Origin of the sequence: Olsenella sp. KH3B4, assembly GCA_900111695.1 — a bacterium.
GTDB lineage: Bacteria > Actinomycetota > Coriobacteriia > Coriobacteriales > Atopobiaceae > Tractidigestivibacter.
Genome location: FOHD01000002.1, coordinates 172,568 through 287,910, shown reverse-complemented (window position 1 = coordinate 287,910; position 115,343 = coordinate 172,568). Strand labels below are relative to the sequence as shown.

The 115,343-nt window shown below is 61.7% G+C and carries 92 protein-coding genes, 2 pseudogenes and 1 riboswitch (1 of these 95 cut by a window edge); of the genes and pseudogenes, 71 read left to right on the top strand and 23 right to left on the bottom strand.

Annotation, left to right across the window (positions count from 1 at the left end; all coding sequences use genetic code 11):
* Window positions 1-171: 171 nt before the first annotated feature.
* Both BMX94_RS03180 and BMX94_RS03175 read right to left on the bottom strand, forming a co-directional pair.
* Complete coding sequence (locus BMX94_RS03180; RefSeq protein WP_091003394.1) at window positions 172-1,398, bottom strand: M20 family metallopeptidase; 1,227 nt, start codon at window positions 1,396-1,398, stop codon at window positions 172-174.
* Window positions 1,399-1,402: 4 nt separating this feature from the next.
* Window positions 1,403-2,056 (bottom strand): helix-turn-helix transcriptional regulator, encoded by a 654-nt coding sequence (locus BMX94_RS03175; RefSeq protein WP_091003391.1) that lies wholly within the window; start codon window positions 2,054-2,056, stop codon window positions 1,403-1,405.
* 650 nt (window positions 2,057-2,706) lie between these two features.
* Here BMX94_RS03175 and ssnA point away from each other — a divergent pair.
* From ssnA to xdhC, 15 genes are all read left to right on the top strand, one after another.
* Entirely contained in the window at window positions 2,707-4,062 is a 1,356-nt protein-coding gene (ssnA, locus tag BMX94_RS03170; protein ID WP_091003388.1) for a putative aminohydrolase SsnA, read from the top strand.
* 111 nt (window positions 4,063-4,173) lie between these two features.
* Window positions 4,174-7,167 (top strand): putative selenate reductase subunit YgfK, encoded by a 2,994-nt coding sequence (ygfK, locus tag BMX94_RS03165; RefSeq protein ID WP_091003385.1) that lies wholly within the window; start codon window positions 4,174-4,176, stop codon window positions 7,165-7,167.
* Between the two features lie 76 nt (window positions 7,168-7,243).
* A complete protein-coding gene (locus BMX94_RS03160; RefSeq protein ID WP_091003382.1) occupies window positions 7,244-7,714 on the top strand; it encodes a 4Fe-4S dicluster domain-containing protein in 471 nt (156 codons plus the stop codon).
* 12 nt (window positions 7,715-7,726) lie between these two features.
* Window positions 7,727-10,525 carry a selenium-dependent xanthine dehydrogenase gene (gene xdh / locus BMX94_RS03155; RefSeq protein WP_091003379.1) on the top strand — a complete coding sequence of 933 codons (2,799 nt, stop codon included), beginning with the start codon at window positions 7,727-7,729 and terminating at the stop codon, window positions 10,523-10,525.
* 70 nt (window positions 10,526-10,595) lie between these two features.
* Window positions 10,596-12,107 (top strand): ABC transporter ATP-binding protein, encoded by a 1,512-nt coding sequence (locus tag BMX94_RS03150; RefSeq protein ID WP_091003376.1) that lies wholly within the window; start codon window positions 10,596-10,598, stop codon window positions 12,105-12,107.
* 12 nt (window positions 12,108-12,119) lie between these two features.
* Entirely contained in the window at window positions 12,120-13,211 is a 1,092-nt protein-coding gene (locus tag BMX94_RS03145; RefSeq protein ID WP_286159995.1) for an ABC transporter permease, read from the top strand.
* Entirely contained in the window at window positions 13,211-14,143 is a 933-nt protein-coding gene (locus BMX94_RS03140) for an ABC transporter permease (RefSeq protein WP_091003373.1), read from the top strand. The genes BMX94_RS03145 and BMX94_RS03140 overlap by 1 nt, the downstream gene beginning before the upstream one ends.
* Window positions 14,144-14,300: 157 nt before the next feature.
* Entirely contained in the window at window positions 14,301-15,425 is a 1,125-nt protein-coding gene (locus tag BMX94_RS03135) for a BMP family lipoprotein (RefSeq protein ID WP_091003371.1), read from the top strand.
* Between the two features lie 83 nt (window positions 15,426-15,508).
* Window positions 15,509-16,006 (top strand): nucleoside deaminase, encoded by a 498-nt coding sequence (locus BMX94_RS03130; RefSeq protein ID WP_091003368.1) that lies wholly within the window; start codon window positions 15,509-15,511, stop codon window positions 16,004-16,006.
* A gap of 37 nt (window positions 16,007-16,043) precedes the next feature.
* Window positions 16,044-17,132: a BMP family lipoprotein gene (locus BMX94_RS03125; protein WP_091003365.1), complete on the top strand. Its 1,089-nt coding sequence runs from the start codon at window positions 16,044-16,046 to the stop codon at window positions 17,130-17,132.
* 589 nt (window positions 17,133-17,721) lie between these two features.
* Complete coding sequence (locus tag BMX94_RS03120; protein WP_091003362.1) at window positions 17,722-19,104, top strand: NCS2 family permease; 1,383 nt, start codon at window positions 17,722-17,724, stop codon at window positions 19,102-19,104.
* Between the two features lie 44 nt (window positions 19,105-19,148).
* Window positions 19,149-20,432, top strand: a complete 1,284-nt coding sequence (locus BMX94_RS03115; protein WP_091003359.1) for an amidohydrolase family protein — start codon at window positions 19,149-19,151, stop codon at window positions 20,430-20,432.
* Between the two features lie 228 nt (window positions 20,433-20,660).
* Window positions 20,661-23,003: a xanthine dehydrogenase subunit XdhA gene (xdhA, locus tag BMX94_RS03110; RefSeq protein ID WP_091003355.1), complete on the top strand. Its 2,343-nt coding sequence runs from the start codon at window positions 20,661-20,663 to the stop codon at window positions 23,001-23,003.
* The gene (xdhB, locus tag BMX94_RS03105) at window positions 23,003-23,884 is read left to right on the top strand and encodes a xanthine dehydrogenase subunit XdhB (protein ID WP_091003350.1); all 882 of its coding nucleotides are present in this window, start codon (window positions 23,003-23,005) and stop codon (window positions 23,882-23,884) included. Before xdhA ends, xdhB begins: the two co-directional genes overlap by 1 nt.
* The gene (gene xdhC / locus BMX94_RS03100; protein WP_091003347.1) at window positions 23,884-24,378 is read left to right on the top strand and encodes a xanthine dehydrogenase subunit XdhC; all 495 of its coding nucleotides are present in this window, start codon (window positions 23,884-23,886) and stop codon (window positions 24,376-24,378) included. The genes xdhB and xdhC overlap by 1 nt, the downstream gene beginning before the upstream one ends.
* Window positions 24,379-24,494: 116 nt before the next feature.
* Here the strand turns inward: xdhC and BMX94_RS03095 are convergent, their stop codons facing one another.
* Entirely contained in the window at window positions 24,495-25,001 is a 507-nt protein-coding gene (locus BMX94_RS03095; RefSeq protein ID WP_091003344.1) for a hypothetical protein, read from the bottom strand.
* Window positions 25,002-25,367: 366 nt separating this feature from the next.
* On the opposite strand from BMX94_RS03095, the gene BMX94_RS03090 reads away from it, so the two are divergent.
* Entirely contained in the window at window positions 25,368-26,651 is a 1,284-nt protein-coding gene (locus BMX94_RS03090) for a double-cubane-cluster-containing anaerobic reductase (protein WP_091003341.1), read from the top strand.
* 441 nt (window positions 26,652-27,092) lie between these two features.
* Window positions 27,093-28,487, top strand: coding sequence for a uracil-xanthine permease family protein (locus tag BMX94_RS03085; RefSeq protein WP_091003339.1), 1,395 nt, complete (start codon window positions 27,093-27,095; stop codon window positions 28,485-28,487).
* Window positions 28,488-28,579: 92 nt separating this feature from the next.
* Here BMX94_RS03085 and BMX94_RS03080 read toward each other — a convergent pair whose 3' ends face one another.
* Window positions 28,580-29,947: an amidohydrolase family protein gene (locus BMX94_RS03080; protein WP_091003335.1), complete on the bottom strand. Its 1,368-nt coding sequence runs from the start codon at window positions 29,945-29,947 to the stop codon at window positions 28,580-28,582.
* Between the two features lie 259 nt (window positions 29,948-30,206).
* Between BMX94_RS03080 and dpaL the strand changes: the two genes are divergently transcribed.
* The 5 genes from dpaL (at window position 30,207) to BMX94_RS03055 (ending at window position 36,348) form a co-directional block, all read left to right on the top strand.
* Window positions 30,207-31,430 (top strand): diaminopropionate ammonia-lyase, encoded by a 1,224-nt coding sequence (dpaL, locus tag BMX94_RS03075; protein WP_091003333.1) that lies wholly within the window; start codon window positions 30,207-30,209, stop codon window positions 31,428-31,430.
* A 166-nt stretch (window positions 31,431-31,596) separates the two neighbouring features.
* Window positions 31,597-32,274, top strand: a complete 678-nt coding sequence (locus BMX94_RS03070) for a response regulator transcription factor (protein ID WP_091003331.1) — start codon at window positions 31,597-31,599, stop codon at window positions 32,272-32,274.
* Entirely contained in the window at window positions 32,271-33,323 is a 1,053-nt protein-coding gene (locus tag BMX94_RS03065; protein WP_091003329.1) for a sensor histidine kinase, read from the top strand. The genes BMX94_RS03070 and BMX94_RS03065 overlap by 4 nt, the downstream gene beginning before the upstream one ends.
* 156 nt (window positions 33,324-33,479) lie before the next feature.
* Window positions 33,480-34,292 carry an ABC transporter ATP-binding protein gene (locus tag BMX94_RS03060; protein WP_091003326.1) on the top strand — a complete coding sequence of 271 codons (813 nt, stop codon included), beginning with the start codon at window positions 33,480-33,482 and terminating at the stop codon, window positions 34,290-34,292.
* Window positions 34,282-36,348, top strand: a complete 2,067-nt coding sequence (locus BMX94_RS03055; protein WP_177171305.1) for an FtsX-like permease family protein — start codon at window positions 34,282-34,284, stop codon at window positions 36,346-36,348. The genes BMX94_RS03060 and BMX94_RS03055 overlap by 11 nt, the downstream gene beginning before the upstream one ends.
* A gap of 442 nt (window positions 36,349-36,790) precedes the next feature.
* Here the strand turns inward: BMX94_RS03055 and BMX94_RS10725 are convergent, their stop codons facing one another.
* Window positions 36,791-37,150 (bottom strand): GHKL domain-containing protein, encoded by a 360-nt coding sequence (locus tag BMX94_RS10725; protein WP_286159994.1) that lies wholly within the window; start codon window positions 37,148-37,150, stop codon window positions 36,791-36,793.
* A gap of 473 nt (window positions 37,151-37,623) precedes the next feature.
* Here BMX94_RS10725 and BMX94_RS03040 point away from each other — a divergent pair, with 473 nt between their 5' ends.
* The 8 genes from BMX94_RS03040 to BMX94_RS03005 all read left to right on the top strand — a co-directional run bounded on the left by BMX94_RS03040 (window position 37,624) and on the right by BMX94_RS03005 (window position 46,523).
* Window positions 37,624-39,006: a YgeY family selenium metabolism-linked hydrolase gene (locus BMX94_RS03040; protein ID WP_091003314.1), complete on the top strand. Its 1,383-nt coding sequence runs from the start codon at window positions 37,624-37,626 to the stop codon at window positions 39,004-39,006.
* A gap of 109 nt (window positions 39,007-39,115) precedes the next feature.
* Window positions 39,116-40,318 (top strand): knotted carbamoyltransferase YgeW, encoded by a 1,203-nt coding sequence (gene ygeW / locus BMX94_RS03035; RefSeq protein WP_091003311.1) that lies wholly within the window; start codon window positions 39,116-39,118, stop codon window positions 40,316-40,318.
* A 128-nt stretch (window positions 40,319-40,446) separates the two neighbouring features.
* Complete coding sequence (arcC, locus tag BMX94_RS03030; protein ID WP_091003308.1) at window positions 40,447-41,388, top strand: carbamate kinase; 942 nt, start codon at window positions 40,447-40,449, stop codon at window positions 41,386-41,388.
* Between the two features lie 41 nt (window positions 41,389-41,429).
* Window positions 41,430-42,446: an NTP transferase domain-containing protein gene (locus BMX94_RS03025; protein WP_091003304.1), complete on the top strand. Its 1,017-nt coding sequence runs from the start codon at window positions 41,430-41,432 to the stop codon at window positions 42,444-42,446.
* 12 nt (window positions 42,447-42,458) lie between these two features.
* Window positions 42,459-43,844, top strand: coding sequence for a dihydropyrimidinase (hydA, locus tag BMX94_RS03020; protein ID WP_091003301.1), 1,386 nt, complete (start codon window positions 42,459-42,461; stop codon window positions 43,842-43,844).
* A 119-nt stretch (window positions 43,845-43,963) separates the two neighbouring features.
* Window positions 43,964-44,344, top strand: coding sequence for a RidA family protein (locus tag BMX94_RS03015; RefSeq protein WP_091003298.1), 381 nt, complete (start codon window positions 43,964-43,966; stop codon window positions 44,342-44,344).
* 305 nt (window positions 44,345-44,649) lie between these two features.
* Window positions 44,650-45,936 carry an ATP-binding protein gene (locus BMX94_RS03010; protein WP_091003295.1) on the top strand — a complete coding sequence of 429 codons (1,287 nt, stop codon included), beginning with the start codon at window positions 44,650-44,652 and terminating at the stop codon, window positions 45,934-45,936.
* Between the two features lie 14 nt (window positions 45,937-45,950).
* Complete coding sequence (locus tag BMX94_RS03005) at window positions 45,951-46,523, top strand: hypothetical protein (RefSeq protein ID WP_143052258.1); 573 nt, start codon at window positions 45,951-45,953, stop codon at window positions 46,521-46,523.
* 215 nt (window positions 46,524-46,738) lie between these two features.
* Here the strand turns inward: BMX94_RS03005 and yqeC are convergent, their stop codons facing one another.
* Entirely contained in the window at window positions 46,739-47,446 is a 708-nt protein-coding gene (yqeC, locus tag BMX94_RS03000; RefSeq protein WP_091003291.1) for a selenium cofactor biosynthesis protein YqeC, read from the bottom strand.
* Window positions 47,447-47,643: 197 nt separating this feature from the next.
* Here yqeC and yedF point away from each other — a divergent pair, with 197 nt between their 5' ends.
* The 6 genes from yedF to BMX94_RS02970 are packed head-to-tail and all read left to right on the top strand — an operon-like array spanning window position 47,644 to window position 52,696.
* Window positions 47,644-48,255, top strand: coding sequence for a sulfurtransferase-like selenium metabolism protein YedF (gene yedF / locus BMX94_RS02995; protein ID WP_091003287.1), 612 nt, complete (start codon window positions 47,644-47,646; stop codon window positions 48,253-48,255).
* Window positions 48,256-48,270: 15 nt separating this feature from the next.
* A complete protein-coding gene (locus tag BMX94_RS02990) occupies window positions 48,271-49,467 on the top strand; it encodes an aminotransferase class V-fold PLP-dependent enzyme (protein ID WP_091003285.1) in 1,197 nt (398 codons plus the stop codon).
* Window positions 49,454-49,693, top strand: coding sequence for a putative Se/S carrier protein (locus tag BMX94_RS02985; protein WP_072354332.1), 240 nt, complete (start codon window positions 49,454-49,456; stop codon window positions 49,691-49,693). Before BMX94_RS02990 ends, BMX94_RS02985 begins: the two co-directional genes overlap by 14 nt.
* 34 nt (window positions 49,694-49,727) lie before the next feature.
* Window positions 49,728-50,534 carry a selenium-dependent molybdenum cofactor biosynthesis protein YqeB gene (gene yqeB, locus BMX94_RS02980; RefSeq protein ID WP_091003282.1) on the top strand — a complete coding sequence of 269 codons (807 nt, stop codon included), beginning with the start codon at window positions 49,728-49,730 and terminating at the stop codon, window positions 50,532-50,534.
* 2 nt (window positions 50,535-50,536) lie between these two features.
* Window positions 50,537-51,616, top strand: a complete 1,080-nt coding sequence (selD, locus tag BMX94_RS02975; protein ID WP_091003280.1) for a selenide, water dikinase SelD — start codon at window positions 50,537-50,539, stop codon at window positions 51,614-51,616.
* Window positions 51,617-51,667: 51 nt separating this feature from the next.
* A complete protein-coding gene (locus BMX94_RS02970; protein WP_091003277.1) occupies window positions 51,668-52,696 on the top strand; it encodes an XdhC family protein in 1,029 nt (342 codons plus the stop codon).
* A 138-nt stretch (window positions 52,697-52,834) separates the two neighbouring features.
* On the opposite strand, the gene BMX94_RS02965 is transcribed toward BMX94_RS02970, so the two are convergent.
* The 3 genes from BMX94_RS02965 to BMX94_RS02955 all read right to left on the bottom strand — a co-directional run bounded on the left by BMX94_RS02965 (window position 52,835) and on the right by BMX94_RS02955 (window position 56,511).
* Window positions 52,835-53,389: a hypothetical protein gene (locus BMX94_RS02965; protein WP_091003274.1), complete on the bottom strand. Its 555-nt coding sequence runs from the start codon at window positions 53,387-53,389 to the stop codon at window positions 52,835-52,837.
* A 184-nt stretch (window positions 53,390-53,573) separates the two neighbouring features.
* Window positions 53,574-55,931: a LuxR C-terminal-related transcriptional regulator gene (locus BMX94_RS02960; RefSeq protein WP_286160000.1), complete on the bottom strand. Its 2,358-nt coding sequence runs from the start codon at window positions 55,929-55,931 to the stop codon at window positions 53,574-53,576.
* Between the two features lie 205 nt (window positions 55,932-56,136).
* Window positions 56,137-56,511, bottom strand: a complete 375-nt coding sequence (locus BMX94_RS02955; RefSeq protein WP_091003271.1) for a hypothetical protein — start codon at window positions 56,509-56,511, stop codon at window positions 56,137-56,139.
* A 234-nt stretch (window positions 56,512-56,745) separates the two neighbouring features.
* On the opposite strand from BMX94_RS02955, the gene BMX94_RS02950 reads away from it, so the two are divergent.
* The 10 genes from BMX94_RS02950 to BMX94_RS02905 all read left to right on the top strand — a co-directional run bounded on the left by BMX94_RS02950 (window position 56,746) and on the right by BMX94_RS02905 (window position 68,965).
* A complete protein-coding gene (locus BMX94_RS02950; protein WP_091003267.1) occupies window positions 56,746-57,321 on the top strand; it encodes a hypothetical protein in 576 nt (191 codons plus the stop codon).
* A 31-nt stretch (window positions 57,322-57,352) separates the two neighbouring features.
* Window positions 57,353-58,795 carry an SPFH domain-containing protein gene (locus BMX94_RS02945; RefSeq protein ID WP_091003263.1) on the top strand — a complete coding sequence of 481 codons (1,443 nt, stop codon included), beginning with the start codon at window positions 57,353-57,355 and terminating at the stop codon, window positions 58,793-58,795.
* A 120-nt stretch (window positions 58,796-58,915) separates the two neighbouring features.
* A complete protein-coding gene (locus BMX94_RS02940) occupies window positions 58,916-59,344 on the top strand; it encodes a hypothetical protein (RefSeq protein WP_091003260.1) in 429 nt (142 codons plus the stop codon).
* Window positions 59,345-59,418: 74 nt separating this feature from the next.
* On the top strand, window positions 59,419-61,503 hold the full coding sequence (locus BMX94_RS02935) for a clostripain-related cysteine peptidase (protein WP_177171304.1): 2,085 nt from the start codon (window positions 59,419-59,421) through the stop codon (window positions 61,501-61,503).
* A gap of 126 nt (window positions 61,504-61,629) precedes the next feature.
* Window positions 61,630-62,130: a GNAT family N-acetyltransferase gene (locus BMX94_RS02930; RefSeq protein ID WP_091003254.1), complete on the top strand. Its 501-nt coding sequence runs from the start codon at window positions 61,630-61,632 to the stop codon at window positions 62,128-62,130.
* A 12-nt stretch (window positions 62,131-62,142) separates the two neighbouring features.
* On the top strand, window positions 62,143-63,741 hold the full coding sequence (locus BMX94_RS02925; protein ID WP_091003252.1) for an ATP-binding protein: 1,599 nt from the start codon (window positions 62,143-62,145) through the stop codon (window positions 63,739-63,741).
* Complete coding sequence (locus BMX94_RS02920) at window positions 63,732-64,460, top strand: response regulator (RefSeq protein ID WP_091003249.1); 729 nt, start codon at window positions 63,732-63,734, stop codon at window positions 64,458-64,460. Before BMX94_RS02925 ends, BMX94_RS02920 begins: the two co-directional genes overlap by 10 nt.
* 309 nt (window positions 64,461-64,769) lie before the next feature.
* Window positions 64,770-67,634, top strand: a complete 2,865-nt coding sequence (locus tag BMX94_RS02915; RefSeq protein ID WP_218138450.1) for a cation-translocating P-type ATPase — start codon at window positions 64,770-64,772, stop codon at window positions 67,632-67,634.
* A gap of 6 nt (window positions 67,635-67,640) precedes the next feature.
* Window positions 67,641-68,294 carry a potassium channel family protein gene (locus tag BMX94_RS02910; protein WP_091003246.1) on the top strand — a complete coding sequence of 218 codons (654 nt, stop codon included), beginning with the start codon at window positions 67,641-67,643 and terminating at the stop codon, window positions 68,292-68,294.
* 11 nt (window positions 68,295-68,305) lie between these two features.
* Window positions 68,306-68,965, top strand: coding sequence for a potassium channel family protein (locus BMX94_RS02905; protein ID WP_091003244.1), 660 nt, complete (start codon window positions 68,306-68,308; stop codon window positions 68,963-68,965).
* A 277-nt stretch (window positions 68,966-69,242) separates the two neighbouring features.
* Here the strand turns inward: BMX94_RS02905 and BMX94_RS02900 are convergent, their stop codons facing one another.
* The 4 genes from BMX94_RS02900 to BMX94_RS02885 form a co-directional block, all read right to left on the bottom strand.
* Window positions 69,243-69,674, bottom strand: coding sequence for a type II toxin-antitoxin system VapC family toxin (locus BMX94_RS02900; protein ID WP_177171303.1), 432 nt, complete (start codon window positions 69,672-69,674; stop codon window positions 69,243-69,245).
* Complete coding sequence (locus BMX94_RS02895; protein WP_091003236.1) at window positions 69,667-69,954, bottom strand: type II toxin-antitoxin system Phd/YefM family antitoxin; 288 nt, start codon at window positions 69,952-69,954, stop codon at window positions 69,667-69,669. Before BMX94_RS02895 ends, BMX94_RS02900 begins: the two co-directional genes overlap by 8 nt.
* A 151-nt stretch (window positions 69,955-70,105) precedes the next feature.
* Entirely contained in the window at window positions 70,106-71,284 is a 1,179-nt protein-coding gene (locus BMX94_RS02890; RefSeq protein WP_091003233.1) for a phosphoribosylaminoimidazolecarboxamide formyltransferase, read from the bottom strand.
* Between the two features lie 299 nt (window positions 71,285-71,583).
* Window positions 71,584-72,219, bottom strand: a complete 636-nt coding sequence (locus BMX94_RS02885) for an IMP cyclohydrolase (protein ID WP_091003231.1) — start codon at window positions 72,217-72,219, stop codon at window positions 71,584-71,586.
* A gap of 75 nt (window positions 72,220-72,294) precedes the next feature.
* Window positions 72,295-72,379: riboswitch (ZMP/ZTP riboswitch) on the bottom strand.
* A gap of 226 nt (window positions 72,380-72,605) precedes the next feature.
* Between BMX94_RS02885 and BMX94_RS02880 the strand changes: the two genes are divergently transcribed.
* From BMX94_RS02880 to BMX94_RS02860, 5 genes are all read left to right on the top strand, one after another.
* Window positions 72,606-74,405, top strand: a complete 1,800-nt coding sequence (locus tag BMX94_RS02880; RefSeq protein WP_091003228.1) for an ABC transporter ATP-binding protein — start codon at window positions 72,606-72,608, stop codon at window positions 74,403-74,405.
* Between the two features lie 202 nt (window positions 74,406-74,607).
* Entirely contained in the window at window positions 74,608-75,918 is a 1,311-nt protein-coding gene (locus tag BMX94_RS02875) for an ATP-binding protein (protein ID WP_091003226.1), read from the top strand.
* A gap of 228 nt (window positions 75,919-76,146) precedes the next feature.
* Window positions 76,147-77,583: a radical SAM/SPASM domain-containing protein gene (locus tag BMX94_RS02870; RefSeq protein WP_218138449.1), complete on the top strand. Its 1,437-nt coding sequence runs from the start codon at window positions 76,147-76,149 to the stop codon at window positions 77,581-77,583.
* A gap of 407 nt (window positions 77,584-77,990) precedes the next feature.
* Entirely contained in the window at window positions 77,991-78,410 is a 420-nt protein-coding gene (locus BMX94_RS02865; RefSeq protein WP_091003221.1) for a peptide deformylase, read from the top strand.
* A 9-nt stretch (window positions 78,411-78,419) separates the two neighbouring features.
* Window positions 78,420-78,800 carry a hypothetical protein gene (locus BMX94_RS02860; RefSeq protein ID WP_091003218.1) on the top strand — a complete coding sequence of 127 codons (381 nt, stop codon included), beginning with the start codon at window positions 78,420-78,422 and terminating at the stop codon, window positions 78,798-78,800.
* 208 nt (window positions 78,801-79,008) lie between these two features.
* On the opposite strand, the gene BMX94_RS02855 is transcribed toward BMX94_RS02860, so the two are convergent.
* Entirely contained in the window at window positions 79,009-81,858 is a 2,850-nt protein-coding gene (locus BMX94_RS02855; protein WP_091003216.1) for a YhgE/Pip domain-containing protein, read from the bottom strand.
* Between the two features lie 67 nt (window positions 81,859-81,925).
* Complete coding sequence (locus BMX94_RS02850) at window positions 81,926-84,049, bottom strand: efflux RND transporter permease subunit (RefSeq protein ID WP_091003213.1); 2,124 nt, start codon at window positions 84,047-84,049, stop codon at window positions 81,926-81,928.
* 180 nt (window positions 84,050-84,229) lie between these two features.
* Between BMX94_RS02850 and BMX94_RS02845 the strand changes: the two genes are divergently transcribed.
* Window positions 84,230-84,820 (top strand): TetR/AcrR family transcriptional regulator, encoded by a 591-nt coding sequence (locus tag BMX94_RS02845; RefSeq protein ID WP_091003211.1) that lies wholly within the window; start codon window positions 84,230-84,232, stop codon window positions 84,818-84,820.
* Window positions 84,821-84,835: 15 nt separating this feature from the next.
* Here BMX94_RS02845 and BMX94_RS10720 read toward each other — a convergent pair whose 3' ends face one another.
* The 3 genes and pseudogenes from BMX94_RS10720 to BMX94_RS10715 all read right to left on the bottom strand — a co-directional run bounded on the left by BMX94_RS10720 (window position 84,836) and on the right by BMX94_RS10715 (window position 87,058).
* Window positions 84,836-85,159, bottom strand: coding sequence for an ATP-binding cassette domain-containing protein (locus BMX94_RS10720; RefSeq protein ID WP_286159993.1), 324 nt, complete (start codon window positions 85,157-85,159; stop codon window positions 84,836-84,838).
* Window positions 85,160-85,190: 31 nt separating this feature from the next.
* Window positions 85,191-86,006: pseudogene (locus BMX94_RS10820) on the bottom strand (ABC transporter ATP-binding protein); the annotation flags it as partial.
* Between the two features lie 44 nt (window positions 86,007-86,050).
* Window positions 86,051-87,058 (bottom strand): annotated as a pseudogene (locus BMX94_RS10715) (FecCD family ABC transporter permease).
* A gap of 184 nt (window positions 87,059-87,242) precedes the next feature.
* Between BMX94_RS10715 and BMX94_RS02825 the strand changes: the two are divergent.
* A complete protein-coding gene (locus BMX94_RS02825) occupies window positions 87,243-88,625 on the top strand; it encodes an alpha/beta hydrolase-fold protein (RefSeq protein ID WP_091003203.1) in 1,383 nt (460 codons plus the stop codon).
* Between the two features lie 272 nt (window positions 88,626-88,897).
* On the opposite strand, the gene BMX94_RS10590 is transcribed toward BMX94_RS02825, so the two are convergent.
* Complete coding sequence (locus BMX94_RS10590; RefSeq protein ID WP_177171300.1) at window positions 88,898-89,071, bottom strand: hypothetical protein; 174 nt, start codon at window positions 89,069-89,071, stop codon at window positions 88,898-88,900.
* A gap of 298 nt (window positions 89,072-89,369) precedes the next feature.
* Between BMX94_RS10590 and BMX94_RS02820 the strand changes: the two genes are divergently transcribed.
* From BMX94_RS02820 to BMX94_RS02795, 6 genes are all read left to right on the top strand, one after another.
* Window positions 89,370-92,399 carry a glycoside hydrolase family 3 C-terminal domain-containing protein gene (locus tag BMX94_RS02820; RefSeq protein ID WP_286159999.1) on the top strand — a complete coding sequence of 1,010 codons (3,030 nt, stop codon included), beginning with the start codon at window positions 89,370-89,372 and terminating at the stop codon, window positions 92,397-92,399.
* A gap of 118 nt (window positions 92,400-92,517) precedes the next feature.
* Window positions 92,518-92,982 carry a hypothetical protein gene (locus tag BMX94_RS02815; protein ID WP_091003196.1) on the top strand — a complete coding sequence of 155 codons (465 nt, stop codon included), beginning with the start codon at window positions 92,518-92,520 and terminating at the stop codon, window positions 92,980-92,982.
* Between the two features lie 111 nt (window positions 92,983-93,093).
* Window positions 93,094-93,810, top strand: a complete 717-nt coding sequence (locus tag BMX94_RS02810) for a LytR/AlgR family response regulator transcription factor (RefSeq protein WP_091003193.1) — start codon at window positions 93,094-93,096, stop codon at window positions 93,808-93,810.
* Between the two features lie 9 nt (window positions 93,811-93,819).
* Window positions 93,820-95,163, top strand: coding sequence for an ATP-binding protein (locus BMX94_RS02805; RefSeq protein ID WP_091003190.1), 1,344 nt, complete (start codon window positions 93,820-93,822; stop codon window positions 95,161-95,163).
* Between the two features lie 100 nt (window positions 95,164-95,263).
* The gene (locus tag BMX94_RS02800) at window positions 95,264-96,385 is read left to right on the top strand and encodes an alpha/beta hydrolase (RefSeq protein ID WP_143052255.1); all 1,122 of its coding nucleotides are present in this window, start codon (window positions 95,264-95,266) and stop codon (window positions 96,383-96,385) included.
* Between the two features lie 12 nt (window positions 96,386-96,397).
* Window positions 96,398-97,474 carry an alpha/beta hydrolase-fold protein gene (locus BMX94_RS02795; protein WP_143052254.1) on the top strand — a complete coding sequence of 359 codons (1,077 nt, stop codon included), beginning with the start codon at window positions 96,398-96,400 and terminating at the stop codon, window positions 97,472-97,474.
* Between the two features lie 160 nt (window positions 97,475-97,634).
* On the opposite strand, the gene BMX94_RS02790 is transcribed toward BMX94_RS02795, so the two are convergent.
* Window positions 97,635-98,249, bottom strand: a complete 615-nt coding sequence (locus tag BMX94_RS02790; protein ID WP_091003182.1) for a MurR/RpiR family transcriptional regulator — start codon at window positions 98,247-98,249, stop codon at window positions 97,635-97,637.
* A gap of 353 nt (window positions 98,250-98,602) precedes the next feature.
* Window positions 98,603-99,820, bottom strand: coding sequence for a hypothetical protein (locus tag BMX94_RS02785; RefSeq protein ID WP_091003180.1), 1,218 nt, complete (start codon window positions 99,818-99,820; stop codon window positions 98,603-98,605).
* 267 nt (window positions 99,821-100,087) lie between these two features.
* Here BMX94_RS02785 and BMX94_RS02780 point away from each other — a divergent pair, with 267 nt between their 5' ends.
* Together BMX94_RS02780 and BMX94_RS02775 are read left to right on the top strand one after the other, a co-directional pair.
* The gene (locus tag BMX94_RS02780) at window positions 100,088-101,248 is read left to right on the top strand and encodes an iron-containing alcohol dehydrogenase (RefSeq protein ID WP_091003177.1); all 1,161 of its coding nucleotides are present in this window, start codon (window positions 100,088-100,090) and stop codon (window positions 101,246-101,248) included.
* Window positions 101,249-101,547: 299 nt separating this feature from the next.
* Window positions 101,548-102,708 carry an ATP-binding protein gene (locus BMX94_RS02775; RefSeq protein ID WP_286159992.1) on the top strand — a complete coding sequence of 387 codons (1,161 nt, stop codon included), beginning with the start codon at window positions 101,548-101,550 and terminating at the stop codon, window positions 102,706-102,708.
* Window positions 102,709-102,723: 15 nt separating this feature from the next.
* On the opposite strand, the gene BMX94_RS02770 is transcribed toward BMX94_RS02775, so the two are convergent.
* Complete coding sequence (locus BMX94_RS02770) at window positions 102,724-103,956, bottom strand: diphosphate--fructose-6-phosphate 1-phosphotransferase (protein ID WP_218138448.1); 1,233 nt, start codon at window positions 103,954-103,956, stop codon at window positions 102,724-102,726.
* Between the two features lie 180 nt (window positions 103,957-104,136).
* Between BMX94_RS02770 and BMX94_RS02765 the strand changes: the two genes are divergently transcribed.
* The 4 genes from BMX94_RS02765 to BMX94_RS02750 all read left to right on the top strand — a co-directional run bounded on the left by BMX94_RS02765 (window position 104,137) and on the right by BMX94_RS02750 (window position 111,256).
* The gene (locus tag BMX94_RS02765; protein ID WP_091003175.1) at window positions 104,137-106,083 is read left to right on the top strand and encodes a YidC/Oxa1 family membrane protein insertase; all 1,947 of its coding nucleotides are present in this window, start codon (window positions 104,137-104,139) and stop codon (window positions 106,081-106,083) included.
* Complete coding sequence (locus BMX94_RS02760) at window positions 106,073-108,205, top strand: alkaline phosphatase family protein (protein WP_091003172.1); 2,133 nt, start codon at window positions 106,073-106,075, stop codon at window positions 108,203-108,205. Before BMX94_RS02765 ends, BMX94_RS02760 begins: the two co-directional genes overlap by 11 nt.
* Before the next feature lie 30 nt (window positions 108,206-108,235).
* Entirely contained in the window at window positions 108,236-110,362 is a 2,127-nt protein-coding gene (locus tag BMX94_RS02755) for an alkaline phosphatase family protein (protein ID WP_143052253.1), read from the top strand.
* 69 nt (window positions 110,363-110,431) lie between these two features.
* Entirely contained in the window at window positions 110,432-111,256 is an 825-nt protein-coding gene (locus BMX94_RS02750; RefSeq protein WP_177171299.1) for an HAD hydrolase family protein, read from the top strand.
* 173 nt (window positions 111,257-111,429) lie between these two features.
* Here BMX94_RS02750 and BMX94_RS02745 read toward each other — a convergent pair whose 3' ends face one another.
* Window positions 111,430-112,176: a GntR family transcriptional regulator gene (locus BMX94_RS02745; RefSeq protein ID WP_091003165.1), complete on the bottom strand. Its 747-nt coding sequence runs from the start codon at window positions 112,174-112,176 to the stop codon at window positions 111,430-111,432.
* Window positions 112,177-112,386: 210 nt separating this feature from the next.
* Between BMX94_RS02745 and BMX94_RS02740 the strand changes: the two genes are divergently transcribed.
* The 6 genes in view from BMX94_RS02740 to BMX94_RS02715 are tightly spaced (at most 17 nt apart) and all read left to right on the top strand, a layout consistent with a single transcriptional unit that may run on beyond the window.
* Complete coding sequence (locus BMX94_RS02740) at window positions 112,387-113,508, top strand: amidohydrolase/deacetylase family metallohydrolase (protein WP_143052252.1); 1,122 nt, start codon at window positions 112,387-112,389, stop codon at window positions 113,506-113,508.
* The gene (locus BMX94_RS02735; RefSeq protein WP_143052251.1) at window positions 113,489-113,842 is read left to right on the top strand and encodes a hypothetical protein; all 354 of its coding nucleotides are present in this window, start codon (window positions 113,489-113,491) and stop codon (window positions 113,840-113,842) included. The genes BMX94_RS02740 and BMX94_RS02735 overlap by 20 nt, the downstream gene beginning before the upstream one ends.
* Window positions 113,839-114,210, top strand: coding sequence for an SFCGS family glycine-rich protein (locus BMX94_RS02730; RefSeq protein WP_032110359.1), 372 nt, complete (start codon window positions 113,839-113,841; stop codon window positions 114,208-114,210). The genes BMX94_RS02735 and BMX94_RS02730 overlap by 4 nt, the downstream gene beginning before the upstream one ends.
* Complete coding sequence (locus BMX94_RS02725) at window positions 114,200-114,589, top strand: DUF4312 family protein (protein ID WP_091003156.1); 390 nt, start codon at window positions 114,200-114,202, stop codon at window positions 114,587-114,589. Before BMX94_RS02730 ends, BMX94_RS02725 begins: the two co-directional genes overlap by 11 nt.
* Window positions 114,589-115,299 carry a DUF4311 domain-containing protein gene (locus BMX94_RS02720; protein ID WP_091003154.1) on the top strand — a complete coding sequence of 237 codons (711 nt, stop codon included), beginning with the start codon at window positions 114,589-114,591 and terminating at the stop codon, window positions 115,297-115,299. The genes BMX94_RS02725 and BMX94_RS02720 overlap by 1 nt, the downstream gene beginning before the upstream one ends.
* 17 nt (window positions 115,300-115,316) lie before the next feature.
* On the top strand, window positions 115,317-115,343 hold the beginning of the coding sequence (locus BMX94_RS02715) for a DUF4310 family protein (RefSeq protein WP_218138447.1). It continues 648 nt past the right edge of the window; only the first 27 of its 675 coding nucleotides appear in the window; the start codon lies at window positions 115,317-115,319; the stop codon falls past the right edge of the window.

Below are 115,343 nucleotides of genomic sequence, written 5' to 3'. Positions count from 1 at the left end.
GGTTTGGTCACTGGAGGTCTTATACCCTACTTGATTGGTAGCATTTATGAGAGCTGCTCTCCCGCTCGGAGAGCACTGCCCACGTCCGGGGGCGCATTCCCATCGCAAAAGCGCACACGAAAACGACCGGTTACTACCAGTTTCCTGGGAAAACGTTGCCGAGAAGGGTCGCTAGCTCCACAGCGTATTGGCTGCAAGGCGCGAGAGAACTGCGCGCACGCGCGCGAGGTCTGCCACGGGAACGTGCTCGTTGGGCTTGTGGGCAAGCTCGAGGCTGCCCGGACCGTATGAGAGGCACGTGGGGTTTCCACAGGTGCCTGCCACCACGGCTGAGTCGGTGTAGCCGGTGAAGACGTCCGTTGCCGGCGTCTCGCCCCATTCCTCCGCGCTTGCGTGCGCAAGGGCTGCGAGCAGCGGCGATGCGGGGTCAAGCTCGATGGGTGGCCGGTCTCCGGTGCAGCGTACGTCGGCGTGTGTGCCGGGTACGGCCGCCTCGGCTGCGGAGCAGGCGTCACGCACGATCTTCTCGGCATCAGCCGAGCCCGTGGGCGGAACAAGCCGCATGTCGATGGTCACGTGGCACTCGTCCGGTACCACGTAGGGGCTGTATCCGCCCGCGATCTGCCCAAACGTGACGGTCGAGTGGCCAAGTTCGGGGTGGGCGGGCAGCTCGGCTATGGCGCCTCGAATGCGGCAGACGGCTTCCGCCATGGCAGCAATGGCGTCCGCGCCGCGCCACGGCGTGCTGGCGTGTGCGGTGACGCCGTGCATGTCGATGACGTACCAGGTACGACCCTTGTGCGAGCCCCGTGCGCGGCCATCAGTGGGCTCCGTGTCGAGAACCCACCCGGTGGCTCCCAGCCAACCCGCACGGATGGCTGCCTCGGAGCCGCGCATCTCGTCCTCCTCGTCCACGGTGCAGACAAGCGCCAACGAGCGTTCCGGCAGGCAACCGCGCCTGCCCACCTCGTCAAGGGCGTCGGAGAAGGCGAGAAGCGCGCAGGCCAGGCCACCCTTCATGTCGCACGAGCCGCGGCCGTAGAGCTCGCCGTTTCGCAGGACGGGCGAGAAGGCCGGCGTGTCTTTGCTCCAGCCGGCGCCAACGCGCACGGTGTCCATGTGGCAGAGGAGCGTGAGGTCGGCGGGGGCGGTAGCGTGGCCACGTGAGCTCGCAGCGGGAATCAGCGCCCTCAGGCAACTGCGTCCTGGCAGCGCCTCGAGCTCCTCGATGCGCACGGCTTCTGCAAGCTTGCCCGCGCGCATGCGCCGCTCCTCAAGCCACGCGCGGACAAACTCCTCGATATGACCCTCAAACGTTCCGGGATCCGTGCTCTCGATGCCCACGAGCTGTGACGTGAGCCGCGTTGCCTCGTCGTCGGTGTGGCGCTTCTCGCACATGCGCCTACCCCTCCTTCTTCTGCTCCTTGGCCTCGTCCATATAGCTATAGAGCGTGTACTTCGAGATGCCAAAGTAGTTGCAGACCTTCTGCCCCGCTTTGGTGATGAGGAAGGCGCCGGAGCTGTTGAGGAACCCTATCGCCTTGACCTTGTCCTCCCTGGTCATGAGGGCAACAGGCTTGCCCACCAGGCGTACGCTCTGGTCTATGAGCTCGTCGAGAAGGTCGTTCACGTTGTGAGGGATGACGTCCGGCTCGTCGGTCGAGGGGCTGGCAAGCGAGGTGAAGTCTTTGAGCATGTTCTGGAGTGCCATGATGGGCGTGGAGTCGTAGTTGATGGCGAAGATGGCAACCGGCTTGCCCGTCTCGTCGCGGAAGAAGACCGTGCTCGAGCGCAGCTCGCGTCCGTCCTCGGTGCGCGTGTGGTAGGCAAAATGATCTTGGAGCTTGTCCGGGTCAGAGCTCAAGGCCTTGAGCACCACGTTGGATGGGCCGTCGCCGAGCTTTCTGCCGGAGACCTGGCCATTCTCTATTGCGACGATGGTGCTGTCGGGGTCATCGGACTCGAGGTCGTGTACAACGACCTCGCAGTTGCTTCCAAACTGAGCAGCGATGCCCTTCGCAAGGCGAGAGAGAAACTCGACCTCAGACTTCTTCATGATTGCTCGACCCCTTTCTGGCGGGTCCGCCTCTTGGCCGTGCACCTGGTGGCGCGACGGGTACTACTACGGGGTACGGTTGCGATGGACAGGAAAACCTACAACGAGCAAATACTAGCACCTGAAATCTAACAAATTGTTAGGTTGGATGATTATTCTGTCGGGCAGCGGGAGAGTGGCGGGTGCAACGGGGCGGACGGTATGACTCCGCCGCCCAGCGGCGTTTCTCGGAGGACTCGGGTGGATGAGAATAAACGCCAGTTGAGAGCCATCTTCAGCCATTGGATTCCCACGGCGCCAAGCGCATGGCGACACGTTATATTCTTAAAAATATAACGTTACCGTCCACACCGGCAATCGACCGTACGCCGATGTTCTCCAGACCGCGACGAGCCAGACGCCATTTTGAAGCAAAATATTTGTTAGGTTGTATTACAAGAAGTGCGAAGATTCGCCAAAGGGGTGATTCGCAGGGAGAGGCTAACGGGGAAGTACCTCGTACCTGCGCTTCGTTTGCAGCTGGGTAGTCGGGTGCCCATGCGGCGCAGTCGCGTTCGCGCAACGCCCGGCCGTCACGGCATGAGAGGGCCGTGACGAACACAGGTTGGGCCGTAGCTGATCTGCGGCATGTAGCAAGGAGGAGAGGTCCTATGCTACTTGTTGGAAACGGTCGGGTCGTAACCAGGGACCCCCAGATGCCCTTCATTGAGGATGGTGCCGTTGTTATCGACCACGACAAGATCGTGGCCGTTGGGACGCGTGCCGAAATGGACGCCGCCTACCCCAAGGCCGAGTTCATTGATGCCCATGGCGGTCTCATCATGCCGGGTCTCATCAACTGCCACACCCACATCTACTCTGGCCTGGCGCGCGGCCTTGCCATCAAGGGCTGCAACCCCACCAACTTCCTCGAGAACCTCGAGCAGCAGTGGTGGAACATTGATCGTCACCTCACGCTCGACGGTACGCGCGCCTGCGCGTACGTGACCATGATGGAGTCGTTCCGCAACGGCGTGACCACCCTCTTCGACCACCACGCGAGCTTCCGCGAGATCCCCGGGTCCCTCTTCGCCATCAAAGACGTGGCGCAGGAGATGGGCATGCGCGCCTGCCTGTGCTACGAGGTCTCCGACCGCGACGGCAAGGAGAAGCTCGACCAGTCCATCCAGGAGAACGCCGACTTCGCCCGCTGGGCGGCCAGCCAGGATTCCGACATGATTGCCGCCATGTTTGGCGGTCACGCCCTCTTCACGCTGCCGGACGAGGCGCTCGACCGCATGGTCGAGGCGAACAACGGCCTCACCGGCTTCCACATCCACGTGTGCGAGGGCATGAACGACGTCTACGACTCCGCACAGAAGCACGGCTGCACCTCAATCCATCGCCTCCTGGACCATGGCATCCTGGGCGAGAAGACCATGCTCGGCCACTGCATCCACATCACCCCCGCTGACATGGAAGTTGTTGCCGAGACCCACACCAAGATCGTCAACAACCCGCAGTCCAACGCCAACAACGCCGTGGGCACCGCACCGGTGCTCGAGTTCTTCAAGCGTGGCATCACCGTGACCATGGGCACCGACGCCTACACCCACGACATGCTGCAGTCCCTCAAGGCTTTCGTGCCCCTGCAGCGCCTCAACTCCACGCTGCCCAACGTGGCCTGGGGCGAGGCCATGACCATGCTCTTCAAGAACAACGCCGAGGTCGCCAACATGTACTTTGCTTCAAAACCGCAGGGCAAGCCCCTGGGCGTGCTTGCGCCCGGCGCCGCCGCAGACGTCGCCGTGTTCGACTACCCGGCGCCCACGCCCATCGGTGCGGAGAACATCGACGGCCACATCCTCTTTGGCGTCGAGGGGCACGACTGCCGTACCACCATCGTGAACGGCCGCGTGGTCTACCGTGACCGTGAGTTCACGGACATCGACAAGGATAGGATTGACGCCTTCGTGCTCGACCAGTCCAAGAAGCTCTGGGGAGAGCTCAACGACCGCGAGTACTAGGCGTCTTCCCGGCAGGACGCCTGAGGCGCCACTGCCATGACGTGCGCGGATCCCGTGGCGCCGCGCACGCCTCACGTCCCCACGGAAATGCGTTTCTGGAGAGGAATCGCAATGAGCGACATCATGCGTCCCATCCCGTTCGACCAGCTCATGGACTGGATTCTTACCGAGAAGAAGACCCAGGGAACCATCTTCGGCGAGTCTCGTCTCGCCAAGCTCGGCGGCCACGCCCGCCCCATCTTTGGCGAGAAGGTCGAATCGCCCGTTGGCCCAGCCGCCGGTCCCAACACCCAGCTCGCACAGAACATCATCGCCGCCTACGTCACGGGCGCGCGGTTCTTCGAGCTCAAGACCGTCCAGAAGATGGACGGTGCCGAGCTCTCGGCCTGCGTGAACAAGCCCTGCATCCTGGCTGCCGACGAGGGCTACAACTGCGAGTGGTCCACCGAGCTCACCGTGCCCGACGCCTTCAACGAGTACGTCAAGGCCTGGGTTGCCTGCAAGCTCCTCGCCCGCGAGTTTGGCTTCGGCGACCCGGACGGCTTCGTCTTCAACATGTCGGTTGGCTACGACCTCGAGGGCATCAAGGGCGAGAAGGTCGACACCTACATCAACAACATGAAGGACGCCTCCAACACCCCCGTCTTCCAGGAGGCCATTGCCTGGGCAAAGGCCAATCTCGACCGCTTCCAGAACGTGGACGCCGCCTTTGTCGACTCCATCTCTCCGCGCGTCTCCTGCTCGGTCACCGAGTCCACGCTCCATGGCTGCCCGCCTGCCGAGATTGAGCGCATTGCCACCCACCTCATTACCGAGAAGGGCTTGAACACCTACATCAAGTGCAACCCCACGCTCTTGGGCTATGAGTACGCGCGCAAGACCCTGGACTCGCTGGGCTTTGATTACATCGTCTTCGACGAGCACCATTTCAACGAGGACCTGCAGTGGGCCGACGCCGTGCCCATGCTCAAGCGTCTCATCGCCCTGGCGGCGGATCGCGGGCTAGAGTTTGGCGTCAAGCTCACCAACACCTTCCCGGTAGACGTCACCCGCTCCGAGCTGCCCAGCAACGAGATGTACATGTCTGGCCGCTCGCTCTATCCGCTCACCGTCTCGCTTGCCAAGCGCATCGCCGACGAGTTCGACGGCAGCCTGCGCATCTCCTTCTCCGGTGGTGCGGATGCCCTTAACGTGCGCTCGCTCGTCGACGCAGGCATCTGGCCCGTCACGGTGGCAACCACGCTTCTCAAGCCCGGTGGCTACCAGCATCTTGGACAGATTGACGAGGCCCTTGCAGGCATCGACGAGAAGCCCTTCTCGGGCGTCGACCCCGCTAAGGTTTCCGCCATCGTGGACGATGCCCTCACCAACCCCCGCTACCGCAAGCCCGTCAAGCCCATGCCCGAGCGTCACGTTGGCCATGAGCTGCCGCTCGTTGACTGCTTCACGGCTCCCTGCCGCGAGGACTGCCCCATCGAGCAGGACATCCCCGGCTATCTTCGCGCTTGCGAGGAGGGTCGCTACGCCGACGCCCTCAACATCATCCTCGAGCGCAACGCCCTGCCCTTCACCACGGGCACCATCTGCCCGCACACCTGCGGCAACTCCTGCATGCGCAACTACTACGAGGAGCACGTGCACATCCGCGAGTTCAAGCTCCTGGCTGCCGAGAAGGGCCTGGCAGAGGTTCTGCCCACGCTCTCCTCGCGTGGCTCCGTGACTGGTCGCAAGGTGGCCGTCGTGGGCGCCGGACCCGCTGGCCTTGCCGCGGCATCGTTCCTCTCGCGCGCCGGCGTTGACGTCACCGTATTCGAGCGCACCGGCCAGCTTGGCGGCATCGTGCGCCACGTGATTCCCGGCTTCCGCATCTCTGACGAGGCCATCGACCACGACGTGGAGCTCTGCTCAGTATATGGCGCCACGTTCAAGACGGGCGTCGAGGTCACCAACGCGCGCGACCTTCTCGACCAGGGCTTCACCGACGTCGTGGTTGCCATTGGCGCCTGGGCTCCGGGCCGTCCGGCTCTTCGCAGCGGCGAGGCGCTCGACGCCATCGACTTCCTGCGTGACTTCAAGGAAGACCCCGCGCAGTGCAAGCTCGGCTCTGACGTGGTGGTCATTGGCGGTGGCAACACGGCCATGGACGTGGCCCGTGCCGCAAAGCGCGTGCCCGGCGTCGAGCACGTGCGACTGGTCTACCGCCGCACCCGCCGTTACATGCCTGCCGACGAGGAAGAGCTTGTCATGGCGCTTGAGGACGGCGTTGAGTTCATGGAGCTCCTCTCGCCGGGCGATCTTGCCGACGGTGCGCTGACCTGCGAGGTCATGCGCCTTGGTGCCCCCGATGCCTCCGGTCGCCGCGCCCCCGAGCCCACGGGCGAGACCGTAGTCGTGCCCGCCACCGCCGTCATCACGGCCGTGGGCGAGCGCATCGAGCAGGGCCTCTACCAGGCCACCGGCTGCGAGCTGGACGAGAAGGGCCGCCCTGTGGTGTCGGATTCCCTCGAGACTAGCGTGCCGCATGTCTTCGCCGCGGGCGACGCTCGCCGTGGCCCTGCCACTGTGGTCAAGGCCATTGCCGACGCCATGACCGTCACCACCGCCATCACCGGCGCAACGTTCGACGCAAAGGGTGCGTCGAACGTCGACCCCAGCTACGAGAAGCCCCTCGCGTCCCGCGGCACCCTTGAGGCCGACGTCGCGTCGCTTGTCCACACGCGCTGCCTTGGCTGCGCCACCGTGTGCGAGACCTGCTGCGAGGTCTGCCCCAACCGCGCGAACGTTGCCATCAGCGTGCCCGGCATGCGCGAGCGCCAGATTGTCCACGTGGACGGCATGTGCAACGAGTGCGGCAACTGCGCGGTGTTCTGCCCATACTCCGAAGGCAGGCCGTACCGCGACAAGCTCACGCTGTTCTGGAGCAAGGAGGACTTCGATAACTCCCAGAACGAGGGCTTCCTTCCCGCTGAGGGCGGCATGCTCGTGAGGCTCGACGGCACTACTGCGATCTACGATGTGGATGACGTTGCCTGCGGTCTTCCCGAGGCGGTGCGTGCCACCATCGTGGCGGTTCGTGACAGCTACGGCTACCTGCTCGCTAAGTAAGCGCGGAGCCACGAGAAACACACGGGCGGGGCGGCTGCGTGGCCGTCCCGCCGTAACGCATACGGGGGACTGAGGTATGGCACGTAAGAAGGATATGGTTGCGGTTGTGCGGTGCGCAGGGGGACCCGCGCCCGACCGCTGTTCATATGGGTGCATTGGGTGTGGCGCGTGTGTTGCCGCCTGCCGCATGCACGCGATCGAGCTCAACGAGAACGGCGTGGCGCACGTGAACCGCGATGCCTGCATTGGCTGCGGCCTGTGCGCCCGCATGTGCGAGCAGCACATCATCGACATTGTTCCGCGTCACCAGCGCATCCAGGTGCTCTGCTCCAACCACGAGATTGGTTCTGCGGTGCGCGCGGTGTGCCAGGTAAGCTGCATCGCCTGCGGTGCCTGCGAGCGGGCCTGCACGTCGGATGCGGTCCACGTGACCGACAACCTTGCGGTTATCGACCAGCAGGACTGCATCTCCTGCGGCATGTGTGCGTCCAAGTGCCCGCGCGGGGTCATCCACGACGTCTTCGGCGTCATTGCCAAGGGCCTCTAGGGAGGAGGAGAGATGGCAACCTACAGCTTCTATGTGAATGGTCGCGAGGTCACGACCGAGGAGAACAAGTCGCTCCTGCGCTTCCTGCGCGATGACCTGCATCTCACCTCCGTGAAGGATGGCTGCTCGGAGGGTGCCTGCGGTACCTGCACCGTGGTCATCGACGGCATCGCCACCAAGGGCTGCGTCATGACCACCAAGCTTGCCCAGGGCAAGCAGATCCTCACCGTCGAGGGCCTTACCCACGAGGAGCAGGAGGCGTTCGTCTATGCGTTTGGCGCCGTGGGCGCCGTGCAGTGCGGCTTCTGCATCCCCGGCATGGTGATGAGCGGTGCCGCCCTGGTGCGCCAGAATCCCAACCCCACCGAGGAGGAGGTCCGTTGGGCCATTCGCGGCAACGTGTGCCGCTGCACCGGCTACAAGAAGATCATCGAGGGCATCCAGCTCGCCGCCGCCGTCCTGCGCGGTGACGCGCAGATTGACGAGGACCTCGAGCACGGTGACGACTATGGCGTGGGCAAGCGCGCCTTTCGCGTGGACGTGCGCCGCAAGGTCCTGGGCTACGGCAAGTACCCCGATGACCTCGACGAGCGCGACTTCCCTGATATGGCGTACGCGTCTGCCGTGCGCTCCAAGTACCCGCGTGCCCGCGTCCTCAAGATCGACGCCACCAAGGCAGAGGCCCTGCCGGGGGTCCTTGGTGTGCTTACCGCCAAGGACGTGCCGGTGAACCAGGTTGGCCACCTCATCCAGGACTGGGACGTCTTCATCGCCGAGGGCGACATCACCCGCTTTGTGGGTGACGCCATCTGCCTGGTTGTTGCCGAGGACACCAAGACCCTCGAGCGCGCCAAGCGCCTTGTGCACGTTGACTACGAGCCCCTGGAGCCGGTGCGCAACATTGCCGAGGCAAAGGCGCCGGGTGCCCCCATCATCCACAAGAGCTTTAACGCCTTTGGCAACCTCGTGGAGCTGCACGACAACGTCTGCCAGAGCCGCCACGTGACCCGTGGCAACGCCAAGGAGGCCCTTGCGAACTCGGCCCACGTGGTCACGCACACCTTCGAGACACCCTTCACCGAGCACGCCTTCCTCGAGCCTGAGTGCGCCGTCGCCATTCCCTACAAGGACGGCGTGAAGATCTTCTCGACCGACCAGGGCGCCTACGACACGCGCAAGGAAGTTGCCCACATGTTTGGCTGGGACAAGACCCCCGAGCGCGTGGTGGTCCAGACCATGCTCGTGGGCGGTGGCTTTGGTGGTAAGGAGGACGTCTCTGCCCAGCACCTCGCCGCCCTTGCCGCCTACCGCTTCAAGCGCGCGGTGAAGTGCCGCTTCACGCGCCAGGAGTCCATCGACTTCCACCCCAAGCGCCACGCCATGGTGGGCACCTTCACCCTGGGCTGTGACAAGGACGGCAAGTTCACGGGCCTGGACTGCGAGATCAACTTCGATACCGGCGCCTATGCGAGCCTCTGCGGCCCGGTGCTCGAGCGCGCCTGCACCCACGCAGTTGGCCCCTACACCTACCAGAACACCGACATCCGCGGCTACGGGTACTACACCAACAACCCGCCCGCCGGTGCCTTCCGCGGCTTTGGCGTCTGCCAGAGCGAGTTTGCCCTCGAGTGCCTTATCGACCTTCTCGCCGACGAGGTCGGTATCTCTCCCTGGGAGATTCGCTACCGCAACGCCATCGAGCCCGGCGAGGCGCTGCCCAACGGCCAGATTGCCGACTGCTCCACCGCCCTCAAGGAGACCTTGCTTGCGGTGAAGGACGTGTACGAGAAGAACGCCGACCACGCTGGTCTCGCCTGCGCTATGAAGAACTCCGGTGTGGGCGTGGGCCTGCCCGACGCCGGTCGCGCCAACATCCGCGTCGAGGGCGGTCGCGCCGTGATCTACTCGGCCACCTCCGACATCGGCCAGGGCTGCAACACCGTCTTCCAGCAGGACGTCGCTGAGGCAACGGGGCTGCCCAAGTCCGCCATCGAGAATGGCGAGTGCTCCACCGAGGCCGCTCCGGACTCCGGTACCACCTCGGGATCTCGTCAGACCGTCATCACCGGCGAGGCTGTACGCGGTGCTGCCTTCCTGCTGCGCGATGCCATGCTCGCCGTCGAGGGAGGCCGGGAGGTTCCCGCAACTCCCGTGTGCGCCCACGGTGACGGCGCCACCATCGAGTACGACGACGACACCCCCTACGTGGACAACCACCCGGGTGACCTCACGGCCGGACACGCCGTGGTGCCGCACGACCCCGTTGCGGCACTTGCCGCGCTCGAGGGCCACGAGTTCCGCTACGTCTACTTCGAGCCCACAGACAAGCTGGGTGCCGACAAGCCCAACCCCAAGAGCCACGTGTGCTATGGCTATGCCACTACCTGCGTGATTCTCGACAAGGACCGCTGCGTGAGCGAGGTCTACGCGGCTCATGACTCGGGCAAGGTCGTGAACCCCATTGCCATCCAGGGCCAGATTGAGGGCGGCGTCCTCATGAGCATGGGCTACGCGCTTACTGAGGACTTCCCGCTCAAGGACTGCGTCCCTCAGGCGCACTACGGCACCCTGGGGCTTCTTCGCGCCAACCAGATTCCGCACATCGATGCCATCTACGTCGAGAAGGAACACCTCCTTCCGGTTGCGTATGGCGGCAAGGGCATTGGCGAGATTGCCACCATCCCCACGGCTCCCGCCATCCAGAACGCCTATCACCGGGTTGACGGTGTGCTTCGTACCAAGCTCCCCCTTGAGGGGACGCCATATTCCCGCAAGAAGACGGCCGGCAAGGAGGCGGAAAAGTCCCGTTAACACTTTGATGCAAAACTATTGTTTGTTCAGATGACGGTTTGATAGCGTCTGTCGGCGAAAGGCGGTAGGCATGGCCGAGTTGCTGAGAATGGAGAACATCAGCAAGCGCTTCGGTTCGTTCTACGCGAACAAGAACGTGACTTTAGATGTTCAGGAGGGGGAGGTGCACACCCTTCTGGGCGAGAACGGCGCGGGCAAGTCCACGCTCATGAACGTCCTTATTGGGCTCTACCAACCCACCGAAGGCAAGATCTTCATGCATGGCAAGGAGGTGGGCATCTCCTCGCCGCGCATTGCCGTTGAACAGGGCATCGGCATGGTCCACCAGCACTTCATGCTCATCGAGGACATGACGGGCCTCGAGAACATCATCCTGGGCGACAAGCGCCACAATTCGCCTCTGCTGCAGGAGGGCGAGGACCGCAAGGCCGTCGAGGAGATCATGGACCGCTATGGCCTTGAGATCGACCTCGACGAGAAGGTCGGCGACATGTCCATTGGCATGCAGCAGCGCGTGGAGATCATGAAGGTGCTGTTCCGCGGCGCCGATCTGCTCGTCCTTGACGAACCCACGGCCGTCCTCACCGACCTCGAGGTCGAGGGCCTCTTTGACATCATGCGTTCGCTTACCGCCGAGGGCAAGGGCATCATCTTCATCTCCCACAAGATGCGCGAGGTCATGCGCATCTCCGACCGCGTCACAGTGCTTCGCCGCGGCGAGACGGTCGAGACGGTGCGCGTTGCCGACACCACCGAGCAGGAGCTGGCCGACCTCATGATTGGCCAGAAGTTCGTCGAGAACACCTACGAGAAGGTCACCAACGCTACCAAGGACGAGTTTATCCTCCAGAACGTCTCGTACCACCCCGAGATAAAGCACGGTGGACTGAAGGACGTCTCTCTTACCATCCACAAGGGCGAGATTCTGGGCGTCGCAGGTATCGACGGCAACGGCCAGACCCCCCTGGCCGAGGTCGTGACCGGCCTCGTCAAGCCGGACTCCGGCAAGGTCATCGGCCCTGATGGGAACGAGATCGCCGTCTTCTCGCCCGAGACCTTCATCGACGCCGGCCTGGGCAACATTCCCGAGGACCGCAACAAGATGGGCCTCGTGGGCGATATGACCATCGCCGAGAACCTCGTGCTCAAGCAGACCGAGTCCGATCAGTTCTCCCTCGGTCACGGCAAGTGGCTCAAGATGGGCGAGATTCACTCCTACGCCGAGCGCCTGCGCGAGGAGAACGACATCCGCTGCACCTCCGTCGACCAGACTGCTCGCAGCCTCTCTGGCGGCAACCAGCAGAAGGTCATTCTCGCCCGTGAGCTCGAGGGACATCCCAAGCTCCTGGTGGCGGTCTATCCCACCCGTGGCCTTGACATTGGCGCCACCGAGTTCATCCACAACCAGATTGTGGCCCAGCGTGACGCCGGATGCGCAGTGCTTCTCATCTCGGCCGACTTCGACGAGGTGCTCAAGCTCTCCGACCGCATCGTGGTTCTCTTCGAGGGCCAGATCATGGGTACGTATCCGGGCGCGAACCCTCCCATCAAGGAGATCTCGCTCGCCATGGCAGGAAAGTAGGAGGGGGTAAACGTGGCAAAGAAGGCTCTGAGCCCGGAGGAGCGCAGCGAGAGGCGCATGATGATCCTCACGCCGGTCATCGCCGTGCTCCTGGCTCTGATCATTGGCGCGATCATCATCGCGTGCCTTGGGAAGAACCCGTTTGAGGGCTATGCGGCCATGATCCAGGGTTCCCTGGGCGATGGCGCCAAGCTGAGCAAGACCCTCGAGCGTGCCTGCCCGCTGATCTTCACTGGTCTGTGCGCGGCGTTCGCCTACAAGTGCGGCGTCTTTAACCTCGGCGGCGAGGGTCAGTTCATCATGGGCGGCTGCGCCACCGCAACGTGCGTCCTCGGCCTGGGGCTCGAGGGCCCCGCCGGTCTTGCGTTGGGGCTTCTCGCCGGCATTGTGGCTGGCGCCATCTGGGGGCTTCTCCCGGGCATCATGAAGATCACCCGCGGCCTCAACGAGATGATCACCACGATCATGCTCAACTACGTGGCCATGTACTTCATGGAGTACATCTACAAGAACGTCTACTCCGATAACGGCCTGCCCAAGACCATCGCCATCCCGCAGTCTGCACGTCTCCCCGAGGTCCTTGGCACGCACGTGGGCGTGATTCTCGCCATCGTGCTGGGCATCTTCATCTGGTACGTCATCTTCCGCACCTCCTTTGGCTTCAAGATCCGCGCGGTTGGCATGAACCCCATCGCCTCGAGGGTGAACGGCTTCCCTGTCCGTCGCCTGGTTCTGCTCGCCTTCATCCTCTCGGGTGCCATTGCCGGCCTGGGCGGAGCCGTCGAGCTCCTTGGCAAGACCCCGTACCGCCTTGCCGACGGCTTTGGCTCGGGCTTTGGCTTTGACGGCGTGGCAATTGCCCTCATCGCGCAGCTCAACCCCATCGCTGCCATCTTCGTGGCGTTCTTCTTTGGTGTCCTCTCCACGGGCGGAACCATGATGCAGAGCGTCATTGGCGTTCCCACCGCCATCGTCGAGATCATCCGCGGCCTCATCATCATCTTTGCCGTCGCCGGCATGGCCGCCGTCAAGCTCCCCAAGATCAAGGCCTACGTCGCCGCAAGGCTGGACGCAAAGGCCAAGAAGGCCGAGGTGAACGCGTAATGGACTTCATGACTGCACTTCCCACGATTCTCAAGGCCATGACCATGGGCGCCGTGCCTATTCTGCTGGCGGCGCTTGGCGAGGTCTTCTCAGAGCGGGCTGGCCTCGTGAACATTGGCCTCGAGGGCGTCATGGCCATCGGCGCCTTTGTGGGCTTCGCCGTTGGCAAGATGACCGGCAACCTTTGGGTTGGCCTTCTCGCCGGCATGGTCGCTGGCGTTCTGGTCAACATGCTCTACGCCTTCTGCACGGTCACGCTCTGCGCCGACCAGGTGGTCACCGGCATGGCCATCAACATCCTGGCTCCCGCCATCGCGCTCTTTGGCTACAACCTCTTCGTGGGCTCGAACTCCGCCAACGCGACGGGTGCCCAGATGGAAAGCATCGCCATCCCCGGGCTCTCGGACATCCCCTTCATAGGCAATGCGTTCTTCAACCAGACGCTTCTTGCCTACCTGGCGTTTATCCTGGTCCCGCTTGTGCGCTACTTCTTCAAGCACTTCCGCGCGGGCCTCTCCTTCCGCTCCGTGGGCGAGAACCCCCACGCCGCCGAGACCCTGGGCATCGACGTTGTGCGCGTTAAGTACCTTGCTTGCATCGTGTGCGGTGCGCTCACCGCCGCGGGAGGCGCGTTCCTCACCCTGTGCTACACCCCCATCTATACCGACGGCATCGTGATGGGACGCGGCTTCATTGCTCTGGCAACGGTGATCTTTGGCCGCTGGAGCGCGCTTGGCGTCCTGGGCGCAAGCCTCCTGTTTGGCTTCTTCGACGGCCTCAACGTGGCACTCCAGGCCCAGTTCCAGGCGGCGCCGGTCATGTTCTTCAAGATGATTCCGTACATCTTCACCATCGTCGCTCTTATCTTCTTTGGCTCCAAGCACGCTGGCCCCAAGGCAAACGGGCAGCCGTACTTCCGCGAGCAGCGATAGTTCCCGGCGGCGCTCGGCCCGTCACCGAACACCGAGTGCCGCTTACGCTACTCTTTGGTTCATCCCCAAGCTATCCGTGTAGCGTGCTTGGGGGAGGGTTTCAGGGATGAGGGGCGCAACCTGCGCTTCTCGTAACGGAGGAAGGAAAGGGCACATCATGAGTGAAATCAAGAAGTCTCTGTCCGCCGCCATGCTCGACAGGCGTCAGGCCATCGCTTTGGGTCTTGGCAGCATGGGCGCGCTCGCCCTTGCGGGCTGCGGCGGCTCTGGCTCCAGCTCCAGCTCGTCCGACAGCTCCGCTTCTGGGTCCGATTCTGAGCAGAGCAGCTACAAGGTCGCCATGATCATGAGCGGCATCATCACCGACGGCGGCTGGGATCAGGGCCACTACGAGTCCCTCAAGAGGGCGCTTGAGTCCCACCCCAAGTGGACCATGCTCGAACCCAAGGAGAACACGGCCGACGCCGACGCTGCCACCGCAGCTCAGACCTACGTTGACCAGGACGTTGACCTCATCATCGGCAATGGGAACCAGTTTGCCTCCGACTGGGCTGAGGTCGTCGCGGACGCCGCCGACAGCCACCCCAAGGTTCACTTCCTGATCACCAACACCGACCCCACCGCCGAGATGGCGGACTACGAGACCCTCGATCCCGTCGAGACGGTACTGCCCGACTTCAAGCAGACGGGCGCCCTCGCCGGTGTGGTCGCTGGCCTCATGACGCAGACCAAGAGCATCGGCTTCATCGGCGGCATGAAGCTCCCCTCCACGCTCACCAAGTACTCCGCGTACCTAGCCGCCGCGCAGAAGATTGACCCGTCCATCCAGGGCCAGTACAACTTCGAGGCCGGCTTCACCGACGCCTCTCTCGGCACCAACCTCACGCAGCAGTGGATTGCCTCCAACAACGTCGACGTCATGTGGGGCGACGCCTCCGCCGTCGACAACGGCGCGCGCCAGGCCCTCGAGGCCGCCGGTGCCGACACCCACTTCGACATCGCACAGCCCATCGACATCGTGGGCGACGACCAGCCCACCGTTGTGACCTCCACCGTCACCGACTGGATGATTGGCCAGGCCATGGACGAGGTCGAGTCCGGCTCCTTCGGCGGCGGCAAGGCCATCACCGGCAACATGGACAACGGCGGCATCTCGCTGGGCAAGTTCTCCGACAAGGTCTCGAAGGACGTCCAGGACAAGATCAACGAGTACGCCGAGCAGATCAAGGCCGGCTCGTTCATCACCGACGACGAAGTCTCTGCCATCCAGAACACGCTGTAAAACAGCCAACGTTCCGAGGCCGTCTCCGTGTTTTGGGGGCGGCCTCTTTTGGTATTCGAGAGGCAGGAAAAGGGGGAGGGTGCATGGCGCGCAAGGAGTTCTCGCACGATGAGGACGTGGCGCTGCTGAGAAGGGCCATAGAGGTTTCCAGAAGCTCGCGCGAGCATGGCAATACGCCCTTTGGGGCGATTCTCGTCTCGCCCGATGGCGAAGTCCTTCTCGAGCAGGAGAACGTCGAGATAGAGACGCACAAGTGCACTGGGCATGCGGAGACGCAGCTCATGGAGCGCGCGAGCCAGCTGTACGAGAAGGGCTACCTCTGGGACTGCTCGCTGTACACGTCGGCCGAGCCCTGCTCGATGTGCTCTGGTGCCATCTACTGGGGAAACGTCGGTCGCGTGGTCTACGCCATGACCGAGCGCAGGCTCTTGGAGCTCACCGGCTCCAACGAGCAGAACCCCACGTTTGACCTGCCGTGTAGGAAGATCTTCGCTGCCGGGCAGAAGCCCATCGAGGTCGTGGGACCATTCCCCGAGCTAGAGGCCGAGGCGGCGGCAGTTCACGAGGGGTATTGGGACTAGGGCAAGCATGGGGGCTTGCTTGGAGAGGGAGGAAGCTATGTCAGCGAACGTTACGCGCAGAGATGCCATTACGCTTGGCCTGGGAGGCGCTGCAGCTGCATGCGGGCTCACGCTTGCGGGATGCGGTTCCTCGTCGAGCGGCTCTAGCAATAGCACCGCCGAGAAGACCAGCTACAAGGTGGCAATGGTCATCAGCGGTCCCAAGAACGATGGCGGTTGGGGCCAGGGTCACTACGAGTCTCTCACCAAGGCCATCGAGTCTCACCCCAACTGGGAGATGCTCGAGCCCAAGGAGAACACCGCCTCGGCGGACGCGGCTTCTGCAGCGCAGTCCTATGTTGACCAGGACGTCGACCTCATCATCGCCGCTGGCAACGAGTTTGTCTCGGCGTGGGGCGACGTGGTGGCCGAGGCGGCGGAGTCTAACCCCAACGTTCACTTCCTCATGACCAATACCGACCCCACCACCGACCTCGCCGACTACGAGACTCTCGAGAAGGTCGAGACGGTCCAGGTGAACCTTAAGCAGACCGGCGCCCTCGCCGGCGTGGTGGCTGGCCTCATGACCAGCACTGGTCAGATTGGTTTCATCGGTGGCATGCGCCTGCCTACCACGCTCACCAAGTACGCCGCCTACCTCGCGGCAGCACAGAAGGTGAACCCGCAGGTCGAGGGTCATTACAACTTTGATGCCGGCTTCACCGATGCGTCCTTTGGCACCAATATCACTAACCAGTGGATCGCCTCCAACAACGTCGACGTCATGTGGGGCGACGCGTCTGCCGTAGATAATGGCGCGCGCCAGGCGCTTGAGGAAGCAGGTGTCGACACGCACTTCGACATTGCACAGCCTATCGACTCGGTTGGGGCCGACAACCCCAGCGTGATCACGTCCACCGTCACCGACTGGATGTTTGGCCAGGCCATGGACGAGGTCGAGGCGGGCTCGTTCGGAAACGGCGCCGTGATCGAGGCAAACATGGATAACGGTGGCGTCTACCTGGGGAGCTACTCCGACAAGGTCTCGCAGGAGGTTCAGGACAAGGTCGCGGAGTACACCGAGCAGATCAAGGGCGACACCTTCCTTACCGACGACGAGGTCGATGCCGTAAAGGCTACGCTTTAGTAGCATGAGGTGAGGGACGCGGGCCATCTGGCGGGGCCTTCCGGCGAGATTCTGGCGCCGGAAGGCCCGTTTCCGCAGCAAGCGCGTGCGAAACCCTCGCTGTGGCACCGCCACGGCGCCCTCACTTCTCGCCTAATAGCGATATGTAACCCTCCGATAGGTATTGATATGCATAACGCCTTATCAATCTCTGGATAATATGCAGCCGCTTGCGGAACAGTGCCTACCGCCTGCGGGAGTGACGACACCAATCTGAAATGCGCCCTTAATATCGACATTACAAAAAACAAATAGTGTGACAACAAAACTTGTTGGCAGGAATGCAGTGTCCCTGGCGCTCCCATCGGCACCCTGTGCCGCATTAAATGGGACGAGCCGAGAAGACCTTCCAGCAAGCGACCTACCCCGAATGTCAGTTCAACCGCGCACCTGCCGGCAGTCACGTTGGCTGCATCAGCGATCCCCGATGGCTCGCTAAGAGCGCGGCACCTTCAGACACACATCAAGCGTGGAACCAACCCTCCGGCGAGAAAAGCTCGCCTGCGGGCAGTACGTGTTGGCATCCAACTACGAGAAAGTGGTGTGTGACATGGAGAGTGCACTCGATAAGTTCTTCCACCTCAAGGAGCGTGGAACCTCGGTAAGGACCGAGCTTCTCGCCGGCCTTACGACCTTCATCACCGCGGCGTACATCCTCGCGGTGAACCCCTCGGTCCTCTCGGCAACAGGCATGCCACAGGACTCCCTCTTTACCGCGACGGTCCTCATCTCGACCATCGGCACTCTGATGATGGCGTTCCTCACCAACTACCCGTTCATCCTGGCACCGGGCATGGGCATCAATGCCTACTTTGCCTACACGGTATGCCTGGGCATGGGTTACTCCTGGCAGACGGCGCTCACCGCAATCTTTGTTGAGGGCATCATCTTTGTGATCCTCTCGCTCACCAACGTGCGCGAGGCCATCTTCAACGCCATCCCCATGAACCTCAAGTATGCAATCACCGCAGGCGTCGGCCTCTTCATCACGATCATCGGCCTCAAGAACTCCGGCCTGGTGATTTCTAACGAGGCCACGCTCATCTCGATGTTCTCGTTCCATGGCTCCATCGAGGCCGGGACCTTCTCGACCGCCGGCATCTCGGCGCTTCTCGCGCTTATCGGCATCATCATCACCGCTATCCTCGTGTGCAACAACGTGCGCGGCAACATCCTCCTGGGCATCCTCATCACCTGGGGCATCGGCATTGTGTGCCAGCTCACGGGTGTCTACGTGCCCAACCCCGACGCCGGCTTTGCGAGCCTCCTGCCCGACTTCTCGCATGGCCTCTCGGTTCCTTCGATTGCCCCCATTGCCTTTAAGCTGGACTTCTCCAACTTCTTCTCGGTTGGCTTTGCCTCTGTGGTCTTCGCGTTCCTGTTTACCAACCTCTTCGACACCATTGGCACGCTGATTGGCTCTGCATCCAAGGCAGGCCTCCTCGACGAGAACGGCAAGCTCCCCAACGTGAAGGGCGCCCTGCTCGCGGAGTCCCTGGCTACCACGTTCGCTGGTCTCATCGGCACCTCTTCCACCGCAACCGCCGTTGAGTGCACTGCCGGCATCGCCCAGGGTGGTCGCACCGGCCTCACCGGCATCACCACGGCCGTCCTGTTCCTGCTGTCGCTGTTCCTCTCGCCGATCTTCCTGGCCATTCCCTCGTTTGCCACGGCACCTGCCCTCGTCATTGTTGGCTTCATGATGTTCGGCGCCGTCACGCAGATCGACTGGGGCACCGCGACCGAGGCCCTGCCCGCGTTTGTCGCCATTGTCGCCATGCCCTTCATGTACTCTATCGCCGAGGGCATCTCTCTTGGCATCATCTCCTACGTGGCAATCAACGCCTGCTCTGGCGCAGAGAACCGCAAGAAGATCTCTGGCGTGATGTGGGTTCTGTTCGTGCTGTTCTGCATCAAGTATTTCTTCATCTAGTCGACGGCACACGTGCTGTGCGCCTTACGTGAGGGGAGTACGTCATGAACGAGAACGTATTTGCAATCAAGGGCGACATTGTCTGGTCGCGCCACAACCACACGCTCTCCTGGGCTAAGGACGGCTACCTGGTAGTTGTCGACGGCATCGTCCAGGGCGTCTACCAGGAGCTCCCTGCCGAGTACGAGGGCATTCGCATTGTTGACCACACAGGCAAGCTCGTCATCCCCGGCATGAACGACATCCACGTCCACGCGCCGCAGTACAGCTTCCGTGGCATGGGCATGGACCTCGAGCTCCTCGAGTGGCTCAACACCCACACCTTCCCGGAGGAGAGCAAGTACGCCGACCTCTCCTATGCCGAGCGCGCCTACGACATCTTTAGCGACGACCTGCTCCACTCGCCCACCACGCGCGCGGTTGTCTTTGGCACCATGCACGTGGAGCCCACCGAGCTCCTCATGGACAAGCTCGAGGCAACCGGCCTCAAGACCTATGTGGGCAAGGTCAACATGGACCGCAACAGCCCCGATTACCTGTGCGAGAAGGACGCGGCCACGTCGCTTGCCGACACGGTGCGCTGGCTCAACGACGTCGAGGCCAAGGGCTACGCCAACACCAGGCCCATCCTGACGCCGCGCTTCACCCCCACCTGCTCCGACGAGCTCATGGAGGGGTTGGGCAAGCTCAAGCAGGAGAGGGGGCTGCCGCTGCAGTCGCACCTCTCGGAGAACCTTTCCGAGATTGACTGGGTGCATGGGCTGGCTCCGTGGTCTACCTGCTACGGCGAGACCTACGAGCACTTTGGCCAGCTCGACGGTGAGGGCAAGACCGTCATGGCCCACTGCAACTACTCCACGGACGAGGAGATTGCCATCCTCAAGAAGCACAACGTCTTTGTCGCAACGTGCCCGCAGTCCAACATGCAGCTGTCCTCGGGCATTGCCCCCATCCGCCGCTACCTGGTCGAGGGCATGAACGTTGGCCTTGGCACCGACGTCGCTGGCGGCGCGTCCCTCTCGATGTTCCGCGCGGTGGCAGACCTGGTGGGCTGCTCAAAGCTCCGCTGGCGTCTGGTGGACCAGAACCTCAAGCCCCTCTCTACCGCTGAGGCGTTCTATATCGCCACGGTTGGCGGTGGCGCGTTCTTTGGCAAGGTGGGCACCTTCGAGCAGGGATACGAGGCGGACGTCCTGGTTCTGGACGACTCCGGCCTGCGTACGACGCTCGAGTGCAACCCGGCGGAGCGCGTGGAGCGCTATATGTACCTCGCCGAGGAGGGCGGTCGCCTCGTCGAGAAGTACGTGGCTGGTGCACGCGTGCTGTAAGCGCGTTGGCGCCGGGCATCCTGGGTGCCCGGCGCCTCTCGGCCTTGCTGGAGCCGTTGCTTTTCTTCGTGAATAACGACCAGCTCAGAGGGCATGTGAGACCATTACGTACGGATGAACGGTCGGCAGCGGTTTGTGACCATTCGCCGCTGCCGCGACTCTGACCCTCGCGGGGTCACTAACATTTTGTTATGCAGCAATACAGGTTTCTAGGAGAGGGAGCTTGTCATGGAAAAGCTGAGGGAGGTCGGACGTCCCATCACGCGCGTCGACGCGTACGACAAGGTCACGGGACGTGCCATGTTCACCGACGACCTCTGCCCCAAGCCCTGCCTTGAGGCGAGGATCCTCCACTCGACAATCGGTAACGGGCGGGTGCTCTCGATCGACACCTCCGAGGCCAAGAAGGTCCCGGGCGTGGTTGCGGTCTTCACCTGCTTTGACGTACCAGACAGGCCCTATCCCGTGGCCGGTCACCCCTGGTACGCCGACAGCCACGCCGAGAAGCGTGACCTTGCGGACAGAAAGCTCCTCGACGACCGCATCCGCATCTACGGCGACAACATCGCCGTAGTCGTGGCCGAGGACACTGTGGCGTGCGACCGCGCCCTGCGCAAGATCAAGGTCGAGTACGAGGAGTGGCCCGTCGTCTACGACCCCAAGGAGTCTCTCAAGGGTACCGAGCACCCGGTCCAAGACATCAAGCCCGACAACCTGGTTGCCCACACCTGCGCCCTCACGAGTCCGGAGAACCTCGCAAAGTACGGTTACAAGACGGTGGACGACGCCATCAACGACCCTGCGTACCACCACATTGCCATCCACACCGAGACGGGCGAGCAGTCCCAGGTCCACATTGAGACCTGCACCTCGTTCTGCTACATGGAGGGCGGCAAGATCGTCTGCGTGGCCTCCACCCAGATCCCGCACATCATGCGCCGCGTCATTGGCCAGGCGCTGGGCATTCCCTGGGGCGACGTGCGCGTGATCAAGCCCTACATCGGCGGCGGCTTTGGCACCAAGCAGGACATCCACTACGAGCCGCTCAACGCCTGGATTTGCCAGCAGCTCGGCGGGCGCTGCGTGCGCCTCGAGCTCTCGCGCGAGGAGCTTTTCTGGGACACCTCGGGCCGTCAGCCCAAGTCCTTCGATGTCGAGGCATCCTACGGCGACGACATGCTGCTGCACGCCCGCTCCATCCGCGGTTGGTCCAACACCGGTGGCTACATCCACCACGGGCACGCGCTGGTGCTCAACTCGGTGAACTCCTTCCGTTGGCTCTACCACACCAACGAGGTTGCCTCCCGCAGCGAGGCGTGGACCGTCTATACCAACGGCCCGCACACGGGCGCCATGCGTGCCTACGGCGTGCCCGAGGGTGTCTGGACGGCCGAGTGCCTCATGGGCGACATCGCCCACGACAACGGCTGGGACGGCGTCGAGTTCCGTCTCAAGAACTGCATCCGCGAGGGCTTCGTGGACGAGTTCACGCCCGGCGGTGCCGTTGCTGCCCACACCTGCACGCTCCCGCAGTGCGTGGAGAAGGGCAAGGAGTGGATCCACTGGGACGAGAAGAAGCGCGAGTACGCAAACGAGACCGGCCCCATCCGCCATGGCGTGGGCGTCGCGTTCTTCGTGTACAAGACGGCCGTCGCACCGTTCGCGCTCGAGACGGCGACGTCGCGCGTCACGCTCAACCAGGATGGTACGGTGCAGCTCCAGATGGGCGCCACCGAGATTGGCCAGGGAGCCGACACGGTCTTCTCGCAGATGGCCGCCGAGGCCATTGGCATCGACACCGAGGACGTCCACATCGTCTCGTTCCAGGACACCGACGTCACGCCGTATGACGCCGGCGCCTACGCATCGCGCCAGACCTATGTCTCGGGCACGGCCGTCAAGAAGGCAGGGCTTGAGCTGCGCGAGAAGATTCTCGCCTTTGCGCACCGCCTGTACCCGGCCGCCGGCGAGAACCTCGACCTGCACGACCACGCCATCTGGGACGCCACCGGCCGCCAGGTATGCACGCTTGCCTCGCTCGCTCTCGAGGCTTACTACAACGTGGACGCAAACGACCAGCTGAGCGCCTACGCCACCGCCAACGTCCACACCAACGCCATCGCTACGGGCTGCACCTTCGCAGACGTCACAGTGGACATGCCGCTCGGCCAGGTGACGGTCAACAGGATCATCTCCGTGCAGGACAACGGCCGCCTCATCAACCCCAAGCTGGTGGAGCAGCAGGTGCACGGTGGCATGGGTCAGTCCATTGGCTTTGGCCTCTCCGAGGAGGTCCAGGTGGACCCCAAGACCGGCCGCGTGCTCAATGACACCCTGCTCGACTACAAGATTCCCACGATGATGGATCTGCCCGACCTCAAGGCGGACTTCGTCGAGTCCGACGACCCGACGGGCCCCTATGGCAACAAGGCAGTTGGCGAGACCCCCATCATCTCCCCGGCGCCCGCCATCCGTGACGCCATTCTCGACGCCACCGGCGTGAAGTTCTACCACATGCCCATGACCCCGCAGCGTCTTGTTGAGGGCTTCAAGAGGGAGGGGCTGATCTGATGTACGACATTGAATCCCTGTACGAGGCCACAAGCGTCGAGGACGCCTGCCGTGCCCTGGCCGAGGACCCCCAGGCCATCGTTATTGCCGGCGGCACCGACGTGCTCGTGAAGGTGCGCGGAGGCAAGCTTGCGGGTGCGCACCTGGTCTCGATTCACAACCTGCATGACGAGCTGGACGGCGTGACGCTTGCCGACGACGGTACCGTGGAGATTGGCCCCATCACGTGGTTCCACCACGTCACCACGAGCCCCGTCATCCAGGCCACGGTCCCCACGCTGGGCGAGGCCTGCGACACCCCGGGTGGCCCGCAGCTACGCGTCTCGGGCACCATCGGCGGCAACGTGTGCAACGCCGCCACCTCGGCGGACAGCGCCTCGACGCTCTTTGCCTACGGTGCTCTGCTCGACGTGGTGAGCACGCGTGGTAAGCGCACCATTCCCATCGAGGAGTGGTACGCGGGCCCCGGCCGCTCCTACCGGGAGCGCGACGAGGTTCTGGTCAAGATTCGCATCCCGCGCGACCACTATGAGGGCTTCACCGGCCACTACTTCAAGTACGGCAAGCGCCGCGCGCTCGAGATCGCAACCATGGGCTGCTGCTGCCTGGTCAAGCTCGCCGCAGACAAGTCCACGATCGATGACATTCGCCTTGCCTTTGGCGTCGCCGCCCCCACGCCCATGCGCGCTACGGGTGCCGAGGACGCTGTGCGCGGCCTTTCCGTGGCCGAGGCGGTCGACAAGATTGGCGAGCTCGCCCAGGCCGAGACGCACCCGCGCGACTCCTGGCGCGCGTCGAAGGACTTCCGCCTGCAGCTTATTGGCGAGATGTCGCGCCGCTCGCTCATTGAGGCCGCGCGCAAGGGAGGGGCTGATATCTAATGGCAATGCGCATTCTCAACTGCACCATCAACGGCAAGCCGGTTGAGGTTGGCTACGATCCGCGCGAGTCCCTGCTCGACACGCTGCGCGACAGGCTTCACCTCACGGGCACCAAGCGCGGCTGCGAGGTCGGCGAGTGCGGTGCGTGCACCGTCCTCATCGACGGTGTGGCAACCGACTCCTGCCTCTACCTTACCGACTGGGCTCAGGGCAAGGACATTCTCACCATCGAGGGCGTCCAGAAGGCAGATGGCTCGCTTGACCCCGTTCAGCAGGCCTTCATTGACGAGTTCGCCGTACAGTGCGGCTTCTGCATCCCCGGCATCATCATGAGCGCCCTCGAGATGGAGCGTACGGGCAAGACCTACACGCGCGACGAGATCCGCAAGCAGCTCTCGGGCCACCTGTGCCGCTGCACGGGTTACCAGAACATCGTGAACGCCGTCGAGAAGGCCGTCGACGTGATGGACGGCGTCGTGGGCGAGAGCGCATGAGACAAAGGGACAGTCCCTTTGTCTCATCTAGCGGCGCGCCCTCTCTCACAGAACTACGAAAAAACGCGTTGCGAGAAGCCCGTCTCGGATTCCCTCGAGGCGGGCTTCTCGGCTCCCTATGCCCAGCTCACCACGACGGTGCTGTTGTCGTGCACGCCCTCGGCGGCAAGCTCCTCGCCCGCCTTCACGTCGTAGCCGGCACGGCGCAGGCGCCGCAGGAAGGCAACGAGCTTGGCGTTGTACTCGTTGAGCAGACGCATCTCCTGCAGGGGAGAGATAAGTCCCTGCGGCCGGCCGTGGATGATGCTCGAGATGGCGTCGGCAACCAGCACGTTGCTGTTGGCGAGAAGGTCGTTGTAGAACGCGTTTCCGGCTCCGGCGCAGTCCGTCTCGCCAGGCGCAAACTTGAGCATCACCGAGGTCCTGCCGTACATGGCGTACGTGCGGATGCGCGTACTGGTCTGGCCTTCCGCGTTGTGCATGGCCCAGCGCAGGGCGTTTGCGGCAAGGGTATCGGCCTCGGCCTGCGAGCGGCCGGGCTTGGCCGACGCGGTGAGGGCACGGGCCTCCTCGGCGGGGATGAGCTCCGTGGGCTGCGGAATCTTGGTATTAATCTCGTCCATGATTTCTCCGTTCCGGGGTGCCGCGTCAAAGGCGGCGCGCCTGACAGGACGCGGGGTTTCACTGAGCCGATAATACCGCGATGTGCTTCTGCGCAGGGGACAGTTCGCTTGGGGGCGCAGGGTTGCCGCTCATCGGCCCACGCCAAATAATTTGTAATGACATCCTAACAAACAGTTATGATTTGATTGCTGCACCGTTATGCAAGGAAAGGGATAACGGTGCATATATGAGAGTTGTCTGCCAGGGACAGGGTTGGCGTGAGGACGCCCCCAGACGGACGCAAGCTGCAGTCAAGAAGGTCTTTCGCAAGGTTCTGCCTGGACGTGAGGACGTCGGCCGTGCGTGGACGCAGGAGAGGAGTCACCATGGCAGACGAGTACGACTACCACAAGATGTGGGGCGATCTGGGCATGGACGTCGAGGCACACGATGGCCTTTTGGGCGTTGTCGGCCAGATGTACCAGAGCATGTACCTCACGCAGGAGAACAGGCCTGCCTCAACGTCCTACCTGGACGGCGTTGCCGCAAACCTGCACTCGGGGCGCATCCGCGAGATGGTGGACGGCCGTAGCGAGGGAGATCCCAAGAAGATCATCGGCAGCTTCTGCCTGTACGTGCCCGAGGAGGTCGTGACCGCGGCCGGTGCCGTGGAGGTTGGCCTGTGCGCCGGCGCCGAGTGGGCGCCCGAGGTCGCCGAGAAGTACGTGCCGCGCAACACCTGCCCGCTCATCAAGGGCTTTATGGGCTTCAAGCTGGGGCGCGTGTGCCCGTACATCGAGAGCGCCGACCTCGTGGTGGGCGAGAACACCTGCGACGGCAAGAAGAAGGCCTACGAGCAGTTCTCGAAGCTCAAGCCCATGTACATCATGGACGTGCCGCACGTGCGTAACGAGGACACTAAGCTCCAGTGGCGCCACGAGGTCCACGCGCTTGCCGCTCGCATCGAGGAGGAGACCGGTCAGAAGATTACCGAGGAGAGCCTGCGCGCAGCCATCAAGCTTGCCAACGACAAGCGTCGCGCACTGCAGCGCCTTTCGGCCACGCGCGCGGCCGATCCCGTGCCCATCTCTGGCCTTGACTCGCTTCTTACCGTGCAGGCCGCCTTTATGGATGATTCCGCGCGCCTGACCGACGCCATCAACAAGATGGCCGATGAGTGCGAGCAGCGCGTGGCCGAGGGGGTTGGCGCTGCTCCCAAGGGCGCCAAGCGCATCCTCTACACGGGCACGCCGATGGCAGTGCCCAACTGGAAGCTCTTCAACATCATCGAGAAGGCCGGCGGCGTGGTGGTTGGCGAGGAGTGCTGCACCGGCAGCCGCTACTACAAGGATCTGGTGCCCGAGGACGGTGCGACCGTCGACGAGATGCTCGACAACATAGCCGACCGCTACCTCAACATCCAGTGCGCCATCTTCACGCCCAACCAGGGCCGTCGCGACGACGTCATCCGCATGGCGCGCGATCTCCACGCTGACGGCATCATCGACGCGTCCCTTTCGTTCTGCACCATCTACGAGATGGAGGCGTTCGACATGGAGAAGGCCGCGCAGGATGCGGGCATTCCCTACATGCACCTCTCGACCGACTATTCCGCCGAGGGAGACGGCCAGCTCACAACGCGCATCCAGGCGTTCCTCGAGATGATCTAGGCGTTTGCAGCATTTGTCCTATTGGGGGCCGTGCAGCCGCTGGTTGCCCGGCCCCTCTGCCCAAAATTTGCGGTTGACGGCCTTTTTCGGGGGTTCCGCTTAGTATCACCTCGGAGGTGCCATTTTCCTACCTGCGGGTCTGTAAAAAGTAAAGGTCCTCGTACTCGACGATTCGCCCAAAATGGGCCGTCAACCGCAAATTTTGGGCACGGACCGGCGCGGTTCGGGGAGGCAAGGGCGGAGCGAGACGAGAAGAAAAATGGGAGAGGGGTGAACCGCCCCGTTCGCGGGCGAAATGCTACCGCCTGCGGTGCCTGCTCGATTGCCAAACAAATTGTATGGCAATCAGACTAATAATTTGTCGCGGCAAAGCGGCCTATGGCACGCTTGAGCACGTCAAGGACATCCGGTGGAGCGCGGAGGCGCTCGGGGGAGGCTCGCATGGCAGCGCAGGCACAGGCGGAGCGGGAGCTCGACGAATCGCTCTTCAGGCGAGACGGACTGCCGCCAATTGGGTCGCTCGTTCCCATGTTTCTGCAGCACGTGCTTGCGTCGTTCGCAGGCGTCATCACGCCGGCCATGATGATAGCTACTACCTGCGGATTTACGCAGGAGCAGGAGACCGCCATCATCCAAGTGGCGCTGATTCTCTCCGCCATCGACACACTGCTCCAACAGTTCCCGCTGTTTGGCCGCATCGGCGCGGGGCTTCCCATCCTCACCGGTGTGTCGTTTGCCTTCCTGCCTGCGTTCCAGGCGGTTGGCGCGCAGTTTGGCTTCTCGGTGCTTCTCGGCGCCGAGCTCGTGGGCGGTATCGTGGCCATTCTCTTTGGCGTCTTCTACAGCAAGGTGCGCAGCCTCTTCCCGCCGCTGGTAACCGGTACCGTAATCTTCACCATCGGCGTCTCGCTGTATCCCACGGCCATCAAGTACATGGCGGGCGGCGCTGGTTCGGCAAACTTTGGCGGCATCTACAACTGGGTTGTTGGCCTCATCACCTTTGCTGTGGTCTTTGCGCTGGCTAACTTTGGGAAGGGCGTGCTCAAGCTCGGCTCCATCTTCTTTGGCATCATCATCGGCTGCGTCGTTGCTATCCCGTTTGGCATGGTTGATGGCTCCGAGGTGCTCAGCGCTGGGTGGTTCTCGCTCCCACAGTTCATGCCGTACGCCATCGAGTTCAACCCCGCCGCGTGCATCACGCTCGGCGTGGTCTACGTGATGGTCAACGTGCAGCTGATCGGCGACCTCTCCGCGGCATCCGCCGGCTCGATGGACCGCATGCCCACCGAGCGCGAGATTGGCGGCGCCATCAAGGCGCAGGGTCTGGTGAGCATCATCTCGTCCTTCTTTGGTGGCCTTCCCACCTCGGCCTTCGGCCAGAACGTGGGTATCATCGTGAGCACCAAAGTCATCAACAAGTGGGTCTTTGGCGGAGCGGCGTTCGTGTTTCTCGCCGCTGGCCTATGCCCCAAGCTCTCGGCGCTGCTCCTCATGATTCCGCAGCCCGTCATTGGCGGCGCAACCATCAGCGTCTTTGGCACCATCACCCTGAACGGCATCCGAATCCTCGTGAAGGACGGCCTCACGCCGCGCGCCTGCACCGTCTTTGGCATCTCGGTGGCTTTTGGCATTGGTATCGCGCAGGTCTCTGGCTCGCTCGCCGGCCCTGGTATGCCCGAGTGGATCTCCACGATCTTTGGTACCTCGGCCATCACGCCCTGCGCCGTCATGGCAATCATCTTGAACAGCGTTCTGCCGCCCGAGGACAACACGCCCGAGCAGCGCAACCTCAGGCCGCTCCGGAATGGCGGCAACGGCTCGAGTGACGAGAAGTAATTCCCGTAGCACAACCTGCACCAAAAAGCTCACCGCCCCGCAGGATTGCCTGCGAGGCGGCGTCGATGAGACAAAGGGACTGTCCCTTTGTCTCATTTTTCGATGACTCGGCGTCCCTGCACGTAGACCTGGCGGATGTTGTCGGGCGTGGAGAGGTAGAGGATGCGCGCCAGACGATCTTCCGGCGCATCGAAGACGCCAAAGCCGGTGAGGTCCGCATATGGCAGGCGCGTATCAACAACCTGCAGGTCAAAGGCACGCCCGGGCTCAAAGGTTCCCACGGGCAGGCCAAGCGCCTCCGCACCGCCGGCCGTAGCCAGGTAGAGCGCCTCTACAACCGAGATGCGTGCGTTCCCCGCTCCGCGCTCCGCCTCAGGCCTCTGCGCATCGACGCCCGTCTCGAGCATGCGCGAGGCCATGACCGCCTGTCGAATGTCGTCGTACATGTTGGGGCTAAACCCGCCCGAGATATCCGTGCCCAGGCCAATGTGCACGCCCTGCGCGCGCAGGCGCTTAACCGGCAGGACGCTGCTCGCAAAGTACGCGTTGGAGATGGGACAGTGGGCAATACCGGCACCCACCTGCGCAAAGAGCGCGCCCTCGTCCGGCGTGAGAAAGGTGCAGTGCGCCATGATCGAGTGCTCGCGGAGAAGGCCAAAGTCGCGCAGGGCGTAGGGGTCCTCCTTGCCAAAGCGCGCAAGCACCGTGTCGTGCTCCCACTGGCCCTCGTTGCAGTGGCTCTGAACGTAGGCGTCGTGCTCCGCAGCAAGGTCGCCAAGCCCGCGAAGGACCTCGTCGGTGCAGCTTGGAATGAAGCGGGGTGTGATCACTGGCCAGACGCCCTGGGGCGCGTCCGGCCGCATGGACTCGACCTCGCGGATGAGCTGGGCCGTCTGCCTGACGGCCTCCGTGGGGGACGCGTCGCGGTAGTAGGTGGGGTTCGCGGCGGGGTCGTCCATCACGGTCTTGCCCACAAGGCCACGCTGACCTGCGTCAACGCAGGCACGGGCAAGCTCCACCGTGGCCGGGAGGTGCGCGCTGCCAAAGTAGACCACGGTCGTGGTGCCACGCGACAGAAGCTGGCGCACAAGGTCGCCGTAGACCAGGCGGGCGAACTCGACGTCTGCGAACTTTGCCTCAAGCGGGAACGTGCGCTCGAGAAGCCAGCGGTTGAGCGGCTCGTCCAACGCAATGCCCGCCTGCGGCCACTGACACGCGTGCACGTGCAGGTCTACAAAGCCGGGGAGGCCATAGCGCCCCTCGCCCAGCTCAACAAGGACGCCGGACTCTTGGTAGGCGCGCACGAGCTCGTCATGGCGGGGATCGTCGGCACGCAGCACGCGCGCAATCGTGCCGTTGGCGTCAACCTCGATAAGCGCGTTTTCCAGGTACTCAAACGCGCCATACGTGGGCGTGTGGAAAAACGAGCCGAGAAATGCCTGCCGAACGTCTGCTGCCATGCCGCCGACCTCTCCTTTGTTGCCTACGCACCAACGAGTCTAGCGAGTCGGGACGGATGAGACAAAGGGACTGTCCCTTTGTCTCATCCGTCCCGTCCAAAGGCCGCGACCGACCTTTTGCCGGCGGGGCGACAATAGCCCTTGCAATGTGCCCCGGAAGTGGTGTAATTGGTGTGCTAACAAATAGTTAGGCAGTAAGACAGTTTTTCTTTTTCTAGTCCATTGGGCGCCGGGATCGGCGCGTAGAGAGGGGAGCACCATGGAGCCTAAGTTCAAGTGGGTCACCAACCACATGCCCAAGAGCGAGGACAAGAACCTGCAGGTCATGAGCCTGGAGAACGTTGCCAAGGCCCGCGCGTTCCACAAGAGCTTCCCGCAGTACTCCGTGACTCCGCTCGCCAACCTCTCCGGCATGGCCAGTCGCCTTGGCCTGGGCGGCCTCTACGTGAAGGACGAGAGCTACCGCTTTGGCCTCAACGCGTTCAAGGTGCTCGGTGGCTCCTTTGCCATGGCACGCTACATCGCCGAGGAGACCGGCCGCGACGTGGCGGACTGCGACTTTGACTACCTCACGTCCGACCAGCTCGAGCACGACTTTGGCCACGCGACCTTCTTCACCGCAACCGATGGCAACCACGGTCGCGGCGTGGCATGGGCTGCCCACCGCCTGCACCAGAACGCTGTGGTGCACATGCCCAAGGGCTCCACGAAGACCCGCTTCGACAACATCGCCAAGGAGGGCGCCAAGGTCACGGTCGAGGAGCTCAACTACGACGACTGCGTGCGCCTTGCCGCCAAGGAGGCCGAGCAGACCGAGCATGGCGTGATCGTGCAGGACACCGCGTGGGAGGGCTACACCAAGATCCCGTCGTGGATCATGCAGGGCTACGGCACCATGGCCGCTGAGGCAGCGGACCAGCTGCGCCAGCTTGAGGTCAACCGTCCCACCCACGTCTTTGTCCAGGCTGGCGTGGGCTCGCTCGCAAGCTCCATGGTCGGCTTCTTCTCCAACCTCTTCCCGAGCAACCCACCCAAGTTCGTGATCATGGAGGCCGGCGCCGCCGACTGCCTCTACCAGGGCGCCGTCGCGGCCGACGGCGACCCGCGCATCGTGGGCGGAGACCTTAAGACCATCATGGCCGGCCTCGCGTGCGGCGAGCCCAACACCATCGGCTGGGACATCCTGCGCAACCACGCGGACGCGTTCGTGAGCTGCCCGGACTGGGTCAGCGCCAAGGGCATGCGCATGCTGGCCGCCCCCGTCAAGGGCGACCCCGCGGTCACGTCTGGCGAGTCCGGCGCCGTCGGCATGGGCGTCATCTCCACCATCATGTGCGACCCCGCCTACGCCGAGTTCCGCGAGGCGCTCGAGCTCGGTCCCGATTCCCAGGTCCTGCTCTTCTCGACCGAGGGCGACACCGATCCCGTCCGCTACCGCCAGATCGTCTGGAACGGCGCATGGCAGAGCGCGGACGCCGAGTAGGGCCACCTCAACGCCTGAGGGCGTCATTGCAAAGGACGAGCCCTGCCTCCCAGGGCTACAGCGGCCGGTGCGCGCAGGCGTGCCGGCCGCGTCCTTCTCGATGCTAAGATTGCCCATACGCGAAGAATGTCCATACGCGGCAACCAGTTTGGATGCGGAGGCTTTGATGGCCAATCTCTACCTTGTGGAGGACGACCCCGGTGTGCGTGAGCAGCTGTCGGTGCTTCTCGCAAACGCGGGCCACCACGTCCAGTGCGCCACGCGCTTTGACCGCCTGGTAGAGGACATCACCGCCGCCTCGCCCGATGCCGTCGTGCTCGACCTGGGCCTTCCCGGGACCGACGGCCAGTACGTGGCGCGAGCCCTGCGGCAGCAAAGCGACGTACCCATCATGGTGCTCACCAGCCGCACCTCCGAGCTGGACGAGCTCATGAGCCTCTCCGTTGGGGCCGACGACTTTGTAGCAAAGTCCGCGAATCCGCAGCTTATCCTGGCTCACCTTGAGGCCCTCCTCCGGCGCAGGCAGCCGGCGCGCGCCTCCGTTGTCCATGCGGGCGGCCTCTCCCTCGACGCTGTGCGTGCAGAGGCAAGCTTTGGCGGCAAGACGGTCGAGCTTTCCCGCAACGAGCTGCGCATCCTTGAGTGTCTCATGCGTCAGCCGGGTGCCATTGTGTCTCGTGAGGACCTCATGGAGGCGCTTTGGGCAACAGACGCCTTCGTGGACGACAACACCCTCACGGTCAACGTTACCCGCCTGCGCCAGGCGCTTGGCAGGATTGGGCTGCCGCATGCCGTCGTGACCCATCGCGGCATGGGCTACTCGCTGCGGGTGGAGGGCGCATGAGCCTCCGCGCGTACCTGAGAAGCCACGCGGTTCGCGTGGTCTGCTCCGTGGCGGTGGTTGCCCTGCTCGCCGTGATGCTGCCCGTGGTTGGCGTGGAGAGGGGGGCCACCGAGCTGGTCATGCTTCTCGTCACCGTGCTCGAGGTGACGGGGCTCGTCTGGGAGTGGCTGCGCGGGCGCTCGTTTGCGCGGGGGCTCGCGCGCCTTGCCGAGGGCGAGGAGGACGCGCTCGACGTTGCCGCCACCCTTCCGGAGCCCGACTACCCCGAGGGTGAGCTTGCCTGGGAGGCCATCCAGGGCGTCGTGCGCACGTCACGTCGCAGAGAGGCGGGGCTTAAGCAACAGATGCAGGAGTACCGCCGCTACGTCGAACTCTGGGTTCACGAGATAAAGACGCCGCTCGCAGCCATGAACCTCACGTTGGCCAACAGCCACGGCGAGGATGCCCGTACCCTCTCGCGCGAGGTCGCGCGCGTGGAGGCTGACGTCGAGAACGCGCTCTACTACGCCCGCAGCACCTCGGTTGACAAGGACTACCTTCTGCGCAGGTGCGATCTGGGGGAGCTTGCCCGCGACGCGGTGAAGTCCCGCGCCCGCTCGCTCATCGAAGCCCACGTGGCCGTCGACCTGGCAGGACTTGAAGGCGAGAAGGGCCTCTGGGCCTACTGCGACCCAAAGTGGATGACCTTCATCCTGGGGCAGCTCATCGACAACGCCGTGCGCTATCGCGCCGTTCCCGAGCGTGACGGGCGCCAGGCGCGCCTGTGCTTCTCGGCCAGTGTTGAGGGCACGGGCAGTGCCGAGGAGCGCGTGGTGCTCCACGTGGCCGACAACGGGTGTGGCATCTCCGAGGCCGACCTTGGCCGCATCTTCGAGCGTGGCTTCACCGGCACCAACGGCAGGACGCACGAGCGCTCGACCGGCATGGGGCTCTACCTCGTGCGGACGCTCTGCGAGAAGATGGGGCTCGCCGTGGGGGCGAGAAGTGCCGCAGGCATTGGGACCACCATCGACATCGCCTTCCCAAGGGAGCGCTCTCGCGCCGTCTAGCAGGCGGTTCTCGCATGATGCCAAACGTGACGCAAACGTAAGGTTGTGTCATGGCAATCGATGGCAGCCCAGATGCCGGCGGTCCACCATGTATCTCGCAGCCACGCGGCGGGCGGCTACATCGGCCGCCCACACCAACACGAGAAGGAGCCACACATGGCACGCCATATGGACAGCGGCAGCGCGAGCATAGCGCACAGCGCCTCGACACCCGTGCTCGAGGTGTGGGACGTAACGAAAACCTACGGTGGTCACAGCGCCACGACCCATGCGCTCAACGGCATTAGCCTCACCATTGCCGCAGGGGAGTTCGTCGCCCTCATGGGGCCTTCGGGCTCGGGCAAGTCCACGCTGCTCAACTGCATCGCCACGATTGACGCGCCCACTTCGGGAACCATCATGCTCGGCGGGACGGACGTCTCGCGCATCTCTCGCTCGCGCCTTGCAGACTTTCGCCGAGAGAAGCTGGGCTTCATCTTCCAGGACTCCAACCTTCTGGACAGCCTCACCGCGCGCGAGAACATCGCGCTGCCGCTGACCATTGGACGCGTGCCGGCGGCCCAGATCGAGACGGGCGTGGTTGCGGCCGCATCCTCGCTTGGCATCGAGGAAGTGCTCGACAAGTACCCCTACCAGATGTCCGGCGGCCAGCGTCAGCGCGTGGCCGCGGCGAGGGCGCTTGTCACCAACCCGCAGCTGGTACTTGCCGACGAGCCCACCGGCGCACTTGATTCCAAGAACGCAAAGCTCTTGCTCGAGAGCCTCGAGTCCATCAACCAGGCGAGAGGCGCCACGGTCCTCATGGTCACCCACGACGAGACCGCCGCTAGCTACTGCCGACGCGTGCTCTTCATTCGCGATGGCAGGGTCTTCACCGAGCTTGACCGCGGTGCCGATTCCCGTCACGCCTTCTTCGAGCGGATCATGCAGGTCGTGGCCGTGCAGGGAGGGGTTGACGATGCTCGCTAAGCTCGCCTTTGGCAACATGCGCAAGCTCCTTCACGACTACGCCGTGTACTTTCTCACGCTGGTTTTGGGCGTGGCCGTGTTCTACGCGTTCAACACGATCAGCGTGCAGGGCGACTTCCTCCGTGGCGACGTGGGCGAGATGCTTGGTGCGGCAGGCCAGGTCCTCGACGGCGTCACCGTGTTTCTCGCCGTGGTCCTGGGGTTTCTCATGGTGTATGCAAACAACTTCCTCATGCGCAGGCGCAAGAAGGAACTTGGCCTCTACCAGGTGCTGGGCATGCGCACGGGGCAGGTTACCGTGGTTCTCGCGCTGGAGACGCTGCTGGTGGCCGCGATCTCGTTTGGAGTGGGAATCGCCCTAGGGGCGCTTCTCTCGCAGGTTCTGCTCTTTGTCACCGCGCGCATGTTCGAGACCACCGTTCAGCACTTCTCGTTCTTCTTCTCGACCGATGCCTTCCTGCTTACCCTCCGGTGCTTCGGCGTGATCTTTGCGGTGATGATGGTCTTCAACTGGCTTACGCTGCGCCGTGTGAGGCTCATCGAGCTCATGGGCGCCGCCCGCCACAACGAGCGGCAGTTCGTACGTAAGCTGCCCTTCGCGGTTATTCTCACCGTGGCCGGCCTTGCCCTTATCGGCGTCGCGTACGTGCGGCTGACCAGGGACGGGTTCCCCACGTCCGGCTCTGCCGAGTCCCGGAATGACTTTCTTATCACGACGGCCATGGTGATAGTGGGGACCTTCGTCCTCTTCTACGGGCTCGCCGGTGCGCTTACCGCGCTGATCACGCACCTCAGGGGCTTCTACTGGCGAGACCTGCACATGTTCACGACGCGCCAGATTGCCTCGCGCGTGAACACCACGGCTCTCTCCATGGGCGTCATCGCGCTCATCCTCTTTCTTGCCATGACCGCGGTGACCACGGGCATGAGCATCTGCGGCACTATCAACAGCGTGACCAGGCAGGGGATACCGTACAGCGCGTCCATCTCGGTGACGCCCGCGGGCGACTCGACGGACGCCATCGACCTCAAGGCAGAGGTTGCCAAGGCGGGCGTCGACCTCTCTGGGGTGGGTCGGCACGCAAGCATGAGGGTCGCGCTCATCGAGTCGGAGCTCCGGGGCGACACCTCCGCATACCAGCGCATGTCTCAGCTCACCGGCGAGAGCGTGCCCAAGGGCTACGAGCACGTCGTGCTCTGCGAGGCGGTGGGCATCTCGGACTACAATGCCATGCGCTCCCTGCTGGGGCTGGAGCCCGTTTCCCTGGAGGACGGCCACTACCTCATGCTGTGCAACATGGACAACGCGAAGGGGTTTGTGAATAAGGCGCTCGAGGAGGGATTCACCCTGGACGTTGACGGGGTCACGCTCTCGCCGGAGCGATCCACGGTGATTGACGACGCCTCCGCGGTCCTTCAGGACAGCGCCGGTGGCCTCACGCCTGGCACGTACGTCGTGCCCGACGACGTCGCCAAGTCAATCACCCCGGAGTACAGCGCCATCATCAACATCATGTACAAGGGATCGACCGAGGAGGGCGACGCCGCGCTCAAGGGATTGGAAGCCGCGCTTGCGAGCAACCTGGATGGGCGCGCTGCCATGGTGGGCGTGCAGACCGCCACAGACGTGCTCGCAGACGGCACCTCCACCACGGGACTCATCTCGTACATGGCCATCTACATTGGGTTTGTTCTCGTCATTGCGTGCGCCGCCATTCTCGCCATCCAGCAGCTCTCCTCCGCCAGCGACGCCTCGGCGAGCTACCGGACCCTCTCTGAGCTGGGTTGTTCCGAACGCCTGATCTTTGGCTCGCTGAGGACGCAGGTCGCCATGGCGTTTGTCCTGCCGCTGGCCGTGGGGATGGCGCACTCGCTGTGCGCTCTTGGGGCGATCAACGAGCTGGTGAGCGTGCTGGGCTACAGCGACATGATTGGCAACATGACCCTGGGGCTGGCGCTGTTTGCCCTGGTGTACGGCGGGTACCTCGCGCTCACGTACCGCATGGCGCACGGGATCGTGCGCGCGTCCGTGCGCACCACGCGTCGCTCGCTGTAGGGGCGCGGCGGGAGGCGCCACGTTCTTCTCGTCCCACCTAACGCTTGCATCGCGGAGAATATCGCTATTTCTTAATCGCTGGTTGCGTTTCCGCAGGTCGCGATGGCCGAGTTTACAAAATGGCGATAAACTCCGCGTCCCACGCCCGGGCGGTGGCGTCGGGGTCGGCGCCGTGTCCCGCCTTCCAAAAAAGCGCACACGAAAACGACCGGTTACTACCAGTTTCCTGGGAAAACGCGCCTGGCGAGAAGACCGAATCGTTTTCGCGTGCGTTATTGTCGCCGGGCCCTGCCGCCGGGTGTCTGCCGCCGGGGTCTGCGGCGCGGATTTCGCCCGCGTCCAGCAGCCTGTGGCTGTCCCGTTGTGACCTCGGTGCTGTCATCCCGCCTTAGCAGCTGAACAGGCGAGCGGGGGTTCGCCGAACAGCCCGCCGCGATCCAACTTACAGCATGATGTCCAGGTGGAAGACCCCATCTTCGGCCCGTGCCACGAGCGTCCCGCCGTATCGCTCGACAATTGCACGCATGGACCGCATGCCAAATCCGTGATTGGCCTTGTCGGCCTTCGTCGTCTGCGGCAGCCCATCCTCAAAGCTCGGTTGCGCGGTGGGGCTGTAGTAATCCTCGACGCTCACGGAGGTCACGCCCATCACCCGTCGCACCACCAGAGAGATGGACCGCCGGCTTGCCCCATGCGCTGGACCCGCGCCGGCTGCGGCGCCCCCCGCGCCCGGAGCTCTTCCTCGGAGAGGCCTGCGAAGAATATCGCTATTTCTTAAAAGTTGTACTCGCCAACTGGGCAAACGCGATTTGCATTTAAAGAAAAGCGATATTCTCCGCTGACCTCTGGGGCCGATGCCGCGGATTCTCGCCGTTTAGGCTTTTCTCGAACGGTTAGGCACCCTTAAATGGCGAAATGACGCGGCATCGGCGAGAAGACCGTCACAGCTTGGTGCCGGAGGGCGCGCTCCCGCAGCAACTGCGTACGAAACCCTCGCTGTGGCGCCACCCCGGCGCCGGAGGGGGCGTTTCTGCGGCGTTACCCCTCGCCTCCGGCCCTCGCCTCCGGCGTCACCCCCCCGGCGTCGCCCTCGCGCCCCGCCGTCCACCGCGCCAAGAGTACCGTCTGCGACAAAAATCAGCAGTTTGGCAAAGGCCCTTGAATTCCCTCTCGCACGTGCTTTAATTAGGTCAACCAAACAAAAAGTTTGGTAAGCAGACTTATTGTTTACGGTACCAAGCCAGCAAGAACGTCGCTCGATGCAAGGAGGACCCAATGAAGGAACTCGACTACGACAAGATCAAGGAAGCAGCGAAGGCCTACAACGCGGACATGACCGCGTTCCTGCGCGCCATGATCTCCCACCCCAGCGAGTCCTGCGAGGAGGGTGACGTTGTGGCTTGCATCAAGGCCGAGATGGAGAAGCTCGGCTTCGACGAGGTCAAGGTGGACGGCCTCGGCAACGTGATGGGCTTCATGGGCACGGGCGACAAGATCATCGCCATCGACGGCCACATCGATACCGTTGGCATCGGCAACCGCGACAACTGGGACTTCGACCCCTACAAGGGCTTCGAGGACGACCAGCTTATCGGTGGCCGTGGCGGCTCCGACCAGGAGGGCGGCGTTGCCTCCGCTACCTACGCGGCCAAGATGATGAAGGACATGGACCTCATCCCCGAGGGCTACAAGATCATGGTCGTGGGCTCCGTCCAGGAAGAGGACTGCGACGGCATGTGCTGGCAGTACATCTACAACAAGGACGGCATCAAGCCCGAGTTCGTCATCTCCACCGAGCCCACCGACGGCGGCATCTACCGTGGTCACCGCGGCCGCATGGAGATTAGGGTCGACGTCCACGGCGTCTCCTGCCACGGCTCCGCGCCCGAGCGCGGCGACAACGCCATCTACAAGATGGCCGACATCGTGAACGACGTGCGTGCCCTCAACAACAACGGCTGCGACGAGTCCACCTCCATCAAGGGTCTCGTCAAGATGCTCGATCCCAAGTACAACCCCGAGCACTATGAGGACGCCCGCTTCCTGGGTCGCGGCACCTGCACCGTCTCCCAGATCTTCTACACCAGCCCCTCGCGCTGCGCTGTGGCTGACTCTTGTGCCATCTCCATCGACCGCCGCATGACCGCTGGCGAGACCTACGAGTCCTGCCTCGAGGAGGTCCGCAACCTCCCCGCCGTCAAGAAGTACGGCGACGACGTGAAGGTCTCCATGTACATGTACGACCGTCCCAGCTGGACCGGCGAGGTCTACGAGACCGAGGCGTACTTCCCCACGTGGATCAACAAGGAGTCTGCACCCCACGTCAAGGCACTCGTCGACGCGCACAAGGCCCTCTTTGGCGACAAGCGCATCGGCTGCCCCAAGTCCATGGACAAGCGCGAGGGCAGGCCTCTGTGCGACAAGTGGACCTTCTCGACGAACTGCGTCTCCATCCAGGGCCGCTACGGCATCCCCTGCGTGGGCTTTGGCCCCGGCGCCGAGTCCCAGGCACACGCGCCCAACGAGGTCACCTACAAGCAGGACCTCTCCACGTGCGCTGCCCTTTACGTTGCGGCCGTGAACCTCTACGACCCCAGCCAGGCAACCGGCGACGCCACCGAGTTCCGCGCCAGCCTCACCGGCAACGACATCAAGTAGTTAACCGCGTCCCGGTCGCGGCGCATCGTCGCGGCCGGGGCCCTTGCACGTAGACCCAGCGGTCATCGGGAAGACCCAGCAGGCCAAGAATCAAGAAAGGGAAACGAGAATGGACGCAAAGTTCCAGAACTACCTCGACCAGCTCGAGAAGCTCGACTACTCCAAGATGTATAACAGCGACTTCCTGCACACGTGGGATAAGACCACCGACGAGCTCCGCGCTCTCTACCTGGTTGCCGACGCCCTTCGCAACCTGCGTGAGCGCAACATCTCCACGCGCATCTTCGACTCGGGCCTCGCGGTCTCCAACTTCCGCGACAACTCCACGCGCACGCGCTTCTCGTTTGCCTCCGGCACCAATATGCTGGGCCTGCAGCTCCAGGACCTCGACGAGTCCAAGTCACAGATCGCCCACGGCGAGACCGTGCGCGAGACCGCCACGATGATCAGCTTCATGGCTGACGTCATCGGCATCCGCGACGACAAGTTCATCGGCGAGGGCGACGCGTACATGAAGGAGGTCTCGGAGTCCGTGGCGCAGTCCTATGCCGACGGCATCCTGGACCACCGTCCCACGCTCGTCTCGCTGCAGTCCGACTCCGACCACCCCACGCAGTCCTCTGCAGACCTGCTCTACCTCATCAACGAGTTTGGCGGTCTTGAGAACCTCAAGGGCAAGAAGGTCGCCGTTACCTGGGCCTACAGCCCCTCCTACGGTAAGCCGCTCTCCTGCCCGCAGTCGCTCATCATGCTGCTCACCCGCTTTGGCATGAACGTTACCCTGGCGCACCCCGAGGGCTACGACCTCATGCCCGAGCTTGTCAAGCAGGCCGGCGTCTACGCCCAGGAGTCCGGCGCCACGTTCACCCAGGCGCACTCCATGGAGGAGGCCTTCGAGGGCGCGGACATCGTGGTTCCCAAGAGCTGGGCACCTTACGCGGCCATGGAGAAGCGCACCAAGCTCTACGCCGCTGGTGACTCCGAGGGCATCGACACCCTGGAGAAGGAGCTTCTCGCCCAGAATGCCACGCATATGGATTGGCACTGCACGCCCGAGCTCATGGCCAAGACCGCGAACGGCATGGACACCATCTACATGCACCCGCTGCCGGCCGACATCGAGGGCGTCTCCTGCGAGCACGGCGAGGTTGCCAACGAGGTCTTTGACGCTCACCGTGACGGCCTGTACAAGGAGGCCAGCTACAAGCCGTACGCCGTGGCGGCCATGATCTTCCTGCAGAAGGCCAAGGATCCCGTCGCCATGCTCAAGGAGCTCGAGCAGCGCGGCCGCAGCCGCTGGCTCGAGGCCTAACCCGGGCATCGGGGCGACTGGCGCAGTACCCACAAGGGAACGCGCGGGCTGGTCGGGCCGAGCCGGGGAGCTCGGTTGGCCGGCCCGCGCTCTTTTTCACACGAATAGGGGAGAACGGAGAGGAACGCATGGGCAAGAGAATCGTCGTCGCACTGGGCGGCAACGCATTGGGGAAGAACCTGCCAGAGCAGATGGCGGCCGTGAAGCACACCTCCAAGGCCATCGTCGATCTTATCGCCGAGGGCAACGAGGTCATCGTGGCGCACGGCAACGGACCGCAGGTGGGCATGATCCAGGAGGCCATGACCCAGCTCACGCGTTCTGATCCCGAGAAGTACATCCCCTGCCCGCTCTCGGTGTGCGTGGCCATGAGCCAGGGCTACATTGGCTACGACCTCCAGAACGCCATTCGCGAGGAGCTTGCCAACCGTGACATTCACCACGGCGTGACCACGGTGCTCACGCAGGTCGAGGTTGACCCCACCGACCCCGCCTTCGAGCACCCCACCAAGCCCATCGGCGCCTTCATGACCAAGGAGGAGGCCGACCGCATGGTCGCGGAGCGTGGCTACACGGTGGTCGAGGACTCCGGCCGTGGCTGGCGCCGCGTGGTCGCAAGCCCCAAGCCCCAGGCCATCGTCGAGCTGGATACCATCCGCTCGCTGGTCGAGGCCGACCATGTGGTTATCGCCTGCGGTGGCGGCGGCATCCCCGTCTACCACACCGAGGGCCACCACCTCAAGGGCGCTGCTGCCGTTATCGACAAGGACTTTGCCGCTGCCCGCCTGGCCGAGCAGCTCAATGCCGACGCGCTTGTCATCCTCACGGCTGTCGAGAAGGTCGCCATCCACTTTGGCAAGCCCGACCAGACTGAGCTCGACGAGCTTACGCCCGAGACGGCTCAGCGCTACATCGACGCGGGCGAGTTCGCGCCGGGCTCGATGCTCCCCAAGGTCCAGGCGGCGCTGCAGTTTGCCCAGTCCGGCCCTGGCCGCATGTCGCTCATCACCGAGCTCGACCGTGCGGCGGACGGCATCGCCGGCAAGACTGGTACCATCGTCCGTGGGTAGCATGTAGGCATCGCAACGGCAATGCGCGCGAGGTGAGGGCCATGGAACCACGGACATTCTCGTTCCTCATTGATGGGGAAGGCAGGCGCTTCTTTGGCCCCGGCCCTCTGGCCCTGCTCGCTGGCGTTCGTACGACGGGCAGTCTCTCTGCCTCTGCCAAGGCGATGGGCATGAGCTACACCAAGGCCATGCGCATCTTGCATGATGCCGAGCATGCCCTGGGGGTTCCCCTTACCGTGCGCTCCATTGGCGGCGAGAAGGGCGGAAGCTCAAGCCTCACGCCCGAGGGGGAGGACTTCCTCAATCGCTACGATGCTTGGCGGCAGGGTGTTACCGCTGCGGCAAACGCCGGTTTCTCGGCGGCGTTTGCCGGCATCGGCGGCGTGCCGCGCCTGGGCTGCGTGGTCATGGCAAACGGGGAGGCAACGCGCTTTGGCAGGCAGAAGCTCGTCGAGCCGCTGCGTGGTCGTGCCGTGGTCTCGCACACGCTTGATGCTCTGGTGTCGTCGCGCCTAGACGTGGTGGTCTCCACAAGGTGGGAGCGCGTGCGTGCCGTGTGCGAGGCCAGGCACGTGGCGTGCGTGGAGCCTGCGGGGGCGCTCCAGAGCCAGACCATCTGGGCTGGCGTGGAGGCGCTGGGCGAGAGGGCCGGCTACCTCTTTGTCCAGGGCGACCAGCCGCTGCTTTCCAGCGCGAGCGTCGAGGCCCTGCTCGACGAGTTTGCGGCGCACCCCGCCTGTGTTGCGCGGCTGGCATGGCAGGGCAGGGCGGGGAGTCCGGTGATCTTCCCGGGCAACCTGCGAGAGGCGCTTCTCGGCCTGGAGGGTGACGTAGGCGGAGGCGAGCTGCTGCGCAGGAACCCAGACTTGGCCGCCACCACGCGGCTTGTCGAGGCGCGCGCTGCTGCCGAGCTTGATGACATTGATACCCCATCTGACCTCGAGCGCGTTACCGAAGAGCTTGCGGCACTGCGCGAGGCAACGGAATCCGGGCAGGACATTTGGCCCGTCGCTGACGCTGAAAACGGCGCCCAGGGCGGGCCTGGCTCTTCTCTGTAAGGGGATGGTTGTATGGGCGAGCAGGCACGCAAGATCTTGAAAAACGGCCAGCTAGTCACACCGAACGGCGTCTTTCTCGGCGACGTGGTCATAGAGGGTGACAAGATCGCGGACGTTGTCCCCGGCGGCGTCGGCGAGGCACGGCTGGCGGATGCGGAGGTCTTTGACGTCTCCGGCTGCTGGGTCTACCCGGGCTTTATTGACGCCCACACCCACATGCAGTGCTGGACGGGCATGGACTGGACCGCGGACAGCTTTGAGACCGGCACGCGCGCTGCGGCCTGCGGTGGCACCACGACCATTGTGGACTACGCCACGCAGGACAAGGGCATGACCCTTCACCAGGCTCTCGGCGAGTGGCACAAGCGCGCCGACGGCACCTGCACGGCAAACTACGCGTTCCACATGGCGATTGCGGACTGGAACGAGCACACCCGCGAGGAGATCGCCGACATGCGCGAGGCGGGCATCACCTCGTTCAAGACGTACTTCGCCTATGACCACCTTCGCCTGGATGACGCCCAGACCATGGAGGTGCTCGAGGCCATCAAGCCCTTCGACGGTATCCTCTGTGTGCACTGCGAGAACGGCACGCTTGTCAACGAGCTGCAGCGCAGAGTGCTTGCCAAGGGCATCACGGGACCCGAGGGGCACCCCTTGAGCCGCCCGGCCGAGTGTGAGGCCGAGGCCATCAGCCGCCTTATGTACCTCTCGGAGCTCACCGGCGCCCGCGTGAACGTGGTCCACTGCTCGACCAGGCTTGGCCTTGAGCAGGTGCGCGCCGCCCGCAAGCGCGGCGTGCGCGTTTCGCTCGAGACCTGCCCGCAGTACCTGCTGCTGGACGATACCCGCTACCTTGAGCAGGGCGAGGACGGTTTTGCCGGCGCCAAGTACGTGATGAGCCCGCCGCTGCGCAAGCCCACGGACATCGCGGCACTGCGCGAGGCCGTGGCAGACGGCGAGGTCGACCAGATCTCGACCGATCACTGCTCGTTTAACCTGCATGGCCAGAAGGACCGCGGCCGCGGGGACTTCACCAAGATCCCCAACGGCGGACCTGGCGTCGAGCACAGGCCGGCCCTCATCATGACCACGTTCGAGGGGCAGCTCGGGCCCATGGACTACCTGCACCTGCTCTCCGAAGGCCAAGCGCGCGTGTTTGGCATGTACCCGCGCAAGGGTGCGCTTGCCGCTGGCTCCGACGCGGACATCTGCGTGTGGGACCCTACGGCCCGCTGGACCATCAGCGCGGCCAACCAGCACCAGGCCGTTGACTACACCACCTACGAGGGCTTCGAGGCGCATGGCCGCGCCAAGCTCGTCTTTGTGAACGGCACGCTGGCCGTGCGTGACGGGGAGCCCACGGGCGAGAAGCCCGGGCGCTACGTGGCTCGCTAGAGGCGCGTGCCGACGCAGGCGCGTTTTTCTGCCGGTGCTTTTGCCGCGGGCGTCTCGTCCCTCTGTTCTCTCATCCATTGGTCGTCCGCGTAAGCGGGCAGGAAGCGAAGGAGTTTCTCATGAGCAAGACCGCCATCGTCACCGACAAGGCTCCCAAGGCGCTTGGTCCCTACTCTGCCGGCGTTGTGTCCAACGGGTCCATCAACGTTTCCGGCCAGCTGGGCATCGATCCTGCCACCGGCAAGCTCGCCGGCGATGACATCCAGAGCCAGACCCGCCAGAGCCTGACCAACCTGAAGAACATCCTCGAGGCCGCCGGCGCCTCCATGGCCGACGTGGTCGAGACCACCGTCCTTCTCGCTGACATCAACGAGTTTGGTGCCATGAACGAGATTTATGCCGATTTCTTCGAGGCTCCGTATCCCGCGCGTGCGGCGTTCCAGGTTGCCGCGCTTCCCGGTGGCGGCAGGGTCGAGATTAAGGCTGTTGCGAGGGTGTAGGCCTGGCTGGTCCAGGGCTTGGGCTCGCAAGGCGGGCGGTGCTGGCTGGAGCCGGTGCCGCCCGTTTTTGCACCGCGGAATGGCTGCGATCGCGGAAAGTGACGGTGAGCGTCGCGGAATCCGACAGCAACAATCGCGGAATCCGACAATGAAAAACGCGGAAAGTGACAACGAGAATCGCGGAATCCGACAACGAAAAACGCGGAAAGTGACAACGAGAATCGCGGAATCCGACAACATAGCAGCTAGATAAGGGTGATAATACTCACAGAAAACCATGCAGTAGATGGTGAAGGAGGAAAGGCATGTCGGTGACGCCAGCGGGATATCTGCCACGCATTGTCGACGACGAGGTTGACGAGTGCCTCGCGACCTATGGGGCGATCGAGATTGCGGGTGCCAAGTGGTGTGGCAAGACCTGGACGGCGCGGAGGCATGCCAAGAGCATCATTTATCTGGACGAGGGACAGAACCTGGACATTGCGCTCTCGGACCCCATGGCAGCCCTTGTTGGCGAGCGTCCGCATGTGATTGACGAATGGCAGCTCGCACCTGCGCTCTGGGATGTTGTGCGCCATGAGGTCGACGATGCTTCTGGGGAAAGGGGCCTCTGGATTCTCACTGGGTCATCCACACCTGCGAAGGACAAGGTTCATCACAGCGGCGCGGGTCGCATTGGTAGGGTGCGCATGCTCCCAATGTCGCTCCAAGAGTCTGGAGACTCCACGGGAGAGGTGTCCCTGGCGGCGCTCTTTGAGGGCAAGTTTGCATATGCTACCTGCAGCATGACTGCGGACAGGTTGGTATCCCTGTGCTGTCGCGGAGGGTGGCCAGAGGCGATAGGAATCAAGCCCATCCGTGCGCTTCGCATCGCACGAGACTACGTGGACGCGACTATCGAGCAGAGTGTTCCCTCGAAGGGCGGGAACCCTGACGTTGCCAGGCGCCTTCTGGGAAGCCTTGCGAGAAACCTTGGGCAGGCAGTCACAAGAAAGACCATGGTCCGGGACATGTACGGAGAGTCCGAGAATGCAGACGCCGCGTCGCTGGCGACAATATCGAACTATACGGCGCTTCTCGAATCGCTCTATCTGGTGCTCTCCATCCGCGGATGGGAGCCTCCCGCTCGTTCTCCCAAGCGCTTTCGTACGAGCCCCAAGCGCTACCTGGTAGATCCATCATTGGCGGTCTCGCTTCTCCAGATGAACGAGCAGTCGCTCAAGAGCGACTGGCAGACACTTGGATTGGTGTTCGAGAACCTCTGTATGCGGGACCTGTCCGTGTATGCCCGCGCGCTTCCCGAAGCAGCTCAGGACCCCGTCCACTACTATCGCGATGACAATGGGCTTGAGGCGGATGCCATAGTGGAGGACGCAGCCGGGAGATGGGGCGCAATCGAGGTAAAGCTCGGAGAGAACAAGGTCGATGAGGCCGCCGAGAATCTCCTGCGAATCCGTGACAAGTTGGAGAGAAACTCGCTGGCTCGGACCCGTGAGCCGGAGTTTCTCGCTGTTCTCGTTGGACTTGGAGAGCGGTCGTACCGTAGGAGTGATGGGGTGTACGTTATTCCCATTGGATGTTTGGGCAGGTAGAGCAGGAGGCTACCGTGGACGCCATTGCATTTGCGCAGATGAGGCAGGGGCACGTACTCATGGCAGTGTGCTGCTCGCTGTATCTTGCCTGGTGGGCCATCTTCTTCTGGCCCAAGGTGGGCGGGGACTCTGCGCGAGGAGCGCTGCGAACCGTCGGTATCGTGGCGATTCTCGGCGCGGTGGCATGCGGCGTCCTGGGAGCAACGCGCGTCTGCGGCGGAGCGGCGGGCCTGGCTCCAACGGGGGCTGTGGTCGAATGCCTGGTGGGTTCCGTTGTGCTTTACCTGGTTCTTCTCGTCATCACGCAGCGCGTGTTCCAGCGTCAACCCACTACCGAGCTTGTGCTCTTTGTGGCGTGGCTTGGCATGGAGGTGCTCTGCGCGCTGGCGCTTGGAGGCACGGGAAAGACCGGTGCGGCCACGCTCGTGGCGGTGCTTGCTGCGGTGGGGTTCGTCGTGAGCCTGGTGTGCTATGTGCTCTATTACCGTCTTGACCCGCTGCCGTCGTTTGTCGACGGGTGCGTTCCGCTGGCACTTATCGGCATGGTGAGCGTTGTGATTGCGTGCGTCCTGCCTGCGGCGGCGTAGGACCGAGGCCCCTCGGCCTCCGTTCTCCCCCCGGCCTCCGTTCCCCCTAGTCCCCGGGAAAACTGCGACTTAATTGCACGTTGCCGAGAAGGACCGAGCTATCTACCTGCGGTTTTTCTTGAAGCCACCCGCCAAGACTGCAATTAACCCGCAGTTTTCCAGGCACGGGCCGCGGGGACGCCTCCCGCGGCCCGTGCACTCCGCGCCCAGCGCGGCTATACCCGCTCCAGGCGGTGCTCGCGCACGGAGCCGGCGGCGACGGGCGTCTCGTCCCCGCATGCGCGCAGGGCTGCGGCAAACCGCGCGGCAAGCTCAATGCCGGCCTGGTCGTCGGCCTGGTTCACCACGATGTCGTCCGCGCGCACCACTCCCGCCGCGTGCTCGGTGGCGACAAAGCGCGCATAGAGCTCGGGCGTGCACTCGTCGGCTTGGGAGCAGCCCACCGCCGCACACATAAGCTCCGGCCGATGCACAACCTTACCCACGCGCCCACCAAAGCCAGACGCGCCTACCACTTGGATGGTCTGGCTGCTCTCGGTCGGTACCACGGGCTCGTGTGCCGCGTGCGCCTTATGGGGCAACCTGCGTGCGCCATCGGCCTCCACCAGCACGCGGTCGGCGAGGACGGCAAGCGTCCCAAAGCCCAGCGAAGGCGCGCACAGCTTTCCGGCAGCCCCGTCGGCACCCTTCGCGCGAGTCCCCACGCAGACCACGCGGGTGTACCAAAGCGCCTGCTCGACGTCGAGCTCCGTGGCGTCAAGCAGGAGCGGGCAGCCCTCGGGCGCAAGCATGTGGGTGGACGTGGCGATAACCACCGTGCAGCCCAGCTCGCGCGCAAGCTCGTTCACGAGAGTCGACTTGCCGCCGCTCCCCACCACTGAGAGAACCCCGCTATCCGTTCGCAGCAAATCCGTAAGATTCATAAGGAACCCTTACAAAAAGTCATATGCTCTAATGAGGCGAGAGAACATCCCCGTCTCACAGCATATCGGATGAGACAAAGGGACTGTCCCTTTGTCTCACGGTTCTTTCGCCCTAACGTTATACACTCATGTGGTTAACGCTCGACGTCACCCAACGAAAGTCGCAGTGCTCCGTCGGCAAACAGATTGGAGTCACCATGAAGATCGACGCACGCAATCTCACCTGCCCCAAGCCCGTCGTGCTCACGCTGGAGGCCCTGCCCAAGCTTGCCGCCGGCGAGTCCCTCGAGGTCGTCGTCAACGACTCCGTTGCCCTGGGCAACCTCACGCGCCTTGCAGCCGAGAAGAACTGCGACCTCACCACCACCGCCTCCGGCGACGAGACCACCCTTACCCTTACCCCGCGCGGTGAGGTGAGCGCTTCCGAGAACGCCGCCTCCGAGGCCCAGGCCTTCTGCGACCTACCAGCCACCGGCGCCTCCGTGATTGCCGTTGACACTGACTCCATGGGTCGTGGGGACGAGAAGCTCGGCCACATCCTCATGAAGGGCCTCATCTACGCCCTGGCGCACGGCGATTCCGTCCCCAAGAAGATGATCTTCTTCAACGGCGGCGCGCACCTCACCTGCGAGGGCTCTGAGTCGCTCGAGGACATCAAGGAGCTCGAGAGCCGCGGCACGCAGATCCTCACCTGTGGTACCTGCCTTGACTTCTACGGCATTCGCGAGAAGCTCGCCGTGGGCGGCGTGACCAACCTGTACGAGATCGCCAAGGTCATGGCCGGCGAGCCGGGCGTCACCACGCTGTAGCCCAAGGCCGGCACCATGATCTACCTCAACTGCGCCGCCACCTCGCACCAGCGCCCGGAGTGCGTGATTGACGCCGTCGCGGATGCCCTGCGCACCTTTGGCTCGTGCGGCCGCGGTGCCCACGAGTCAGAGCTCGCAGCCGCCCGCTCCATCGCCCTTGCGCGGGAGCGGGTCTCGGCGCTTCTCGGCTTTGGTCATCCCGAGCGTCTGGTCTTTGCTGCCAACGCTACCGAGGCGCTCAACATGGCCATCCTGGGCACGGTGCCCGACGGTGGCCGCGTGGTGGCAACGGACTGGGACCACAACTCGATCCTGCGGCCGCTCTATCGCCTGCGTGACGAGAGGGGCGTGACGCTCAGCTTTGCGGCGGCGGACCGCCGCGGCGCATTGGACATAGATGCCCTGATAAACGCCATAGTGCCTGGTACGAACCTTGTCTGTCTCACGCATGCCTCCAACCTCACCGGCAACGTCCTCTCGCGAGAGGAGCTTGCCCGCGTGGTCGATGCGGCCCACGGCGCGGGTGCGTCGGTGCTTCTCGACTGCGCGCAGACCGCAGGCGCGCGTCCCATATGCATGGACGAGCTGGGCATAGACCTCGTGGCTTTTACGGGGCACAAGGCCCTCATGGGCCCACAGGGCACGGGCGGCCTTGCCGTGGCACCCAGCGCGGACGTGCACCCGGTGCTGCGCGGCGGCACGGGCGTTCTCTCCTTCGAGGAGGGCCAGCCCGCAGGCTACCCCGAGCACCTCGAGGCTGGCACGCTCAACGGCCACGGCATCGCGGGCCTCTCGGCGGCGGCTGCATGGATTGCCGAGAAGGGCCTCGGCGCCATCCACGCCCACGACCTCGCGCTCGTGAGGCGTTTCGTGGCGGGCGCGCGGCGCGTGGGCGCCACGGTCTACGGGGACTTCCCAGCAACGGAGCAGGGGCTTCTCGCCACCGGCTTTGACCACGCGCCGGTCGTGAGCGTGAACCTTCCGGGCTGGGACTCCTCCGAGGTCGCAGACGCGCTTGGCCACGACTACGACATCGCCGTGCGCGCGGGCGGCCACTGCGCGCCGCGCATGCATCGGGCGCTGGGGACGCAGGACACGGGTGCCGTTCGCTTCTCGTTTGGGTGCTTCACCACCGAGGGTGACGTGGACGCGGCACTTTCGGCCCTGGCAGAGCTGGCCTCGGAGGGGGAGGGCGACGATGCCACGGCATAGGCGCGAGCCACGCGTGGTGGCGTCGTTTGACTCCACGCACGAGGCGCTTGCCTGCGAGGCGGCCTGCAAGGAGGCTGGCGTTGCGGGAAGGATCATCCCAACGCCCGTGAGCATCCGTGCGGACTGCGGCCTTGCCTGGTCCATGCCGCCCGAGGCGCGCGGCGACTTCGAGCGGCTTGCGAAGGGGCGCTTTACCTGCGCCGGATTGTACGAGCTGGAACTCTAGGGGCACCTGCTCCTAGCTGGATGGAGGGGGAGACATGCTGGTTGTTGTGAGAGGGGCGGGAGACATCGCCTCGGGCATTGCCGTGCGGCTTCACCGCTCGGGGGCGTCTATCGTGATGTTGGACGTGGCGGTGCCCACCTCGGTGCGGCGCACCGTGTGCTTCTCTGAGGCGGTGCGTCTGGGCGATGCCGAGGTCGAGGGCATCCGTGCCGTGCGTTGCGAGAGCGCGGCCGAGGCTGCCAAGGTCGCGGCCACCGGGACCATCGCCGTGCTGGTTGATCCCAAGGGGGAGAGCATTCCCGAGCTGGCCCCCGAGGCCGTGGTCGACGCCATTCTCGCCAAGGAGAACCTGGGGACCACCAAGGACATGGCGCCCGTGGTCATTGGCGTGGGGCCAGGCTTCCACGCTGGCGAGAACTCGAGCGCTGACTGCCACGCTGCCATCGAGACCAAGCGCGGCCACTACCTTGGGCGCGTTATCTACGACGGCTCGCCCATCCCCAACACCGGCGTGCCGGGAAACATCGGCGGCTTCACCACCGAGCGCGTGCTGCGCGCGCCGGCAGACGGCCCCTTCGAGCCCATCGCAAAGATCGGCGACCAGGTCAAGAAGGGCGACCTTGTGGCCAAGGTCTCGGGAGAGCCCCTCTATGCAACGATCGACGGCGTGCTTCGCGGCCTTCTACAGGAGGGCTGCCCCGTCACCAAGGGAATGAAGTCCGGAGACATCGATCCGCGCTGCAAGGTGGGCCACTGCTTCAGCGTCTCGGATAAGGCACGGGCCGTGGGCGGTGGCGTCCTCGAGGCGCTGCTGCACTTCTCGCACAGGTTGGAGGGATAGCGATGGCCGAGAACAACGTGGCATCGGCTGGCGGCAACGACGTCAAGCTCACCAAGCTCGCGGAGTGCGCGGGCTGCGGTGCCAAGGTGGGAGCGGGAGAGCTCGCGAAGCTCCTCAAGGATATCAAGGTCCAGCGCGACCCCAACCTCCTGGTTGGCTTCGACAAGTCCGACGACGCTGCGGTTTACCGTGTGACGGACAACGTGGCCATCGTCGAGACGGTCGACTTCTTCCCGCCCATCGCCGACGATCCCTACACCTACGGCGCCATTGCCGCCACCAACGCGCTCTCGGACGTATACGCCATGGGCGGCGAGCCCAAGGTGGCGCTCAACGTGATGGCCGTGCCCGAGGACATGCCGTCCGACGTTGTACACGAGATCCTGCGCGGCGGCTACGAGAAGGTCTACGAGGCAGGTGCTTCCATCGTGGGCGGCCACAGCATCTACGACGAGGAGCCCAAGTACGGCCTGGCCGTCACGGGCTTTGTGGACCCGCACCGCATGCTTACCAACTCCGGCGCACGCCCGGGTGACGTGCTTGTGCTTACCAAGGCACTTGGCGTGGGTGTCATAACCACTGCCGAGAAGGGCGGCCTGGCAGATCCCGCAGATGTCGCGGCTGCCGAGCGCCAGATGATGTGCCTCAACCGTTGGGCGCGCGACGTTATCGTGCGTCACGACGTCCATGCGGCGACAGACGTCACGGGCTTTGGCCTCATGGGACACTCGCTCGAGATGGCGCAGGGCGCGGACGTGCGTGTGGTGATCGACGCCAAGGCGCCGGCGCTTCTCACCCACGCGCGCGACTGGGCTCGCTTGGGCATTCTGCCTGCGGGAATGTATCGTAACCGCCACTTTGCGGAGGCGTCCGCGGATGCGACGAACGTGCCGCAGGACCTCGCCGATCTCCTGTTCTGCCCGGAGACCTCGGGCGGGCTTTTGGTGGCGGTTGCTGCAGAAGACTCGGACTCCCTGCTTGCCGACCTTCTCGCCGACGGGCGCGTTCCGGACGCACGCGTGGTGGGCCGCGTGGAGGCCTACGACGGCGGGTCGCGCATCCGCCTGAGCTACGCTGGGTAGAAACGTCCTGACACGCACAACGCCAAACAAATGAATGGCAGGTAGAACCCCATGACAGACTCGCACGAGACCCTGCGTGACATCATCTTTGTGGGACGCCTCTTGAAGGAGGCCGAGGAGGGGCGCGCGTTTGCCCTCGCAAGCATCCTCGCTACGCGCGGCTCCATGCCGCGTGGCGCGAGTGCGCGTATGGCGCTTCTCGCCGACGGAACTTGGCTGGGCACCATTGGCGGCGGCCGCATAGAGCAGCAGATGCAGGAGAGGTGCCAGCGCGTGCTGGCAGGCGAGGAGCCCAACCAGCTCGAGTGGATGACCCACGCCAAGACGGGCATGGCCTGCGGCGGCGACGCACTGGTGGGCGTGAAGCTGTGGGAGCCGGCGTTTGCCAAGGGCGTGCTGGGTGACTTGCTTGAGCGCCTGCGCTCCGGCAAGCCCTTCGTGATTACCGAGAGCTGGGCGAACCTCTCGGATATCACCGTCGAGCTTTCAAATCTCGACGAGCTACCGCAGGGTGATCCGCGCGCCACCACCGAGACCACCCTTTGGGACGAGGAGACCAAAGTCTACGCAGAGCCGGCTGGTCCTGACCCCATTGCCTACATCTTTGGCGGCGGCCACGTTGGCCGTGCCCTCACGCCCGTGCTTGCCAGTGTGGGCTTTCGAGTGGTGGTCTTCGACGATCGCGAGGGCGTCGCGGTCTCGGGAGACTTCCCCACAGCGGAGCGCGTGGTGCTCGGCGACTTCACCAAGCTTGGCGAGAAGGTGCAGGTGACGCCGCGCGACTACGTGGTGGTTACCACGCACGGGCATGCCTGGGACATCGATGTGCTCGAGCAGGTCTCGCGCGTGCGTCCTGCCTACGTGGGCTGCATTGGCAGCCGTGGCAAGGCGGCCTTCGCACGCAAGACGCTGAAGGAGCGCGGCGTTGATCCCACGTGGGTCGACGAGGGCATCCACCTGCCCATCGGTGACCCCATCCTTGCGGTGACGCCTCCCGAGATTGCCATCTCGATTGCGGCGGAGATGATCCGCTGCCGCGCGGAGCTACGCCCCGTGTCCGAGAGGCCACACCAGCACTAACGGTGCCACTGTTCTACTCGCCTAGGGTTCCCGCCCCTGTTTGTAAAAGATGGCCCCCGGCCGAGTCGCGTTCGTCCGGGGGTCAAGGGCTGGGAAGGCCCGAGGGAGGGGGAGACGAGAAATGCGTAGGGTGCGAGCCTACTGGACCGACGTGGTGTTGGTCTGGATGGTCTTGATGGCGTTGACGGTCTCAGCGACATCGGCCTGAGCAAGGATGGCCTTGCCTAGCTCGTTGCCCATGTCGATGGTGATGGTGCCGTCATCGTTGTTGGTAACGCCAAAGGTGAGGGTGTTGCCGGAGAGCTCGTCGGTGATGGTGATGAGGTTCTCGCCGTTCTGCTGCGTCACGGTGGCGGGGCCCATGAAGCTCACGTTCGCCATGTTGTCGGCGTCGAGGAAGAAGATGCCGGTCTTGGAGCCGTCGCTGTTGCCCACGTAGTAGATGGTCTCGCCGGCCTCGGAGGCACCCATGTAGGCCTCGGTGATTTCGCTGGTGGAGATGGAGTAGCTCTGGGTGCTGGAGGAGCTATCGGTGGCTGTGGACTCGCTCGATGCGGTGTTGTCCGTGGTTGCCTCGGTAGCGGTGCTCTCGGAGTCAGAGGAGCTGGAGCCGCCGCAAGCCGTAAGGGCGACAGGGGAGGCGACCAGTGCGAGGGCGAGGCCGATGGTGACGATGCGGTTCCTGCTGAGCATTGTGATTCCTTTCTCTCAGAGAATCTGATTGGCTGGGCTTGTTGCAGGGCGTGCCCTAGCTGCTGAAAGGAATCCTATGGAAAGGCAGATGCGTCTACATCATTCCAAAGTATGAGACGGCAAAACAAAATGAAAGATTGGTGGAGAGGCATGAGACAAGGGGACTGTCCCCTTGTCTCATGCCTCACACGAGGTGAAGGCGGCGGGCCTCGCTTGCGGCCTGCGAACGACGGCTCACATCAAGCTTCGTGAGGATGTGGCTCACGTGCGTCTTCATCGTGGGGAGCTTGATGCTCAAGATCTCGCCAATCTCGGCATTGCTCTTGTCGCGGCAGATAAGGCGTAGCACCTGGAGCTCCGTGTCGGTGAGGGGCTCCGTCGGGCCCGAGGGCACAGCCATGAAGTTGGGGTAATGCGTTGCCTGCACGCGCGCGGCCTTGATGAGACGTGACACCTGGCTGGGGTCGACGCCCATCTCCTCGGCATGCTTTTGCGTTTCGATGAGAAGCGGCAGCACGGCAGCCCCGTAGGTCGAGATGGTGCGCACATAGCCAAAGCGCTTTGCCATGTTGAGTGCCCGAACCATCCATGCCTTCCAGTCACCCTTGTTGCTTCGCCATGTGGCAATTGCGGCAAGGACGCTGTAGTTGATGAAGTCAATGAAGATGTCACGGGACTGCACGTATTCGCTGAGCGTGGACATAAGGCGCAGGGCCTCGTCGTAGCGGCACTCCGAGATGAGCACCTGGCTCACGGTCTTGTAGATGTAGCGGTTCAGGAAGTCGAGGGGCTTCGAGAGGTCCGGCTCGTTCTCCTCGAGCCATGCGTGAGCGCGTTCCGTCTGGTTCAAACGCAGCCAGATGCGGCAGCGCATGGCATCGAGGTTTGCGATGATGCGCCCGCACTCGTGTGGCTTCACCTGCAACAGGTGCCTGCGCTGGAGGTCGAGAAGGGAGAGTGCCTGTCGCGCGTCACCTTGGTCGACGAGGTTCCTGCACTCAATGCCCGTTGCGGCAAACTCGACAGAGGGGTCTCCATTACGCCTGATCTTGGGGAGGACGGCGTTGACCTTGGAGACGTACGGCGTGACATCCTCGCCTTTCTCGAACTTGCTCTCGCACAAGGCCACCTCGGTGCAGCCCACGGCAAGCCTGCCAAGCGCCCGCCCGGCTAGCTTGCCAATGAGGATGCAGGTCTCTTCGTCTGAGGAAACCCAGGGGCTGAGGTCGCGCCCGCCGTTGATGACACTGGGCATTGCGCTTGTCATGGACGGCATAAGCTCGGGATCGTTGCTGGCATTGACCCTCGCGAGTGCGGCCACGGCGTCGGTGAGACTGGTCAGCCGCCGGTGGGGCAGCGCGATGTCGAGGTACGCGAGGTTGGCGTTTGCGAGCTTGAGCTCTTCGCGCGTGCGCTGGGGCGCATGTGCGTAGTCCTCGAGTTCCGAGTACCAACGCTCGGAGCCAACAGTGTCCATGAGCATGGAGTCCATGAGGCTCATGATGCGCATGAGCCTGGGGGATTCGCGCACAATGTCCTCGGGCAAGGCGTGATAGTAGCGTTCGAGCTCACAATAGCTGCCGTTTCCGGGGTTGAGCTTTGCGTGTTCCTCCAGGATGGCGAGCATGCGCTTGTTGTTCTTCGTGCGCGAGCACAGCTCCAGGGCCCTGATGTAGCTCCCGTGCGTCACGTAGTAGTCGACTGCGTGGTCGATGACGGAATAATACGAGGCGTCGTCATGCCGGCGCGTACGCTCCCACTCGAAGAACTTCCTTACGCCCGGGTTTACCGCCCATGCGTCACCCTCGGGGGTGACGAAGCATGTGGTGTGCTGGAGTACGTCGAGAAGCTCCTTGCCGTCCTCCTCCCCAAGCACCCCCAAGACCAGATCCTTGTCGATGTGGTCGAAGAAGGGGACGAGCATCAGGAGATCTTGCACCCTGGGGCTAAAGCGCCGCCTGAACTCTGCATCGAAGTAGCACATCACCTCGTCGAAGAGGTTTCTCTCCCAGGTGTCGCCATCACCGCGCAGCATGTGGGCAACGGCGAGCGATGTCGCCATGGGATAACGAGACGTCACGTCGGCAACTTTATCGACAAGCTCGGGCGTGGCTGTAAGGTTGTTCGCGGCAAGGAGGTGTGCGATGTCAGTGTCCGAAACGTACAGGTCCTCGGTGGTCACGACGAGCACTTCGCCCTTGGCGAAGAATGGGGTGAGCCATCCGGGCATCGGCGCACGGGACGTGAAGACAAAGCGCGTGCTGTCGCACTGCCTGATGACGGACGAGAGCTTCGACCCTGCTTCAGTCGAGAGGTCATCATGGATGTTGTCCAAGAGAACGGCATCGTAGTTGCTGGCGTTTCGTGTGGTTACGAGCTTGGTGACGTCGTCCTTCTCGGCGTCGACCTCAAGGGTGTTCTGACCTTGGAGCATACGGCGGGCAAACTCCGTCTTGCCAAAACCCAAGGGCGCACAGATAAACGCCAAGCGCGTGCAGCTCCACTGCGCCCACAGATATTCGTCAAGCTCGAGGGCAACCATCTTTACCAAGGTCAACCACCATCTCATAGCAATTTGCAACGTAGATGCCTTCGCCACTGGTTCTGCAAGGCGCAGGCATTGCGTTCTCCCCGCGAACAGCAAGTACCCGACCGTCGCCTATCCAAGATAGACCACGTCGGTCGGGTACGGAGGGGAGGATATCGAATTCTGCTCAGGTGTCCAGCGTCAGCATTGAGTCCAGGAGCTAGAGCTTGAGCGCCTCAAGCTCGGAGGCCGTGGTCTCGACGAGCTTCTCGATGTTCTTGGCGTTCTTCCCCATGATCGAACCAACGGAGAACAGACCACCGGTCACGGCGTCGAACGCAGCGTTGATGGCCTGATCGGTAACGCCCACCACCTGGTTCTTCTGGATGATGATCTTGTTCTTGCCCTGGAGCATGACCCAGATCTGGTTTTGACGGTCGAGGGGCGGGAACACGATTACGTCGGCAAAGCCGTTCTTCACAAGCTCAGGCTTGCCCGCGGTGAAGTCGACGTCCTTGATACGGTCGAAGAGCTGCTGGTAGTTCTCGAAGCTCTCGTTGGTCTTGACGGTCTTGAGCTTGAATCCAAATGCCATGAGAAAACTCCTATCCACGATGGTCGTGAGGCGGTACCCTGATCCGCCTGATTGAGCGCAGTTTGCCGCTACGAACATCGCATGTCCTCATCCCAAAGTATGAGGTGCCGTCTGCAGCGCACGATCGACCTACGGCATTTGACCCTCATACTTTGGTATGAGGTAGGACGCTTCCAGCCTTCCTAGAATCACGGCGACGCACGAAATCCCACCCCCTGCCTGAAAGGAATGATCATGGAAGCAATCTCGATGAAGTGCCCTAACTGCATGGGTGATGTCGTCCCGTTTGGCAACGGCGTCTACGGCCGCTGCACCAGCTGCGACAGCGTCTTCAAGCTTAAGGACGGCGAGGCGGAGACGGCTGCGGCAGTCTCCGATGACGTCGAGGACGAGGAGGACGACGAGGAGGGCTTCGACTTCGAGCAGTTCTTCCGGGACGCCTACGACGAGCACGTCGATGACGAGTCCGACCTGTCCGACGCGTACTTCGGAGACCGGCTTGACGACAACCCGGACAAGATTGACGCGGCCGTCAAGCACTTTGGCATCGACGATGATGACGCCGACGAGGTCTATTGCGTTGTCGACACCACGATCTTCGGTAGCTGCAAGGTCGGCTTTGCCGTGACCGTCTCGGGAGTCTACATGGTCGACGAGGACGGGGACTCCGCGTTCGTCGACTGGGACGACTACGACGACTGCAGGATTGAGCGAAACGGGGGCAAGGTCATCATCGGCGGTCACCCCTTCATCATGTCCAGCGATGAGGCCAAGATCGTGGCCCGCGTGATGCGCGATCTGCAGGAGTAGCGCGAGGCATCACAAGTAAGGAGGCTTTCCCATGGCACTCATCAAGGCGGCCCTCGGTGCCCTCACCGGCAACCTCGCCGACCAGTGGAAGGAAATGATCTACTGCGAGTCGCTCGACGCGCACGTCCTGTGCGCAAAGGGCCAGAAGCGCGTTGGGTCTCGCAGCTCCAACACGAAAGGTGACGACAACATCATCTCGAACGGCTCGATTGTCGTGGTCAACGATGGCCAGTGCATGGTCATCGTTGAGCAGGGCAAGGTCGTGGACTTCTGCGCCGAGCCGGGCGAGTTTACCTACGACTCCAAGGCCGCCCCCTCCGTCTTTGCGGGCAATCTCGGCTCGAGCATCGTCGATACGTTCAAGAACATTGGCAAGCGCTTCACCTTTGGTGGCGACACTGGCCTTGACCAGCGCGTGTACTACTTCAACACCAAAGAGATTATGGGCAACCGCTATGGCACCCCAACGCCGGTGCCCTTCCGCGTGGTGGACAACAACATCGGCCTCGACATGGACATTGCCGTGCGCTGCAACGGCGAGTTCTCGTTCAAGCTCGCCGATCCGCTGCTGTTCTACCAGAACGTATGCGGCAACGTCGAGGACGAGTACACGCGCGACCAGATTGCCTCTCAGCTGAGAAGCGAGCTGCTCACGGCACTGCAGCCGGCGTTCGCGCGCATCTCCGAGATGGGAATTCGCTACTCGGCCGTACCGGCGCACACTGAGGAGGTCTCCCAGGCGCTTTCGGACATCCTCTCGAAGAAGTGGCGAGAGACCCGAGGCATCCAGATCGTGGCGTTTGGCGTCAACGCCATTGCGGCAGACCCAGAGGACGAGAAGACCATCAAGGAGCTCCAGCGCACGGCCGTCATGCGCGACCCGCGCATGGCCGCAGCGAACCTCGCCTCCGCGCAGGGCGATGCGATGCGTACGGCGGCGGGCAACGATGCCGGTGCCTTCGTGGGCTTTGCCGGCATGAACATGGCGCAGATGGCAGGCGGTATGGGTGGCATGAACGCCCAGCAGCTCTTCCAGATGGGCCAGGGCGGCTACCCCGGTGGCGGTTATCCGCAGGGTGGACAGGGCTATCCGCAAGGCGGCCCGGGCGGCTATCCGCAGGGTGGTCAAGGCGGGTTCCCACAGGGGCAGGGCGGCTACCCCGGCGCGCCTCAGGGCGGCTATCCGGACGGGCCGGCTCCGCAGGGGGGCGCCGCGCCGCAGCCCGCTGCTGATGCTGCTCCGGCGGCACCCGCAGCGCCCGCAGCATCTGACGACGAAGGCTGGACCTGCCCTTCGTGCGGTACCGCCAACCGCAGCAAGTTCTGCCAGGAGTGCGGTACGCCCAAGCCGCAGCCGGCCCCCCAGCCGCGCTATCGCTGCGACAAGTGTGGGTGGGTGCCGGAGGACCAGACCCACCCGCCCAAGTTCTGCCCCGAGTGCGGCGATCGCTTCGACTCCAACGACGTCGAGTAACTAAGCGCTCTCAGGTGCCAGTCATACTTCGGTATGACGCGCCGGCAAATGCAGCTCCGTACCATTCCTGCAAGCGGAGGGCAACGGGCCCTCGGCTTGAAACTCGCAAAGGAGAGATTAATGAATCAGAACAGCAACAGCATGGCCTCTGGCAGCAGCGTACTGCGCGTGGCTTCGATCATCATGATCGTGTTTGCCATCGTCAACCTTGTGATTGGCCTGTTCATGATGATGGGTGTCTTCATCGCCTCGTCGGATGACATGGTGGGCATCGCAGCAGGCGTTGCGGCAGTCCTTGGCATCGTGGCGTTTATCGGCGGCCTTCTCAACCTCTTCGTGGGCGTCGTTGGCCTCAACGCGTCCAAGCGCAACGACAAGAACACCCTGGCCTTCGTCCTTGGCATCATCAGCGTCATTTACGGCATCTACAGCATCGTGAGCGCCATCAGCACCGGTGACGGTGGCTCCATCGCAAATGCGTTTGTCGGCATCATCCTGCCCGCGCTTTACCTCTACGGTGTTATCCAGACCAGGAAGGGCATCGCGTAATGAGACAAGGGGAGTTTCCCTTTGTCTCATGTCGCAAGGCAACGCATCCCTAGGCACGCAAGGAGAGAATGAAGATGACGAAGAGCAGGATGTGGAGTACGCGCGGATTAGCCACGCTTACTCTGGCGGGCATCCTTTCTCTCTCGTGCCTAGGGCTTGTGGGGTGCGCGGACGATGAGCCTGCAGTTGCACCTGCGGGTATTTCGGGAACGGACCTTAGCACGGCGGGCCTGCGCGACTACTACGTGGACGTCGCCTCGGCAAAGAGTGCCACGGTGATGGTCTACATGTGTGGGTCGGACCTCGAGTCCGGCTACGGCGCCGCATCCGCCGACATCGAGGAGATGCTCGAGGCGGACCTCGGCGACAACGTGAACGTGGTCTTGGAGACGGGTGGGGCGTCAGAGTGGTCCTTCTCGTCCGAGGCCGACCCGTCTACGCGCCAGCGCTGGGTTCTCGAGAACGGAGAGGCAAAACTCGTCCAGAACTCCGGGGAAGCTACGATGCTCGACGAGGGCGAGGTTGCGGACTTCTGCTCGTGGGCGGCCGAGGAGCGCCCTGCAGACCGCTACATCCTCATCTTCTGGGACCATGGCGGCGGCACCATCGGCGGTTTTGGCTATGACGAGAACTACCCCGATGCCTCCGCCCTCACGCTTTCCCAGCTCCGCAACGCCATAAAGGCGAGCGGCGTGACGTTTGACATGGTGGGCTTTGATGCCTGCCTCATGGCCACGGTCGAGTGCGCCTGGGCCATGGAGCCCGTGGCAGACTACCTCGTTGCTTCCGAGGAGACCGAGCCTGGCGACGGCTGGTCGTGGACCGGCTTCCTCAATCGGCTGGGGTCTGATCCCTCCATTGCCACGACAGATCTTGGCAGGACGATCATTGACGACTTCTCGGCCCACTACGCGGAAACGGGCGATGATAACACGACGCTCTCCCTCATCGACCTGCGCGAGATAAGCCGTGTCTACGAGCGCCTGTCAACCTTCCTCGATGAGGCTGCCGATAGCATCAGGGCAGACAACGACCTCTTCACGACCATGTCTGGCGCCCGCTCCCGCGCGAAGTCCTATGCAGAGGACTCCGTCGGCCAGGTCGACCTCGTTGACATGATCGACCGCACGGACTTCGAGGGGACAGACGACGTGTCCGAGGCGGTGGCGAGCTGCGTCAAGTATCGAAGCAACACGTCTTCGGGCTCCAACGGCCTTGCGATGTACTTCCCGTACTCCGAGGTCCCCCAGTACTCTGACGTGCGTCAGGTTCTTGAGGACATCGGCTATACAGAGCCCGTTGTCTTCTATGACTACTTTTTGAGTGTCATGGGCAACTCTCCCACAACATCGAGCCTGGGCCTCGTGAGCTTGTATGCGAGTGCGCAGGTCGCCCAGAACTCGGACACGGCGGCAAGCGCGTCATCATCGAGCGACAGCTATGCAAACGGGTCCTTCTCGTCCGAGGGCTGGTTCGAGGACCTCGCTAGCGAGTTCTCCTACCAGGAGCTTCCCGACGAGCTTGAGCTTGCCTGGGACGGCTCCAACTGGGTTGTGGAGATGGATGACAACCTGTGGGATGCTTTCTCGTACTTCCAGATTACGGTCATGCAGAACTATGGCGACGGTTACCTCATGTTGGGCACCGACGATGCCTACCAGGTAACGGATGACGAGAACATCGCGGTGGACTTTGACGGCGAGTGGCTCTCGATCGACGGCAGCTTCTTCTCGTTCTACTGCGACGCACCCGAGGAGACCGAGGATGGCGAGATTCGCTACTCCGGAACCATTCCGGCGATTCTCAACGGCGAAGAGCGGATCGACTTGGTGGTGAGCTGGCCCACGGCGAGCGAGCGCGGCGAGGGCGAGACCATGGGGTACGTTCAGGGCTACCGCATGTCTGGGCAGGGCTACGTCCTCGGTCGTGGCCTGGGCCAGCTCAAGGCGGGCGACACGCTGACGCCGATCTTTGACTACTTCGACTCCGAAGGCAACTGGGTCGAGACCCTTCAAGGCAACGTCATCACGGTGTCCGACCCATCTAACGTCGAGGTGCGCTACCAGGATGCCGGCGATGCCGACGTGCTGTTCTGGGGAACGCTGACCACGGTCTATGGCTCCCAGGTTGACACCGAGGTCTTGACCACGGAGCAGTGAGACAAAGGGACAGTCCCTTTGTCTCATACGCACGAGTAGAATCAAGCCTAAAGGACCGTTCTCGCCCGGTTGCGATGAATTCGCAGCCGGGTCTTTCCTGTAATGACCCTACTTTTAGGAGCCACCATGCACATACGTCCAGCAACCGCCGCTGACCTCGACGACGCCCTTGCGGTCTACGAGAGCGCACGCGCGTTCATGCGAGAAGCCGGCAATCCCAACCAGTGGGGCGACAGCTTCCCTCCTCGAGAGCTGGTAGAGCAAGACATTGCCACGGGCGCTCTGCGCGTCTGCGTGGACGAGAATGACGAGGTGCTTGGCTGCTTTGCCTTCCTCCCCGGGCCGGAGCCTGACTACGCGCGTATCTACGAGGGCGCCTGGCCAAACGACGAGCCGTATGACCTGGTGCATCGCTTTGCGGTTCTGCGGCAGGGCCAGGGGGTTGGCGGTGCCATGCTCGACTGGGCACTAGAGCATGGACGCAACCTCCACGTCGACACCCATCGCGACAACAGGCCCATGCAGGGCCTTCTCGCCAGCAGGGGGTTCTCGTACTGCGGTGTCATCAAGCTGGGCCGCAACGGCGATGAGCGTTTGGCTTACGTATACTGCGGTCCCAAGGCATAGGGGGCCAGAGCGATGAGGAGCGAATCTGTCGCCCGATTCGGGCGCCTCTCGTCGATTGTCGAGTTCCGCGGAAGGCTGTCTCGAGGTACCCGCCGCCTTGTCGACGCCATCGTCACGATCGGGCTCCTTGCGATTGCCACGGCCGTAGGCATGGGCTTTGACTCCATGGGGATGGGTGACGCGCCAATTGTTGTGGTCTACGTGCTCTCCGTGCAGTTGGTCGCTCTCTTCACAACAAGTCGTGCCCTCTGCGTGATCTCTACCGCCCTCTCGGTGCTCGCGTTCAACTACTTCTTCACGTCACCGCGACTCTCCCTTGCGGCATGGGGCAGCCAGTATCCCGGAGAGTTCATCGTCATGTGCATTGTCGCCTTTGTTTCGAGTGAAGTATCTGTAGAACTGCGACAAAGGGTTCGAGGAGAGCAGGAGACCTCCAGGCTCCTGAGGGTGCTCCTCGAGACAGACCACATGCTCCAGGGTCTCGAGAGCCCTACGGATGTCCTTGAAGCGACAGGTGCCCAGCTCTCCAAACTCCTCGACCGGGATGTGGTTTGGTATGAGTCTACGGGCGAGAAGGTCGAGCCTCGACGGAGCTTCTCTCCAGGAGGAGAGAGTCCTGCTGGGGGCCTTGATGTCCTCACTGAGCCCTCGGTTGCAATGCGCGCCTTCGAGAATGGTGAGCCTGCGGGAGAGGGCACGCCCCGCTTCTCCTCCGCCTCTGGACTGTACCTGCCCGTGGGGGACGCACATCCACCTGAGGGCGTCATGGGCCTTCTTGTGGGCGACCGACCCCTCGAGTCCAAAGAAAGAGGCGTTGCCTCGGCAGTCGTGGGGGAAGCAACGCTTGCGTTGGGTCGCATCCGAGCACTAAGGGAACGAGAACAAGCTCAAATGAGTGCGGAGAAGGAAAGGCTCCGTGCGAATCTTCTCCGCTCAATCTCGCATGACCTGAGGACGCCCCTGACCTCGATCATCGGTAGCGTCGACATTCTTCTCGACAGGGATGGGTCCCTCGATGACGTGGAGTCCCGTCGTCTCCTCGGGGGCGTGAGGTCCGACGCGACCTGGCTTGGCGAAACCGTGGAGAACCTCCTGGCGATCACCCGCCTAGAGAATGGGGGAATGCGCCTCAGCACCAACCTCGAGCTCATGGACGACGTCATCGAGGAGGCTCTTCGCCACGTGGACCGACGCGTCTCGGAGCATTCGCTCGTCGTTGAGCCATCGGATGGTGACTGCCTGGTAGACGTGGACGCGCGCCTCATGGTGCAGGTGGTGGTGAACCTGGTGAACAACGCGGTGAAGTACACGCCGGCTGGCTCGCACATCACGATTACCTTGCGGAGAGCCGGCAAGTGGGTGGAAACCAGCGTCTCGGACGATGGCCCGGGGATACCACCCGAGGACCGCAGCAAAGTCTTCGATACCTTCTATACTGTGGATCAGGGCCTCGCCGATGGTCACAGGAGCTTTGGTCTCGGGCTTTCGCTCTGCAAGTCCATAGTTGAGGCTCATGGCGGGTCGATTTGGCTTGATTCCGCAACTCCGCATGGGTGCGTGTTCGCCTTCACGCTCCCCGCGCGGGACCTGTCTGGAGGGGAATGCCGGTGACAAGCGCCAACGACCAGCCCAGAATACTCGTGGTCGAGGATGACGCCGCGGTGCGCAACCTCATCGTGACCGCTCTAGACTCATATCGCTTCGCGCACGTAGTTGCAGCTACCGGCCGTGAGGCAATAGCTCGGGCTGCAACAGACAACCCGGACCTGGTCCTCCTCGACCTTGGCCTTCCCGATATCGACGGCGTGGAGGTCGTGCGCTCCATACGTGGTTGGTCCCAGATGCCCATCATCGTCGTGAGCGCCAGAGCGGAGGATGCCGACAAGATCGACGCCCTGGACGCCGGTGCCGATGACTATGTGACAAAGCCCTTCTCGGTGGGGGAGCTTCTCGCCCGGATTCGCAGCACCCTTCGCCGGCTGAGCTACTCGGGAGCGGCCAATGCCGCGGCCACCCCCAGTCCGTCTGTCTTCGAGGACGGAGACCTTCGCATCGACTATGACGCGGGAATCGTGACGCTCGCTGGCAACGAGGTGCATCTTACCCCCATCGAGTACAAGCTCCTCTGCCTCCTCTCGCACAACGTTGGGAAGGTCCTTACCCACGACTACATCCTTCGCGAGGTGTGGGGAGATGGCCAGGGGGGTGACCTTGCCTCGCTTCGGGTGTACATGGGGTCACTTCGCAAGAAGATTGAAGCCGACACCGCCCATCCCCGCTACATCCAGACGCATGTCGGCGTTGGCTATCGCATGGTTGGCATGGGCTAGGGCGAGGGCGCCACGCGCGACGCATAGCCCAGGATGGTTTGGGCCAGGCCCTCGCGCTTGTGGACTGCTCTCACACAATAAGGATTAATAAAGACAGCATTACTAAATATACCTGCGGTTTTAATAGCATCTTTATTGTTGACTCACTAGTTTTTTATGCTACAGGTATGCTGAATCCGGCTGTGCTCCCAAACTAGGCTTCGGGGGGTGCCGCGATGGATAGGCTTTCCTTTGCGTCGACGCCATTGTCGATGCCATGCACGCCGCCCATGGCGGGATGGTGTGCACCTAGTTGAAAGGAGGGCCTTCGTGGAAGCTCCCAAGCAGGTTTCGTCCTCTCCGATTGATGGGATAGCGAAGCTCACGCCTGACAAGGTCTTCTCTGCGATGGGAACGGCTGCGGCTGGTCTCACGTCCGGCGAGGCGGCGAGCCGCCAAGCCCAGTGCGGGAAGAACACCATTCAGGCAACCAAGAAGAAGTCCCAGGTCGTCGTCTTTCTCTCCAACTTCACGCACCTCATGGCCATACTGCTCTGGGTCGCCGGCATCATTGCCTTTGTTGCGGGCATGCCCGAGCTTGGTGTGGCGGTCTGGCTGGTGAACGTCATCAACGGGTGCTTTAGCTACTGGCAGGAGCACCAGGCAGACAAGGCCACCGAAGCGCTCAAGAAGATGCTCCCGTCCTACGTGAACGTCATTCGTGACGGTCACGAGCAGAAGATACTTGCGGAGGACCTCGTTCCCGGTGACGTGATGCTCCTCGAGGAGGGTGACAAGATCTCTGCCGACGGCCGGGTTGTTCGCGCGAGCGACCTGCAGGTAGACCAGTCGACGCTCACAGGCGAGTCAAGCCCCGTACGCAAGACCTCCGATGCGGTGATCGACGAGGACCTCACTGCCTCCGAGACCCCCAACCTCGTGTTCGAGGGCACCTCCGTCTCCGAGGGCAACGGTCGCGTGGTCGTGACGCAGATCGGCATGTCGACCGAGTTTGGCAAGATCGCGAGCCTCACCCAGAACATGGGCGAGAAGCAGAGCCCCCTCCAGAAGCAGCTTGATCACCTTACCAAGCAGATCACCGTCTTTGCCCTGTTCATGGGCATCGTCTTTCTCGTGCTTGACGTGGCGTTCGTTCACAACAGCATCGCTGCGTCCTTCATATTTGCGCTCGGGATGGTGGTTGCCTTCATACCCGAGGGCCTGCTCCCCACGGTCACGCTTTCGCTTGCAATGGCCGTTCAGCGCATGAGCAAGCGCAACGCCCTCGTCAAGTCGCTTTCCTCGGTCGAGGCCCTGGGCTCGACGAGCGTCATCTGCACCGACAAGACGGGCACGCTCACCCAGAACGAGATGACCGTGAACCACCTGTGGACGCCCTCCCGCGAATACGAGGTCACAGGGGTCGGCTATGCGCCCAAGGGGGAGATCCGCGCTGGCGGGCGCAGCTTCTCGGCCGCAGATGACGATGACCTCCGCCTGCTTCTCGTTGGCGGTGCGCTGTGCTCGAATGCGCGCCTGCTTGCGCCCGAGAAGGAGGGCGGACGCTACACGGTGCTTGGTGACCCAACCGAGGCATGCCTGCTCGTCTCCGCGCAGAAGGCGGGCCTTGACCTCTCCGAGGAGGAGCGCCACATTCCGCGTGTGCGCGAGCTGCCCTTCGAGAGCCGTCGCAAGCGCATGTCCACCATTCACCAGCTCGAGCATCCCCTTGACGGGGCTACCCGCGTAGCGTTCGTGAAGGGTGCCCCCAACGAGGTTGTGCGCCTCTCGACGAGGGTTCGCGTGAACGGGGAGGTCGTCGAGATGACCGACTCCCTGCGCAACAGGATCATGCATGCCAACGACGGGTATGCGGAGGATGGCCTGCGCGTTCTCGCGGTTGCCTATCGTCCGATCCATCGTGACGAGAAGGGCGTCCCCACTTCTGTGAGCGAGTACACCCCAGACGTTATCGAACATGACCTGACCTTCGTTGGCCTCGAGGTCATGCAGGATTCCCCGCGTCCCGAGGTTGCCGCTGCAGTCGCCGAGTGCCGTCGCGCTGGCATCCGCGTCATCATGATCACAGGCGACTATGGCTTGACCGCGGTATCCATCGCCAGGAAGATCGGCATCGTCAAGAGCGCCCACCCCAAGGTGTTCTCTGGTCCCGAGCTCGAGAAGACCTCTGACGAGGAGCTACGCAAGGCCCTCAAGGGCGAAGTCGTCTTCTCTCGCATGGCTCCTGAGCAGAAGCTCCGCGTTGTTGAGAACCTCCAGGCAATGGGCGAGGTCGTCGCGGTGACGGGGGACGGCGTCAACGACTCCCCTGCGCTCAAGAAGGCCGACATCGGCGTTGCCATGGGCGTGACGGGTACCGACGTCGCCAAGGAAGCAGCTGACATGATTCTCACGGACGACAACTTCGCCTCCATCGTGAGCGCGGTCGAGGAGGGCAGGGCCGTTTACGCGAACATCAGGAAGTTCATGCTCTACATCCTCAACTCCAACGTGCCTGAGGCTGTCCCCTCTGCGGTCTACCTGTTCTCTGGCGGTGCCGTGCCCCTTCCGCTCACCACGATGCAGATTCTCACCATCGACCTGGGCACCGACATGTTCCCTGCCCTCGGCCTGGGCTCCGAGCCCCCGGAGAAGGACGTCATGAACCGTCCTCCGCGAGACCCCTCCGAGCCCCTGCTCACTGGGAAGGTCATGCGCAAGGCGTTCCTGTGGTACGGCATTCTCGGCGCTATCTCCTCGCTTGGCGCGTTCTTCTTCGCCCAATGGGCGGCGGGCTGGCGTCCTGGCGCCTTGATGTTCGGCGTTGGCACGGACCTCGACCCCACGTACGTGAGGGCCACCACCATGGCGCTCGCCGCCATCGTGTTCTCGCAGATTGGCGAGGTCATGAACTGCCGCACGGAACTTGCATCGGTCTTCTCGGTGGGTCTGTTCTCGAACAGGCAGGTCAATAAGGGAATACTGTTCGAAGTGGCGCTCATCGTGTTCATCACCCTGTTCCCGCCGCTCCAGGACGTCTTCCACACCTGCCCGCTCACCGCATGGGACTACCTCTACCTCGTGCTTCTGCCCCCCGTGGTGATTGCGCTCGAAGAGGCGAGGAAGGCCATGGTTCGCAGGCATGGCCACTATGATCGCAACGGCGTCCGCATGGACACCCAGAGTGAAAGGTAGGACGTCATGAACGTTATCATCGTTGGACTCGGACGCATGGGCATAGGGCTCGCGAGGAAGCTCGATCGCCAGGGGCACAACGTGTGCGCCATCGACCAGAACCCCGAGCGCCTCGAGGAACTCGGCGAGGGATACACCGGCCGCAAGCTCGCGGGCGTTGGCTTCGACCGTGACGTCCTCGCGAAGGCTGGCATCGACCGCGCCGAGGCGGTCATTTCCTGCACCACCTCGGACGAGGCGAACATCGTGATTGCGCGCATCGCCCGCGACTCCTACAGGGTGCCACGCGTCATTGCCCGAATGTACGACGTGACCAAGGCCGAGACGTATCGTAGGCTGGGCATCCAGACCATCTCGACAACCGACTGGGGCGTGCGCAGGGCTTGCGAACTCCTCACCTATCACCAGCAGGACTCCGTCTTCGAGTTGGGTACGGGCGCGGTACAGATCGTGCGTGCCGACGTGCCGTCCCTGCTGGAGAATCGGCCAGTCAAGGAGATTACGGTAGTCGGCGAGATCAAGGTCATCGCGCTTTCTCACAACAACCAGACCTTCATTCCAACGTCTGGGACCCTGTTGGGCCACGGTGACGTGGTGTATGCGGCAGTGGCGAGCAGCTCCCTGGAGAAGTTCGCTCATATTCTGGGCAAGACGGAGTAGGGGGATTTCTCATGCAAATCATCATTGTGGGCGGTGGCAAGACGGGGACCTACCTCGCACCCATCCTCAAGGACGACGGTTCCTCGGTCACGATCATTGAGAATAGAAAGGCGGCTGTCGAGAAGATCCGCGCCGCCCTTCCCGGCCTGGACATCATCTGCGGAAACGGGACGAGTCCTGAGATTCTCGAGAAGTCTGGAATCCTCAACGCCGACGTGGTCATCGCCGCGACGGGAAGTGACGAGGTCAACCTGGTTGTTTCGACTCTTGCGAAGGTCGAGTACCAGGTCCCCCGCGTTGTTGCGCGTGTGAACAACCCCAAGAACGCCTGGATGTTCAACGAGTCAATGGGCGTCGACGTGGGAATCAACCAGGCCGACCTCCTCGCGCGCTCCGTTCAGGAGGGGCTCGACATGGAGGACGTGTTCACGATCATGCGCCTGGGCAAGGACAACCACGCACTCGTGCAGATTGAGATTCGCCCGGGGTCTGGCGCTGCCGGCAAGAGCGTGAGCGAGCTGCAGCTCCCCGACGAGACGGTGATCATCGCTATCGACCGCGCCGGTGACACTATCATCCCCAAGGGGGATACCGGCCTCTGCGAGGGCGACAACATCCTTGCCTTTGCGAGCGAGAAGGCTCGCGGAGCGCTTCGTCGCGCCTTTGCCTAGGTGGTTCCTTGTCACCGAGATGTCTATTGCGGTAAGCCGCCACCCCGGATGCCACGCTCAGGGCATCCGGGGTGGCCTGCTCCTTAGGCTGGCTTCCAACGTCGTTGCCTGCGAGACGCCCCTTGCCCTTCTCTCCTCTCCTCGCTCTCTTCCCCTTCTCCTCCGCTCTTTATCGGTTTCTGCTAAGTCGGCCCAACATTTACCCAGGTAGCGAGAGGCGACATTCACAGATACCGATAAAGAACGAGAACGGAAAGGAGCGGCGATGGACGATTTGCTATTGAGGGAAGGAAGGGGAAAGCGACTGGCAGAAGACGGCGGCGTCCATGGCGGGCACGCTCGAGCCACGGGATGCCGTTGCATCACGCGTGATAATCGCTTTGGCGCCGAGAAGCTCTGCAGTCGCACGTACCATGGCGTCCTCAAGGTCCGGCTCGTCCGATGAGAACGCCGCATCAAGCACCTCGTTTGTGAGCGGCTGTACCTCAACAACCCTGCGGAATGCATCCAAACGCTCTCGTACAAGTGGTTCGTTGTGGTAATGCCGACACAAGATGTAATACGTGTCTTTGAGGCAGCCGGCAGGAACCACGGGGACAACGTCACATTCGATGAGGCCCTCAAGCAAACTAGCTGCCTCGGCGTGGCACGGCCGGCCTGCGCTGAGGTAGTCGAGAACAATGTTTGTATCCAAGACAACCTTAGCCAAAGCGCCTCTCCCTCTCTTCCCCCAGAAGCTCCTTGTCCGAGAGGGATGCGTCCCAGGCGGGTTCATCCGCTGCCGACTCGATGCTTTGCGTGAGGGCCTTGAGCGCTTCTGCACGCCTTCTCCGCTCAGCCGACTCGGCGTCTGCTGGGGCAATCGTCACCCAGGGCTTGTTGTTTCGCAGCACAACCAGTGCTCGGCCAGTCGCATTCACCTCTGTGGCGAGCTCGCTAAAGCGGTTCTTTGCCTCCCGGACCCCAACGGGTGTAAGTGCTGTTGCCATGTCGTCTCCTTAGAATGTGGCTACATTATATAAGAATGTAGCCACATTAGGAAGCAAGTAGCCCGAATAAAGCAACTCGCCGTCCTGCCAGGGAGACAAGCAGGACGGCGAGAAAGACAAGGGCGCCGTTTATGAGGCCTAAGCCCAAACTCTAGTGGTGGAACAGCCTCAGGCCCGTGAAGCACATGGCCATCCCGTAGCGGTCGGCAACCTCGATCACGTTGTCGTCGCGGATGGATCCGCCGGGCTCGGCCACATAGCTCACGCCGGAGCGGTGTGCGCGCTCGATGTTGTCGCCAAAGGGGAAGAACGCGTCGGAGCCAAGTGTCACGCCCGTCTGCTGGGCAAGCCACGCGCGCTTCTCGTCCGCCGTGAGCACCTCGGGCTTCTCGGCAAAGATGCGCTGCCAGGCGCCGTCGGCCAGGACGTCGTCGTGGTCGTCTGAGATGTAGAGGTCGATGGCGTTATCGCGGTCGGGGCGGTGGATGCCGTCAACAAAGCGCAGGCCAAGCACCTTGGGGTGACGACGCAGCCACCAGGTGTCGGCCTTGCTGCCGGCAAGGCGCGTGCAGTGGATGCGACTCTGCTGGCCTGCCCCAACACCAATGGCCTGGCCGTTCTTCACATAGCACACGGAGTTGGACTGCGTGTACTTAAGGGTGATGAGACTCACAATCATGTCAATCTTGGCGGCCTCGGGGATGTCCTTGTTCTTGGTGACCACGTTGGCGAGAAGATCGCGGTCAATCTTCGAGAAGTTATGCCCTTGCTCGAAGGTGATGCCAAAGACGTCCTTGTGCTCGACCGCCGGGCAGACGTAGTTGGGGTCAATCTGGACCACGTTGTACTTGCCATGCTTCTTGGAGCGCAGGATCTCGAGCGCCTCGGGCGTGTAGCCCGGCGCGATGATGCCGTCCGAGACCTCGTGCTTGAGGTAGCGGGCCGTGCGCTCGTCGCAGGTGTCGGAGAGGGCCGCCCAGTCGCCAAAGGAGCTCATGCGGTCCGCGCCGCGCGCGCGAATGTAGGCGCAGGCGATGGGTGTGAGCTCGCCCTCGTCGTCCACGAAGAAGGCCATCTTGTCCTCATCGGAGAGAGGCGTGCCCACGGCCGCGCCAGCTGGCGAGACGTGCTTGAACGACGCTGCTGCGGGCATGCCCGTTGCCTCGCGCAGCTCGCGCACGAGCTGCCAGGAGTTGAGGGCGTCGAGGAAGTTGATGTAGCCCGGCGTGCCCGAGAGCACCGTCACGGGCAGATCTGAGCCGTCCCGCATGAAGATGCGTGCGGGCTTCTGGTTGGGATTGCAGCCGTACTTAAGTTCAAGCGAGTTCATACGTTTCCTTTCTTCTTTGTGCCTTTTGCCTCTTTGCCTGCTGCTCAAACAGCGCTTCGCGAACTCGCCGCAGGCAAAGAGGCAAAAGGCCAGCGGGGGAAGGAAGTCCAGACTTAACGTGGTACGGCTGCAAGACCATCAGCCACGACACGCAAACAAGCCTGATAGAGCTGAAAGCAGAACAGGAGGGTGGAGGCGACGAGGACCGGCGGGCGCACGGCATGTCTTTCCTGCGGCGAGTTCGCGAAGCGCTGCTTGAGCCCGCAGGAAAGACATGCCGTGCCAACCCACCGCCGGTCCTAGTCGCCGAGGTTCTTGTTGAAGATGCGCACCTCGCCATTCACGTTGGTGTAGAGCGAGACCTTGTTTTCGGGGTTGAGCGCCTCCCAGACTTCCTCGGGGCTCCCCATGCCCACGTGAATGGGTTCGCCGGCAAAGCTGGGAAGTGGGTTGCCGTCTCCCTGGTAGGTGCTGATGAAGTAGCCACAGCCGCCATCGGCGCCCTCGTACGAGAAGAACTCGCGTGCGCAGCGCCCGTCTCTTGCGCGCTTGAGGATGGAGAGCTCAAATGAGCCGTTGGGGTGCAGGATCGAGCTGATGCGCGGCGTGTAGTTGGGCTTGTCCGGCTCGTACTCGCGCGCCATGCAGCCGGCGACAAAGTCGCCCTTCTCGACGATTGTGTCGGTCTGGTCGCCGTTGGTCACCACAAGGTCGTTGCCCATGGTGCGAACAGGGTGGTAGATGATCAGGCTGGGGTCTTCGAGAAGCGCAGGGTCATGCGCCTCGGTTCGGATGCCGTCCTCGGTCTTCACAAACACGCGGTTCCGGCTGTTGGAGCTGCGCCCCATGATCCAGTAGTAGACGCAGTTGCTGCCAACCACAATGCCGCGTCCGGGATAGGGGTTGTCGCGCAGCAGCTCGAGCAGATCCTCCATGGGTCCTCTCTTCTCTCGTGCGCACGCGAGTGGACCCGGCCCCAAAAGGCAACAGCGGGCAAGCACCCACTCAGGTGCGCTTGCCCAGACGGTCGGCGGGTTGTGTTCACGCTGCTTCCCCGTGGTGTCCCACGATTATCCGTCAGTAACAGCGCGTTTCCTGTGGCTTCACTGTATCACGCCGAGAGGGGCTGCGTGCCTTGGCATCAAGAATGCGCCGGGTTGCCATATGTGACCGCAGAGGTGATTGTAGGAGCCTTCGCGCCCTGTTCATTTGTGGTTTAGCTGCGACGTCTGCTGTGTGGCGTAACTCTTGGCTTGCTTGGGGCAAGCTACATCAGCTACACCAACGCTGCTTGTGGCGAAAGAACCTGAGGGGGATTGTTTTGGCTGCTCGACCAACCGACAAGAACGACCGTGCGACCATCCGACGCACGCTGCACTACTTCTGGGGAGTCACGCGACAGAAGCTTGGCGCCTTCGTGCTCTCCATCGTGAGCTCGGTAGGCTACATCGCCCTGCTCACCTTTGCGAACACCTACGTGATGGGCCTCATCGTTGACCGCGTGCAGGCCTCGCCCGTCTCGGCAGATCAGGTGCTTCCCGTGTTTGGGCCCTACGTGCTGGCGCTGCTCGTGGTAAACGCCGTGGGGCAGACGCTCTCCAAGCTGCAGGACTACTCGGTCTACAAGCTGGAGATCAACGGCGACTACCAGCTGTCGCGCCTGTGCTTCGACACGCTCTCCAACCAGTCGATGACATTCCACAACAGTCGCTTTGGTGGCAGCCTGGTCAGCCAGACCTCGCGCTTTGTCTCGGGCTACTCCGGCCTGGTGGACGTGGTGACGTACTCGCTGTGGCCAACGCTGGCCTCCATCGTGCTCACGGTGGGGATTCTCGCACCCATAGCCCCGCTCTTCGTGGCTATTCTCGTGGCGATGCTCGTGCTCTACGTGGTTATCGCCTACGGCATGTACCGGCGCATCCTTCCCCTCTCTGCCGAGGCGTCGCGCGCCCAGAACAGGCTCTCCGGCGTGCTCTCCGATGCCGTGACCAACATACTTGCCGTCAAGACCTACGGTCGCGAGGACTACGAGCGCGGGCTCTTCACCACGGCTGACCGAGAGGCCATGGCCGCCGAGAACGTCAACATGCGCGCCACCATGCGACGCGGCTTCACCACGTCGGCGCTCATCACCGCCATCATGTTTGTGGTCTCGATCTTCGTGGTGGGCGGCAACGCGTGGTTTGGGATAAGCGCCGGCACGCTGGTCATGATGTTCACGTACACCTACAACCTCACGATGCGCTTCAACTACTTCAACTCCATGATGCAGCGCATCAACCGCGCGTTTGGCGATGCCGCCGAGATGACGCGCGTGCTGGACGAGCCCACGCTTGTGGCAGACGACGCAGACGCCAAGCCGCTTGCCGTCATCGAGGGGCGCATCGACTTTGAGAACCTGCGTTTCCGCTATCCTGACGCGCCGCAGGACGATTACGTCTTCGAGGACCTCAACCTCCGTATTCCCGCAGGCCAGCGCGTTGGCCTGGTGGGTCGTTCCGGCTCGGGCAAGACCACGCTCACCAAGCTCTTGCTGCGCCTGGACGACGTGCAGGAGGGCCGCGTGTTGGTGGACGGCCAGGACGTGAGCCACTGCACCCAGCAGAGCCTGCGCCGCCAGGTTGCCTACGTCCCGCAGGAGGCGCTTCTCTTCCACCGCTCGATCCGCGAGAACATCGCCTACGGCAAGCCAGACGCAACGGACGAGGAGATCCGCCGAGCCGCCGAGGAGGCAAACGCGCTCGAGTTCATCGAGCGGCTGCCGGACGGCTTTGACACCATGGTGGGCGAGAGGGGCGTCAAGCTCTCGGGAGGCCAGCGCCAGCGCGTGGCAATCGCCCGTGCCATCCTGGTTGACGCGCCCATCTTGGTGCTCGACGAGGCGACCTCCGCGCTTGACTCCGAGTCCGAGGCGCTCGTGCAGGGCGCGCTCGAGAACCTCATGCGGGGTCGCACCTCCATCGTGGTTGCTCACCGGCTGTCCACGGTTGCGTCTCTCGACCGCATTGTGGTGCTGGCACACGGTGAGGTCGTTGAGGACGGCACCCATCACGAGCTGGTCGAGCGTGGCGGAGAGTACGCGAGCCTCTGGAACCGCCAGACCGGTGGCTTCCTGGAGTAGGGAAGGCCTTCTCGGCAACGAGCGTCCCGGCTTCGCAACTCATGCAGCGAAGCCGGGGCGTATTGCTTCGCCTCTCGCGCATGAATTAAATGATGAAAAATGTAATCCGTGACACTTTTCTACAGATAAAAATGTCACAGATTACATTTTTTGCAACTTATGTGGTAGTCTGCTATCGGGAAACCAAGATGGGAGGCTTGATATGAAACGTAACGCGATGAGCGCTCTCATGGGATGGAAGTCCCGCAGCTCTCGCAAACCACTCCTGGTCTATGGCGCCCGCCAGGTTGGCAAGAGCTACCTCATCAAAGAGTTTGCCAAGGCAGAGTTTGACGACTACGTTTTTCTCGACCTTGAGCGGCAGGCTGTCGCGCGTGAGGTTTTTGATGGCGACTTGGATCCCAACCGGGTGATTTCCAATATCGAACAGGTTACTAACCATCGAATCGATCCCCATCGCACCCTCATCTTTTTTGACGAGATTCAGGCGGCGCCGCGCGCGCTTGCCGCGCTCAAGTACATCTGCGAGGAGCTTCCGGACTCCTATGTGGTTGCTGCGGGGAGCCTCTTGGGCGTTGCTGTGAACCGCATTGGGTTCTCAGCGCCCGTGGGCAAGGTGGAGACGCTCACGCTTCTGCCCATGACCTTTGACGAGTGGCTTGAGGCTACAGGTCACGGGCAGATGATCAAGGGCATTTCGGAAGCGTATGCACGCAAGGCCCCATACCCCCTTCATGAGCAGGCTCTCGATTTCTACAGGACATACGTGTTGACCGGCGGGATGCCCGAGGCGGTCGCCTCATATGCCGAGCACGGGGACTTTGCAGATGTCTCGCGCATTCAGCGCGACATCTTAGATCTCTATGTTGCGGACATGGCAAAGTATGCCGAACCAATTGAGACGGCTCGCATTCGTGAAGCATGGCTGAGCGTCCCCGCGCAGCTTGCGAAGGAGAATCACAAGTTCCAATACAAGGTAGTGCGGTCGGGCGGGAGAGCGAGCCAGTATTCCGTGGCGCTTGATTGGCTCGAGACTGCTGGACTTGTGAACCGTTGCGTTCGGATTTCGTCGGGCCAGGTGCCTCTAAAGATGCAGGAAGACCGCTCGTCGTTCAAAATCTATCTTGCAGATACGGGGCTTCTCTCCGCGATGATGGAGATTCCGCCAGCGGTGATGTTTGACGCGGCCGCCCGCAAGTTTCTTGATGCTGGCGCGCTTACCGAGAACTACGTGGCGCAGAACCTTGTTGCTGGTGGCTTTGTGCCTCGCTACTGGACGAGCGGGAGAACCGCCGAGGTCGATTTTGTCATCGAAGATGGTGGCGCACAAGCCGTGCCCGTAGAGGTTAAGTCGTCTGACAACGTCCGCTCGCGCAGCCTCTCTGTCTATCGCGAGAAATACGAGCCCGTACGAACGCTGCGCTTGTCAACTCGAAACTTTGGGATGAGCGATGGTATCGAGAGTATTCCGCTCTACGCCGCGTTCTGCCTGAAGAAAGGCGGAGCCAACTAGCCTCTCAAAATGATGCCTCGGTGCCGCCGCTCCAGCTGTGCCAGCTTCGGATTTCTGGGCGTATCGCCTTCCGCCTGCGTACTAAATTTGAACATATTTCAAAAAATGGAATCATCTCAATAAGCTTGGAGGATGATACTCTCTGTTCTATCAAGACCCCGGGCCCTGCGTTTCCGCATAGGTAGGGGTTGCCCCGAGAGCGGTTATCCGCAGGAGAAGGAGAGGCTCATGCCCGCGTTCACGTCAATCAAGGCCAAGGCTATCGGCATCGCCGTCGACCAGGGTGTCAACATGCTCTACGACGACTTTGATGGCAACCTGCCAAAGGTCGAGTCTCTCATCAACAAGTTTGCCGGCTCCGGCGACTCCATCAACGATGCCCAGCTCAGGCTCTTCAACATGGTCATGGGCTACATGAAGGACCCCACCAACAACTGGCGCCGTCTCGTCGACAACATCATCAACAACGTCGACAAGGACGTCGTCAAGACCTTCGTGCACAACTTCTTCGTGAACTCCGTGACCATTGGCGGCGCACGCCAGCGCGAGGTTAACGACACCGAGGGCTGCAACTGCCCATGGGCCATCCTCATGGACCCCACCACCCGCTGCAACCTGCACTGCAACGGCTGCTGGGCGGCCAACTACACCAACGCCAACCACAAGGACCTCACCTTCGAGGAGCTTGACTCCATCATCACCCAGGGCAAGGACCTGGGCACCTACATCTACCTCTTCACCGGCGGCGAGCCCATGGTGCGCAAGCACGACCTCATGCGCCTGTGCGAGAAGCACCCTGACTGCTTCTTCTCGGCGTTCACCAATGGCACGCTTGTGGACGAGGCCTTTGCCGACGACATGCTGCGCGTGAAGAACTTCATGCCCGCCTTCTCCATCGAGGGGTTTGAGGAGGCCACGGATTCTCGCCGCGGCAAGGGCACTTTTGCGCGCGTCACGCATGCCATGGACATCCTGCGCGAGCGCAAGCTGCCGTTTGGCGCATCGATGTGCTACACCAGCGCCAACTACGACTCCATCACCAGCGACGAGTACATTCAGTTCCTTGTCGACAAGGGCGTTCTCTTTGCATGGATCTTCACGTACATGCCCGTTGGCCTGGGCGCTCCCGTCGAGCTTCTTGCCACCGCCGAGCAGCGCGCCGGCATGTACGACAAGGTCCGCAAGAACTGGCGCAACAACGTGCCCATCTTCTTCGCCGACTTCTGGAACGACGGTGAGTACACGGGTGGCTGCATCGCTGGCGCCCGCCGCTACATGCACATCAACGCCGCCGGCGACGTGGAGCCCTGCGCGTTCATTCACTACTCTGACTCCAACATTCGCGAGAAGAGCCTGCTCGAGTGCTACAAGAGCCCGCTCTTCAAGAGCTACCAGGCGCACCAGCCGTTCAACTCCAACATGCTGAGGCCGTGCCCGCTGCTGGACAACCCTGGCAAGCTCTCCGAGATGGTGCATGAGACCGGTGCCAAGTCCACGGACTACGTGCACCCCGAGGACGTGGACGAGCTCGAGAGCAAGACAAAGGCAGCAGCTGCCGCCTGGGCCGAGAAGTCCGCGCCCATCTGGTCTGCTAGCCCCAAGGGCAGGTTGTCCGACCGTCTCGCCAAGGAGACCGGCGACCCCAACGCCTGGGTTAAGTACTAACTGGTCGCGGGCGACGCCGGGCAGGCGGTGGCAGGTGGGGCGGTCCCGCGCACGTCCTTCTCGCAGTTTTCGAGCGGTTAGGGCGGCCTAACCGCTCGTTTTTTGTCCGGCGTTCGTGGCCCGCATTCTTTGCCGTACGTAATACGTCGCGAGCGTTCGCCGGTTAGCCTTGCTTAAACGTCGAATGCCTGCGGCAAAACTCCGATGCCGCCGAATTACGACGTTTAAGCCATCCTAAACGTTCGAAATCCGCGGCTTGCCGCGACTGCTTGTGAAGAGCTTCTCGCACGCGAAGGTGCGCGAGGCGGTAAGATATGGCCTGCTTGAAAATGGCCGCAGTAGCCCAAACGGACCGGTCGCCTTGGTGGCGGCCCAGGCTGCCAGCGGCCCTCCCGAAAGGAAGATGCATGATTCGCGAGCTCTGCAAGGACGACGCCATTCTCTCCAAGAAGTGCCAGCGCGCCACGCCCGAGGACGCACCCCTGGCGCAGGACCTCATTGACACCCTTCGCTCCGTCGATGACGGGGCCTGCCTGGCGGCCAACCAGATTGGCGAGACCAAGGCCGTGGTGGTCTACCTTGACGACAAGGGTGAGGCTCACGTGCTCTACAACCCCCGCATCATGATGGGGCTCAACGCCACGCGCACGGTCGAGGGGTGCCTCTCGCACGACGAGCCCTCCAAGGTCACCCGCTACGGCAAGGTCAAGGTCTCCTACGACGAGCTGGTTGACGGCAAGTTTGTGCCGCGCCGCCGCGACCTCGCCGGCTGGGAGGCCCAGATGGTGCAGCACATGGTGGATCACTGCAACGGCAAGCTTGTCTAGGGGGCAGCTGTGGCGGACGAGAAGAACGTCATCGACCTCGAGCAGCCTGCGGGCACGCTCTTTGCGCAGTACCCGGACCTTCCCGGCCTTCTCGCCGAGATGGGCATCGAGGATGTGGATGCCGAGAAGACCCTGCCTCAGGTTGCAGCAGACCTAGGTGTCGAGACGAGCGTGATTGCCTTTGCACTCGAGGCTTCTGGCTACGATGTGCAGGGCCTCAAGGCCACAGACGATGGTTACAAGAGCCCCCTCAACGACGTGATGAGCGTGCTGTTCGACAACTCCTTCCACGGCGAGCCGCTTCCGGACACGTCGTCCTCCGGGCCCATGCTGGCGCACATGGAGATGGCTATCCGTCGCGCGCAGGACGAGGGCAAGCTTCCCAAGTGAGACAAAGGGACAGTCCCTTTGTCTCATTCACGGCGCCGAGCAGTGATTTTCGCAATCGCGTCGACTCTTTTTCTCGGCTTCGGAGCAAAACGGGCGCCGATAGGCCTCTTTTCGACAGGATTCACTCAATAGCGAGCCCTCCGGCGCCAAATTGGCACCCGAGGGCTGATTTCATTCAAGGACGAGACAAAGGGAACCCCCCTTTGTCTTACTGCTTGAAGAGCGCGGCGAGACGACCGAAGAACGACTGGTCCTGCTGCTCGTCGTCGGACACCTGCTGCGACTGGTCGTCGGAGCTGCTGCTAGTGTCGTCGGCGCTCTTCACGCCGTCCACCACGTAGACAAACTGCACCTCGCGTACGTTGGTATTGCTGGGGTCGACAAAGGAGTGCAGCTGGTAGCTGCGGCCAAGCTTCTCGTCGATGGTGTCCTGTAGCTCGTCCAGGACCTTCTCGTCCATGCCATCGACGGACTCCTGCAGCTCGTCGAGGCCGTCGGAGAGGGTGTGGCTGCCGTCGGCTGCCTGGGAGGTGCCGCTTGCAAGCGTGCCCAGGCCATCATCCAGCTGGTGCGCGCCGGACGCAAGCGCCTTGGCGCCGGCGTCGAGCTTGGTGGAGCCGCTGCTCAGCGTGTCGATGCCATCCGCAAGCCGCTTGGCGCCGTCCTTTGCCGAGGAGGTCCCAGCGGAAAGCGTGCCCAGGCCGTCATCCAACTGGTGCGCGCCGGAGGCCAGACTCTTGGCGCCGCTATCCAGCTTGGTGGAGCCGCTGCTCAGCGTGTCGAGACCTGCCGAGAGGCGCTTTGCGCCGTCCTTCGCGGAGGCAGTGCCATCCGCAAGCGTGCCAAGTCCGCTGTCGAGGCTCGACGCGCCGGATGCAAGGGCATCCACGCCACCCTTGAGCTCGCCGCCCGCTTGGAGCGATCCGGCAAGCGTGCCGACACCGGCAGACACCTGGTGCGCACCATCGTTGAGCGTCTTCAGGCTCGTGAGGTCGACGGCCGCCAGCTGCTGCTGCGCGCCGCTCACCATCCCCTGGGAGCTCTTGACCAGCTCGTTAGACTGCGTGACTACGGTCTGCGACTGCGCGAGCATCCCCTGGATGCCCGTGCCGGCGGTGGCGCTTCCCTCAAGCGAGGAGAGCGTGCCGCTCAGCGCCTGCGCGTCGGTCTGGAGCTGCGTTGCGGTGGAGCTCATACCCTGCAGCCCCTGCGCCAGCGTCTGAATGGTGGACACTGCGGAAGAGGCGTCGGTTGCGGCACTGCCGGCGGTTCCGGCGGCAGCGGTGCTCTCGCCGGCCGCGCTCTTGGCGGAGGCCATGGCGCTTTCGACGGCGGCCTTCTGCTCCGCCGTGAGCGTGGCGTCCTGGTCGAGCGTGGCAAGCGTGTTGTATGCGTTGGTTGCGTCGGTCGCCGCCTGGGACGCCTGGCCCTGGGCCGCCGTGGCCTTGCCGGCAGCCGTTCCGGCGCTCGTTCCCGCAGAGCTCAGCGCCGCCCCCATGCCCGAGGTGGCCTGCGAGAGCGCCTCGAGATCTGCCTTCACGGCCTCTGCCTGCGAGACGGCCGTCTGGCCCTTCTCGCCCATGCTCTGCGCAGAGGCCTCAATGGCGGCAAGTTCCTGCTGTATGCCGTCGACGGACTGCTTTGCGGTGTTGAGCTGGGCGTTCATGCCCGCAAGCTGCTGCGGCAGCGTGCTCGAGAGGGTGTCGTAGAGCTGTTGCGTGCCGTCCGCCACCTGCGACGCACCGGACTTCAGCGCGGTGAGCGAGCCATCCTTCGCCTCCAACGCTGCCTTGAGCTGCGCTGCGCCGCCCGCAAGCTGAGAAGACCCGGCCTTTGCGCTCTGCGCGCCGGCATCCAGGCGGCCAATTCCGCCCGAGAGCTCCGTGGCGCCCGAGGAGAGCTGCGCCGTGCCGCTCACGGCCTGCGCCGTGCCGGCGGACAGCTGGTCCGCACCATCGGCCACCTGCGAGGAGCCTGCCTTTGCGCTCTGCGCGCCGGCGTCTAGCTGCGCAGCCCCGCTCTCAAGCTGGTGCCCGCCGGAAGAGAGCTGCGCCGTGCCGCTCACGGCCTCGCCCGTGCCCGCGGCAAGCTGGTCTGCACCGCTCGCCAGCTCGCCAGAGCCGCTTTGGGCGCTATCCGCGCCGGCGTCGATGAGGTCGAGTGCGTCTGCCAGCTCATGTCCGCCGGAGGCCAGCTGGTCAACGCCATCCGTGAGCCTTGAGGTTGCGTCCGTGAGCTGAGAGGTGTCTGTGTCGCGTACGTTGAGGTCCACCGAGATGGGCATGGCGCTTATCTGCCAGCCGGAGTAGGTGAAGTCCTTGGCCTCGCCCGTGATGTGCCAGTCGCCGTTGGTGCCGGGGAGCAGCAGGTAGGTGACGAGGGTGTTGTCGCCCGCCACGGCAACGGTGCCGTCGTCGGAGTCATCAAGGTGGAAGTTGTCGTTGGGGAAGGTGCCCTGCGCCTGCAGCATGAAGCTCTTGGCAAAGTCCGAGGTAGACGAGTCATCGTCCATGCCCATCACCTTGAGCCCGATGTCAAGCTTGCCGCTCTTGCCCGAGAGCTCATCTGGCGAGACAACCTTGCCATCCAGGCGGTAGGTCACCTCGACGTCCCAGGGTAGCTGCGTCGAGGCATCAAGGTTGCCCTGGTAGTAGACGGGTTCGCCGGCCGTGGTGGTGAGCGTCACCGAGCCGTTGGTGTTGGTGAGCTCCTCGGAGGTCGAGAGGTTTTGGACCTTGGTATAGGTGCCGGGGTCGGTCACGGTCTCCTGCGTGGGGGCGTCAAAGTCATTCACCACGTAGACGCCGCTCTTCTTGCCCGTGGCGTCGGTTCTCGCGTAGACGACCTCGGTCTTTGCGCTCTGGGACTCGCCTGCCTGCGCGTTGGAATCCGGTTCGGTGGACTGTCCGTTCACCTCGTCTGCCAGCGCCTTTGTGGCGCCAAACGGCACGCACATCGTAACGCCCATGAGCGTGCCCATGGTCCCAACGAACGCCCTGCGTCCAAGCGAGGGGGCGCCCTTCTCGGCAACGCTCTTCTTCTTGTTCCTGGTGGTCATTGCTGTCACTCCAAACGTCTGGGGCGGGCGGTGCCCGTCGCGTGGTCGATGCATGTCTTGTCCGCCTCTAGGCTGCGGGCGTGGTGGTGGGGGAGTCCGGCAGGGAGCTCTTCTCCTTGCCCTCCTGGTAGAAGCCAATCTTGTAGCTGGTGTGGCGCACAAAGCCGTCAAGCAGCTGGAAGAGCAGCGGCAGCACGAAGAAGATCTCGACAACAGAGATGAACGCGCCACGGGCGATGAGCTCGCCCACCTGCTGGATCATGGGGCTGGAGACGGCCACGGTGATGCCGATGCAGGCCAGGATAAGGATCGAGCTGGAGGTGATGATGGGCTGTGCGGTCTTCTCCACAGACTGGAATGCCGCGTCCTTCTTGTTCATGCGCTTTCGGCGCGCCAGGTATTCCTCGGTGAAGATGATGGCGTAGTCTACGGCGGCGCCCAGCTGCACGGCATCGATCACGAGGAAGGCCACAAAGTTGATGGTGTCGCCGGTGAAGTACGGCACGGCTTCGTTGATCCAGATGGAGACCTCGATGGCGCTCACCAGGATGATGGGGATCGAGATGCTCTTGAACATCACGAGAAGCACGGCGCCAATGGCAAGGATCGAGGCCATCTTGACGGTGGTGTTGTCCGTCGTGGTGACGGACTTGATGTCCGCGTAGCTCACCGCGTTGCCGGCAAGCTTGTAGTTGTCGCCGTAGTGCTCCTGGCAGATGTTGCGCACGGTGGTTACCAGGTCAAAGGCACCCTTTGACTCGTCGGGGATGTTCGAGGTGAGCACAATGCGGCTCCAGCCGCTGTTGAGCAGCTGCTTTACCTGGCTCTCGTCCGCAAGCTCGTGCGGCAGGGCGGAGCCGGCAATGGTTGAGTACGAGAGCACGCTCTTGGTCGTGGGGAGGGCCTTGAGCTCGTCTACCAGGGCGTTTTCCTCGGCCCAGTTGCCTTCGGGAACCATGATGGCCCAGGTCTGGGACTCGCCAAACGCCTTGTTGATGATGTCGCCGTCAATCTTGACCTGCGAGTCCTGCGCGATGTTTGCCGCAGAGCCATACGTGAAGCTCACGGCACCAGAAGCCCTGAGGGCGGGCACGGCAAGCACAATGGCGATGATCAGCGCGGGCACCGCACCGGCGCGGCACACCTTTGCCATGCGGTTGAAGGACTTGAAGAACGGTGCGTGTGAGGTCTTCTCAACGGCGTTGCGCATGTTGTACAGCAGGCAGGGCATGAAGAGCGTGATCGAGAAGAACGAGCACACGATGCCCTTGGCCAGCGCAATGCCCATGTCGGCGCCAATGAGGAACTGCATGGCGGCCAGCGAGAGGAAGCCAAAGAACGTTACGGCCGCGGAGGAGAGGATGACGGGGAACGACTTGGTCATGGCCATGACCATGGCCTCAAACTGGCCGTCCGTCTTCTCACGGTAGCGTCCAAAGTTGGTTAGCAGCACGATGGAGTAGTCCATCGAGACGGCCAGCTGCAGCACGCTTGCTACCAGTTGCGTGATGGAGGAGATGGTGCCGCGGAAGATGTTGGTGCCCATATTGAGCGCTATGGCCACACCAATGGTGAGCAGCATCACAACGGGGTGCAGGTAGCTCGTGGTGTTGAGAAGTACCATCACAAACACCACGATGACGGCGATGGTCATGATCTTGGCCATGTCGGTGTTGATCGTCGCCATGTTGGCGGCGTCGGACACGGCCGAGCCGTCGATGGCCACGGTCTGCGCGCCGGGGAGCGCCTGCGCCATCGAGCGGATGGAGTCTATCTCGGCCTGGTCCACGTCGCTCGTGAAGACGCACTGGTAGAGGTAGCCATCGCCGTCGTACCACTCCTTGACGGTGTCTGCGTTTGCAACCTCGATGGGCTTGTCGAGGTCCACCTCGTCACCGAGCCAAGTGACCGAGGTGACGCCTGGCTGGTTCTTGAGCTGCTCGTCAAACGAGGCGGCGTCCACCTGCGAGATGCCCGTCACGTAGATGCGGGCGTTGGTGATGTCGTTGCCGTAGATCGCCTTCATGTCGCTGAGGTCCTGCGAGGACTTTGCGCTGGTAGGCAGGTAGTCGCTCATGTTGGCATCGATCTTCACCTGCGGGATGCACGCCACGCTCAGGCAGGTGAGAATCACAAAGATCGTGATGACCAGCTTTCTGTGGCGGAGCACCCCACGAAAAAAGCGTTCCATCTGCTTGCTGCTCCTTTCGGGTATAAATCACTCAGCTGTACGTTGTTAGACACTTGGTGAATTTCTACCCGAATTCAATTCTCATGAAGGGAACTGAGGAACTTCGGGTCATCATGGGACCCATTTCGTTTGGACTTGTACACTAACTTCGTCATCTGTTGCACTTTGGAGGAGGCACTTATGGCAGAGAAGGGCATGAACAGGAACGCGCAGCGCTCCATTCGCCTGCTCAAGGAGGCGTTCATGGAGCTGCTTGCCGAGAAGCCCTATGAGAGCATCACGGTCTCCGACGTGGCGCGCAAGGCGGATCTCAACCGTGGCACGTTCTACGCGCACTTCGACAACGTGGACGACCTCATGAGGTCCGTTATGGCCGACACGGCAGACACCATCTCGGAGTTTCTTTCAAAGGCGATAGAGGCGGGCTTTCTCGAGGACCCGCTGCCCGTGCTCACGCAGGTGGGCGACTACCTTGACCAGAACAGGGAGCTCACGTGCAAGCTCGTCGAGTCGAGAAGCGTGGAGCCCTTCCTTCTTGCGCTGGAGAACCGCTTCCGCGAGTGGGTGCAGCAGCGCATTCCGGCAAACACACCGCAGGAGAAGCGCGCGAGCGCCCTTCTCACCGACTACCTTGCCGGGGGTGTGCTGCACACGTATAGGTCATGGCTTGTGGGGGACTACCCCGGCGTTGAGATCGATGAGGTCAATAAGTACCTGAGCGACTTCGTGCGCTCAACGGGAATGTGCCTCGCGGACTTGAAGCTGGGTTAAACCGCGGGCGAGCCCCTAGCGGCCTTGGGGGCGTAAGCCCGGTACGCAGACGCGTTGCTCGCACCAACCCACGCCGCCGGCGACGCGGGCCACGTGGACGGGTGTTCGGTAGACCTGGCTGAGAACCGCGTCGGTAAGAACGCTGTCTGGTGTTCCCTCGGCCGTAACCAGGCCATTCTCCACGAGCACAACCCTGTCGGCAAAGGCAAGCGCGTGGTCCGGGTCGTGTGTGACCATCAGCACCGCCATGCCGTCGCGTGCCAGCTCCCGAGCCTGCGTGAGCACGTGAAGCTGGTTGCCAAAGTCGAGACTTGCCGTGGGTTCGTCCATCACCAGCACGCGCGGTTCTTGAGCGAGGGCGCGCGATGAGCACGAGCTGGCGCTGCCCGCCGGAAAGCTGCGTGAACGGTCGCTCGGCGATGCCCAGGATGCCCATGCGCGCCATGGCGTTGCGGGCGGCCTTCTCGTCCCGTGTCCCCGGGACCTGCGAGCCCCGCAGGTGCGGGGTGCGCCCGAGCATGACCACGTCCTGCACGAGGTAGGGAAAGGGCGGCTCGCTTGCCTGCGGCACGTAGGCAAAGATGCGCGCTCGCGCAAGGTCAGAGAGGCCCAGCGTGGAGGCGCCTTCTACCAGGACGTCTCCCTCTGTTGGGGCGACTAGGCCCAGAATCGCGCGGAGTGTGGTGGTCTTGCCACTGCCGTTTGCGCCCAGGATGCACGCCAGCTCGCCCGCGTGCGCCACGTCGCCGAAGGCAAAGTCGCAGCCGCGCTGGCGGCAGAAGGCGCCCGCCGTGCGCGGCGCGGCGTCGAGCAGGGGCGCGCCGGGGTCCTTCTCGTCCAGCGTTGGCGCCTTGGGGAAGTGAACCCCTTCGATGGGAATCACAGAGTCGAAGCCCGCCGGCATGGCCGTCCCGGTGTTTGCCCAGCCAAAGTCCCGGCCAGGCCTCCAAAGAGAGGTGTCCGGTATGCCGTCCACGAAGTCCGCAGAGCGCACGGCAATGCCGTCCATCTGGGCGCACGTGGCGTTGGGTACGTCGGTAGCCGCCCGACAGTCTGCGGCGCAGACGCGCCCCCATGCGTCGCGAATGCCCACGAGTTCCGTTGCGGATGCGGTGCCCATATGCGTGAGCAGCGCATCGATGGCCTGCTCCCTTGTGAGTGTGACGTGTGCGGAGTGGTCCCTCATGGCCTTTCTCCCCTCGTGCGGCGGCTGGGAAGTCTGGCCGCCGTTTAGTAGGCCCGCCGCTGGTTGCGGGCAAGCATGTAGACAAAGAGCGGCGCGCCGACAAGTGCGGTGAGCACGCCAACGGGAAGCTCGCCCGGCACCAGGACGCGCGCCACGTCGTCGACGGCAAGCATGAAGCAGGCGTCGGTGAGAAGGCACGCGGGAATGAGCGAGCGGTAGTCCGGACCGGTCGCAAGCCTCACGATGTGGGGAATCACGAGGCCCACCCAGCCGATGACGCCGCAGAAGCACACCGAGACGGCCGTCATGAGCGTGGAGGCACCAATCACCAACAGGCGGCAGCGACGCACGTCGACGCCGAGCGAGCGCGCCTCCTCGTCGCCAAACGAGAGCGCGTTGAGACGCCAGCGAAGTGCCAGCAGCGTGACGGAGCCAACCGCCAGCACGCCTGCCATGATGAGCACGTTCAGCGCGTTGCCGGACCTCGCGAAACTGCCCATGAGTCAGTAGGTGATGGCAGGCAGCGTGTTGTCGGGATCGGCGATGTACTTCACCAGCGAGAGAACCGCCTGGCCAAGCGAGCCAATGACCACGCCCGAGAGGATCATCACCAGCGTCGCGTCGGCGGACCTTCTCGTTGCCACGTGGGAGACGAGAAGTACCAGCGCCACGGCGCCAATGCCAAACGCGAAGGACATCGCGTGCACCACCACGGTGGGGAAACCCCAGAGGAGCCCCAGCGCAACGCCCACGCTTGCGGCATTGCTCACGCCCAGGATGTCCGGGCTCACCATGGGATTTCGAAATATGCCCTGGTAGGCGGCACCGGACACAGCAAGCGCTGCTCCCACGGCGCAGGCTAGAAGCACGCGAGGGATGCGGATGGAGAAGAGCACCGCCACAGAGCGCGAGGTCTCGGCGTCCGCGATGGAGCCGGCAACAAACGCCCGTATCGTCGAGAGGAGCTGCTCGGCCGTCATGCTGTAGGTGCCCACGGTAAACGAGACAAACGCGAGGACTACCAGGAGCGCGGCGAGGCAGGCAACGGCCACGCGCCTGCCCGCCGGCCCCAACTCCCCGCTCGCCGGTCATCATAACAATACCTAACGCTTTGGGGGGACGGGACGTTTGGCGAGCGGCTTGGACCGCCGTTCGGCACGTGGGCGGCAATGGCGTTTGGCTCACCGGCCGCAATGGCGCAAAATGGAGGCATCGGGAACGCGAGACGGAGGCAACATGGAGACCAAGGACTTCACCCTGCACCGCGATGGTGTCGACGGAGATTTTGACGTGACGCTGTACGGCACTGCCGGCCGGCCGGTTATCGTGTTTCCGGAGGGCAATTCCTCATGCGCAAGCTGGGAGGATGGCGGTATGGTCGACGCGCTGGCCGGGCTCATTGACGCCGGGCGCGTGCGGCTCTTCTGCGTGGACTCCGCCGACGGGGCCAGCTGGTATGCGGGCTTTGCTCCCACCGACTACCGACTTGCGAGCCTTGGCGGTTACTTCGACCTGGTCGAGAACGAGCTTGTCCAGCTGGTGAGCGACGAGGCGCCAGGCGCCGGGGCCCCCATTGTCGCCGGCGCGGGAATCGGTGCCCTCAACGCGACCATCGCCATGCTGCGTCGACCCAAACTCTATGGCGGACTCCTCGCGCTCTCTGGCACCTATGACGCCGCGTGGGTGGTGGGCGACGCCATGAACGACGGATGGCGTGCTTTCTCGCCCGTTGACCTCGCGCGGGGACTTGGCGACAATCCGCTTCTGGTAGAGGGGCTGTCCGGCTCTCAGCTTGCGTTTGTGTGCGGGACGGGTGCTGGCGAGGAGGGCGGCGAGACCCAGCGCACGCTTCAGGGCGAGCTCGCGTCTGCTGGCGTTGCCGCCACGTTTGAGTACTGGGGTGCCGACGTTGACCATAGCTGGGGCTGGTGGCAGGAGGAAGCTCGTCAGCTGCTTCCGTGCCTGGTCGAGGAGGGCGGGCTGCAGCGCAGACACGCTGCCTCTGTTGTGGGAGATGCGCGGGCAGCTGCTCAGAGCGCCAGCGCGGCTTTTGCTGATGCAGGAAAGAGGCTTGAGCAGGCCAAGGAGCACCTCGCCAAGGCGCGCGACGTGCTTGCTGCCGCCGAGGAGCGCACCAAGGCAGAGCAGCAGTCCGTTGCCGAGCACGAAAGCGAGGCCGAGCGTCTCTCGGCGCTTGCGCGGGATGCGTGGGCCGAGAAGGACCGCATTGCCGCGTTGCTCGAGGATGCCATCCGCAAGGGCAACGAGGCCCAGGTGGAAGCCGACAAGGCGGCCGCCGAGCTTGCCTCGGCGCAGTGGATTGCCGGTGAGGCCGAGGCGGCGGTAGCCAGTGCGAAGTCCGAGTGTGTCGCGGCTGAGAGCGATGTTGCGCAGGCAAAGGAGGCTGTCGAGGCAACGCGCGAGCGCGAGGCAGCGGCAAAGGCCAAGCTGCAATCCGTGCTTGACGAGGCGGCAGCAAAGCCTGCGGCAGCGAAGCCCGCGTCAGCGAAGAAGCCGGCGACAAGGAAGAAGCCTGCGGCAGCGAAGAAGCCCACAACCGGCACCAAGCGCACTTCTCGCACGCGCAAGTCCTCCGGTGGCCAAGGGTCCTCGCGCTAGGTAACAACAGTGACGCGTGCTCTCTCCGTTTAACCCTTCCTACATGGCGAAATCCGGCGTCGAAGGGTGGGGTGCCGCATTTATCGGACGGTTAGAGGACCCTAACCGTCCGATAAATACCTAACCGTCCAAAATCTCGGAGTTCTTATCGCAATGTGTGCAATTTGGTATTCAAGCGACTGAAAAGCCCAGTTTGCTACTATCTGCCGCCATCAAATCGTACACATTCAGAACCCCGCCACGCTGCACCCAAAAATGCTGCAGCTGTATCCCTACGGCAGCGAGTCAAACGTGCGTGCGTACTGGGCGAACAGCCGGTCGAAGAAGTACGTGACCCCAAAGGTGGCATAGATTCGGTGGAGCGACGAGCCCTCACTTGCGTCCCTACCAAATGCCAGCACGTCATCGAAGACGGCGTGCAGCGCCGCATCCTCGCTGGCCGTCACGATGACCTTGTAGGCGCGGCACCGCCCGATGACCGCTCGCTGCCTGCGGGCAAAAACGAAGGGGCAGCTTCAGGCTGTCACGTGTTCATTTCAGGCCCGTATCCCTACAGTTCCTGCCAGTGTGGTTGGGATGTATTGGCCTTCTTTATAACCTTTCCCAAAGCAATATATACGCGTTTTTCGAGGTAGACCAAGTCGTGTGGTGCTGGTTGCCCGGATGGCTTTCATGTCATCGCAGTGCTGCGGTTGTTCCCGAAACGCGTTTACCCACTGACAAGGAGGGAGAAGAAGCGTGAAGATGGGAAAGGGCAGAGCGGAGAAGAATATAGTCTTACCGGCTTCGAAGCCCAAGGGAAAGAGGAGGGGAAAAGTCTCAGTCGTTCTCGGTGGGGCGTTTCTTGTTCTTGCGGCTTTGGTATTCGTGGGTACGAGCATGTTCTCTGGTGTGCTCGACGCCTATGTTGGTCGCGGGCAAATGACAGTTTCGCACAAGCCAGGCTCCGAGAACTGGGATACCGCCTACTACAAGAATGACTATGCCTCTGGGGATGAGGCGACAAGTGCGGCACGTGAAGTTACCCGAAAGATTGCTGAGGAGGGTATCACACTCCTCAAAAACAATGATGGTACGCTGCCCATCAAGGGCGACAGCCCAAAGGTAACCCTGCTTGGTCGTCGAAGCGTAGACACCATTATTGGCGGTACGGGGTCTGGTTCCGGCGACGCTTCGCAGGCAACGAGTTTGGTTGATGCTCTCACAAACGAGGGCTTCCAGGTGAACACCACCGTTACCGACATGTATTCGGCCAATCTCGACAGCGTTCCGACGGCAAATAACCAGATGGATGACCCGTCAAAGCAGACTTATTACATTGGCGAGTTTCCCCAGTCCTATTATTCGGGAGAGGTTCTTTCGAGCTTCGCTGACTACAACGACGCAGCGATTGTGGTTCTAGGTCGTCAGGGTGGCGAAGGCGTTGATTTCTCTACGAATCTTAAATCCACGCTTGACGGGTCAACTGCCATGGACTCTTCGATAGCTGAGGTAGCTAACTACGAAGACGGACAGCACCAGCTTGAGCTTAGCAAGGAAGAAATAGATCTTATCCAGCTTGCTGAGTCCCACTTTGACAAGGTGGTTGTGGTTATCAACTCAGCAAATGTTATGGAATTGGGAGACCTTCAGAATGACCCCCGGATCTCTGCAATTGTGTGGATGAGCTACCCCGGTTCGACGGGAACCGAGGCTCTGGCCGAAATTCTCAAGGGCGAGATCAACCCCTCTGGGCATACTGTTGATACTTGGGCCGCTGACCTTACTGCTGATCCAACGTTTCCTAACACCAACTCTCGCAAGTACAGTAACGTAGACAAGAGCAATGCTCTTGGCGATGCCTATACCGTTGACTATGAGGAAGGCATTTACGTTGGCTACAGGTACTACGAGACCGCTTACGCCGACGGGGCAATTGATTATGACTCAGCAGTTGTGTATCCCTTTGGATATGGGCTCTCGTATACTACGTTTGACCAGGAGCTAAAGTCCTGTGATGTTTCCGATGGGAAAGTGAACGCCACGGTGACAGTTACCAACACTGGTGATGTTGCCGGACGTGACGCCGTTCAGGTGTATTACTCTGCTCCATATGACGGCACGGTTGAGAAGAGCGCCGTGGTGCTTGGCGGATTCGGAAAGACAAAGCTCCTCGAGCCCGGCGAATCCGAGGACGTTACGGTCAGCTGGAATGTGGACGAAATGGCCTCTTATGACTATAAGGATGCTGGCTGCTATGTCCTGGACGCTGGAGATTACGTTATCAGCGTGCGCAAGAATGCTCACGAGGTCTATGGTGAGAACTGCACCTATACGTACAACGTCCCCGAGAAAGTTATTTACGACTCCTCGAATCCTCGTCCTACTGAGATAGAGGACCAAACCGGTGACGCTGTCAACATGAGCGAGGACTATAAGTCATCGCACGAGGTTGTTGCAGCTACAAATCGTTTTGACAACGTAAGCTCGCATTTTGTGGACTACAGTAACCCTAAAGAAGGTAAGGCTGTAAACCTCACGCGCTCCAATTTCTCTGGCTCTTGGCCAACTTCACCGACGGCAGCAGATCTTACTGCTTCCGATGAGGTCATCAGCGCATTTGGCAAGTACACTCCTGATTACTACGACTCATCGGATTCCAAGCCAACGACTGAAGCCTCCAATGGACTCTCTGTGGTGGGCATGCGTGGTCTTACCTATGACGATCCCAAATGGGATGAGTTGCTTGATCAGCTGAGCGTCAAGGATATGGTGGCATATATCTCCGGTGGCAACCAGGGTACTCCCGCAATAGCCAGCGTGAATCTCCCCGCATCAAAAGCAACCGATGGACCTGCCGGCCTTAAGCAGTATGGTGGCGTGGGAATGTCGACTACCGGTAACTTTAACTGCTCCTCTACCCTTACAGCTGCCACCTTCAATGTTGAGCTCGCCCAGGAATATGGCGTTGCAGTTGGCAATGAGGCGCTTGCTGGCTCGGAGAACGGCTGGTATGCCCCTGGCTGCAATATTCATCGCAGCGCATTCTCGGGGCGCAATTTCGAGTACTACTCCGAAGACCCAGTGCTTTCCGGCACTATCTGTGCTGGCACCATCCAGGGGGCTGCGACGAAGGGCGTCACCTGCTACATGAAGCACTTTGCGCTAAATGACGAAGAGCTTCACCGCACCAACAATGGCTTTTGTGTTTGGGCAAACGAGCAAGCAATGCGAGAGATTTATCTTAAGGCATTCCAAATTGCTGTGGAGATGCCTGTGGTTGAAGAGAGCTATCTTGACGAGCAGGGCAATACCCAGACTAAGACTATCCGTGCAACTACGGGAATAATGAGCTCCTTTAACCGCATTGGTGACACGTGGACTGGCGGTTGCGACGAACTTCTGAAGGGTGTTCTACGCGACGAATGGGGATTTGAGGGCACCGTTATTACCGACTACAACTCCTCCGATTTCATGAACATGGAGGAAGGTGTCTCGTCAGGAAACGATCTCATGCTGGCAAACACGGCCACCCTCCCTTCAAAGTTCAAGGATCAGTCTAACCCCTCGTCCATCAAGGCTATGAGGGCAGCAATGAAAAATTGCCTGTATACCCAGGCAAACTCAAACACCGTCAACGAAACCTCAGCGGGCGACCAGATTGTCTACGCGCTCTCGACTTGGCAAATTGCTGCATATGTTGTTGAGGCAGTCCTTGGTGTTTCCGGTATCGCCCTCGTTGCTCACGGCATTCTTTCACGCAGAAAGAACAAGACCGAGGCAAAGGCTAAGTAGGTATCTCACCCAGTGGTTTCCCTGTGATTTTGAGGGAGGTGTGGGAGGCGATTGGGAATCCGGTTGGGTTTAGCTCTGCATGATGAATCATGTTTCAACGATTGATTGGAAGAGAAAAATGAAGTTTGGAAAGAAGCTTGCGCCAGTCGTCCTCGCCGGTGTCCTTGCTGCTTCAGTTGGTCTCGCTGGTTGCTCGAACAGCTCTGGCCCATCCTATACCACCTACACTGCCAACTCTGCTCAGCAAACCCCAGGCTATGAGGGTGACTGCTGGGATGCGTTTGTCGACCAGCTTATTCTTAACTCGGACGGAACCTACACTATGGTCGACGGCGACTACATCGTCCAGCAGTCGGGTGTAGTTGTTATGTACACCACCGTAAACTACCAAGGCACATACAAGGCTGGTGATAAGGATTCAGATGGCATCCAGAAGGTGACTCTGTCCGCTCCAACCGAGGGCACTGAGGTTGCGGCTGGCTCGCCCACCACTTCGAAGGATGATCCATCGATCCTCGAGGATTACGGGGAGCAGACCGTGAGTGTCAATACGACGAACGGCACCTTCACCTACGACGAGTAGGACAAGTAGGCTCGGGGGGTCCGGGGGCGATGTCGCAGGTCGGCATCGCCCCCCTGTGCGTTGTGCATGGGAGACATGGCGTACTGCAGCGGGGGGGAGGAGTAAGGAGACATGCTGAGGATTGCGATTATCGAGGATGAACAGGACTCCATAAGGCGACTGCAGGACGTTCTTGAGCGCTATGGTGAAGATGCGTCATTGGAGTTTGACGTGCGCATGTTTGCGAATCCGATTCGCTTCCTGGACGGATACCGTGCGGATTATGACATTGTGTTTCTCGACATCGACATGCCTGGGATGAACGGTATGGATGCGGCACGGGAATTGCGCAAGATGGACGAGGAGGTTGCCCTGGTTTTTGTGACCAACTTGGCACGCTTCGCCGCAAACGGCTATGAAGTAAATGCCTTGGATTTCATCGTTAAGCCTGTTGAGTACGACCTGTTCAAGGTGAAGCTCGATAGGGTACTACGCTTTGTCGAACGAGATCGGGTGCGCAAGGTGATGGTGAAGACCAGCGACGGGATTCGTATAGTTCGTCTGGAGTCTCTCAGGTTTGTCGAGGTCTCGGCCCACTATTTGTTTTTCCATACCGATGACGGCATTTTCAAGGCGCGGGGCTCGCTCAAGGAAGTGGAGAGTCAACTCTCAGATGCTTCCTTTGTGCTTTGCAACAAGTGCTACCTAATCAATCTCGCTCGTGTCCAGGCAATGGGGAAGCAAGACATTAATGTTGGTGGAGAGGTCATTCAGGTGAGCAGATTAAAGCGAAACGAGGTCCTAGCAGCGCTTAATGACTATTACGGCGGACGGCATTTAAACTCATAGGAGGACGCAATGCAGGTATTCACCGGCATCGCAATCATGCTCGGTGCGCTGTTGTATTGCAGGGGTCTCGAGCATAAATCGCATTATGTAGTGCGTTTCGTTGGATCTATGGTGGTCGTGCTAGTGATCTCCTTTGTCATCGAGAGAGTGCTACGGCAGATCGATACAGGTGCGCCCATCACATACACCCTTCTTGCTGGACTGATTGGCTATACCATCCTCTCGATAGTCGCGATGCTACCGCTATTTGTATGCTACATGGCTCCTGCGCATACGTTATGGTTTGTCGGAATAGCTGGCTTTACGACAAAGAGCCTTGCATCATGTCTCAACCTCGGAGTATCGCTCCTGAACCCGGAGGTGCTCAATGTGGCAATTTCTGCAGGGATGAGTGAGAATCACTTTCCCGTTGGGTTTGCGATGCTAAACCTCTTGGGTTCATTTCTGCTTGTCTATGCAATTTGCTATCGGACATTTGCCCATCATTTCCAGGTGAATGGGACAGAAATCGTGAAACGGTCATCAATACGCTTTCTAATCATATGTTCTCTAGCGATTAACGTCTGGGCAGACATCGTCTGGGGGGTCCTTGTACATTCCGAGGGGATTATCGGAGATATGGTGTACTGTGCGCTCATTATCTTGTCCGACATTCTGCTGCTCCTTCTTCTTTTTGGAATGTTTTCCGAGAGTCAAACCGAGCGTGAGCTTGAGGTGGTTCGGACGCTCTGGGACCAGGCTTGTCAACAGTACGAGCTCGAACGGACAACCATCGAGGCTATCAACTGCAAGTGCCATGATCTCAAACACCGGTTGCTCCAGGTTCAGTCAAGAAATGACGGAGCGGTTGACTTGTCGGATATCGCTGACAGCGTTGCAATCTATGATTCGTCGATTAACACTGGCTCCGAACCATTGGATGTTGTCCTGACCTCAAAGAGTCTCTATTGTCAGCACAACTGCATCCAACTTGCTTGCATTGCCGATGGATCCTGTCTCTCGTTCATGGACGTTTCCGACCTATATGTCCTCTTTGGCAACCTCCTCGATAACGCTATTGAAGCCGCGTTAGGTGTAGATGACCTTGGAAGACGCTATGTGCGAGTGAGCGTAAACCGGCATGGTTGCATGGTTTATATCGAGGTGGAGAATTGCTTCAATGGACAAGTGAGCTTTTCAAATGACCTACCTGTGACAACTAAGGCTGACAAGTCGAACCATGGGTACGGTACCCTCTCCATCACTCAGATCGTTCAGAAGTACGATGGCTCACTGAGCTTCTTGGCAAAAGACGGTGTCTTTACGGTATCAATGGTTATTCCGGTGCAGTCCGCCCCATCATCGCGTGCATGAAACACGACAGTTCGTGCCATGTGGATTGTCGTCCTTCCCCTCTCGGAAATACAGTCGTGTTATTGGCTGGGAAACGGTTTTCATAGATTGGAGAGAGGGCATGTTTGATGGCGTGAGCAGGAGGGGCTTTCTCAAATTAAGTGGGGCTGCGGCAATTGCGGGAATCGGGGCGACACTCTCTGGGTGTGGCGGAGGACAAGCCCAGAGCAAGATGCCGGAAGCCTCTTCGGCAGGCGCGGAGGCTTCCACCGAGAAGACGAGCTACAGCTTCGATGGCAATGACTTTGTCATGAAGCTTAAAAATGGCGAGAAGCTCTATACGGAGTGCGACCAAAAGGGTACGGTCGAGGAGATTTACTACGACACTCACGCCTATGCCGTCGAGAAGATTACTGGCGAGTCGAATATCCCCATGCAAAAGCGCATGTTTGCCTACCTTCCATATGGATATGACCCCTCAAAGCAATACAACGTGCTTTACCTCATGCATGGGGGTGGGGAGTCCGAGATATATTGGCTCACGTCCCAGGATGGCAAGCCAGGCCAGTCAACCTGCAACCTGCTTGATAACCTCGTGAAGGAAGGCAAGTGTGCCGACACCATTGTGGTGTCTCCTACGTTCAATGCTACTCCCGAAGGCTACGAGGACGTCGTCGCTGATTATTTGGGATATGACAAGGACGGTGGGAAGCCCTCGGGAGATTCGGAGCCTAAGGAGGGCGATCCAGAGATTGCTTTTCAGGTCGCTTTTGCTGATGAGCTGAGAAATGAGGTCATTCCCACGATTGAGTCCAGGTACTCAACATTTGCCGGTGGGGATGTAAGCGATGAGAACCTCGTGGCGACTAGGGATCACCGTGGGTTTGCAGGCTTTTCGATGGGTTCTTGCACGACGTTTCATGCCGGAATCATGCATAACCTTGACTGCATAGGTTACTTTGGCAATTTTTCGGGAGGCCTAGCCGATTCGGATGAGCTTGCCGGAGCGATTCTGCAGACTTTCTCGCCCTATGATTTGAAGTTCTGGTACAACGGCAATGGCTCTGCTGACATTGCTCACGACGAGCACAAAGGACTCCTTGACGCTACTCTTCCTAAGCTGGGCGACAAGGTAAAAGACGCCGAGAACTACGCATGGGTGGAGTTCAAGGGCGGAACGCACTCCTTCAACTGTTGGATTCTCCATCTGTACAACTGCATGCTTGTGTTCTTCAAGAAATAGGTGATTGTTTTGATGAGCAATGTGTTCTCTCGTCGTACGTTCCTTGCGGGTCTTGGCGCTACGTCAACGGCAGCATTACTTGCTGGATGTGGAAGTAGCCAGCAACCCCAGACGGATTCTTCGTCTACTACAGCGGATGAATCTGCTGGGAAAAGTGAGGGTTCAAGTGGCGAACAAACTGATTACAAGTACGACTTTGTCACTAAATTAAAGAAGTCCGAGAAGCTCTATGCGGATGCAAGCGCAACGCCCGGTAGCGTTGAGAGCATGACGTATACCTGCCCTTCGTATACGATTGAGGCAGTGGACGGCATAACCGGGACCTCGGTTAATAAAACGCTCTACGTTTACCTTCCCAACGGGTACGATTCCTCCAAGCAGTATGACATTATGTATCTCCTGCATGGCACTGGCGATAACGAAGGGTATTGGCTTACTAGCGACGGCCTCAACAAAGGCGCGAGTACGTGCAATCTCTTGGATATGATGCACGACAAGGCACTATGCCCGGATACGATCATTGTCACTCCCTGTTATTACTCAATTCCTGATGGCTATACCATCAATACTGCTCTCGAGGGTGGAGATGACCCTTATGCCGACGAATGGCCCATGTATTTCTGGCAGGAACTGAGAAATGACATTATCCCCTTGGTTGAGGCAAAGTATTCGACCTACGCTGGTGGCGACGTATCCGAGGACAGCTTGAGAGCTTCACGCAATCATCGTGCGTTCTCCGGTCTTTCTAGGGGTTCGATGACCTCAATCAATTCCGCTATGATGCACTGCCTTGACTATTTCTCCTGGATCGGTTCCTACTCTGGCGCTTGGGCAGATTTCGACACTTTCAAGTCAACACTGGACGGGGAGTATGCCGACTATCCCGTAAAGTTCTGGTACAACGGCAACGGGACTGCGGATTTCTCTCTCGACAATCATCAGGAGTTTGTTGGGAAAGCCCTGGAGCAAATGCCTGATCGTTTCAGAGACGGTGATAACTACGCATGGGTGTGCTTTGACGGTGGAACACATTCATATAATTGCTGGATTCTTGATCTGTACAACTCCTTGCTGGCTTTTTTCCAGTGATTTGATGTGAGCGTATTTGCTTTCCCCTTTTCCAGTAGCATGTCCCTTCCCCCCCGGCCCCCATCGCTACGATGGGGGCCACCCTATTTCTAGGGGCAATTGCCACGTAGCACTTGGAGCTTGCGCGGCCTTTTCAACTTCACGCAACAGCGCTGTATCCCTACAGCAGCGGGTCAAACGCGCGTGCGTACTGGGCGAACAGCCGGTCGAAGAAGTACGTGACCCCAAAGGTGGCATAGATTCGGTGGAGCGACGAGCCCTCACTTGCGTCCCTACCAAATGCCAGCACGTCATCGAAGATGGCGTGCAGCGCCGCATCCTCGCTGGCCGTCACGATGACCTTGTAGGCGTGGCACCGTTCAATGACCGAGCGCTGCCTGCGGGCGAAGCCGTTCGAAGTGGTCACAACAATGAGCAGGTCGTTGGGGGTGAGGGCGTCGAGCAGCGCAGTGCTGGGCGAATCTTCGGGAACCAGGTGGACGGTCTTGTCCTCCACAAGCATGGCTTGCTGAAACTCGCGCAGAGCCAGCGTCGATGACTCCGTCGAGAAGACCACGATGCGTCCGCACGTATTGAGCGAGTTCACGATTGGGAGCAGCCCGCCTCTGGCGACAAGCCCATCTATCTCGGTATATATGGCGTCGAGGTCCCTATGCAGGTTGCGGTGCTCGTCCCTCTCGGCCCACGCGTAGACAAGGTAGTGACGGCGCAGGGCGTTGAACTCGTCGTCGGAGAGTTCGCCCGCCTCCTTGATGTGGAAGCCAATCTCGCTCATGCTACCTCCCGCTGGCTGGGTCCCGATCTATCTAGACGAGAACAGTCTACGCAAGGAATGCGCAGTTCATACCCGCTTGCCCGAATGACCCCGCGAGCGTAGTTCGCGCTGCCGGGGCGTGCCGGAAAAGGCTGCAGTGCAATGCGGCCACGTCAATCCAAAGCCCCATGAGGGACTCAATTATTGAACGAAAATTCTTGCAAGAATTACATTCACCCAGTTGAGAGAAACGAATCACGGAAAATCGCGCAATAATTGAGAAGAAATAGCATCGCGCCTGGCCTCCAAGGCCCTGGCCAGCCGCGCCCACCGGGCAGCCGGGCCCACCCTGCCGGCAGCGCCCTTCTCGGCCCCTATAGGACCATGTCTACCTCCACAATCTGGGGGTCCTTGAGTCGCTGGATTCCACGCTGATCGCGCTCGACCTGCTTGCGCGCATAGCTGCGCCCCTGTTCCCAGGGGAGAAGCGACCAGACGAGCGTTTGCCTTCGCTCGCATACGGCTCGCGACGCAAGAGCGCGCCGGCTTTCGGTCATGTCTTTGCCGGAGAGAAGCTCAATTGTTCGGAGCACCTCGAGCATCAGGGCGTCGAGCCCGCCCTTCCGGTAGAGGTCCTCGCTCGTAGCCGGAAGAACCACAAGCCCCTGAGCAGCCAATTCCCTGTTCCGATGCAGGTCATCAAGGACCTTCTCGCGCACTGCTCGGCGCGTGCTTTCAAGGATGTCTGCCGCTGCCTTGTCATTTGGTGCCAATGCGCACGCCTGCGCCGCCTCGATGACGCTGTCTAGGTCAAGGTGGTAGAAGCTGTCGTAATTGATTCCGACGCAGGTCCCAGGGACGAGGATGTCCGGCACGCGCGACGTACTGGCCCCGGAGCGAGTCAGTTCGTCCACTGCGGTCTGGCGGTCGTTGAGCACGAGTCGTCCCATGCCGTATCCTAGGTACTCAAGCGGCAGGGCCATAAGGGCCGCGATAACCGCCTCCGCAGGGGACCAGGCGTTGTTTGCTACGTATCCAATGACTCTCCTGGATTGGGCAACGCCTGCATTACCCCCGCACTGAGAGAGGAACCGCTCGATCTTCTCGACGCTTGTTGCAGGGGGAATGCCGTAGGCAATGGCGCCCCCGCGAGGGTCTGAGGGGCTTCTTGAGAAGCTTCCGGTTAGTTCGTAGCCGAGAAGTGCCTGGACTTCTGGCTGCATAACGGTGCCCATCTCCACAAAGACGAGCTCGGGCGAGGCAACGCGAAGGCCGTTTCCTGCGTCCATGTACGCGTTCTTGGGGAGCGAGGCGGTGTGAATGATTGACGAGAAGGCCTTGGAGCGGATGCGGGCGCGTTCGCTTGATACGGCGACCTCAATGGGACGGTTTCCCAGCGCGCCACGCGCTAATCCTAGGTTGGAGAGGTCAATGCAGCTTGCGCTCCACCGCCGCCTGCCCTCTGGGAGTTCCGGGGCGGCGATGCCGGTTCTTCTCAGCGATGTAATGCCTCCCTGTATGCCGGGAGCCATGCCGCAACGGATGGACCTGATGGTCGCAAGTGCGCTGAGGCGATCAAGCGTAAGGTTCATGGGTATCTCCAGCCTGTTTGGCAGAAATTATTGCGCGTTATTCCTAGGTTAGATGAAGTTTCACCAGGTAAGAACTGTATATCAAGCAATTTCGCGCAATAATTCGGCGGTTGAAGGGGACCGGGTAGAACCGGCGGCGAGAAGCGAGAAGGACCGGGTGCGGGCCGCCGACGAGAGGCGAGAGCTGCGGCGGCCATTCCGCGCGCTACCATGAGACCAACGCAGCACCGGCAGTCGGGTGCCTGTTTGCACGAGAAGGGAATCAGCATGTACAACTTCACGTTCCATGTTCCCACCACCATCCATTTTGGAAAGGGCCAGATCTCGCATCTTGCCGAGCTTGCCCAGTACGGTAAGAAAGTCCTGCTCTGCTATGGTGGCGGCTCGATCAAGCGCAACGGTATCTACGATGAGGCGCTGCGCATTCTCGGCCAGGCTGGCGTGGAGGTTGAGGAGCTCTCCGGAGTCGAGCCCAACCCGCGCATCCAGACCGTCCGCCGCGGCGTCGAGACGTGCAAGGCGTCGGGCGTTGACATGGTCCTCGCCATCGGCGGCGGCTCCACGATTGACTGCGCCAAGGTGGTCGCTGCTGGCGCCCGCTATGATGGCGACCCCTGGGACCTGGTCATTCATCCCGAGAAGATCACAGATGCGCTCCCCATCTTCTCGGTCCTCACGCTCTCCGCGACTGGCTCCGAGATGGACCCCTTTGCGGTGATTTCGGACATGACCAAGAACGAGAAGTGGGGCACCGCCGCCGAGTGCATGAAGCCCACGATGTCCGTTCTCGACCCCACCTACACCTTCACCGTCTCGCGCCGCCAGACGGCAGCGGGTACGGCGGACATGATGAGCCACACCTTCGAGAACTACTTCACCATGGAGCCGGGCGCCTATGTACAGCAGCGTATGGCCGAGGGACTTCTTCGCACGATGATTCACTACGGCCCCGTCGCGCTCGAGGAGCCGGACAACTACGAGGCTTGCGCAAACCTCATGTGGGCTGCCTCACATGCCATTAACGGCCTGGTAGAGGCCGGTGCCGCCAATGCCTGGTGCGTGCACCCCATGGAGCATGAGCTCTCTGCCTTCTACGACATCACCCACGGCGAGGGCCTGGCCATCCTTACCCCGGCCTGGATGGAGCACGTGCTCTCCGTCAAGACGGCGCCCATGTTCGCGACGTACGGCCGCAACGTTTGGGGTCTCCAGGGCACCGATGACATGTCCGTGGCACGCGACGCCATCGCCAAGACGCGCGAGTTCTTCTTTGTCACCATGGGCATGCCCGCCAACCTGCGTGCGGTTGGCATCGATGATGAGAAGAACTTCCGTGTGATGGCCGAGAAAGCCGCTACTGGCAGCAAGGGCAGCTTCGTGCCCCTTACGGCCGACGATATCGTGGAGATTTACCGCGCGGCTCTGTAGCGCCAGCGTGACAAGCACCGTAGGCAAGCGCCCCTCTCGGCACCTGGCCGCGAGGGGCGCGTTGCGTCGAGAAGCGCTGTCGCCGGAGCTGTTGAGAACGATGAGGGTCGAGGGTGCGGTGTGTCTCTTGCCCATCAAGCGGATACACCCCATATGCTGCTCGTTTGTCAATATGCTCCTGATCATGGTACGTCATACTCCCGATTATGGTGCCTATCGGTTCCCGATTATGGTTCTATCAACTCCTGATTATGGTACTGTTCACTTATCGATTGTGGGGTTTTGATTGGAGAACTACGGTGATACAGCGAGACATTGCGTCGTGGACAAGAAAGAACGCTGACTGGTTTCCTGTGGTCTCTATTACGGGCCCGAGGCAGAGTGGCAAATCGACCCTAGTCAAAGCCGTGTTTCCCGAGTACCAGTATGAGAATCTCGAAGATCCCGGCGTATTGGCAATGGCGCTCGATGACCCGGTTGGATTTATCCGCCACAGGCCACAGAAGCTCATTATTGACGAGGCCCAGCTTGCACCGGAGCTATTCAACGTAATTCAGGTGGTTTCTGACGAGGTGGGCACGCCGGGGCAGTATGTGCTCTCGGGTTCGCAAAACTTTATGCTGCTTAAACAGATTACTCAGTCTCTTGCGGGAAGGGTTGGTCTGCTCAAGCTCATGCCCCTCTCGTATAGGGAGGCGCATGGAGCGGTATCTGAGCTAGGGGTGGAGGACTTTGTCATTCGTGGTGGGTACCCACGCTTATATGATGTGGACATCCCACCTGAGGTCTACTACGAGAACTACCTGAGCACCTACATAACGCGTGACGCATCCGGGTATGTTGATCCAAGCAACTTGAGCGTCTTTAGAAACTTCATAGCGGCTTGCGCAGAGGGGTGCGCCAACCTCCTTAACCTCACCAGCCTTGCCAATGACGTGGGAATAAGTCCAAAGACTGCAAGGTCGTGGCTATCGCTTTTGGAATCAAGTTACGTGGTGCAGCTCCTCCAGCCATACCACGCCAACCTCCGGAAGCGGCTCACAAAGACCCCAAAGCTCTTCTTCTATGACACGGGGCTTCTCTGCCACCTACTTGGAATAAGGACGACAGACCAGCTCCTGACCTCGCGTCACAGGGGGGCGGTCATCGAAGATTTCGTCATCTCCGAGACGGCCAAGCGCCACATGAATGCTGGCAGGCAACCACAGCTCTACTTCTATCGCGATGACAGCAAAATTGAGGTCGACCTGCTCGACATGACCAACCCTACGGCCACAGAGCTAGTGGAGATAAAGTCTTCGGCGACGTATAGGTCTTCGTTCACGAGACACCTGGCCAGCGTCGGGAATCTGATCGGCGTTGATGTTGCCAACCAGTCAGTTGTCATGAATGCGGACAAGACCGTAATGGTAGGAGGCAGAACGGTGTGGTCGATGAGGGACTGGCTACTTCGCGAGTAGCCAGTCCCCAGGCCGCTACGCCAGCGGCTTCACGTGTGCTGGTATGCCGCCCACGTACGAGAGAGACGGCTCGCCGGCAATGAGCGGCCGCGCGTAGCGCAGGAACGCCTCGGTCACGCCCGTGCCGTCCTCGCGAATCATCTCTGCAGGCACGGCCTTCACGGCGTTGGCCACGCGGTTCACGTCCACCAGGTCGTAGCGCACCTCGTACGGCGCATCGGATGCGCGCACCAGGGCGCTCATCACGCCCGAGGCGCCATCGAGGGCGGCGTTTACACCGCGGACGCCCAAGCCGGCTGCCTCAGTGAGGTCGGTCTGGCTGGCCAGATGGGCGGCGCAGCGCTGTGTGGTGCAGAGCTCGACGGCACGCGTCTTGCACCCCAGCTCGCGCTTGGCAACGTCTGCCAGGTAGCGGCTCGTGCCCGAAAGCGCGGCCGCGTGTCCAAAGGCGTCGACGCGCGCCGTGGAGCCCGCGCGCTCGCAGATGAGCGTGCCGTCTGCTGTGCGCACGCCCTCGCTCACGGCAACCACCACGGTGTTCTTCTCGGCGAGAAGCCCTGCGAGCCTCTGGAGCAGTGCCTGCTCGTCAAGCGGAACCTCGGGAAGAAGCACCAGGTCGGGCGCGTGACCGCCCGCCTCACCGGCAAGCGCCGACGACGCAGCAAGCCAGCCGGCGTCTCGGCCCATGATCTCGACGAAGGTCACGCTCTTGAGGTCGTAGACGTCGGCGTCGCAGGCAAGCTCGTCGACCGTAGCGGCTATGAACTTGGCCGCGCTGCCATAGCCAGGCGTGTGGTCGGTAAGGATGAGGTCATTGTCGATGGTCTTGGGCACGCCCACAAAGCGAATCTGCGAGCCCGTGGCCTCGCCGTAGCGAGAAAGCTTGGCGATGGTGTCCATCGAGTCATTCCCGCCAATGTAGAGCACCGCGCGGGCACCTAGCTCCGTAAACCGCTTGAAGAGCGTGCGGTACGGCGTCTCGTCCTCGGTGGGCTCCGGCAGCTTGTAGCGGCAGCTCCCCAGGTAGCTTGATGGCGTGTGCGAGAGAAGCTCGAGCCCCGCCGGCCCGGCGAGCTTCTCGTCCAGGTTTACCGTACGACCGTCGAGAAGGCCCTGGATGCCGTAGCGCATGCCCATCGCGCAGAGGCCGGCCGCTCGCGCGGCGCCCACGACTCCCGCCAGGCTTGCGTTGATTGCCGTCGTGGGTCCGCCAGACTGCCCAACCAGCACAGTGTTGCCCAAAGCCATGTCTGCCCCTCTCGTGCGCGTTTACCTGGAAAGAGGATACCGCACGCAGCTGTGGTGGGCCCCTCCCGCACCGAGACTGTGTTATCGCTCCCTAGCTCGTAAACTAGCGGTAAATACCCCGCTTGCGCGTGGTAAGGTATCTCGGTCCCAATGTCAGCTTAAAACCCCGGGAGTCACACAATGTTTGAGGCGCTTGCGAGCTTCTTCTCGCTTATCGTGCAGCCGGCCTATAACCTCACCGGCAGCTGGTGGGCGGCAATATTTCTCTTCACCCTGTTCTCCAAGGTCATCCTCATGCCGCTCTCGGTGTGGTGCCAGAAGAACAGTATCGTGATGGTGCAGCTCATGCCCGAGCTCTTCCGCATCAAGTGCCGCTACTACGGTGACCGCGAGACCATCGAGGAGAAGCAAAACGAGCTCTACCACGAGAAGCACTACCATGCGCTTCTCTCGCTCATCCCCCTGGCCATCCAGGTGGTTATCCTCTTTGGCCTGGTGGACGTCATCCACTCCATCACGGACTCTGGCGCGCCCGGCACCGAGTTTCTGGGCCTCGTGCCCATCGAGAGCGGCGGTGCGTCGCTCATCATGCCGTTGCTTGCCGGCCTCTCGGCGGTAATCATGGGCTGGGCCTCCAACCACATCAACCCCCTCCAGCGCGAGCAGTCTCGCGCCGAGAAGAACATGACCAACGGCCTCTCCATCGCGCTTTCGCTCTTCCTGGGCTTCTATGTGGTGTGTGGCATGGCGTTCTACTGGGTGTGCTCCAACCTGCTCTCCATTGCGGTGCAGGCGCTGTGCAACGTGATTGTGAAGCCGCGCGACTACATCGACTACGAGGACCTCAATGCCGCGCGCGACGAGTTCAATGCCATCGAGGAGGCCACTAAGGGCGACCGCAAGTGGTACCAGCCAGACCCGCTGGCCCGCCGCGCGAAGGCCGACTACAAGCGCTTCTTCAAGATTGACGGCAAGCACCTGGTCTTCTACTCGGAGAGCTCCGGCTTCTACAAGTACTTCCAGGGTGCCATCGAGTGGCTGCTCAACAACTCCGACGTGCGCATCCACTACCTTACGAGCGACCCCAACGACCAGGTCTTTGACATCGCCAAGCGCGAGCCACGCCTTATCCCGTACTTCCTCGACCAGAAGCGCCTCATCACCCTCATGATGAAGATGGACGCCGACGTTGTGGTCACCTCGCTCGGCGCGCTCGACGTGTACTACATCAAGCGCTCGTACATCCGCAAGGACATCGAGTACATCTACATGTGCCACCACATGACCTCGATGCACATGACGGGCACCAAGCAGGAGTACGACAACTACGACACCATCATGTGCGTTGGGCCTCACCAGAAGGCAGAGATCCGCGCCATGGAGAAGGCCTATCACACGCAGAAGAAGAAGGTCCCCGAGATTGGCTACGACCTTCTCGACCGCGAGATGGCAGACTACGAGAAGATGCCGCACGAGAAGCACGAGCGCCCTATCATCCTCATCGCGCCCTCGTGGAACACGGACAACATCCTCGACACCTGCATCGACGACATGCTCGGGCGCCTGCTTGGCCACGGCTACCACGTGATTCTTCGTCCCCACCCCGAGTACGTGAAACGCTACCGCCCGCGCTGGGAAGCGCTCGTCGAGCGCTACTCCAAGGTGAGCCCCGATGAGCTCACCATCGAGGCGGACTTCTCCGGCCACAGTTCCATCCTCGAGTCCGACGTCTTGGTGACCGATTGGTCCACGATTGCCGAGGAGTTCTCGTTCACCACGCTCAAGCCCTCGCTCTTCATCGACACTCCCATGAAGGTTATCAACCCGGACTACGAGCAGGTTGGTATCACGCCCACCGACATCACGCTGCGCAACCAGATTGGTCGCTCGCTCGACCCCAAGGATCTCTCCGAGCTCGAGGGCGTCATCGATGACATGGTCACCAACTCCTCCGTCTGGAACGACAAGATCCGCCAGATCCGCGATGGCTTCATCTACAACCTTGGCCACGGTGGCGAGGCGGCGGGCGAGTACATCCTCGGCGAGGTCCTCGCAAAGCAGGACGGCAAGGACATCACTGCGGCTGGCGCGTTTGGGACGGGGGATCAGGGCAGCGATGATGAGTAGCCGCTCCCTGAAGGGTGCGAACCGCATTGCTGGGAACCTGCTGGTCCTTGTGTGGGACGTCCTTGGCCTTGCTGTAATAAGCGCCTGCCTGCTCACGGCGATGGCCACCCCGGCCCTCGCGTACGTGGACCCCTCGGTCATGACCTACACGATCCAGGCGCTGGCGGCCGTGGCCGTGGCTCTCTCGGCGGTGCTGGGCGTGGCCTTCAGGCGCACGCGCAGGGTGCTCATGAGGCTCCTGCACATCGACGAGGACGCAGGCCGCGTGGTCGAGCCCGCGGTCTCCCGCATCGACCCGTCCGGGAAGCCCGCGGCGGACGCGGCGGCCCGCGAGGCAATGGGCGCCGCGGGCGGCCAGGCTCGCGGGGCCGGCGCGCGTCGCCCGGAGGGCCTCCCCTGGCGTCGCCGCCTGGGGCTCTCTCTTCTCGCAAGCGTGCTTCTCGTCCTTACGGTGCTCGTGGTGGCACCGCTCGAGCTTGTTGCCGGCAGCTCCGATAGCCTCCTCTTTGGCGTAAAGCAAGTGTGGCAGGTTGTGGTGGTGGCTGGTCTCGTTATCGCAGCTGTTTCCAGCCTTGCCATCTCGGCAATTCGTGGGCGCGTCTTTGACGTGGTCATTGCCATTGCCGTGGCACTTGGCGTTGGCGCCTATGTGCAGGTGCTCTTCATGAATTCAAACCTGCCAGTCGCCGATGGCAACCTTGTGGACTGGACCCAGTTTGCATCCATCACTGGTATCAGCCTGCTTGTGTGGGCGGCGATCGTCGTCTTCCTTGTTGCTCTTGCGGTCAAGCGTCCGCGCGTGGGGAGGGCCGCTGCCGCAGCGTTGAGCGCTGCTCTGATCGTCGTGCAGGTTGCCGGCGTTGTTGACATTGTGTCTAAGGCGGCATCCGAGCCAGAGTCCATCACCATTACCGAGAAGGGCCTCTTTGACGTCTCGGGCGAGAAGAACGTGGTGTGCTTTGTGCTGGACATGACAGACACTGCGGATGCCAAGCAGGCGTTTGCCGACAACCCCGCCATGCTCGACGGCCTGGATGGCTTCACGTGGTACCAGAACAGCGTGGGGTCGATGATCCCTACGCGCTATGGCATTCCGTCCCTGCTCACGGGCGTGCGGCCCAAGCCGGGCGAGGATGCGGCAGACTTTCTCGCAAACATGTACACAAGCAGCTACTTCTTGAATGACGTTGCTGCCCAGGGCTACACGACGGGTGTCTACTCTGATACTGCTGGCTGGATTGACGGCTGGGACGGCTATCTGGGAGAGCGCGTCGAGAACTTCGAATCAACTTCCGAGGTCGCGAAGGAGACCCTCGATTGGCAGGGCACGCTGGGCATCCTGTACCAATGCGCGCTCTACCGCGACATGCCGTGGATTGCCAAGCCATTCTTCTGGTTCTATACCGACCAGCTCAACCAGGGCATGGTCTCGAGCGAGGGCGTCTCGTCTCCCGACACCACGCCCTACGCCATCGATGATCCCGCATACTTCCAGAAGCTCAAGGAGAGTGGCCTAACCGTCAACGGCGAGAATGCCTCGTTCCGCTTCATTCACCTTGAGGGGACCCACTATCCCTTCATCATGGATGCCGAGGGCAACAGTGTCGCGGAGTCGAATGACTGGGAGTCCCAGATGGTGGGCGCGTTCAAGATCGTGCGCACGTATCTGGGCGAGCTCAAGCGCTTGGGGCTCTATGACAGTACGACGGTCGTGATCACTGCGGACCACGGCACCTGGTACCTTACGCCCGACGAGATCAACGACGTCACGACCCCCATCATCTTTGTGAAGCCTGCGCAGTCTGCCGAGGCTGACTCGGTGCCCTGCCAGATCTCGCAGCAGCCCGTGAGTCACTACGACTTGCAGGCAACGATGCTCAAGGGCATGGGGGCATCGCAGGATGTGCTTGACCACTATGGCGAGTACAACCAGGCCATTGAGGACCGCACGGACCCTGCAGACCGCCTGCGTTACTATCTCATGACGACGAGCAACGGCAAGCTTGATACCAGCTGGCGCGAATTCCAGATTTCTGGGGACTCCCAGGACTTCTCGAACTGGCACCTCGATGGCAACGAATGGATCATCACCGACGAGGATGCAAAACGCATCTGGCACTGACCTCGGCGGGAACATGAAGGAGGCTCGATCTTGAGAAGTACGAGAAGAAAAGTGATGCCGGCGCTTGCGCTCCATGACGGGCTCTACGCTGCTGCCCTCACTGCAGTGTGGGTGCTTGTCCCGGCCGCCCCGGCCTACGCCTACGTGGACCCCTCGGTCATGACCTACACGATTCAGGCGCTCGCCGCCGTGGCCGTGGCTCTCTCGGCGGTGCTGGGCGTGGCCTTCAGGCGCACGCGCAGGGCGCTCATGAGGCTGCTCCACATCGACGAGGACGCGGGCCGCGTGGCCGAGCCCGCGGTCTCCCGCATCGACCCGTCCGGGAAGCCCGCGGCGGACGCGGCGGCCCGCGAGGCGATGGGCGCCGCGGGCGGCCAGGCTCGCGGGGACGGCGGAAAAAGGCCCGAGAACGGCTACTCACCCAGCTGGCCGAGGCGTCTGGTCTCCGGCCTCCTGGTCGGGGCGCTCTTCTCGTTGACGCTTATGATTTCCGCCCCGTACGAGCTCATCGCCGGTAACAGCGCAAGCCTCATTTTCTCCCTCTCGCAGACATGGCAGGTGTTCGTGCTGCCGGCGGTTGCCGTGGCGGTTGCCATCGCCTCCGTTCTCGTGCTCCTTCGCGGGCGTGCCTTCAATGTGGCGCTGATGCTCGCCTTTGGCTTCGTGCTTGCCTCCTACGCTCAAGCCATCTTCCTTAACGGCAATCTTCCGAGTGCGGATGGCTCTGTGGTCGACTGGACCCAGTATGCGAGGACGGCGGTGTGGACCACCCTGGTCTGGGCAGCGATACTCCTTGCGCCACTCGAGTTGAGCCGTATCAACCGCTCCGTTGCGCAGAGCGTCGTCTCTTTTGTGGCCGCGGCGTTGATCGTGATCCAGGGTGTTGGCGTGGCGAGCCTGTTCTCCTCAGGTTCGGCAACCACGACCAAAGAGGTTTCAGAATACACGATGACGGAGCGTGGACTGTTCACGGTCTCTCCCAAGAAGAACATCATCGTGTTCGTGCTCGACATGTATGACACCTCGATGGACCTTGTTCCTGCTGTCCAGCAGAATCCCGCCCTTCTCGACGAGATGACGGGGTTCACGTGGTATCAGAACTCGAGTGCCGTCGTCACGCCAACCCGAAACGCCATTCCCACGATGCTTGTAGGGCAACAACGCGTCAACAGTGCGGCGCCTGACTACACGGAGGGACACCAGTACTTGACCGACCTTACCAGCGCCGGATATGACGTAGGCCTCTACAGCGATATCCTCCCGACGGACAACCCTTACTACCGGGACAATGCGTTCAACATTGTTCCCACTGACGGGCGGCCCGCCGATGCGGCCCTCGACAAGGAGGGAACGCTGCGTGCGCTCTACAGATGCGCCCTGTTCCGCGACCTTCCCTGGCCGTTCAAGCCGTTCTTCTGGTTCTACACGGACGATATCAACCAGGCGATGGTAGAGGCTAGCGAGCAGCCGACAGGCGAGGTCGACCCCAATCGCGGCTCGGAGGTTCCCTACACGACGAACGACATCGGATATGCGAGCGACTTGAAGTCGATTGGGCTCGCTGCGGTGGACGAGGGCGAGACGGGCGCCTTTAGGTTCATCCACCTTAACGGGGCGCACTATCCCTACACGATGGACGAGTACGGTCAGCCTGGGACCGGTCTCTCTCGTGCGCAGCAGGCCGTCGGCAGCATGAACACGGTGAGCGAGTACTTGAGGCAGCTCAAGGCCTTGGGGCTCTATGATGATGCGACGATCATCATTACCGCTGACCACGGCTACTTCGCGTCATCCGACGCGTTTGCCCTTACTGATTTTGCTGCAAATCCGATTATGCTCGTGAAACCACCCGAGACTCATGAACAGGGAAGCCAGCCCTATGTCGTCTCTCAAGAACCGGTGAGCAATGCCGATGTTCTGCCCACAGCGCTGGCTGGGCTTGACTGTGACAAGTCAGAGTATGGCGTCGATATGCTTACGGAGGATGATCCCGGCCGCGTGAGGTACTTCAGTCTCTTGAGCAAAGACAGCGAGGGTGTCGAGCATGGGCTTGTCGAGTACGAGATAACCGGCGATGCCAATGACATAAAAAACTGGCATCCAACTGGCTGGATTCAGGATTTCTCCACCGGCTCGTGGGTCCAACGGAGTCAATAGGAAAGTGAAGGAGGCTTGTCCATTCGAGGCTGCCCAGTAATGGAAAACGCAGCGATTTCGGGAAGAGCGTTGGCAAGCGACTTCGACGGGACGCTCTTCTTTGGGATTGGTGGGGACGACCATCCGTTCCACCACTTTCTTCCCCGTGACCTCGCGGCTATCGAGGAGTTCCGGGTGCGCGGCGGCCTCTTTGGCGTGTGCACAGGCAGGCCGCTTGGCGCCGTTCTCGACGATATGGGGAACGCCCTCAGCTTTGACTTCGCCATCACGAGCAGCGGCGCGTGTGTGAGTGACGCCGAAGGAAACACGCTGTTCTCACGCGAAATACCCAACGACGACGTGCGGGCGATTCTGGACGTGGCGCGCGGGCAGACCTCGCGGCCGCCATTTCTGGCTGTGAACTCGGGCTATCTGGTATTGGGTAAGAGCGACATTCCTGGGCTGCCCAAGGCGTTTCTCAAGCGGCTGAGAGTCGTGGGTTCCGTCGATGAGGCACTCTCGGTCGAGCCGGGGGAGCGTGGAGGATCGGTTCAGGTTGTCTCGCTGGGCTTTGCCAGTCAGGAGAGGGCTTCGAGCTTTGCTGCCAGGGTGGGAGAGCTACTTGGTGGAAGGGTTGCGGCGTATCAGAACCTCGAGTCGGTGGACGTGGTGCCCGCGGGGTGTTCGAAGGGCACGGGGTTGGCAATCGCACGGGAGCGCTTTGGGTTGGGCTTGGTTGGCGGCATCGGTGATTCCTTCAACGACCTGCCGCTTCTTGGCGAGGCAGATGTGGCGTATACGTTCAACCGCGCGCCGGAGGCCGTTCGTGCGGGTGCCGATGTGCTGGTGGACGACGTCGCTGAGGCTTTGGCGGATTTCGAGCGACGACAGATGGTCACGAGCGGTGCGAATTGACGTGAGATAGTTGGCGTCGAATCGGAGCCCCTCCCTCCGGAGATTGAGCAGATAGGTGCCTCAATGATTGAAGACCATCTGAGAATTGTGGTCGCTGATCTCAGATGGTGGGACTTGGACTCGCTGCCGGCTTAAGTGCTGTTTGTCGAAAGCGTGGGACAAACCCTGGTTTGCTAGAGCCCTTTTCCCGAGCTTCCAGAAGAGCTGGCGTCGCTGCCTGTTGCCTTGAACTCGAAGCGATCGCCGGGAAATCTTTTTATGAAGACGCCAAAGGGCTTGCCGTCCATAAGGTATCCCACCTCTTCGACCTCGAGGAGTGGTGTCCCATATTCGAGCTTTAACCTTGCCCTTTCGTCATTTGTTGACAATACCGAACGTACGGTCTTCTCGAAGCTCCCAACAGGCACTCCAGAGTGCTTCGTAACCTCAGTGGTGACGTCCCCGCCGGCAGCGGCCATAGAGAGACTGCCAACAGACTCGATGGGAAGATAAACATATTCCATGCAAATGGGTAACGGTCCATTGCGGTGCATACGCGTCACAAAGTACAAGAATGACTGCCCGTTGATTCCCAGCAGACGAGAAATTCGGGATTCTGGCCTAATGACATTGAAATCAATGACGTCGATGGAGTCATTGCTTGGCATCTTCGCTGTTCTCGGGGCAATTTGAACAACTTGGTTGGGAACCTTCCAGCCTATCGAGCTGGTCTCAATTGCCTTGACATATATGCCTGATCCTTGCCTGCGCGATATCAAGCCCTCATCAGACAGAGTTTGGAGCACTTGATTGATGGTGCTTTTGCTGACTCCGTATGCAGAGCAGAGCTCTGTAACGGGAGGAAGCTTCGCATACGGCTTAAGAGTGCCATCTGCGATGCATTCCTCGATGTCCCGAACGATCTCTTCGTACTTGTACATGATTCCTCGTCGATACCTAAGCGCGGATATAGCAAGCGGCCCTTCCACACACTTTAGTATTCTTCCGTGCCTTCCTCCGTTTCGATACCGCTTGCAGTCTCGAAACGACCGTTAAACACAATCGAGACACACGAGAATTGTATCGGGACAATAATCAACACTGTTCCGGGTGAGTGCTATTGCTTGGCCTCAGTGAAGGGAGAAGTTAACGTGAGATCGGTAACCATAAAGAACGGAATGCTCCTCTCGCCAGTTAATGGCCTAATGGGCGAGCGCGGAGACGTGATTCTCAGAGATGGCAGAATTGCCAAAGTTGGAGAGGGCCTTCCTGAGGAAGGCGAGGTAATTGATGCGTCTTCGCTTTACGTCACCCCAGGATTCATCGATATTCACACTCACGTCTACCCAAAGTCATTCCTGGGGCTGGAGCCCGATGTGCTTGGGCTTGAGCGGGGAGCCACTACGGTTCTCGACGCAGGCAGCAGTGGATCCGATACGTACGATGACTTCAAGACCAACTATATCGATAAGGCCCAGACGAAAGTCTTCACCCTTCTCAACATCTCTGAGGAGGGAATTCTTCGAGGTCACGAGCTCAACGACCCATCAAAGATTGATGTCGAAGCCTGCGAACGAGTTGCGTGTGAGCATGCCGACAACATTGTGGGCATCAAGGCACGCGCATCATCGAGTGTTGTGGGGGAAGAGGGCCTGCGTCCGATAGTCGTCGCCGCACGGACTGCCCATGAGCTGGGACTTCCGCTCTTCGTCCATGTAGGCAACTTCCCACCTGCCCTCTATGACGTTCTTGACCTTCTTGAGAAGGGCGACGGAATCACTCATACGTACCACGGCAAGCCAGGTGGCATTGTTACGGAAGAAGGCAAAATTCTTCCCCAGGCACTGCATGCACGTGCCCGTGGAGTTCGGTTCGACGTTGGCCATGGAATAGAGAGCTTCAGCTTCAAGACGTATGAGAAGGCACTTGCCCTCGGCTTTGACTGCGACACGATTTCCACCGATCTTCATGTTGAGAATTACGAGGGTCCCGTTTACAGCATCGCCGCTGTTATGAGCAAGCTCATAAGTCTTGGAGAGTCTTTCCCTGACGCCGTAAGGAAGGTTACGAGCGCCCCCGCCGCACAATTCCATCTCAAGGGGCTGGGCCAGCTCAAGCCGGGCATGGTTGGCGACGTCAACCTTGTCTCCCTCACTGAATCAGATGATGTGGTCGCAGACTCAACCGGAGACACCATCTCTCTTAAGAAGAAGGTCGAGGTTATCGAGAGCGTTTATTCAAAGGGGGAGGACATTGAAAGATACCGCCACTAAATCCACTCCTGTGGCCTCCTATAAAACGTTTGATTTGTCCTCGACGGTCAATCGTGTCGAAAGCTTCCTATCGTCTCGGGGTGTTGTCTTCGATGACGCGCAGGAGCCCATGTTCCGCAACCACATTGATGCCCTGAAGCGTCGAATAGAAGCGGGTGAGTTTACGGAGGGTCTCGAAGATGCTTTCGGAGAGGTTTCTTCCCATGCGTTTGACCTTGCCCGTGAGGTAGTTCGACTCGCCTATGGAGACGAGTCGGAGGGGATTAGCGAGTCGGAGATTTTCCTCCTTGCTACTCATATCGAAGTTGCGTTGAGAAAGGAAGGCATGCAATGAGCGAAGAAAAGCGTCCTCTGGTTGTAATTGGGCACAGGCTTGGAAAGGGCCAGGCCGTAGCCCGCGGGGTCGAAAAGGCTGGCGGAACCGCCTACGTTATCCCCGGCATGGCCGCGGACATGAAGCTTGGTGATGTGATGAACGAGAAGGGCGCCGACCTCGGCGTGAGCTTCTGCGGGTCTGGTGGCGCTGGCGCTCTGACCGCTCACACCAAGTATGGATGGCCTGCCGTTTCCGAGCTTCGAAGCACCGATGCTGCATATACGGCCGTGAAGGAAGGCAACAAGGTCATCGGCCTAGGCTTTCTGGATGTCGAGGAGCTTGGCGAGAAGATAGTCCAGGCATGGCGTGAGACCCATGACGAGTAAGGAAGATGCGGTTCGGGCTGCCGGCAAAGTCATGGATACCGTGTTCGAGAAGGGCGTTGATGAGGAGCTGGGCGCACTTGAGGGAGAGGAACTCCTAGCAGAGGACGTTCGCACGATACGGGTTCATGCCCAAGGTGAGACCCTCGTCGATGCCTCCAACGATTTGTTCAAGGCGCTACGAAACAGGGTCTTTTCGGAGATTGAGGCTCCGATAGTCCAAATGACCGCGGAAAGCGTGGTGTTCGACCGAGTCGTCAAGAACGAGTTCACTGAGCATTTCTTGGGCGTGTTTATGCCTAGGAAGAGAACGCGCTATGACGTCACGGCAAGCATAAAGGTGAACGTTAAGTACTTGAAGTTCGAGAGGAGTGAGGTCTAATGGTTGAAATCGTTATCTATTCAATCATCATCGGAGCCATTGGTGGCGCTTGCATCGCAGCGGGTGCTTCCCGCATGTTCCATGCTCCAGAGGTTCAGTCAATGGGTTCGTTTAGAACTCTCGGCGAGATGAACGCATGCGGTGGGGATCCCGTTGCGCACTTCTCATTTGGCCTGGGATTTCTCTTCTCCTCTGCAGCTTCTGCTGTTGCAGCGGGTGCGCTTACCCAGGACGTCATGCACCGTATCATTCCTAACTGGGCAGCCGGTATTCTCCTGGCGAGGAACAAGAATGTCGAAGAGACCGTTCAAGATCCCGGCAAGATGGCAATTGCTGGCGCTGGCGTAGGCGCGGTTCTCGTTACCTTCCTGAACTCCCTGTCTTCGGTTATTCCTCAAAAGCTCTCTGACGTTGCCTCTGGAGTTCTCGTGCCCGCAACTACGTGGCTGATCAACCCCGTCATGCCTGCGGTGTTCTGGCTCGCGGCGCTTGATGGCGGAAAGAGCACCGGCATCTGGGGAACCGTCCTCGGTGGCATCTCTGCGCTCGTGAGCGGCAACGCTATTCCTGGAATTGTCCTCGGTATTCTGATTGGCAAGACTGCAGATGAGAATGGCTACAAGAGCAATGTAGTTAAGATCCTCATCGCAATCGTTGTCGTGATGTTTATCGCAATTGCCTACTTCCGCGGCTTCTTCAACAACTTCTAGAAACGGAGGATCTGACTATGGCAAACGAAGCAAACGATCAGGCG

What these genes read in the sequence shown, in the direction of transcription:
- BMX94_RS02785 (WP_091003180.1), bottom strand. Translation starts at nt 99,820, where the DNA reads ATGAACCTTACGCTTGATCGCCTCAGCGCACTTGCGACCATCAGGTCC.
- BMX94_RS02985 (WP_072354332.1), top strand. Translation starts at nt 49,454, where the DNA reads ATGCCACGGCATAGGCGCGAGCCACGCGTGGTGGCGTCGTTTGACTCC.
- BMX94_RS02930 (WP_091003254.1), top strand. Translation starts at nt 61,630, where the DNA reads ATGCACATACGTCCAGCAACCGCCGCTGACCTCGACGACGCCCTTGCG.
- BMX94_RS03015 (WP_091003298.1), top strand. Translation starts at nt 43,964, where the DNA reads ATGAGCAAGACCGCCATCGTCACCGACAAGGCTCCCAAGGCGCTTGGT.
- BMX94_RS02870 (WP_218138449.1), top strand. Translation starts at nt 76,147, where the DNA reads ATGCCCGCGTTCACGTCAATCAAGGCCAAGGCTATCGGCATCGCCGTC.
- ssnA (WP_091003388.1), top strand. Translation starts at nt 2,707, where the DNA reads ATGCTACTTGTTGGAAACGGTCGGGTCGTAACCAGGGACCCCCAGATG.
- BMX94_RS02730 (WP_032110359.1), top strand. Translation starts at nt 113,839, where the DNA reads ATGAGCGAAGAAAAGCGTCCTCTGGTTGTAATTGGGCACAGGCTTGGA.
- ygfK (WP_091003385.1), top strand. Translation starts at nt 4,174, where the DNA reads ATGAGCGACATCATGCGTCCCATCCCGTTCGACCAGCTCATGGACTGG.
- BMX94_RS02940 (WP_091003260.1), top strand. Translation starts at nt 58,916, where the DNA reads ATGAATCAGAACAGCAACAGCATGGCCTCTGGCAGCAGCGTACTGCGC.
- BMX94_RS02905 (WP_091003244.1), top strand. Translation starts at nt 68,306, where the DNA reads ATGCAAATCATCATTGTGGGCGGTGGCAAGACGGGGACCTACCTCGCA.
- BMX94_RS02890 (WP_091003233.1), bottom strand. Translation starts at nt 71,284, where the DNA reads ATGAACTCGCTTGAACTTAAGTACGGCTGCAATCCCAACCAGAAGCCC.
- BMX94_RS02800 (WP_143052255.1), top strand. Translation starts at nt 95,264, where the DNA reads ATGTTTGATGGCGTGAGCAGGAGGGGCTTTCTCAAATTAAGTGGGGCT.
- BMX94_RS02970 (WP_091003277.1), top strand. Translation starts at nt 51,668, where the DNA reads ATGACAGACTCGCACGAGACCCTGCGTGACATCATCTTTGTGGGACGC.
- BMX94_RS03060 (WP_091003326.1), top strand. Translation starts at nt 33,480, where the DNA reads ATGGCACGCCATATGGACAGCGGCAGCGCGAGCATAGCGCACAGCGCC.
- BMX94_RS02965 (WP_091003274.1), bottom strand. Translation starts at nt 53,389, where the DNA reads ATGCTCAGCAGGAACCGCATCGTCACCATCGGCCTCGCCCTCGCACTG.
- BMX94_RS02815 (WP_091003196.1), top strand. Translation starts at nt 92,518, where the DNA reads ATGAAGTTTGGAAAGAAGCTTGCGCCAGTCGTCCTCGCCGGTGTCCTT.
- xdhC (WP_091003347.1), top strand. Translation starts at nt 23,884, where the DNA reads ATGGCAATGCGCATTCTCAACTGCACCATCAACGGCAAGCCGGTTGAG.
- BMX94_RS03150 (WP_091003376.1), top strand. Translation starts at nt 10,596, where the DNA reads ATGGCCGAGTTGCTGAGAATGGAGAACATCAGCAAGCGCTTCGGTTCG.
- yedF (WP_091003287.1), top strand. Translation starts at nt 47,644, where the DNA reads ATGAAGATCGACGCACGCAATCTCACCTGCCCCAAGCCCGTCGTGCTC.
- BMX94_RS02810 (WP_091003193.1), top strand. Translation starts at nt 93,094, where the DNA reads ATGCTGAGGATTGCGATTATCGAGGATGAACAGGACTCCATAAGGCGA.
- BMX94_RS02855 (WP_091003216.1), bottom strand. Translation starts at nt 81,858, where the DNA reads ATGACCACCAGGAACAAGAAGAAGAGCGTTGCCGAGAAGGGCGCCCCC.
- BMX94_RS03070 (WP_091003331.1), top strand. Translation starts at nt 31,597, where the DNA reads ATGGCCAATCTCTACCTTGTGGAGGACGACCCCGGTGTGCGTGAGCAG.
- BMX94_RS02885 (WP_091003231.1), bottom strand. Translation starts at nt 72,219, where the DNA reads ATGGAGGATCTGCTCGAGCTGCTGCGCGACAACCCCTATCCCGGACGC.
- BMX94_RS03140 (WP_091003373.1), top strand. Translation starts at nt 13,211, where the DNA reads ATGGACTTCATGACTGCACTTCCCACGATTCTCAAGGCCATGACCATG.
- BMX94_RS02780 (WP_091003177.1), top strand. Translation starts at nt 100,088, where the DNA reads ATGTACAACTTCACGTTCCATGTTCCCACCACCATCCATTTTGGAAAG.
- BMX94_RS02910 (WP_091003246.1), top strand. Translation starts at nt 67,641, where the DNA reads ATGAACGTTATCATCGTTGGACTCGGACGCATGGGCATAGGGCTCGCG.
- BMX94_RS02920 (WP_091003249.1), top strand. Translation starts at nt 63,732, where the DNA reads ATGCCGGTGACAAGCGCCAACGACCAGCCCAGAATACTCGTGGTCGAG.
- BMX94_RS02960 (WP_286160000.1), bottom strand. Translation starts at nt 55,931, where the DNA reads ATGGTTGCCCTCGAGCTTGACGAATATCTGTGGGCGCAGTGGAGCTGC.
- xdhB (WP_091003350.1), top strand. Translation starts at nt 23,003, where the DNA reads ATGTACGACATTGAATCCCTGTACGAGGCCACAAGCGTCGAGGACGCC.
- BMX94_RS02845 (WP_091003211.1), top strand. Translation starts at nt 84,230, where the DNA reads ATGGCAGAGAAGGGCATGAACAGGAACGCGCAGCGCTCCATTCGCCTG.
- BMX94_RS02725 (WP_091003156.1), top strand. Translation starts at nt 114,200, where the DNA reads ATGACGAGTAAGGAAGATGCGGTTCGGGCTGCCGGCAAAGTCATGGAT.
- BMX94_RS03040 (WP_091003314.1), top strand. Translation starts at nt 37,624, where the DNA reads ATGAAGGAACTCGACTACGACAAGATCAAGGAAGCAGCGAAGGCCTAC.
- BMX94_RS02795 (WP_143052254.1), top strand. Translation starts at nt 96,398, where the DNA reads ATGAGCAATGTGTTCTCTCGTCGTACGTTCCTTGCGGGTCTTGGCGCT.
- BMX94_RS03010 (WP_091003295.1), top strand. Translation starts at nt 44,650, where the DNA reads ATGTCGGTGACGCCAGCGGGATATCTGCCACGCATTGTCGACGACGAG.
- BMX94_RS03120 (WP_091003362.1), top strand. Translation starts at nt 17,722, where the DNA reads ATGGAGAGTGCACTCGATAAGTTCTTCCACCTCAAGGAGCGTGGAACC.
- BMX94_RS02820 (WP_286159999.1), top strand. Translation starts at nt 89,370, where the DNA reads ATGGGAAAGGGCAGAGCGGAGAAGAATATAGTCTTACCGGCTTCGAAG.
- BMX94_RS02990 (WP_091003285.1), top strand. Translation starts at nt 48,271, where the DNA reads ATGATCTACCTCAACTGCGCCGCCACCTCGCACCAGCGCCCGGAGTGC.
- BMX94_RS02935 (WP_177171304.1), top strand. Translation starts at nt 59,419, where the DNA reads ATGACGAAGAGCAGGATGTGGAGTACGCGCGGATTAGCCACGCTTACT.
- BMX94_RS03025 (WP_091003304.1), top strand. Translation starts at nt 41,430, where the DNA reads ATGGAACCACGGACATTCTCGTTCCTCATTGATGGGGAAGGCAGGCGC.
- BMX94_RS03180 (WP_091003394.1), bottom strand. Translation starts at nt 1,398, where the DNA reads ATGTGCGAGAAGCGCCACACCGACGACGAGGCAACGCGGCTCACGTCA.
- BMX94_RS02955 (WP_091003271.1), bottom strand. Translation starts at nt 56,511, where the DNA reads ATGGCATTTGGATTCAAGCTCAAGACCGTCAAGACCAACGAGAGCTTC.
- BMX94_RS03055 (WP_177171305.1), top strand. Translation starts at nt 34,282, where the DNA reads ATGCTCGCTAAGCTCGCCTTTGGCAACATGCGCAAGCTCCTTCACGAC.
- BMX94_RS03085 (WP_091003339.1), top strand. Translation starts at nt 27,093, where the DNA reads ATGGCAGCGCAGGCACAGGCGGAGCGGGAGCTCGACGAATCGCTCTTC.
- BMX94_RS02945 (WP_091003263.1), top strand. Translation starts at nt 57,353, where the DNA reads ATGGCACTCATCAAGGCGGCCCTCGGTGCCCTCACCGGCAACCTCGCC.
- BMX94_RS02805 (WP_091003190.1), top strand. Translation starts at nt 93,820, where the DNA reads ATGCAGGTATTCACCGGCATCGCAATCATGCTCGGTGCGCTGTTGTAT.
- xdhA (WP_091003355.1), top strand. Translation starts at nt 20,661, where the DNA reads ATGGAAAAGCTGAGGGAGGTCGGACGTCCCATCACGCGCGTCGACGCG.
- BMX94_RS03080 (WP_091003335.1), bottom strand. Translation starts at nt 29,947, where the DNA reads ATGGCAGCAGACGTTCGGCAGGCATTTCTCGGCTCGTTTTTCCACACG.
- BMX94_RS03115 (WP_091003359.1), top strand. Translation starts at nt 19,149, where the DNA reads ATGAACGAGAACGTATTTGCAATCAAGGGCGACATTGTCTGGTCGCGC.
- BMX94_RS02850 (WP_091003213.1), bottom strand. Translation starts at nt 84,049, where the DNA reads ATGGAACGCTTTTTTCGTGGGGTGCTCCGCCACAGAAAGCTGGTCATC.
- BMX94_RS03125 (WP_091003365.1), top strand. Translation starts at nt 16,044, where the DNA reads ATGTCAGCGAACGTTACGCGCAGAGATGCCATTACGCTTGGCCTGGGA.
- dpaL (WP_091003333.1), top strand. Translation starts at nt 30,207, where the DNA reads ATGGAGCCTAAGTTCAAGTGGGTCACCAACCACATGCCCAAGAGCGAG.
- BMX94_RS02745 (WP_091003165.1), bottom strand. Translation starts at nt 112,176, where the DNA reads ATGTACAAGTACGAAGAGATCGTTCGGGACATCGAGGAATGCATCGCA.
- BMX94_RS03175 (WP_091003391.1), bottom strand. Translation starts at nt 2,056, where the DNA reads ATGAAGAAGTCTGAGGTCGAGTTTCTCTCTCGCCTTGCGAAGGGCATC.
- BMX94_RS02765 (WP_091003175.1), top strand. Translation starts at nt 104,137, where the DNA reads ATGTTTGAGGCGCTTGCGAGCTTCTTCTCGCTTATCGTGCAGCCGGCC.
- arcC (WP_091003308.1), top strand. Translation starts at nt 40,447, where the DNA reads ATGGGCAAGAGAATCGTCGTCGCACTGGGCGGCAACGCATTGGGGAAG.
- BMX94_RS02720 (WP_091003154.1), top strand. Translation starts at nt 114,589, where the DNA reads ATGGTTGAAATCGTTATCTATTCAATCATCATCGGAGCCATTGGTGGC.
- BMX94_RS03090 (WP_091003341.1), top strand. Translation starts at nt 25,368, where the DNA reads ATGGCAGACGAGTACGACTACCACAAGATGTGGGGCGATCTGGGCATG.
- BMX94_RS02875 (WP_091003226.1), top strand. Translation starts at nt 74,608, where the DNA reads ATGAAACGTAACGCGATGAGCGCTCTCATGGGATGGAAGTCCCGCAGC.
- BMX94_RS03095 (WP_091003344.1), bottom strand. Translation starts at nt 25,001, where the DNA reads ATGGACGAGATTAATACCAAGATTCCGCAGCCCACGGAGCTCATCCCC.
- BMX94_RS02865 (WP_091003221.1), top strand. Translation starts at nt 77,991, where the DNA reads ATGATTCGCGAGCTCTGCAAGGACGACGCCATTCTCTCCAAGAAGTGC.
- ygeW (WP_091003311.1), top strand. Translation starts at nt 39,116, where the DNA reads ATGGACGCAAAGTTCCAGAACTACCTCGACCAGCTCGAGAAGCTCGAC.
- BMX94_RS02825 (WP_091003203.1), top strand. Translation starts at nt 87,243, where the DNA reads ATGGAGACCAAGGACTTCACCCTGCACCGCGATGGTGTCGACGGAGAT.
- BMX94_RS02895 (WP_091003236.1), bottom strand. Translation starts at nt 69,954, where the DNA reads ATGGCAACAGCACTTACACCCGTTGGGGTCCGGGAGGCAAAGAACCGC.
- BMX94_RS02770 (WP_218138448.1), bottom strand. Translation starts at nt 103,956, where the DNA reads ATGGCTTTGGGCAACACTGTGCTGGTTGGGCAGTCTGGCGGACCCACG.
- xdh (WP_091003379.1), top strand. Translation starts at nt 7,727, where the DNA reads ATGGCAACCTACAGCTTCTATGTGAATGGTCGCGAGGTCACGACCGAG.
- BMX94_RS02925 (WP_091003252.1), top strand. Translation starts at nt 62,143, where the DNA reads ATGAGGAGCGAATCTGTCGCCCGATTCGGGCGCCTCTCGTCGATTGTC.
- yqeB (WP_091003282.1), top strand. Translation starts at nt 49,728, where the DNA reads ATGCTGGTTGTTGTGAGAGGGGCGGGAGACATCGCCTCGGGCATTGCC.
- BMX94_RS02790 (WP_091003182.1), bottom strand. Translation starts at nt 98,249, where the DNA reads ATGAGCGAGATTGGCTTCCACATCAAGGAGGCGGGCGAACTCTCCGAC.
- BMX94_RS03065 (WP_091003329.1), top strand. Translation starts at nt 32,271, where the DNA reads ATGAGCCTCCGCGCGTACCTGAGAAGCCACGCGGTTCGCGTGGTCTGC.
- BMX94_RS02950 (WP_091003267.1), top strand. Translation starts at nt 56,746, where the DNA reads ATGGAAGCAATCTCGATGAAGTGCCCTAACTGCATGGGTGATGTCGTC.
- BMX94_RS03130 (WP_091003368.1), top strand. Translation starts at nt 15,509, where the DNA reads ATGGCGCGCAAGGAGTTCTCGCACGATGAGGACGTGGCGCTGCTGAGA.
- BMX94_RS03160 (WP_091003382.1), top strand. Translation starts at nt 7,244, where the DNA reads ATGGCACGTAAGAAGGATATGGTTGCGGTTGTGCGGTGCGCAGGGGGA.
- yqeC (WP_091003291.1), bottom strand. Translation starts at nt 47,446, where the DNA reads ATGAATCTTACGGATTTGCTGCGAACGGATAGCGGGGTTCTCTCAGTG.
- BMX94_RS02760 (WP_091003172.1), top strand. Translation starts at nt 106,073, where the DNA reads ATGATGAGTAGCCGCTCCCTGAAGGGTGCGAACCGCATTGCTGGGAAC.
- selD (WP_091003280.1), top strand. Translation starts at nt 50,537, where the DNA reads ATGGCCGAGAACAACGTGGCATCGGCTGGCGGCAACGACGTCAAGCTC.
- BMX94_RS03135 (WP_091003371.1), top strand. Translation starts at nt 14,301, where the DNA reads ATGAGTGAAATCAAGAAGTCTCTGTCCGCCGCCATGCTCGACAGGCGT.
- hydA (WP_091003301.1), top strand. Translation starts at nt 42,459, where the DNA reads ATGGGCGAGCAGGCACGCAAGATCTTGAAAAACGGCCAGCTAGTCACA.